This window comes from Klebsiella sp. SWET4, assembly GCF_024296565.1.
GTDB classification, from domain to species: Bacteria; Pseudomonadota; Gammaproteobacteria; order Enterobacterales; family Enterobacteriaceae; genus Klebsiella; species Klebsiella variicola.
In genome coordinates, this window is record NZ_JANCOB010000012.1 from 82627 (window position 1) to 182578 (window position 99952).

88 protein-coding genes, 1 pseudogene and 1 riboswitch are annotated in these 99952 nt (G+C 56.8%); of the genes and pseudogenes, 36 read left to right on the top strand and 53 right to left on the bottom strand.

The genetic code is table 11. The features are described 5' to 3' along the window. The first annotated feature begins 172 nt into the window (after positions 1–172). Positions 173–859 carry a tetratricopeptide repeat protein gene (locus tag NKJ21_RS22615; protein WP_008807260.1) on the top strand — a complete coding sequence of 229 codons (687 nt, stop codon included), beginning with the start codon at positions 173–175 and terminating at the stop codon, positions 857–859. A 34-nt stretch (positions 860–893) separates the two neighbouring features. Here the strand turns inward: NKJ21_RS22615 and gltP are convergent, their stop codons facing one another. Both gltP and NKJ21_RS22625 read right to left on the bottom strand, forming a co-directional pair. Next, positions 894–2207: a glutamate/aspartate:proton symporter GltP gene (gene gltP, locus NKJ21_RS22620; RefSeq protein WP_012543161.1), complete on the bottom strand. Its 1314-nt coding sequence runs from the start codon at positions 2205–2207 to the stop codon at positions 894–896. A gap of 111 nt (positions 2208–2318) precedes the next feature. Next, positions 2319–2519 (bottom strand): annotated as a pseudogene (locus tag NKJ21_RS22625) (hypothetical protein). Between the two features lie 100 nt (positions 2520–2619). On the opposite strand from NKJ21_RS22625, the gene acs reads away from it, so the two are divergent. The 3 genes from acs to actP all read left to right on the top strand — a co-directional run bounded on the left by acs (position 2620) and on the right by actP (position 6725). After that, positions 2620–4578, top strand: coding sequence for an acetate--CoA ligase (gene acs, locus NKJ21_RS22630; protein ID WP_008807262.1), 1959 nt, complete (start codon positions 2620–2622; stop codon positions 4576–4578). Between the two features lie 183 nt (positions 4579–4761). Continuing rightward, complete coding sequence (locus NKJ21_RS22635; RefSeq protein ID WP_004177812.1) at positions 4762–5073, top strand: DUF485 domain-containing protein; 312 nt, start codon at positions 4762–4764, stop codon at positions 5071–5073. Next, a complete protein-coding gene (gene actP / locus NKJ21_RS22640) occupies positions 5073–6725 on the top strand; it encodes a cation/acetate symporter ActP (protein WP_024623073.1) in 1653 nt (550 codons plus the stop codon). The genes NKJ21_RS22635 and actP overlap by 1 nt, the downstream gene beginning before the upstream one ends. Positions 6726–6780: 55 nt before the next feature. Here the strand turns inward: actP and NKJ21_RS22645 are convergent, their stop codons facing one another. The 7 genes from NKJ21_RS22645 to NKJ21_RS22675 all read right to left on the bottom strand — a co-directional run bounded on the left by NKJ21_RS22645 (position 6781) and on the right by NKJ21_RS22675 (position 13930). Beyond that, a complete protein-coding gene (locus NKJ21_RS22645; protein WP_038422004.1) occupies positions 6781–7878 on the bottom strand; it encodes a type 1 fimbrial protein in 1098 nt (365 codons plus the stop codon). Positions 7879–7897: 19 nt separating this feature from the next. Continuing rightward, positions 7898–8449: a fimbrial protein gene (locus tag NKJ21_RS22650; protein ID WP_032701148.1), complete on the bottom strand. Its 552-nt coding sequence runs from the start codon at positions 8447–8449 to the stop codon at positions 7898–7900. A gap of 36 nt (positions 8450–8485) precedes the next feature. Next, positions 8486–11065, bottom strand: a complete 2580-nt coding sequence (locus tag NKJ21_RS22655; protein WP_072125550.1) for a fimbria/pilus outer membrane usher protein — start codon at positions 11063–11065, stop codon at positions 8486–8488. Then, complete coding sequence (locus NKJ21_RS22660; protein ID WP_039102727.1) at positions 11019–11708, bottom strand: fimbrial assembly chaperone; 690 nt, start codon at positions 11706–11708, stop codon at positions 11019–11021. Before NKJ21_RS22660 ends, NKJ21_RS22655 begins: the two co-directional genes overlap by 47 nt. A gap of 60 nt (positions 11709–11768) precedes the next feature. Beyond that, positions 11769–12326: a fimbrial protein gene (locus tag NKJ21_RS22665; protein WP_074442684.1), complete on the bottom strand. Its 558-nt coding sequence runs from the start codon at positions 12324–12326 to the stop codon at positions 11769–11771. Positions 12327–12836: 510 nt separating this feature from the next. After that, positions 12837–13526, bottom strand: a complete 690-nt coding sequence (locus NKJ21_RS22670) for an LrgB family protein (RefSeq protein ID WP_012969151.1) — start codon at positions 13524–13526, stop codon at positions 12837–12839. Continuing rightward, positions 13523–13930, bottom strand: coding sequence for a CidA/LrgA family protein (locus NKJ21_RS22675; protein WP_012969152.1), 408 nt, complete (start codon positions 13928–13930; stop codon positions 13523–13525). The genes NKJ21_RS22670 and NKJ21_RS22675 overlap by 4 nt, the downstream gene beginning before the upstream one ends. A 105-nt stretch (positions 13931–14035) precedes the next feature. On the opposite strand from NKJ21_RS22675, the gene NKJ21_RS22680 reads away from it, so the two are divergent. Beyond that, the gene (locus NKJ21_RS22680) at positions 14036–14917 is read left to right on the top strand and encodes a LysR family transcriptional regulator (protein WP_072125551.1); all 882 of its coding nucleotides are present in this window, start codon (positions 14036–14038) and stop codon (positions 14915–14917) included. 162 nt (positions 14918–15079) lie between these two features. On the opposite strand, the gene NKJ21_RS22685 is transcribed toward NKJ21_RS22680, so the two are convergent. The 4 genes from NKJ21_RS22685 to soxR form a co-directional block, all read right to left on the bottom strand. Then, positions 15080–16726: a Na+/H+ antiporter gene (locus NKJ21_RS22685; RefSeq protein WP_012543172.1), complete on the bottom strand. Its 1647-nt coding sequence runs from the start codon at positions 16724–16726 to the stop codon at positions 15080–15082. A 147-nt stretch (positions 16727–16873) separates the two neighbouring features. Then, positions 16874–18223, bottom strand: coding sequence for an NCS2 family permease (locus NKJ21_RS22690; RefSeq protein ID WP_008807272.1), 1350 nt, complete (start codon positions 18221–18223; stop codon positions 16874–16876). A gap of 390 nt (positions 18224–18613) precedes the next feature. Next, positions 18614–19282: a glutathione S-transferase family protein gene (locus NKJ21_RS22695; RefSeq protein WP_110202586.1), complete on the bottom strand. Its 669-nt coding sequence runs from the start codon at positions 19280–19282 to the stop codon at positions 18614–18616. 259 nt (positions 19283–19541) lie between these two features. Continuing rightward, the gene (gene soxR, locus NKJ21_RS22700; protein ID WP_004206331.1) at positions 19542–20000 is read right to left on the bottom strand and encodes a redox-sensitive transcriptional activator SoxR; all 459 of its coding nucleotides are present in this window, start codon (positions 19998–20000) and stop codon (positions 19542–19544) included. A gap of 84 nt (positions 20001–20084) precedes the next feature. On the opposite strand from soxR, the gene soxS reads away from it, so the two are divergent. Then, positions 20085–20414, top strand: coding sequence for a superoxide response transcriptional regulator SoxS (gene soxS, locus NKJ21_RS22705; protein ID WP_004151738.1), 330 nt, complete (start codon positions 20085–20087; stop codon positions 20412–20414). Here soxS and NKJ21_RS22710 read toward each other — a convergent pair. Further along, complete coding sequence (locus NKJ21_RS22710) at positions 20399–22003, bottom strand: EAL domain-containing protein (protein WP_008807274.1); 1605 nt, start codon at positions 22001–22003, stop codon at positions 20399–20401. The genes soxS and NKJ21_RS22710 overlap by 16 nt on opposite strands. 508 nt (positions 22004–22511) lie before the next feature. Between NKJ21_RS22710 and NKJ21_RS22715 the strand changes: the two genes are divergently transcribed. Continuing rightward, positions 22512–22793, top strand: coding sequence for a YjcB family protein (locus NKJ21_RS22715; protein WP_008807275.1), 282 nt, complete (start codon positions 22512–22514; stop codon positions 22791–22793). 46 nt (positions 22794–22839) lie between these two features. On the opposite strand, the gene NKJ21_RS22720 is transcribed toward NKJ21_RS22715, so the two are convergent. Genes NKJ21_RS22720 through NKJ21_RS22735 form a run of 4 tightly spaced genes read right to left on the bottom strand, consistent with a single transcriptional unit; the run spans position 22840 to position 26788 of the window. Then, the gene (locus NKJ21_RS22720; RefSeq protein ID WP_012543174.1) at positions 22840–23697 is read right to left on the bottom strand and encodes an ABC transporter permease; all 858 of its coding nucleotides are present in this window, start codon (positions 23695–23697) and stop codon (positions 22840–22842) included. Then, positions 23694–24527: an ABC transporter permease gene (locus tag NKJ21_RS22725; protein ID WP_254733228.1), complete on the bottom strand. Its 834-nt coding sequence runs from the start codon at positions 24525–24527 to the stop codon at positions 23694–23696. Before NKJ21_RS22725 ends, NKJ21_RS22720 begins: the two co-directional genes overlap by 4 nt. A 60-nt stretch (positions 24528–24587) precedes the next feature. Continuing rightward, the gene (locus tag NKJ21_RS22730) at positions 24588–25727 is read right to left on the bottom strand and encodes an extracellular solute-binding protein (RefSeq protein ID WP_008807278.1); all 1140 of its coding nucleotides are present in this window, start codon (positions 25725–25727) and stop codon (positions 24588–24590) included. 29 nt (positions 25728–25756) lie between these two features. Beyond that, positions 25757–26788, bottom strand: a complete 1032-nt coding sequence (locus NKJ21_RS22735) for an ABC transporter ATP-binding protein (RefSeq protein WP_046881708.1) — start codon at positions 26786–26788, stop codon at positions 25757–25759. 162 nt (positions 26789–26950) lie between these two features. On the opposite strand from NKJ21_RS22735, the gene NKJ21_RS22740 reads away from it, so the two are divergent. The 3 genes from NKJ21_RS22740 to NKJ21_RS22750 are packed head-to-tail and all read left to right on the top strand — an operon-like array spanning position 26951 to position 29503. After that, positions 26951–27721, top strand: coding sequence for an MBL fold metallo-hydrolase (locus tag NKJ21_RS22740; RefSeq protein WP_012543176.1), 771 nt, complete (start codon positions 26951–26953; stop codon positions 27719–27721). Next, entirely contained in the window at positions 27718–28731 is a 1014-nt protein-coding gene (locus NKJ21_RS22745) for a LacI family DNA-binding transcriptional regulator (RefSeq protein WP_023323471.1), read from the top strand. Before NKJ21_RS22740 ends, NKJ21_RS22745 begins: the two co-directional genes overlap by 4 nt. 10 nt (positions 28732–28741) lie before the next feature. Then, positions 28742–29503, top strand: coding sequence for an inositol monophosphatase (locus NKJ21_RS22750; RefSeq protein ID WP_023339416.1), 762 nt, complete (start codon positions 28742–28744; stop codon positions 29501–29503). A 38-nt stretch (positions 29504–29541) separates the two neighbouring features. Here the strand turns inward: NKJ21_RS22750 and iraM are convergent, their stop codons facing one another. After that, positions 29542–29895 (bottom strand): anti-adapter protein IraM, encoded by a 354-nt coding sequence (iraM, locus tag NKJ21_RS22755; RefSeq protein ID WP_254733230.1) that lies wholly within the window; start codon positions 29893–29895, stop codon positions 29542–29544. A gap of 270 nt (positions 29896–30165) precedes the next feature. After that, positions 30166–31113, bottom strand: a complete 948-nt coding sequence (locus NKJ21_RS22760) for a LysR family transcriptional regulator (protein ID WP_012543179.1) — start codon at positions 31111–31113, stop codon at positions 30166–30168. Between the two features lie 129 nt (positions 31114–31242). On the opposite strand from NKJ21_RS22760, the gene NKJ21_RS22765 reads away from it, so the two are divergent. Continuing rightward, positions 31243–32409 (top strand): L-dopachrome tautomerase-related protein, encoded by a 1167-nt coding sequence (locus NKJ21_RS22765; protein ID WP_040971095.1) that lies wholly within the window; start codon positions 31243–31245, stop codon positions 32407–32409. 39 nt (positions 32410–32448) lie between these two features. On the opposite strand, the gene bamA is transcribed toward NKJ21_RS22765, so the two are convergent. Then, the gene (gene bamA / locus NKJ21_RS22770) at positions 32449–34872 is read right to left on the bottom strand and encodes an outer membrane protein assembly factor BamA (RefSeq protein ID WP_012969159.1); all 2424 of its coding nucleotides are present in this window, start codon (positions 34870–34872) and stop codon (positions 32449–32451) included. A gap of 625 nt (positions 34873–35497) precedes the next feature. Here bamA and NKJ21_RS22775 point away from each other — a divergent pair. Together NKJ21_RS22775 and NKJ21_RS22780 are read left to right on the top strand one after the other, a co-directional pair. After that, positions 35498–37258, top strand: a complete 1761-nt coding sequence (locus NKJ21_RS22775) for a tannase/feruloyl esterase family alpha/beta hydrolase (protein WP_254733232.1) — start codon at positions 35498–35500, stop codon at positions 37256–37258. Between the two features lie 33 nt (positions 37259–37291). Continuing rightward, the gene (locus NKJ21_RS22780; RefSeq protein WP_008807288.1) at positions 37292–37660 is read left to right on the top strand and encodes a helix-turn-helix transcriptional regulator; all 369 of its coding nucleotides are present in this window, start codon (positions 37292–37294) and stop codon (positions 37658–37660) included. Positions 37661–37923: 263 nt separating this feature from the next. Here NKJ21_RS22780 and NKJ21_RS22785 read toward each other — a convergent pair whose 3' ends face one another. After that, positions 37924–40182: a TonB-dependent siderophore receptor gene (locus tag NKJ21_RS22785; protein ID WP_008807289.1), complete on the bottom strand. Its 2259-nt coding sequence runs from the start codon at positions 40180–40182 to the stop codon at positions 37924–37926. Positions 40183–40770: 588 nt separating this feature from the next. Between NKJ21_RS22785 and NKJ21_RS22790 the strand changes: the two genes are divergently transcribed. Beyond that, positions 40771–42351: a lytic transglycosylase F gene (locus tag NKJ21_RS22790; protein WP_016160107.1), complete on the top strand. Its 1581-nt coding sequence runs from the start codon at positions 40771–40773 to the stop codon at positions 42349–42351. A gap of 150 nt (positions 42352–42501) precedes the next feature. Here NKJ21_RS22790 and ssb1 read toward each other — a convergent pair whose 3' ends face one another. After that, positions 42502–43029 carry a single-stranded DNA-binding protein SSB1 gene (gene ssb1, locus NKJ21_RS22795; RefSeq protein ID WP_008807292.1) on the bottom strand — a complete coding sequence of 176 codons (528 nt, stop codon included), beginning with the start codon at positions 43027–43029 and terminating at the stop codon, positions 42502–42504. Positions 43030–43280: 251 nt separating this feature from the next. Here ssb1 and uvrA point away from each other — a divergent pair, with 251 nt between their 5' ends. Further along, entirely contained in the window at positions 43281–46106 is a 2826-nt protein-coding gene (uvrA, locus tag NKJ21_RS22800) for an excinuclease ABC subunit UvrA (RefSeq protein ID WP_023296895.1), read from the top strand. Here uvrA and NKJ21_RS22805 read toward each other — a convergent pair whose 3' ends face one another. From NKJ21_RS22805 to dnaB, 6 genes are all read right to left on the bottom strand, one after another. Next, complete coding sequence (locus NKJ21_RS22805) at positions 46107–46463, bottom strand: MmcQ/YjbR family DNA-binding protein (protein ID WP_008807294.1); 357 nt, start codon at positions 46461–46463, stop codon at positions 46107–46109. Positions 46464–46466: 3 nt separating this feature from the next. Next, complete coding sequence (locus NKJ21_RS22810; protein WP_008807295.1) at positions 46467–46883, bottom strand: secondary thiamine-phosphate synthase enzyme YjbQ; 417 nt, start codon at positions 46881–46883, stop codon at positions 46467–46469. A gap of 130 nt (positions 46884–47013) precedes the next feature. Next, on the bottom strand, positions 47014–47727 hold the full coding sequence (aphA, locus tag NKJ21_RS22815; RefSeq protein WP_008807296.1) for an acid phosphatase AphA: 714 nt from the start codon (positions 47725–47727) through the stop codon (positions 47014–47016). A 193-nt stretch (positions 47728–47920) separates the two neighbouring features. Next, a complete protein-coding gene (tyrB, locus tag NKJ21_RS22820; RefSeq protein ID WP_008807297.1) occupies positions 47921–49114 on the bottom strand; it encodes an aromatic amino acid transaminase in 1194 nt (397 codons plus the stop codon). A 176-nt stretch (positions 49115–49290) separates the two neighbouring features. Then, entirely contained in the window at positions 49291–50370 is a 1080-nt protein-coding gene (alr, locus tag NKJ21_RS22825) for an alanine racemase (RefSeq protein WP_008807298.1), read from the bottom strand. Between the two features lie 31 nt (positions 50371–50401). After that, a complete protein-coding gene (gene dnaB, locus NKJ21_RS22830) occupies positions 50402–51817 on the bottom strand; it encodes a replicative DNA helicase (protein WP_008807299.1) in 1416 nt (471 codons plus the stop codon). Positions 51818–51986: 169 nt separating this feature from the next. On the opposite strand from dnaB, the gene NKJ21_RS22835 reads away from it, so the two are divergent. Further along, positions 51987–52970 (top strand): quinone oxidoreductase, encoded by a 984-nt coding sequence (locus tag NKJ21_RS22835; protein ID WP_063105936.1) that lies wholly within the window; start codon positions 51987–51989, stop codon positions 52968–52970. 181 nt (positions 52971–53151) lie between these two features. Here NKJ21_RS22835 and pspG read toward each other — a convergent pair whose 3' ends face one another. The 3 genes from pspG to NKJ21_RS22850 all read right to left on the bottom strand — a co-directional run bounded on the left by pspG (position 53152) and on the right by NKJ21_RS22850 (position 55121). Next, positions 53152–53394, bottom strand: a complete 243-nt coding sequence (gene pspG, locus NKJ21_RS22840; protein ID WP_012543188.1) for an envelope stress response protein PspG — start codon at positions 53392–53394, stop codon at positions 53152–53154. Positions 53395–53533: 139 nt separating this feature from the next. Then, complete coding sequence (gene dusA / locus NKJ21_RS22845; protein ID WP_239270667.1) at positions 53534–54532, bottom strand: tRNA dihydrouridine(20/20a) synthase DusA; 999 nt, start codon at positions 54530–54532, stop codon at positions 53534–53536. 100 nt (positions 54533–54632) lie between these two features. Then, entirely contained in the window at positions 54633–55121 is a 489-nt protein-coding gene (locus tag NKJ21_RS22850; protein ID WP_002884935.1) for a cupin domain-containing protein, read from the bottom strand. A 249-nt stretch (positions 55122–55370) separates the two neighbouring features. On the opposite strand from NKJ21_RS22850, the gene zur reads away from it, so the two are divergent. Then, positions 55371–55886 (top strand): zinc uptake transcriptional repressor Zur, encoded by a 516-nt coding sequence (zur, locus tag NKJ21_RS22855; protein ID WP_012543190.1) that lies wholly within the window; start codon positions 55371–55373, stop codon positions 55884–55886. A 95-nt stretch (positions 55887–55981) separates the two neighbouring features. Here zur and NKJ21_RS22860 read toward each other — a convergent pair whose 3' ends face one another. The 4 genes from NKJ21_RS22860 to NKJ21_RS22875 form a co-directional block, all read right to left on the bottom strand. Next, entirely contained in the window at positions 55982–56191 is a 210-nt protein-coding gene (locus NKJ21_RS22860; protein ID WP_004206293.1) for a CsbD family protein, read from the bottom strand. A gap of 235 nt (positions 56192–56426) precedes the next feature. Continuing rightward, the gene (gene dinF, locus NKJ21_RS22865; RefSeq protein WP_008807305.1) at positions 56427–57743 is read right to left on the bottom strand and encodes an MATE family efflux transporter DinF; all 1317 of its coding nucleotides are present in this window, start codon (positions 57741–57743) and stop codon (positions 56427–56429) included. Between the two features lie 69 nt (positions 57744–57812). Further along, entirely contained in the window at positions 57813–58421 is a 609-nt protein-coding gene (gene lexA / locus NKJ21_RS22870) for a transcriptional repressor LexA (protein WP_004206291.1), read from the bottom strand. 122 nt (positions 58422–58543) lie between these two features. Next, positions 58544–58912 (bottom strand): diacylglycerol kinase, encoded by a 369-nt coding sequence (locus NKJ21_RS22875; protein WP_101855294.1) that lies wholly within the window; start codon positions 58910–58912, stop codon positions 58544–58546. A gap of 128 nt (positions 58913–59040) precedes the next feature. Here NKJ21_RS22875 and plsB point away from each other — a divergent pair, with 128 nt between their 5' ends. Next, positions 59041–61464 (top strand): glycerol-3-phosphate 1-O-acyltransferase PlsB, encoded by a 2424-nt coding sequence (gene plsB / locus NKJ21_RS22880; RefSeq protein ID WP_080929055.1) that lies wholly within the window; start codon positions 59041–59043, stop codon positions 61462–61464. Positions 61465–61521: 57 nt separating this feature from the next. Here plsB and ubiA read toward each other — a convergent pair whose 3' ends face one another. The 5 genes from ubiA to malK all read right to left on the bottom strand — a co-directional run bounded on the left by ubiA (position 61522) and on the right by malK (position 66614). Then, positions 61522–62388 (bottom strand): 4-hydroxybenzoate octaprenyltransferase, encoded by an 867-nt coding sequence (ubiA, locus tag NKJ21_RS22885; protein WP_008807308.1) that lies wholly within the window; start codon positions 62386–62388, stop codon positions 61522–61524. Between the two features lie 12 nt (positions 62389–62400). Then, complete coding sequence (gene ubiC, locus NKJ21_RS22890) at positions 62401–62898, bottom strand: chorismate lyase (protein WP_008807309.1); 498 nt, start codon at positions 62896–62898, stop codon at positions 62401–62403. 187 nt (positions 62899–63085) lie between these two features. Next, positions 63086–64015, bottom strand: a complete 930-nt coding sequence (gene malM, locus NKJ21_RS22895; RefSeq protein ID WP_008807310.1) for a maltose operon protein MalM — start codon at positions 64013–64015, stop codon at positions 63086–63088. Positions 64016–64129: 114 nt separating this feature from the next. Continuing rightward, positions 64130–65419 carry a maltoporin gene (locus NKJ21_RS22900; RefSeq protein ID WP_008807311.1) on the bottom strand — a complete coding sequence of 430 codons (1290 nt, stop codon included), beginning with the start codon at positions 65417–65419 and terminating at the stop codon, positions 64130–64132. Between the two features lie 85 nt (positions 65420–65504). Continuing rightward, positions 65505–66614 (bottom strand): maltose/maltodextrin ABC transporter ATP-binding protein MalK, encoded by a 1110-nt coding sequence (gene malK / locus NKJ21_RS22905; RefSeq protein ID WP_008807312.1) that lies wholly within the window; start codon positions 66612–66614, stop codon positions 65505–65507. Between the two features lie 370 nt (positions 66615–66984). On the opposite strand from malK, the gene malE reads away from it, so the two are divergent. The 3 genes from malE to malG all read left to right on the top strand — a co-directional run bounded on the left by malE (position 66985) and on the right by malG (position 70884). Then, on the top strand, positions 66985–68175 hold the full coding sequence (gene malE / locus NKJ21_RS22910) for a maltose/maltodextrin ABC transporter substrate-binding protein MalE (RefSeq protein WP_008807313.1): 1191 nt from the start codon (positions 66985–66987) through the stop codon (positions 68173–68175). Between the two features lie 117 nt (positions 68176–68292). Beyond that, complete coding sequence (gene malF, locus NKJ21_RS22915; RefSeq protein WP_008807314.1) at positions 68293–69837, top strand: maltose ABC transporter permease MalF; 1545 nt, start codon at positions 68293–68295, stop codon at positions 69835–69837. A 156-nt stretch (positions 69838–69993) separates the two neighbouring features. Then, positions 69994–70884: a maltose ABC transporter permease MalG gene (gene malG, locus NKJ21_RS22920; RefSeq protein ID WP_002884725.1), complete on the top strand. Its 891-nt coding sequence runs from the start codon at positions 69994–69996 to the stop codon at positions 70882–70884. A gap of 193 nt (positions 70885–71077) precedes the next feature. Here malG and psiE read toward each other — a convergent pair whose 3' ends face one another. After that, a complete protein-coding gene (psiE, locus tag NKJ21_RS22925; protein ID WP_004206282.1) occupies positions 71078–71488 on the bottom strand; it encodes a phosphate-starvation-inducible protein PsiE in 411 nt (136 codons plus the stop codon). A gap of 144 nt (positions 71489–71632) precedes the next feature. Between psiE and NKJ21_RS22930 the strand changes: the two genes are divergently transcribed. Then, positions 71633–72142 (top strand): GNAT family N-acetyltransferase, encoded by a 510-nt coding sequence (locus NKJ21_RS22930; RefSeq protein ID WP_044651559.1) that lies wholly within the window; start codon positions 71633–71635, stop codon positions 72140–72142. An 8-nt stretch (positions 72143–72150) separates the two neighbouring features. Beyond that, positions 72151–72606: an acyltransferase gene (locus tag NKJ21_RS22935; protein ID WP_032701144.1), complete on the top strand. Its 456-nt coding sequence runs from the start codon at positions 72151–72153 to the stop codon at positions 72604–72606. 49 nt (positions 72607–72655) lie between these two features. Here NKJ21_RS22935 and pgi read toward each other — a convergent pair whose 3' ends face one another. Next, positions 72656–74305 carry a glucose-6-phosphate isomerase gene (gene pgi / locus NKJ21_RS22940; protein WP_008807317.1) on the bottom strand — a complete coding sequence of 550 codons (1650 nt, stop codon included), beginning with the start codon at positions 74303–74305 and terminating at the stop codon, positions 72656–72658. 349 nt (positions 74306–74654) lie between these two features. Next, positions 74655–74890: riboswitch (Lysine riboswitch) on the top strand. Between the two features lie 179 nt (positions 74891–75069). Between pgi and lysC the strand changes: the two genes are divergently transcribed. Both lysC and panS read left to right on the top strand, forming a co-directional pair. Further along, positions 75070–76419, top strand: a complete 1350-nt coding sequence (lysC, locus tag NKJ21_RS22945; protein ID WP_254733234.1) for a lysine-sensitive aspartokinase 3 — start codon at positions 75070–75072, stop codon at positions 76417–76419. 139 nt (positions 76420–76558) lie between these two features. Then, the gene (panS, locus tag NKJ21_RS22950) at positions 76559–77488 is read left to right on the top strand and encodes a ketopantoate/pantoate/pantothenate transporter PanS (protein ID WP_002884627.1); all 930 of its coding nucleotides are present in this window, start codon (positions 76559–76561) and stop codon (positions 77486–77488) included. A 36-nt stretch (positions 77489–77524) separates the two neighbouring features. Here the strand turns inward: panS and NKJ21_RS22955 are convergent, their stop codons facing one another. After that, positions 77525–77863 (bottom strand): helix-turn-helix domain-containing protein, encoded by a 339-nt coding sequence (locus tag NKJ21_RS22955; protein WP_008807319.1) that lies wholly within the window; start codon positions 77861–77863, stop codon positions 77525–77527. Further along, positions 77860–78216 (bottom strand): type II toxin-antitoxin system RelE/ParE family toxin, encoded by a 357-nt coding sequence (locus tag NKJ21_RS22960; RefSeq protein WP_086892843.1) that lies wholly within the window; start codon positions 78214–78216, stop codon positions 77860–77862. The genes NKJ21_RS22955 and NKJ21_RS22960 overlap by 4 nt, the downstream gene beginning before the upstream one ends. Positions 78217–78415: 199 nt before the next feature. On the opposite strand from NKJ21_RS22960, the gene NKJ21_RS22965 reads away from it, so the two are divergent. Then, complete coding sequence (locus NKJ21_RS22965) at positions 78416–78688, top strand: DUF3811 domain-containing protein (RefSeq protein ID WP_004177859.1); 273 nt, start codon at positions 78416–78418, stop codon at positions 78686–78688. On the opposite strand, the gene rluF is transcribed toward NKJ21_RS22965, so the two are convergent. Then, positions 78685–79560, bottom strand: a complete 876-nt coding sequence (gene rluF, locus NKJ21_RS22970) for a 23S rRNA pseudouridine(2604) synthase RluF (protein WP_008807321.1) — start codon at positions 79558–79560, stop codon at positions 78685–78687. The two genes, NKJ21_RS22965 and rluF, sit on opposite strands and share 4 nt — an antisense overlap. 349 nt (positions 79561–79909) lie before the next feature. On the opposite strand from rluF, the gene NKJ21_RS22975 reads away from it, so the two are divergent. The 8 genes from NKJ21_RS22975 to NKJ21_RS23010 all read left to right on the top strand — a co-directional run bounded on the left by NKJ21_RS22975 (position 79910) and on the right by NKJ21_RS23010 (position 86451). Beyond that, positions 79910–80857, top strand: coding sequence for a sugar-binding transcriptional regulator (locus NKJ21_RS22975; RefSeq protein ID WP_002884616.1), 948 nt, complete (start codon positions 79910–79912; stop codon positions 80855–80857). A gap of 70 nt (positions 80858–80927) precedes the next feature. Then, positions 80928–81731 carry an SDR family oxidoreductase gene (locus NKJ21_RS22980; RefSeq protein WP_002884614.1) on the top strand — a complete coding sequence of 268 codons (804 nt, stop codon included), beginning with the start codon at positions 80928–80930 and terminating at the stop codon, positions 81729–81731. A gap of 9 nt (positions 81732–81740) precedes the next feature. Then, entirely contained in the window at positions 81741–82148 is a 408-nt protein-coding gene (locus NKJ21_RS22985; RefSeq protein ID WP_002884611.1) for a PTS sugar transporter subunit IIA, read from the top strand. Then, the gene (locus NKJ21_RS22990) at positions 82148–82642 is read left to right on the top strand and encodes a mannose/fructose/sorbose PTS transporter subunit IIB (protein ID WP_004151751.1); all 495 of its coding nucleotides are present in this window, start codon (positions 82148–82150) and stop codon (positions 82640–82642) included. Before NKJ21_RS22985 ends, NKJ21_RS22990 begins: the two co-directional genes overlap by 1 nt. A 65-nt stretch (positions 82643–82707) precedes the next feature. Beyond that, positions 82708–83508 carry a PTS mannose/fructose/sorbose transporter subunit IIC gene (locus NKJ21_RS22995; protein WP_002884608.1) on the top strand — a complete coding sequence of 267 codons (801 nt, stop codon included), beginning with the start codon at positions 82708–82710 and terminating at the stop codon, positions 83506–83508. An 11-nt stretch (positions 83509–83519) separates the two neighbouring features. Continuing rightward, complete coding sequence (locus NKJ21_RS23000) at positions 83520–84344, top strand: PTS system mannose/fructose/sorbose family transporter subunit IID (protein ID WP_002884590.1); 825 nt, start codon at positions 83520–83522, stop codon at positions 84342–84344. Positions 84345–84416: 72 nt separating this feature from the next. Further along, entirely contained in the window at positions 84417–85649 is a 1233-nt protein-coding gene (gene sorE, locus NKJ21_RS23005; protein WP_008807323.1) for an L-sorbose 1-phosphate reductase, read from the top strand. Next, complete coding sequence (locus NKJ21_RS23010; RefSeq protein ID WP_008807324.1) at positions 85642–86451, top strand: shikimate 5-dehydrogenase; 810 nt, start codon at positions 85642–85644, stop codon at positions 86449–86451. Before sorE ends, NKJ21_RS23010 begins: the two co-directional genes overlap by 8 nt. Before the next feature lie 87 nt (positions 86452–86538). On the opposite strand, the gene NKJ21_RS23015 is transcribed toward NKJ21_RS23010, so the two are convergent. Both NKJ21_RS23015 and metH read right to left on the bottom strand, forming a co-directional pair. After that, positions 86539–88170, bottom strand: a complete 1632-nt coding sequence (locus NKJ21_RS23015; protein ID WP_008807325.1) for a Na/Pi cotransporter family protein — start codon at positions 88168–88170, stop codon at positions 86539–86541. A 130-nt stretch (positions 88171–88300) separates the two neighbouring features. After that, complete coding sequence (gene metH / locus NKJ21_RS23020) at positions 88301–91984, bottom strand: methionine synthase (RefSeq protein WP_023339410.1); 3684 nt, start codon at positions 91982–91984, stop codon at positions 88301–88303. A gap of 194 nt (positions 91985–92178) precedes the next feature. Between metH and iclR the strand changes: the two genes are divergently transcribed. Further along, positions 92179–93009, top strand: a complete 831-nt coding sequence (iclR, locus tag NKJ21_RS23025; RefSeq protein WP_004206826.1) for a glyoxylate bypass operon transcriptional repressor IclR — start codon at positions 92179–92181, stop codon at positions 93007–93009. A gap of 50 nt (positions 93010–93059) precedes the next feature. Here the strand turns inward: iclR and aceK are convergent, their stop codons facing one another. The 4 genes from aceK to metA all read right to left on the bottom strand — a co-directional run bounded on the left by aceK (position 93060) and on the right by metA (position 99074). Then, positions 93060–94844 (bottom strand): bifunctional isocitrate dehydrogenase kinase/phosphatase, encoded by a 1785-nt coding sequence (aceK, locus tag NKJ21_RS23030; protein ID WP_032731673.1) that lies wholly within the window; start codon positions 94842–94844, stop codon positions 93060–93062. A 102-nt stretch (positions 94845–94946) separates the two neighbouring features. Continuing rightward, the gene (gene aceA / locus NKJ21_RS23035; protein ID WP_087498758.1) at positions 94947–96251 is read right to left on the bottom strand and encodes an isocitrate lyase; all 1305 of its coding nucleotides are present in this window, start codon (positions 96249–96251) and stop codon (positions 94947–94949) included. 31 nt (positions 96252–96282) lie between these two features. After that, entirely contained in the window at positions 96283–97884 is a 1602-nt protein-coding gene (aceB, locus tag NKJ21_RS23040; protein ID WP_008807330.1) for a malate synthase A, read from the bottom strand. A gap of 260 nt (positions 97885–98144) precedes the next feature. Continuing rightward, positions 98145–99074 carry a homoserine O-succinyltransferase gene (gene metA, locus NKJ21_RS23045; RefSeq protein WP_008807331.1) on the bottom strand — a complete coding sequence of 310 codons (930 nt, stop codon included), beginning with the start codon at positions 99072–99074 and terminating at the stop codon, positions 98145–98147. 156 nt (positions 99075–99230) lie between these two features. Between metA and NKJ21_RS23050 the strand changes: the two genes are divergently transcribed. After that, positions 99231–99686, top strand: coding sequence for an acetyltransferase (locus tag NKJ21_RS23050; protein ID WP_087498746.1), 456 nt, complete (start codon positions 99231–99233; stop codon positions 99684–99686). Between the two features lie 70 nt (positions 99687–99756). Here the strand turns inward: NKJ21_RS23050 and NKJ21_RS23055 are convergent. Beyond that, positions 99757–99952, bottom strand: a 196-nt coding sequence (locus NKJ21_RS23055; protein WP_254733236.1) for a hypothetical protein, incomplete at its 5' end; no start/stop codon positions are given.

The window sequence follows — 99952 nt, forward strand, 5'->3', positions numbered from 1 at the left end:
ACCAAATCGCACAACGCTGTAGCCCCGGTAAGCGTTAGCGCCACCGGGGATTTTCTCCGGAGGCGGCGCGTTGCGCCTTCTCCGGGTATTTACCCCGCTAATTCCCGCCATTTTCTTCTTTTTCGCCTCCCTTTATACTGCGCGCTATGTTCCTTGCTGATAATAAATACAAATGAAATACCTCTTTTTGTTTCTACTGGTTTTCACCAGCGGCGCAGCGGTCGCCACCGAACCGGGCAGCCAGTATCAACAGCAGGCGGAAGCCGGCGATCGACGCGCGCAATATTACCTTGCCGATACCTGGGTCAGCTCCGGCGATTATGAGAAAGCCGAATACTGGGCGCAGAAGGCCGCCGCCCAGGGCGATGGCGATGCACTGGCGCTGCTGGCGCAGCTCAAAATTCGCAACCCTCAGCAGGCGGACTATCCGCAGGCCCGCCAGCTGGCGGAAAAAGCCGTCAAGGTCGGCAGTAAATCCGGGGAGATCGTTCTGGCGCGGGTGCTGGTGAACCGTCAGGCTGGCCCCACCGATGTGGCGCACGCCATCACGCTGCTGCAGGATGCCGCCCGGGATAGCGAAAGCGATGCAGCGGTGGACGCCCAGATGCTACTGGGGCTGATCTACGCCAGCGGCGTGCACGGCCCGGAAGATGATGTGAAAGCGAGCGAATACTTCAAAGGCAGCTCGGCGCTCTCACGGACCGGCTATGCCGAATACTGGGCCGGGATGATGTTCCAGCAGGGAGAGAAAGGCTTTATCGAACCGAATAAGCAGAAGGCGCTGCACTGGCTTAACGTCAGCTGCCTGGAGGGGTTTGATACCGGCTGCGAAGAGTTTGACCGGATCAGTAAAGGATAAGAAAAAGCCCGGCGTTCGCGCCGGGCTTTGTGTTTTATTGGGCGGTTTTATCAAACTTGCCCAGCACTTCGCGTTCATACGCCAGCGCTTTTTTGCGGTCGAACTTATGCTCCCATTTGGCGATAACCAGCACCGCCAGCGCATTGCCCACCACGTTCAGCGCGGTACGCGCCATGTCGAGAATACGGTCGACACCGGCGATAAAGGCGAGGCCTTCCAGCGGGATCCCCACGCTACCCAGGGTTGCCAGCAGCACCACGAAGGAGACGCCCGGCACGCCAGCGATCCCTTTCGAGGTCACCATTAAGGTCAGCACCAGGGTGATCTCCTGCCAGATAGAGAGGTCGATACCGTACAGCTGGGCGATAAAGATCGCCGCGATGCTCTGATACAGCGTTGAGCCATCGAGGTTAAAGGAATAACCGGTCGGCACCACAAAGCTGGTGATCGACGCCGGCGCGCCATAGGCTTCCATCTTCTCGATAATGCGCGGCAGCACGCTCTCCGAGCTGGCGGTGGAGTAGGCCAGAATCAGCTCATCTTTCAGGATACGGATCAGGATCCAGATGCTCAGGCCACACAGACGCGCGACAATCCCCAGCACCACCAGCGCGAAGAACAGGATCGCGAAGTAAACCAGCAGTACCAGCTTGGCCAGCGGCCACAGCGAGGCGAAACCAAAGGTGGCGACGGTCACCGAAATCAGAGCGAACACCCCGATCGGCGCATAGCGCATCACCATGTGGGTGACTTTAAACATGGTTTCGGAGATGGAGCGGAAAACCGTCACCAACGGCTCACGGTGGGTCGCCGGCAGCGAGGAGAGCCCCAAACCAAACAGCACCGAGAAGAAGATAATCGGCAGCATATCGCCTTTCGCCATCGACGCCACGATGTTGGTCGGGACCAGCGACAGGATAGTGCCCATCAGGCCATGCGCATGGCTTTGCACCTCGGCAGTCGTGCTCTGATATTTCGAAATATCAACCGCCGCCAGCTGTGACATATCAATGCCGGTCCCCGGCTGAAAGACGTTGGCCAGGGTGATACCCAGCACGATCGCCACCGTGGTGATCACTTCGAAATAGATAATGGTTTTGGCGCCGATCCGGCCTAACTGCTTGGCATCGCCCACGCCGGCAATCCCGACCACCAGGGTCGAAATGACAATCGGGACCACGATCATTTTAATCAGATGGATAAAGATATCGCCCGCCGGCGTCAGCAAATTGCTAATCAACCAATCGCGACTTTCGGCGTGGTAATGCAGATAACTGCCCAGAAGGATACCCAGCACCAGGGCTAGCAAGATTTGCCAGGCCAGACTGACTTTTTTCGTTTTCTTCACTACTGACTTCCTCAATGAAAGGCACCATTCCTTTTCGTCATGGTACCCACTGCAGGGGGTATGAATTGTGTTGCGTTGCTTTGTGGGGTTATTTAACGCGCAATATCAGTATCATTTGCACGGCATGCTGCGCAAGCCTTTAAGAATAGGGCTTTCTTCTGGTTTTCTGCATAAAGTCACGAATTTTCCCCAGTTACAATGCATAAGTATTTGTAATAAAAAATATTTCACACCTTCCGTTTCTATAAATTCATTTACGTAATTATTTCACTTCAAAGTTTCATTTGATGAAATTTCACTCAGTTGAATCATTGCGTGATCTGCCCCCCAATTAACAAACAAAGCTGTCAAAACCCCTACTCTTAACGTTTGTTTGACATATATTTAACAAGTTCAAAGGAGAAAAAAAGCCATGAGCCAAATACACAAACACCCTATTCCCGCTAATATCGCGGAACGTTGCCTGATTAACCCGGAACAGTACAAGGCGCAGTACCAACAATCCATAACCGACCCTGATACATTTTGGGGCGAGCAGGGCAAGATCCTTGACTGGATACGCCCCTATACCCGCGTGAAGAACACCTCTTTCGCGCCGGGTAATATTTCCATCAAATGGTATGAAGATGGCACCCTGAACCTCGCCGCCAACTGCCTCGACCGCCATCTCGCCGAGCGCGGCGATCAAACCGCCATCATCTGGGAAGGCGACGACGCCAGCCAGAGCAAGCACATCACCTACCGTGAACTGCATGCGGACGTGTGCCGCTTCGCCAATGTGCTGCTCGACCTTGGGATTAAAAAAGGCGATGTGGTCGCCATTTATATGCCGATGGTGCCGGAAGCCGCGGTGGCGATGCTGGCCTGCGCCCGCATCGGCGCTATCCACTCAGTGATTTTCGGCGGCTTCTCGCCGGAGGCGGTGGCCGGACGCATTATCGACTCCAGCTCGCGCCTGGTGATCACCGCTGACGAAGGGCTGCGCGCTGGTCGCGCCATCCCGCTGAAGAAAAACGTTGATGACGCGCTGAAAAACCCGAACGTCAACAGTATTGAGCATGTCGTGGTCCTGAAACGTACCGGCGGCAAAATCGACTGGCAGGAAGGCCGCGACCTGTGGTGGAGCGACCTGATGGCCAATGCCAGCGCCGAGCACCGGCCCGTCGAGATGAACGCCGAAGATCCGCTGTTCATCCTCTATACCTCCGGCTCCACCGGCAAACCGAAAGGGGTGCTGCACACCACCGGCGGCTATCTGGTCTACGCGGCCACCACCTTTAAATACGTTTTCGACTACCATCCGGGCGATATTTACTGGTGCACCGCCGATGTGGGCTGGGTCACCGGCCACAGCTATCTGCTGTATGGTCCGCTGGCCTGCGGCGCCACCACCCTGATGTTCGAAGGGGTACCGAACTGGCCAACCCCGGCGCGTATGTGCCAGGTCGTCGATAAGCATAAGGTCAGCATTCTCTATACCGCCCCGACGGCTATCCGCGCCCTGATGGCGGAAGGCGACAAAGCTATCGAAGGCACAGACCGTTCCTCGCTGCGCATTCTCGGCTCGGTCGGCGAACCGATTAACCCGGAAGCCTGGGAGTGGTACTGGAAGAAGATCGGTAACGAGAAGTGCCCGGTGATGGACACCTGGTGGCAGACCGAAACCGGCGGCTTTATGATCACCCCGCTGCCGGGCGCAATCGAGCTGAAGGCCGGCTCCGCGACGCGTCCGTTCTTCGGCGTCCAGCCGGTGCTGGTGGATAACGAAGGCCTGCCGCTGGATGGCGCCACCGAGGGCAATCTTGCCATCGCCGACTCCTGGCCCGGCCAGGCGCGTACCCTGTTCGGTGACCATGAGCGCTTTGAGCAAACCTACTTCTCCACCTTCAAAAATATGTACTTTAGCGGCGATGGCGCGCGTCGCGATGAAGATGGTTACTACTGGATCACTGGCCGCGTGGATGACGTGCTGAACGTCTCCGGCCACCGTCTGGGTACCGCGGAAATTGAATCCGCGCTGGTGTCGCACCCGAAAATCGCTGAAGCGGCGGTGGTGGGGATCCCGCACAACATCAAAGGCCAGGCCATCTACGCCTACGTGACGCTCAATCACGGCGAAGAACCAACGCCGGAGCTGTATGCCGAAGTGCGTAACTGGGTGCGCAAAGAGATCGGCCCGCTGGCGACGCCGGATGTGCTGCACTGGACCGATTCGCTACCGAAAACCCGCTCGGGCAAAATCATGCGTCGCATTCTGCGTAAGATTGCCGCGGGCGACACCAGCAACCTCGGCGATACCTCGACGCTCGCCGATCCTGGCGTCGTGGAAAAACTGCTCGAAGAGAAGCAGGCCATAACGATGCCATCGTAAGCAAGGACCGATTCCCTACACCCTCTCCCCCGCCGGGGAGAGGATAAAAATAAGTCCCTCCCCCAGGATTCCACTCGCAGGAACGCCGTCAGCAAACCGTATCCCGGCGCCATCGCCGGAGGGGTTGCTGTCGCCAGCGTCCGCTGAGTGGATGACGAAAGGGAGACCTCTGGAGACGCTAAGATGAATGAACAACTTTGTCAGCGGATAGAAAATAGTGCGCATTTCAGGGAGTTAGTTGCATCACGGCAACGGTTTGCCGCCATTCTGTCAGTGATTATGTTAGTGATCTACGTGGGCTTTATTTTGCTTATCGCCTTCGCGCCCGGCTGGCTCGGCACTCCGCTGCACGCCGGTACCAGCGTCACCCGCGGGATCCCGCTCGGCATTGGCGTGATCGTCATTTCGTTTATCCTGACCGGTATTTATGTCTGGCGGGCCAATGGTGAATTCGACCGTTTGACCAAGAGCGTTCTCAACGAGGTAAAAGCATGATCAAGAGAGTCCTGACGGCGCTCGCCGCCACGCTGCTGCCCCTCGGCGCTCACGCGGCAGACGCCATTACCGGCGCGGTACAGCGCCAGCCGACCAACTGGCAGGCGATTGTCATGTTCCTGATTTTCGTCGCCCTGACGCTTTACATCACCTACTGGGCCTCAAAACGGGTACGTTCGCGCAGCGATTATTATACCGCCGGCGGCAATATTACTGGCTTCCAGAACGGGCTGGCGATTGCCGGCGACTTTATGTCGGCAGCGTCGTTCCTCGGTATTTCCGCGCTGGTGTATACCTCAGGCTACGACGGCCTGATCTACTCGCTGGGCTTTCTCGTCGGCTGGCCGATTATCCTGTTTCTGATTGCCGAACGACTGCGCAACCTTGGCCGCTATACCTTTGCTGACGTCGCTTCATACCGCCTGAAGCAGGGGCCGATCCGCACCCTCTCCGCCTGCGGATCGCTGGTGGTGGTGGCGCTGTATCTGATCGCGCAGATGGTGGGCGCCGGCAAGCTGATCCAGCTGCTGTTCGGCCTCAATTACCATGTCGCCGTGGTGCTGGTTGGCGTACTGATGGTGCTCTATGTCCTGTTCGGCGGCATGCTGGCAACCACCTGGGTGCAGATTATTAAAGCGGTTCTGCTGCTGTGCGGCGCCAGCTTTATGGCCTTTATGGTCATGAAGCACGTCGGCTTCAGCTTCAATAACCTGTTTACCGAGGCGATGGCCGTCCATCCGAAAGGGGCGGCGATTATGAGTCCCGGCGGACTGGTGAAAGATCCGATATCAGCGCTCTCTCTGGGTCTGGGTCTGATGTTCGGTACCGCCGGCCTGCCGCATATTCTGATGCGCTTCTTTACCGTGAGCGATGCCAAAGAAGCGCGTAAAAGCGTCTTCTACGCCACCGGTTTTATGGGCTATTTCTATATCCTGACCTTTATTATCGGCTTCGGCGCCATCATGCTGGTCGGCGCGAACCCGGCGTTTAAAGACGCGGCCGGACAGCTTATCGGCGGCAATAACATGGCGGCGGTGCATCTGGCGGATGCGGTGGGGGGCAATTTGTTCCTCGGCTTTATCTCCGCGGTCGCTTTCGCCACTATCCTGGCGGTGGTGGCTGGCCTGACGCTCGCCGGCGCCTCAGCGGTGTCGCACGACCTGTACGCCAACGTCTTCCGCAAGGGCGCGACCGAGCGTCAGGAGCTGAAGGTCTCCAAGATCACCGTGCTGATCCTCGGGGTGGTGGCCATTCTGCTGGGTATTCTGTTTGAAAATCAGAACATCGCTTTCATGGTCGGCCTGGCCTTCTCCATTGCCGCCAGCTGTAACTTCCCGATTATTCTGCTGTCGATGTACTGGTCGAAGCTGACCACCCGCGGCGCGATGGTCGGCGGCTGGCTGGGCCTGCTGACTGCGGTCATTCTGATGATCCTCGGCCCGACCATTTGGGTGCAGATCCTCGGCCATGAGAAAGCGCTGTTCCCGTATGAATATCCGGCGCTGTTCTCCATCGCCATCGCGTTCATCGGTATCTGGGTCTTCTCCGCCACCGATAACTCACCGGAAGGGATGCGCGAGCGCGAGCAGTTCCGCGCCCAGTTTATCCGTTCACAAACCGGGATCGGTATCGAACGCGGCCAGGCGCATTAATCGTTCTCTCCCCTTCCCCGGCGCCGTCCGGAGAAGGGGTTCCCCCCCCGACCTCTTAGTTATAGGTTAAGGTGATCACCCCGGTGGCGTTTGCCGAACCCGCGGTCACCGCGCTCCCCGTCTTGTAATAGTTAGTGGATAAGGCAAGCGTCTGCATGGCCGCGGCCCCGCCTGGGCTGTCGGGGTTGGTGAAATAGCTATAGCTGGCGTCCGCGCCGCTGTTGGTCACCGTCGTGCGGCTCGAAGTATAGAGGCTGATATCGGTATTTAACGGCAGCGCTTCGCCATCCATATTCAACTGAACTCCCACCCCGGTGGCAACATTCTCCTCTGCCGTTAAGGCTATCACCGTGTTGCCAGGGTTATCCCCACTCGCTTGCGCCGCCGCCACACGCATCGAAACGTTGGTTCCCGGCTCGCAGGCAAGGGTCAGGGACTGCCGCGCGTTCCCCACCTTCGTCGCGGTGTTGAACTCGCTGGCATTGATGCTGCCCATGGCAAAACTGAGATTATTGCTACCGACAATACACCCCATCGGGATCATCTGGATGCTGGTGGTGCCGCTGATGTGCAGCCGGGAAATGGAGAGCGTCGCCTTACTATCCTTCGCCGAAACCGTAGCCACCGGATCGCTGAACGATAATTGACTGTTGCTGGCGATAGCGCCGCCGGTGGCCACCAGCTGCAGCTGATATGCCGGGGTGTAATGGGTCGAGGCATAATAATCAAACAGGCCGGTGGGCTTACCGAGATAGTAATTCACATCGCCGATATAATGCACCTGCGAGTCGGGGCTGAAATCATCGGTATCACCGTCATATTCACCGCTGATATTGAGCCACACCTTGACGCGGAGGCCAATCCCCTGCACCGAGGTGGCATAGATATTATCCCCTATCAGCGACCCGGCATTGTTCGAGGACCAGGCAAACACCGCGTAGGTGCTTCCCTCGCAGTTAATCAGCTCCGTTTGCGCGCGGGTAATTTTCCCCGAGTCATACAGCACGGTGCCCGCGGTGTAGCTCCCGGCGTTGACCAGAATCTTTTCCGGCAAGTTAGTCATCGAGACATCGCCATAGTTGGTTCCCGTGCAGGCCGCCCAGCTATAGAGGGGACACAGTACCAGCATGAACAAGAAGATCAGTTTTTTCATACCCATCCCTGTCGAAACGTTATTTGTAAGCCACATCGAACGTGGCGGTAAAGCCGACAATCCCCGGCCTTACCTGGCCATAGGGCGAAAACATGCGTGCTACCATATTGAAGATATGGACGTCGGCACGGCCACCAAATGTATAAAGATACTGGTCGCCAGGCCCGAGGGGCTGCTGATCGGCAAGAGTGAGAAGTTGCATACCGACGCCGCTGGCCCCGTCGCTGCCTGTGCGGAAGTTTTTATAAACCGAGGTGTAAGTGTTATCGAATTTTGCTCCGCTAAATGCGATGGTTACCGCCGACGCATCGGCGGAACAACTGGAAAAGACCAGCTTAACCGGCACGCTGGCGCCGCTCGACCCGGCATTTCCGGAGAACGTCTGCGAGGAGACGGTGCCTAAATCGATACTGTTCGACGGTTCCACGGCCACCTCGCAGGAAGGCGCTTCGATGGTGCCCGTGACGTTAAAATTGACCGTGCTGCTGCCTTCATAAGCCAGCGCCGGAAGGGAGAGCAGCAAAAGGCTGGCCACCAGGATGCCCCTTGTGCTGCCGTCTCGCATATTCATATCAGCCCCTTCTTCCATGTTGAAAACCTGCATCCATTACCGGCATTCGGCCTGATAGAACAGAATATCGTCGCCAAGAGCCATGCTGGAGAAGTCGTAATGAACGGTGCACTGCTCACTGCTTTTCTCCCCCCAGCGCGCTAACAGCTGGCCTTTTTTCTGCAGCCCCGTGAGATACACCTGCCCCTCATCGCCGACAATATTGCTGCGCGCCGCGCTGGCGCGATCATTATCAAGTGTCACCAGCGCGCCGAAAGGCACCACACCGTTGCGAGTACGCAGGGTGAGCATCGCCTTATAGCCAATTCGGGTGTCATACTGCACTTTGACGATTGCATTGCGCGTTGGGACCACCGTTCTGGCGACGTTATCCACCTCGGCGCCAGCCATCTGCTGTTCATCCAGCGCCAGGCTGTTGCGATGGTAAGGGCGAACATACGGTACGACGGCATACCCGGCGGCATCCGTCGTCACGTTGGTCTGGCCCTGCACCCGCACATCGCTGACGCCGGGCGTTTCGACCAGCGCAGCACTCTCACCCAGAAAGCGCGACAGCGTGAGCCCGCCCGCGTGGGCAACCATGCCGCCGCGCAGCGAATAATTGTAGTGATTGCTGTAGTGGTCGTAGCCATAGCCGCCGGCGACATCGCCTTTTGAGCCCTGATAATTGACGCTGAGGTTGCCGGAGGTGCTCTTATCCTGGGTGTTGTAACCCTCCTGGAGGCTCCAGTTGAGAGAACGATCCTCGAACGCCGAGCCATTGAGCCCCACGCTGTGCGTGGTGTCGTTATGCCGACCATGGTTCAAGGTGTAATTCGCCGAGAGCGTCTCGCCAAGCGGGATGCTTAGCGTCAGGGAGACGATGGTATCGCTGGCCGGCCGGTTATTGCCGCTGTCATCGGTGCTTTGCACATTGCGGTTATAGGAATAGTTAATAAAGTAGGAGGCCCTGCCAATCGACCCGCTATAGCCCACGCCTACCGACTCCATGCGCGAGCTGTCCCAATAGGTTTCATTGACCAGCGAAAGCGAGAGCGAACCATAGCCGAACAGCGTCTGCGACAGCGAAGCGTCAAACCGGCCTTTCGTTCTGCCGCTCTGCGTACAGCAGTCGCGCTGCGTGGAGGCGTTATCGACAAAATCCTGAAACGAATAGTATCCCGCGGTGGAGTAGCGATAGCCGGCCACGGAAAAGCTGGTGCCCGTCTGCAGAAAGCTTTTGCTGAAGCGGACGCGATACGATTGCCCCTGTTCTTTGCGGGTTGACGAGGCCGTATCGCTGGTTTTCACGTCGGCCCACGACTGAGAGCCGTCAAACGACAGCGCGCCGATGGTGCCAAGGTTAAAGCCAGCGCCTAACAGCAGGTTGGTGTATTTATCTTCCGCCTGCTGAAAGCCGGTATAGAGAGTAAAGTTACTGGTGGCGCCATAGGCCAGGGAAGACTGAATAAAGTTGTATTCTTTATCGTCGGAGCTGCCTGAGCGCGTCCTGCCGCTGCTCAGCGCATAGTCCAGTTGGCCCTCGCGCTGCAGGACCGCCAGCGAGGCAAAAGGCACCACAAAGTTTTGCTCGCTGCCGTCAGACTCTTTAACGGTGACGTACAGATCGCCGGCGCTGCCGGTGGCATACAGATCGTTAATCTCAAAGGCGCCGGGAGCGACGGTGGTTTTATAAATGCTGTAACCATTCTGATAAACCGAGACCTCCGCGGTGGTGCGCGCGATCCCTCGAATCGTCGGCGCAAAACCATGCAGGCTATCCGGCAGCATCTCTTTGTCCGAACTGAGCTGCAGGCCGGTAAAGCTCACACTGTCGAAGATGCCGGAAGAGGTATAGGTATTACCGACCACCAGCTGACTGCGCAGGGTATGAATATCGCGGGCAAGGTACGAGTAAACCGACTCCCAGCGGCTGCTGTTGTCGCTGTGGCTATAGGTGCTGTAGTTGCGCAGACGCCATGGCCCCAGATTCACCCCAGGCTGCAGGCTAACAAACTGGCTGTCAACGGTCGCGCCATTATGCCGCGGCGCATTGCGCTGCCCGGTGACACTATAGTTGAGAAGACCGGCGTTGATCCCCTGCTGCCACTGGCTCTCCGGTATATAGTCTCTTGGGCGATTCAGCATCGCGGCCTGCGGCACGGTAAAATCGATTCGCTGTTGGGCAAGAGACACCGAAAATGTCATCCCGGGGATCGCCGACAGCCGGGCGCAGGTTTCCCCTGCCGCGAACAGCTGGGGATAGGCGGTGGTATTAATCAACCACGAATTCAGATACTCCGCGGAAAGACAGGGAGAAGCGGTCGCGCCTGCGTCATGGCCAATTTCCTGAAAGGTCAGCGATTCTGAACTGACGTATTTATCATTGATGTAAACATCCAGGTGATAAGTGCCCGGCGGTACACCATCTTGCGAAAAATAGGACAGATCCACCGAAGCCGCAGGCTCCTCGGCGACTTCGAGTAAATTCGGGTTGAAATATTCACCGGCCTCAGCGCGAGAAGACAAGGTACTCAGGCACAAAACAATAGCGACGCAGATACTTTTGGTTGAAAACAGTAGCTCAACGCTACTGAATGATAGCGGTATATTTCTTCCCTGACATACCATAATCATTAATCACGCTCCATGTGATCTCTTTTTTCCCTGTCGCGGACAGGGTACTCTGCACGGGTATTTTTAAAGTAGAAAATGGGGCAGCAAACCATGCGCCAGAAATATTTTTTCCGTTAAGGCTAACCTGGGAAAAATTCATATACAGCGGTGAGTTATTTTTTACCGTCACCGAGTCCCCCGCTTTTCCCCACTGTAATTTTTCGGCATACGATTCCGGTGTATTGCCTTTTAACGCGGCAGGTCGATAAATCAATTTTATTTTCGAGTTGATGGCAAACTGCACCACATTTTTATCCGGGACATATTCCGTTGCCGGGATCCCTTTGATATTGAGCCAAAACATCGACTCGCGATCGTCGGGTAATTTTTTTCCTGAGCGGACAACGCGCACGAATCCTTTCTCTCCGGCTTTGAGACGGAACAGCGGCGGCGTAATAATAAACGCGTCTTTGGCTGGCGACGCGGCATCCACCACCGAGAGCCAGGACTGGACGATATTGCTGCTCTGATCTTTATTCTCAACCGTGATGACGGCGTTGTTTTTCACACCATCAAACACCAGACGCGTGCCGCCCACGACCACGCTGGCTTGCGCAATAGAGGAAGACAGCAAAAAACCGACCACAAAAAAAGGATATCTCATACGTTTAATTAAAGGGGAATAGCAGACGATTCCCCTTTCTCCATTCAACAAAACGCCGAATTAATAATAAGTCACGTTATAAGTCACAGTTGTCTGAACGGTACCTTTCGTCGGATCGGTATCACCCGACTTCACCATTTTAACGGTGAATGGAATGGTTGCGGCACCGGAAGAAATATCGACATCCGAACCCTCTTCATTATTCTTCATTACCTTACCCGCTTCGTCGAAAAGGGCCACAGCAACACCGGTTGCCGGCTCATCAGTCGCCTGGTTTTTAAAATAATCGCTGTTCGCGGTATCGGAAACACCGCCAAAAGTGACGCGAGCGATGCTGTTGCCACCGTCTTCCGCGGTCGGGCAATCGGCTAAGCTAAAGGAGAAGTTCTTGGCAGCGCCGAAGGTATACGCTTTCAGATCCGCCACTGAGGTGGTGCCCATATCAATAGCCGTTACGCCTCCGTCAATAGTCGCCGTACAGGTCGTATCGGAAACAACACCATTAAAAGTAATGGTGTTATCGGCCTGAGCAACGGTAGACAGCACGCTGCAGGCAGAGAAAATCAGGGCACCCGCCAGAATTTTTTTACTCATCTTCATATTTATTCCCATATCCATTATAAACGACAATCAGTCCGTCAATTGTTTTATGCAGATATATTAGAGAATGAATTTGCATCCGCGCGGCGTCACATATACATTTACGTGACATATGATTTATGATAATTAATATTATACATAAATAAACGACCAGCATTTGAATCCATTCAATAATACAAGCCCGCGTAAAAAGAATAACGAACAGAGGGTAAAATCTCAATTATTAATGTAAAAATTGATTTTTAAACAAATCGCCTTAAAAAATGAGAAAAATAAGATGAAGTTCCTTTGAAATCATAGCGATACAAACTTATAAAATTCTTAGAGATAATAAAAAGCCTATACATCATTCGCAATATAATTAGATCACTATTGATTATGAAATATTTAGTTACAAAGAGAGGATGGTAATAAGAATTGCCTTAATCTTTTCTGATGACCAATAACCGGCATAAACAAAAAGGGGCGAAAATAGTTCACAACTATTCCGCCCCTCAATATTTCATAACAACCGATTACACGAGAACGCTAAAACAGCAGCCAGCGCACTAACGGCGCCGCCAGCACCACCACTACGCCAGACAGCATCATCACCAGGCTGGCCACCACGCCCTCCTGCTGGCCCAGCTCATAGGAGCGCGCCGTCCCGGCACCATGGGAAGCCGCGCCGAACCCGGCTCCTTTCGCCATCCCTTCCCGGATAGCCAGGCGTAAAAACAGCATATCCCCCACCGCCATGCCAAAGACGCCGGTGATCACCACAAACAGCGCCACCAGATCGGGCTGACCACCGAGCGGTTTCGCCGCCGCCAGCGCAAAGGGCGTGGTCACCGAGCGCACCGCCAGGCTGCGCTGGATTTCATCAGACAACATCAATCCGCGCGCCAGCCATACGGAGCTGGTCACCGCCACCACCACCGCCGTTACCACCCCGGCGCTGAGCGACATCCAGTGGCGTTTGATCACCGCGACATTTTCATAGACCGGGACGGCAAAGGCGATGGTGGCGGGGCCCAGCAGCCACAGCAGCCAGTGGGTCTCTCCCATATAGCTCTGATAAGAGATATGGCCCAGCACCAGGATCAGCACCAGCAGGATCGGCGTGAACACCAGCGGCATCAGCGGCAGTTTATGAAAACGGCGATACAGTTTTTTATTGGCGTAATAGAGACCCAGCGTCGCCACCAGACACAGGACGCTCAGCATGACATCATTCATTTTTTTAGCCGGCTCACTTCGTAACGGTAAACCCTGTCGACGACCCAGGCCGTCGCGCCCAGCACCATCAGCGTGCTTAAGGCAATCACCAGGAAAATCCGCCAGCCATCAACCATCAGCAGCTGGGTATAATTGACCACCGCGACCACCGCCGGGACGAAAAACAGCAGCATCTCCGCCAGCAGCCAGCGGGCGCCGGCGCGAACCCAGTTCAAGGGGATCACCCGGCAGACGATCAGCAGCAGGAGCATCACCATGCCGACCAGGTTAGCCGGCAGGGGTACCTGCCACCTGTTCACCAGATATTGCGCAAAAATAAATAACCCGACATAAAGAAGCACCTGCAGCGGGATTTGAAGACGCTGCGCCACGGCGGGGGCTACGCGAGCTGGCGCGAAGGCCATGAGCGATATTCCTGAAAAAAAGAAGTCAGGGGTGCAGTATAGAGAGCCGCCGACGCGGACAGAAATGAATTAAAATCATCGCAGGTATAGTCTCAGGGAATAATTATGGATATCCGAACGCTGCGCTATTTCGTTGAAGTGGTTCGTCAGCAGAGTTTTACTCGCGCGGCGGAAAAGCTGTTCGTCACACAGCCCACCATCAGCAAGATGCTCAAAAATCTCGAAGATGAACTGAACTGCACGCTGTTGATCCGCGATGGCCGTAAACTGCTGCTCACCGATACCGGGCGCGTTGTTTTTGAACGCGGCCAGGCGATCCTTGGCGAGTTCAGCCAGCTGGAGTCAGAACTGAGCGATATCAACCACCTGAATAAAGGGGTGCTGCGGCTTGGCATTCCACCGATGGTCGGAATGCTGATGGCGGAGCCGATCAGCCGCTTCCGCGAGCGCTACCCGGGCGTCGAGCTGAAAATCGCCGAGTTTGGCGGCCTGACGGTCCAGCAGGCGGTCAGCAACGGCGAGCTCGATATGGCGATGACCGCCCTGCCCATCGAAGAGGGTAGCCACCTCACCACCCTGCCGTTGTTCAACCACCCGCTGTGCGTCCTGACGCCAAGAACCGCGCCGTGGGAGGGCGTGACCTCGCTCTCGCCGGCCGAGCTGGCGGCGTATCCGCTGGTCATCTACAACGAAGAATTTGCCCTCAGCCAGCAGCTGATGCGCCTGTTTACCGAGCATGACGTAAAGCCGCGTATCGCGGTGCGCAGCGGCCAGTGGGATTTTCTCGCCGCGATGGTGCAGGCCGGCATTGGCGTGGCGATCCTGCCCGAGCCGATTTGCCAGCGTCTCGACCCGCAGAACTTTTGCTGGATCCCATTGCAAAGCGAGCTGCGCTGGGAGCTGGGGATGATTTGGCGGGAGGGCGTGTATATGTCGCGCAGCGCTGAGGCCTGGCTGGCGTGCAGTAAAGCGTTCTGGCTGGAATAATTCCCTGGTGACAACGCGTTTCGCAGAGGAATGGGTAGCCCGGGTCAAGCGCTTGCGCCGCTGCCCGGGTTTCCCCCGGTCGCGCTAACGCTTACCGGGGCGACACATTTACTGCAGTCTCGCCAGTAGACCGAATAAGCGTCGCGCTATCCGGATTACAGGTTATTGATCTTCGATTAACAGCGCTTCCAGCAGGTCGAGATCGTGCAGCAGCTTCTGCAGCGTCTCGTTACTGATCTGCCGGGTGGCGCGCAGATGATACAGCTCTCCGCGTTCAGAGCGCAGCGCCGCCAGGCGGAAGCGACGCTCCAGACTCTCCTCCAGCATAGAGGTTTCCACGTCGTTACGACCATCGACGCGGCGGCGCAGGTTACCGATCACCCGCGAACTGACTTCGGTCAGCAGCTGGTTATCGATATTCTCTTTGGTATCCGCCGCCAGCCGCTCTTCCATCTTCTGGATCGCCACAATCGCCACGTCTGCCGTCGCTGCGCGCGCCAGCCGTTCCTCTTTCCGCTGCTGCACGTTGTCACTGGATTCAATGTGGCGCAGCAGGATCGGCAGCGCTATCACCCCGACGAACAGCGAGAACAGGATCACCCCGGCGGCGAGGAAAATCAGCTCATAGCGCGCCGGGAAAACATTCCCGTCCGGCAGCAACAGCGGAATCGAGAGCACACCGGCGAGGGTAATCGCCCCGCGCACCCCGGCCACAGAGGAGATCAGCAGCTCGCGGGTGGTCCAGGAGCCAAACTCCATCGGTTTCTTCTTCAGGAAGCGCTGACTAAGCTTACGCATCGACCACAGCCAGCCAAAACGCACCAGCATCAGCGCGGCATAGATCAGGATGATGTCGGTAAACAGCATCCAGGTCTCGACGTTGGGGTCAGCTTCCGCCGCCACCAGCGAGCTGGAGAGGATATCCGGCAGCTGCAGGCCCAACAGCAGGAAGACCATGCCGTTGAAGACAAATTCCAGCATCGCCCAGGTGCTGTTAGCGCGCAGACGCATGGCCAGCGGCGCGGTACGCATCACGCCGGAACGGGTGATGGTCATCCCCGCCGCCACCGCCGCCAGGATACCGGAGACACCGATATGTTCGGCAATCAGATAGGAGGCAAACGGCAGCAGGAACAGCAGGACAATCTGCGTGGCGGGTTCATCCCCGCCCCAGCGGCTGAGGAAACGCATCGAACGGCCATACGACCAGCTCACCACAAACCCGGCCAGCACGCCGCCGATCGCCACCTTCAGAAATTCTACGGTCGCGCCGCCAACGGTAAAGACCATAGTGCCCATCGCCACCGCGACGGCAAACTTGAGCGAAACCAGACCAGAGGCGTCGTTCATTAACGCCTCCCCCTGCAGAATGCCCATGATTTTTTTCGGTATCCGCCCTTCCCCGACGATGCCGGAGAGCGCCACGGCATCGGTCGGCGAGAGTACGGCCGCCAGCGCGAACGCCGGGATCAGCGGAATGCCAGGCACAATCCAGTAGATCAGAAAGCCGATGCCGACCACCGTCACGACCACCAGCGCCAGCGCCAGACCAAGGATCTCCCGCCCGTGTTCAATAAACTCACGGGTCGGCGTTTTCCAGCCGTCGGCGAACAGCAGCGGCGGGATAAACAGGACCAGAAACAGCTCTGGATCAAATTCAACGTGCAAACCGAAGGTCGGCCACGCCAGAAGCGCGCCAATGGCGATTTGCATCAGTGGGAGTGGAACCTGAAAGGGCAGTACACGCGTCACTACCCCGGACAGTGAGACCACAAGGGTCATGATGAGGATGGTAAAGAATATTTCCATGTGTTCCCTGTTTGCTGCGTTTTCTTTTATACCTGTGAGGCGTCGTGCCTGTGAATCATACGCTACCCAGATTAACGCAAATGGAAACAGGATGTGGCTTAAAAATAAAACGGGCGGCCTGAGCCGCCCGTGAGGAGCACGAAGGGTTTAAATCGCCCAACCGCCCGCGTAAAACGCCACCAGTGCCACGGCGATAATTACCGTACCGAGGTTCAGCTTGCGCCACTCGCCGGAGACCAGACGGCCAATCACCAGGGTAGCGAAACCGATCATGATGCCGGTCACGATGTTACAGGTCAGCACGATAAACACCGCGGTGATCAGGCCAGCCATCGCGTCAACGAAGTCGTTGAAATCGATTTTTGCCACGTTGCTCAGCATCAGCAGGCCGACGTACATCAGCGCCGGCGCGGTCGCGTAGGCCGGTACCAGATAAGAGAGCGGGGAGAGGAACAGGATCAGCAGGAACAGGACACCGACCGTCACCGCGGTCAGACCGGTTTTACCGCCAGCCGCGGTACCCGCCGCCGATTCGATATACACTGCCGCTGGCGCCGCGCCAACTAAACCGGAGAAGACGCTGCTCAGGGAGTCGGTGGTCAACGCTTTACCGCCGTTGATGATCTGTCCGTCTTTGTCCAGCAGGTTTGCCTGGCCGGCCACCGCGCGGATAGTACCGGTGGCGTCAAAGACCGCCGTCATCACCAGCGCCAGCACGCTGGGCAGCACGACCGGGTTCAGCGCGCCGATGATGTCGAGGCTGCCGATCAGCGAGTTGCCTTTATCATCGCTCAGGGATGGCATGGCGAAAATACCGGAGAAATGGACGTTCGGATCGAAAATCAGGCCCACAATCGACACGCCAATAATGGTCAGCAGAATACCGCCCGGCACCTTCATTTTTTCCAGACCAATGATCACCGCGAGGCCAATCAGCGACATCACCACCGGGAAGCTGGCAAATTTGCCCAGCGCCACCGGCAGACCGTCCAGCGGATTTTTGATCACCAGACCAACGCCGTTGGCGGCGATCAGCAGCAGGAACAGGCCAATCCCGATCCCGGTACCATGCGCCACGCCCTGCGGCAGGTTGCGCAAGATCCAGCTGCGGATGCCGGTCGCGGAAATCACCGTGAACAGGACACCCATCAGGAATACTGCGCCGAGGGCCACCGGAATACTGATCTGCTGCCCCAGCACCAGGCTAAAGGCGGTGAAGGCGGTCAACGAAATGGCGCAGCCGATAGCCATCGGCAGATTTGCCCATAACCCCATCACCAGCGAGCCAACGCCCGCCACCAGACAGGTCGAGACAAACACCGCGGCCGGCGGGAAGCCCGCTTTACCGAGCATGCCCGGCACCACGATGACGGAGTAAACCATCGCCAGAAAGGTAGTAAGACCTGCAACAATCTCCTGACGCACGGTGCTACCGCGCGCCGAAATTTTAAACCAGGCGTCTAATGAACCGCCGGTACGCGCTGAAGGCGTAGACATAGAAAACTTCCCCTGAAAATTTTTATTGTTCGTTGATATGCGTGGTGGACCCTCCACTGCCAGTTAAACGCGATCTCCTTGTACCGAATCGCAGCGCCAGGGGGGCTGCAAAAAAGCAAACGTTTAACTCCGCGCATACACTACGGTGTGTCAACCTTATCTCCTCCCCCAGGATAGCAGAAAAAAGAGGGAGCAAAACAGAAAGGCAAACGATTATCCGGCCTTTAGATAACCCTTTTCAACCGATGTTTATCGTATTTCGCTAAATTTCGCTTATGACGAGCAGAAAATAACCAGACGATGCGCAAACGTTATCGTCTATGCGCAATCCGCTAACAAATTTTTAGTGAGTTGCTTTCATTTGTCGGCGTCATCGGATCCGCTGATACCTCAGGCGCCGGGTAAGGAAAAGGGGCCGCCGCGCTCGATGGCCCGCTGCCAGGCCGGACGCTGCTCCACCCGCTGTCGCCAGGCCTCGATATGGACAAGGTCATGCACGCCACCGCGCGCCAACAGCGCCATCACCGGGAAGCTCATCTGGATATCGGCCATACTCAGTCGCTCGCCGGCAAACCATGGCCGCGTGGCAAGATGGTCGTCAATAAACCGCGCATGGGTGGCCAGCTGGGGATCCAGCCACGCTTTCTGAATGCCCTTGCCCAGCAGGGCGCCCAGCGAGCGGACGCCAAAGGGCACAGGGGGTTTACCCAGGCTGGCGAACACCAGCTTCATTAACAGCAGCGGCATCAGCGAGCCTTCGGCATAGTGCAGCCAGAAGCGGTACTGCAGTTTGTCCTCTATCGCCTGCGGCTTCAGCAGCCCGCCGCTGTCCCAGGTCTCCTGCAAATACTCGAGAATGGCCCCGGACTCCGCCAGCACATAGCCGTTGTCTTCCAGCACCGGCGATTTCCCCAACGGATGGATTTTCTTCAGCGCCGCCGGCGCCAGCATCGACTTTTCCCGCTGATAGCGGACTATCTGATAAGGCAGCTGCAGCTCTTCCAGTGCCCACAGTACGCGTTGCGATCGTGATTGATTAAGATGGTGTACCGTCAGCATGGGCCTCTCCCGTGGTTTGTTCAAATTAACTATAGGAACAGGCGCTCATTGCCGGGAAAATTTCGGCAAAATAGTAAGGAAAAAATGGCAGCAGCTGCCATAGTTAAAGTGTCGACGCAAACCGGAACCTCCATCAACAGATTGCGCAATACTGAGGGACGTCGATGTCGGGGGAAACCCTCTCGTGAACCAGCGAGATAATGCGAAAGACAAAGACCGGAAAACAACTAAAGCGCCCAGTTGTGGCGCTTTAGTTTTATTACTCCTCTTCCAGCAGCCGGGCGCCGGTCCCCTCTTCCCCCAGCTTATCGCCCGGGTTGCGCAGCGGGCAGTCGCGCCGTGATAAACAGCCGCAGCCGATACAGCCGTCGAGCTGGTCGCGCAACGCCGTCAGGGTATGAATACGCCGGTCCAGCTCCTCACGCCACTGCGATGACAGCATCTTCCACTCTTTTGCGCTGAGGTTGTGCCCTTCCGGCAGTACGCCAAACGCGTCGCCGATGGTCGCCAGCGGGATGCCGATGCGTTGCGCAATTTTGATAATCGCCACCGCGCGCAGGACATCGCGCCGGTAGCGCCGCTGGTTGCCGGCATTCCGCTGGCTATGGATCAGGCCTTTACTCTCATAAAAATGGAGAGCCGAGACCGCCACGCCGGTTCGTTTTGCCACTTCCCCGGGCGTCAGCAGCATTTTGATGCGGGGTGATTTCTTTTCCATAAAGCGCTTTACCTCAAGTTAACTTGAGGAATTATACTCGCCCGCAGACAAAACGACGAATCGAGAATTGAGAGAGGCCGCTTTATGTCCCATCAGGATATTATTCAAACACTGATTGAATGGATTGATGAACATATCGATCAACCACTTAACATTGATATAGTCGCCAGAAAGTCAGGATACTCGAAATGGTATCTGCAGCGGATGTTCCGTACCGTAATGCATCAGACGCTGGGTGATTATATTCGTCAGCGCCGCCTGCTGCTGGCGGCGGAAGCGTTGCGAACCACTCAGCGACCTATCTTTGATATCGCGATGGATCTGGGCTACGTCTCGCAGCAAACCTTCTCCCGGGTGTTCCGCCGCGAGTTCGACCGCACTCCCAGCGACTACCGCCATCAGATCTCCGCGTGACGCGGCGGCTGAGGCCTGCTTATGGGCGTGGGAGCATTCGCTAACCACTGCATAAACTCCCGCGCCGGCATGGCTTTCGCAAACAGCCAGCCCTGACAAAATTGCACGCCGCGCTTGTAGAGCCAGCTTACCTGCTCCGGGGTCTCCACCCCTTCCGCGATAGTTTTTAAACGCAGCCCGCGCGCCATCTCGATGATGTGCTCAGCGATCAGATGGCTGGTGTTGTTGGTGGTCAGCGTATCAACGAAGGTTTTATCGATTTTGAGGATATCGACATTCAGCGCGTGCAGATTATGCAGATTCGAGTAGCCGGTACCAAAATCATCGATCGCAATCTCATAGCCTGCTTCGCGGAACGCCTGGATCACCGGCGTCGTTTTCGCCACGTCGATAAACCCGCGCTCGGTCACTTCGATTTTGATCTGTCCGATGCAGACCGCATAGCTGTGCGCTTTCTCACTGATCTGGGAAATCAGCCGCGCCGAGTGGAAATCGGACGCAGAGAGATTGATCGCCACATACAGCTGCGGATGGCTGGCAAGAAACTCACCCATTTCATAAAACAACTCGTCCACCACGTAGTCCGTGATCTGGGCAATCATGCCTTCATTTTCCGCCAGCGGGATAAACTCCGCCGGGTTCATCACCGGGCCATCAAACCCCGGCCATCGCAGTAGCGCCTCCGCCCCGACGCAGCGGTTATTTTTAATATCGATAATCGGCTGGTAGTGCAGCCGCAGCTGGCGGCAGCTCAGAGCCCGCTGTAGCATATTGCGCGGCGAGTGATACTGGCGGCGGGTTCGTGTCCACACCAGCACCAGTAAAATACTGCAAATGATCCCCAGCGGCAGCGTCAGGCTCGCCTGGTCACAGAAGTTGTGGTAGTAGCTGGCCCGGGAGGTGGACATGATGACCGCGATCGGCCGGATAGCGGAGCGAGCTATCGTATACACCCGACCATTCTGATTAAAAAAAGCATCGCCTTCGCGAATTAACGCCTGGAGTTCGGCGGGCTCAACATTATTACTCAGCGAGAAAAAGAGGTTGGTTTTAGTATCGAAAACGCCATAGGCTAAATCGCGGTCGCTGGCAATCACCGAGCTGAACGAGTAGGGGTTGACCACCACCACATAGGGCCCCTTCTGCATATAATTCATGGCAAAGCCCGGGTAAAACGGCGTATCCCGATAGTAGTAAATCGCCACATCCGGCTTTTTGGTGTAATTCGCCGCGGGCATCCGCCAGCCGGTCTCGGGATGAGCGGACGTTGAACAGATAAAGCGCTGACCGTTGGCGTAGATCAGATCTTCTACATACAGCAGACCGCGAACAATATGCAGTAAATAACGCTGGTGCTCCGCTGAGCATAGCTCACCACGATACTGGCTGGCTTTAAACCGCGCCTGATCCGCTTCCCGGATGACCATTTCTGTTTTTTGCAGCGCCAGCTGCGAAAATGAGTGCAATTGATCAATGGTTTCGGCTTTGGCCCGCAGCTGGGCAAACCACAATGCCAACATCACCGGCAATAAAATAACCAGCCCCATTCCGACAAGTCTGAGCGCCTTATGCGGCGCACTGTCAGCCATTTACGCTTTCATCCATGCGATATGCCTTAATTAAGGTAGCCCGAACACGTTAGCAATCGCGACTGCGATAGACATCAGCAGATATCTGCCAGCCCTTCAGGGCGTCAGCTTTTCAGCTGGTGGTGTTGAATAATACTTATTTATCAGGTATTCGAAAGATATTCTCGTCAGATTAAGAATAGACGCGCATCTGACTCGGTTTCTCCGTGTAATAAACAGGAACTGGTAATAAAACCCGCAGAATAATAATCATTAGCAAGAGAATGAAAATAAGATAATCGGGTTTTGCTTACCTATATCCACACAAAATCAAAGCTTATTCAGCGCAGCGAAAGCTCATTTTTTGGCTGGCGAATAAAGCACCAAGTGTGATATAGTTCACACAAGTTGATGAAACAGAAATGACGTTTCATCACTCTCTAGTTTGCCAGTCGAGACCAGAGCGCTATGCCATCGTCAGTCGCGCCAGGTCATCCATGGCTCCCCGACTTTCTTTGAGGATAGGTTAATGGCTTCCATTACTACCAGTGTCGTTTTGTTGCGCTGGCCCCTGGTGAGCGCGGTACTGATGTTTCTCGCCAGCTCGTTGAATATCCAGTTACGGAAAAGCGATTATGCCGGTCTGGCAGTGATCTGCAGCTGCCTCGGCCTTGCCGCCGCCTGCTGGTTCGCCACCGGTTTGCTGGGCATCACCCTGATCGATATCGCAAAAATCTGGGGTAATATCAAAGATGTGATGATTGAGGTCATGAGTCAGACGCCGCCAGAATGGCCAATGATGATGACCTGAGGTTAAAAAGCTTCCCACCGGGAAGCTTTTTCGTTTTCTACGGTCCTTACTTCCCCAGTTTCGCCATCATCTCCGGGCGCATAAATTTATGGATCACCACCATAAAGAGCAGCGATGGCACCAGCAAAATCAGCGCCGTAATCGACGAGACCTGATAGTTACCCGACATGCTGGCGTTATAGAGCAGTAGCGGCAGCGTGGTGATATCCGGCGCGCCGACAAAGAAGGTGCCGGTAAACTCATCCAGCGACTCCAGAAAAACGAAGATGCTGGCGGCAACGATCCCCGGCGCCGCCTGCGGCAGCACAATGTGCCAGAAGGTATATACCGGTCCGGCGCCAAGGTTACGCGACGCCCGCGCCAGCAGCGGGTCGATGGATGAGAAGGCTGCCATACAGATCCACACCGAATACATCAGGCCGTGAACGCTATGCACCAGTACCACCCCTGCGATACTGCCGTTCAATCCCCACTGATAAAACAATCGGGCAACATTCATGTATACCGTCAGGTTGGGAAAGGCCTGCGGGATGAGAAACAGCAGCATAAACAGCACCCGCAGCGGCATTTTCCGCCGGGAAAGCGCATAGCCGGCGGGGACGGAAATCAGCAAACAGACCCCCACCGATAACAGGGCGATCAACACGCTGGTTAACAGCGAACCGGACACATCGCTGTATGGATTGAAAACCTGATACCAGTACTTCAAACCCCACTGACTGGGCAGCGAATGGGGAAAATACCAGCTTTCCGCTACGGTCCAGATCAACAGGTTCAGCAACGGGCCAAACATCGCCAGCAGCATAAACAGCAGCAGCAGGGTCTGCAGCGCCAGGCTGGCGCGCACTTTACGGCGCCCTTTTATCCACCATGACGGGGATGAGGCGAGAGTCAGCGCTTTCATGATTCCCCTCCTTTTTGCTGCAGGCTGTGGCGCAGGTAAAACCACGACAGCGCGCCGCAGATCGCCAGCGACACCACACCCAGCGCATTCGCCACCGCGTAATCGCCATAGGAATTCACGCGAAACGCCATATCCACCGTCAGCATCGTCGGCGTTCCGACGCCGATCATCAACGGTACCGACAGCACCGACATCATGGTCACCGTCGACAGCACCAGCGCCACGCCGATGGTCGGTAGAACCTGCGGCAGCATGATATCGAACAGGATCCGCGGCCGGGAGGCGCCAAGGTTACGCGCAGCAAGGATCTGCGACGACTCCAGCGCTGCCATCGCCCCGCAGATCAGCAGCGTGGCAAAGGCCAGTTGCTTCCAGACAAAGGTGATCACTATCCCTTTCCATCCCAGCCAGGAGAGCGTCTCCAGCGGTGTGACCAGGTCGGCCGCCACCAGCGCATTGTTCATCAGGCCATTTTTGGCGAGAAAAGTGCGCATCATCTGGGCGATGACAATAAACGGAATAAACAGCGGTAAGCGATACAAAAAACCCAGCAGACGCACAACGGGTCGGCACGGTGACAGCGCAATCACTGCCGACAGGGTAATGGCGATCAGCGCTAACAGCGCCACTGAGACCAGTACGATAATCAGCGAAAAGAGCACATCACTGGCGTAAAGCGCATAGACCTTGCGGAAGTGATCGAGCGTGAACGGCTGTCCCGGCGCGGTAAACGCCGAGACCAGCGAAAACCCCAGCGGATACAAAAACAGGATCGCGATCATCAGCGCCGCCGGAGCAACCAGCAGCAGATATTTTAATGAACTGGACATAATGCACCTGGCGTCAACACAAGAAAGCGCCCGGGCCGACAACCCGGGCGAGAGAAGGCGTTAGTTGGCCACCTGGCTTTCGTAACCCTCTTTGATGTCGTCAAAATAGGGAGCGATCGGGAAGCTTTTGCCATACTTTGCCAGCGCTTCCGGCGAGATTTCGGCAAACAGCTTTTGCCAGGTCGCCGTATCCAGCTTCGGCTTCACCTGCCCGGCGTCGATGCCCGGATACCAGTTAAACTGCTTAACGATCCCCTGCGCCTGCACTTCCGGGCTGGTGGCCAGCGCGATAAAGTCGCGCGCCAGCTGCGGATTCGCCGCCTTCGCCGGGATGACGTAATACATCGGCTGACCCGGCATACCCGGCGCCAGTAAAGCAAGCTTGATCGAGGGCGGCAGCTTGCCCTGATCTTTCCAGCTATAGAACATATCGACCCACACCGGGCCCATGGCGATTTCCCCCCGGCTCAGCATATCGAGCGTCCCGGCGTTGCCCGGGGTGAAAGTTACGTTTTTATTGAACGCCTTCAGCTTCTCATAGGCCTGCTGCCAGCCTTTTTCGACGCTTTTATCATAGGGCCCGGCGGAGAGACGCTGGGCGTCGGTCCCGTAGGCGTAGATCCAGCCCACCACAAAGCTGACGCCGGACATGCCGTTCTTGATGCCGTTATAGCCAAAAGCCTGCGGATGTTTCTGCGTCCAGGCCACCAGCTCGTCATACGACGCCGGTGGGGTACTGAGCAGATCGCTGTTCCAGGCGATAGCGGTCTGGCTTAAGAACATCGGCATGACGTATCCGTCGACGTTAACGCCCAGCGCCTGAGTGGCGCTCGGCGAACTCACCATGCCGCCGGTCTGAATATCCTGACGGTATTTTTGCAATAATCCCTTTTCCACCTGCTCACCGCCCGCCTTCTGGTGCACTACCGCGACGTCGATATCCCACTGCTGCGCGCCGCTCTCCTGCTGGGCCGTTAGCTTCTCGCTAATTTTATTCGACCCGGCGTCGCCGGGGCCGGTACCGATCACCCGCACCTTGACGCCGGGATGAGCGGCTTCAAATTTTGGCCCCAGCCAGGTTTTTACATAATCCACCATATTCTGATCGCCCGCGGTGGCGACATTCAGAATGGTGTCGGCCTGTGCGCCAAGGCTCAGGAAGAGGGTCGTTACGATCGCTGCTTTCGTCTTAGTCAACATGGATTGTCCCCAGAATGAACACGCTGATATCACTGTGATAGTGGTAAAGGAAAAATATGCAGGGCCGGCGTTGGCACATGGAGCCGAACGCGGCTTTTTGTCGGCCAGCACTGCGCGGCATCGGCCAGTAGCAGGCGGTCATGACAGCGCACGCTGTGGCGATACAGATTGCCCAGAAACGCGCTTTGCTCCACCACGCCCTCCAGAGCAAGTCCCTCCTGCGGCGCAGGCTGCGTTAATTCAGCGAGCGCGGCATCAGCGCTGCGAAAATAAATAACTTTTTCCCCCTGCTGAGCGGCGGATAAACCGGATATTGCGGCAGCGGATAATTCACCGGAGGTTATTTTATTATCGGCGCCCATAAAATCAGCGACGAAGGGCGTCGCAGGATGTTGATATATTTGTTCCGGGGTGCCAGTTTGTTCAATACGCCCCTGATTTAATACCGCAATGCGGTCCGCCATCACTAAAGCTTCCTGCTGATCGTGGGTGACAATTAATGACGTGAAACCCAGTCTCTTTTGCAGAGATTTAATTTCATGGCGCACATTCAGGCGCACTTTGGCATCCAGATTAGATAACGGCTCATCCAGCACCAGCACCTGGGGCTCTATGGCCAGGGCTCTCGCCAGCGCCACCCGCTGCCGCTGACCGCCCGACAGTTCGGTCACTTTCACCTCGCCAAGTCCCTCAAGATTCACTATTCGCAGCAGCTCCGCCACCCGACGCGCGATATCCGCCCCGCGCCATTTGCGCAGCTTCAGGCCATAGCCGATATTGCGCGCTACCGTCAGGTGCGGCCACAGGGCGTAGCTTTGAAACACCATGGTGATATTGCGCTGCTCCGGCGCAAGATGGGTGATCGCTCGACTGGCAATCGCCATCTCGCCGCTTTGCACCGGAATAAAGCCGCAGAGCGCGTTCAGCAGCGTGGTTTTTCCGCATCCCGACGGACCCAGCAGGGCAATCATTTCCCCTTGCTCGACCGCCAGATCGATATTATGTAAAACCACGTTATCGCCATAACTAATTTTAAGGCCGGTGATCTGTAAATAACTCATATTCGCTACCTGAAAGCGCTGCTGCGGCATTTTTTTAGCAAGGTGAACACGTGTTCATTTGGCTGTAAAAAAAATGCAACGTTAACTCGACATGATGTGAGCCTACTTTGTCGGGTATTTATGACAATTTAATTAAGCGGCAAAAAATTTTGGCGAGGGTCAATGAAAATAGATGTGCTTGGCTGCGGGAGCGCCTTTTCCTGCACGCAAAATACCTCCGCGCTGCGGGTGATCGACGCGGACAACAAACAGTGGTTAATCGACTGCGGCCCCACCGTTCCCCGCGCACTCTGGCAGCGCGGCGGTGGGGTCAATGATATTGACGCAATCTACTTCACCCACGTCCATCCGGATCACTGTACCGGTCTGACGGCGCTGCTGAATTACTGGAAAAGTGGCTCCCGTCAGAAGCCGCTGATTATCTACTGCCAGCCAGCGCAGCAGCCGGTGCTCATGCAGCTGGCCGCGCTGGCGAACTGGCCTCAGGCGGACCCTGGTTTCACCATCGACTGGCAGGAATGCCGCGAAGCCTGGACGTGGCAGGACTGGCAGATCCGCACCGCCGCCACCCAGCATGAGCTGAGTAATCGCGCCATCCGCATCACCATTGCCGGGCAGACGCTGTTTTACAGCGGCGATGGCCGGCCAACCGCCGACTCGATAGCCCTGATGGCCGGCGCTGGGCTGGCGTTTCAGGAGTGTGCTTCAGTGGCGGCCCTTGACGACGATGCTTCTCATGGCGATTTCCCCTCCTGCCTGATGCTGTTCAGAACGCTGCAGCTCCCGGCGCTGGGGCTCTATCACTGCGAGGACGCCGCCCTGTCGGCGCTGAAGCAAGCCTGTCAGCCGTGGCAGGGATTATTCGTGTCGCAGGATGGGGACCACTTTACGCTGCCGCGTCCCGCATTCGCCGATGAGGCGCATGCCCTATGAGCCCACGTAAACCCAGCGTCACCGCCCAGGATGTGGCCAGACTGGCCGGCGTCTCGCGGGCGGTGGTGTCACGCGCGCTGAGCAGCAACGGCAGCATCTCTCCCGACGCCCGGGCGCGGGTGCTGCGCGCCGCCGAAGAGCTGGGGTACCAGGTTAACTTTCTTGCCCAGGGGCTCAATCGCCAGCGCAGCCACTTAATCGGCGTGATCGTCTCGCGCATCAGCGATCCTTTTCGCAGCGCCCTGCTTGATGCCCTGCTCAACGAGATCCAGCGCCAGGGCTTTCAGGCGCTGGTGAGCGAGATCCACAGCGAGCAGGACCTGGCGCACACCCTGCGCCGTTTCACGCAGTTTCGCGTCTCAGGCGTTATCGTCACCTCCGGCCAGCCGCCGGAGGCGTTGGTGAATGAGTGCGTCCAGCAGCATATCCCGGTAGTGGGCATAAACCGCCAGCCGACGATACCCGGGGTGGATTATGTCTGCTCTGACAACGTCGCCGGCGCCGAACTGGCGGCCGACCAGCTGCTGCGCAGCGGCTGCCGGCGGTTTGGCTGGCTCAACCACTCACCTTCCACCTGGGCCGGGCGCATGCGTGGGGAAGCATTCAGCCGGGCACTGCAGGCGCGCGGAGTGGACGTCGAACGCAATCTGGCGATCCTCGCCTGCCCGGAAGAGGGCTATACGGGCGGGTTTCAGGCCGCGGCGCTCGCCGACGAGGCGCTGGAGGGGATCTTCTGCGCTAACGCCCAGATTGCCTGCGGCTTTCTCGATGGAATGCGCCAGCGCGGCAAACAGGCGCCTGAGGATTATCAGTTGATTGGTTTTGATAACACGCCGCCGACCGCGCAATATAGCTACCAGCTCACCACGCTACATCAGGATGTGGCGGCGATCTCCCGCCAGACCCTCGCCCGGCTGCAGGAGCGCACCGTCGACCCTTTACAACCTTCACGCACCACCTGGGTGGAGGTGACATTAATTCACCGGCGCACGTCGCCCTTTATTATCTGAGAGCAAGACCATGACGGAAGCACAACGAGAGTCATTATGCGCCTTGATTCGCCAGGCAGGCGCCCACGCCCAGGCGCTGCGCGATGCGGGATTGCAGGTCGATAAAAAATCGCGCCAGGACTTTGTTTCGCAAGCAGATCTCGCGGTAGAACAGGAGATTAAAGGGTGGCTGAAGGCGCACTTTCCGCAGGAGGGTTTCCTCGGTGAAGAGAGCGGTTTCGAAGGCGATGAGCACACCGTCTGGGTGCTTGACCCCGTGGATGGCACCACCAACTTTATCCTTGGCATGGATTACTGGTGCATCTCACTGGCGAGAGTGTGCCAGGGCGAACTCTCGTTCGGCATCATCTACGCCCCCGATCGCAATGAGTTTTTCTTCGCCGGCCGCGGCGAAGGGGCGTTTCTCAACGGTCGTCGCCTGACGCTGCGTGAACCGGATCCCGACGCGGTGGTGATCGGCATGGGGCGCTCCAGCCGCGCCCCGGCCAGCGACTATGCCCGGGCCATCGACACGCTGCTCGACGCCGGCCTGGAGTATCGCCGTTTTGGCGCAGGCGCCCTGATGCTGGCGCATGTCGCTGCCGGTCAGATCCATGGCTATTTTGAAGCGCATATGAACAGCTGGGACGCGCTGGCGGGCATGCTGTTGATTGAGGAGGCGGGCGGAACGTGCAATGCATTTCTCGCCAATGAAGGGCTGCGGCAAGGCAACCTCGTCCTCGCCGGCTGCGCAAGCGTCCAGCCACGAATGGCCGCCCTGCTGGTCAAATAACATCGCGCCGCCGGTAGCCGACCGGCGGCTTTCTCGGGCTAACGCCAGGGTTCACCGCGCGGAATATTATTCGGGCAGCGCTTAATCGCGCAAAAGGACTGGAAAAAACAGGAGTCAGACTGCTTGCCGCCAGCCTGATACGGGCAAGATGGCCGTTCGCGTAATTTCTCCCACTGCGCCTCGTCGTACACCGTAATATTGTAGATTTTTAATGAATGATACTGGTCATTAATTAAAACTCTCGAGGAATAGAGCTTCATCGACTCGCCGAGCAGCAGTATCACATCGGCCTCGTACCACATAATAAATTTTAAGAAACGCAGGCTGGATATTGCTGAAAAGGCGATGCCGGATTGCGGGCAGATGAGAGTATTAAGAATTGTCCATTTCATATTCCTTCCTTATAAAAGATGCTACAAATTATTACCTTATATAGTGATAGCATCCATCATTATAAACTGCAAGCACACCTGACAATTATGTGACTTAAGACAATTCCTAACAACGTAACCCATTATCGGTAACCTTAATTTTTCATCAAGAGATTAATGGTTAACCTCTATAAAAAAAGAAATAAATTAACCACAGAAAAGAAAATATAATAAAAAATAAGATAATATAAACATAATTGACAAAACGTCTTAGTCCTTGTGGATGAGCCCTCAGCCATAGGCATCAGGTAATGTCGCGCACAGCGTCGCCAGCGCCTCGGCTGGCATGGTCAGCAGGGTAATTAATGCCCGGGCAGCGGCTGACTGGCTTCTATGCGGCGGGTAAAGCACCGAGAAAGGCCGTGAACGTCCGGCGAACGCCGGAAGAACAGGAACCAGCTCCCCGCGCGCGATCGCCTCCTGCACAATAAACGCATAGCTCTGACAGATCCCCGCCCCCTGCAGGGCCAGCGAGACCACCCCGAGCACATCATCGGAGACATGCAGAGATGACGTCGGCAGCCAGCTGATATCCCGGCCATCCTCACGAAATACCCATTCGGCGACTTTTCCCGTTGCCGGCATAATAAATGTCAGGCATGAATGATGGCGCAAATCGGCTATTTTACTCAGCGGTCTCGCTGTCGAGCGTAAATAGGCCGGCGAGGCCACCAGACATAGCGCCGCATCTTCCAGCTTTTTTGCCACCAGGCCGCTGTCGGGTAAATGTCCCTGGCGCACCACCAGATCGAAGCCCTCAGCGATAATATCGACATTACGGTTGGTAATATTCAGCTCAATCTGTACGTCGGGGTGCAACTGACGGTACAACGCCAGCCGGGCGGGCAAACGATAGTGTCCCCAGGTGGTGGGGGCGCTCAATTTAACGCGCCCGGATAACGCCCCTTTTTGCCCCTGCGTCTCCCGTTCGGCATTATCCAGCACCTCAAACGCCTGGCGGACCTGACTCAGATAGGCGCTTCCGGCCTCGGTCAGGCTGATCCGCCGGGTGGAGCGGCGCAGCAGCTGGCACCCCAGACGCGTTTCAAGACGGGTGACGGCCCGGCTTAACACCGACGGCGTCGACGACAGCGCCACCGCGCCGGCGGTAAACGACCCGCGCTCGGCCACCGCCAGAAAGACTTCTACATCCGCAAGATAATCAAACCGCCGGGCCATTTGGTTCTCCAGAGAACAAATGATTGTCATTCCAGGCATCTTATCTTCCCGAAGGGATTTAATAAAATCGTTTACCGAGGCTTAACCGGGCCATCTGCCCCTCTTTTTTACTGCTTTCTGGAGACCATGATGCATCGTTTTTCACTCTTCGTTCTCGGCCTGCTGTCCCTGGGGCAGACCGCACTGGCGGCCGGGCCTGACGCCCCTGCCCATCTGGCGCTATGGCGCAGTTATACCGGGGTCACCTGGCAGCAGCGCGTCGATGCGCATTCCGTCAATGCGCCCATCGCAGGATTGCACTTTGACGCCGCCGGTCGGGCATTTGTTAGCACCCCACGTCTGATTTCGACCCAGGCGCCCGCCACGCTCAGCCTGCTCGATACCAAGTCCCTGAGCGGCCCGGCACGACTCACCGCCTTTCCGTCCACCGCGGCCAACAGCATCAGCGCCGATCCCCGCACGCACCTGCGCAATGTGCTGGGCTTTTACGTCGATAACCGCAACGGCTGGCTATGGGCGTTAGATCAGGGCTTTGTCGCAGGGGAAAAGACGGCGCCGCCGGGGGCGCAAAAAATCATGATCTATGCGCTCAGCGACGGTCATCTGGTGCAGCGTATTCCGCTCGACAGCGTCGCCGACCGGGAAGGAAGCTTCCTCAACGATATTGTGGTCGATGAGGCGCGCCGGGTGGCGTATATCGCCGACAGCGGCCTGCGCAGCGCGCCGGACAATCAGACCGGACTGATCGTCGCGGATGCTAACCGTGGGACGGTCCGCCGGGTACTGAACCAGCACCCGGCGTTGATGCCGGTTGCCGGTCTGCAGGTGGTTTCACATGGGGAAACGGTCTGGCCGGGCAACCCCATTATGCTTGGTATCAATGGTATTGCGCTGTCACCGGACCAGGAAACCCTCTACTGGACGGTCACCACCGGTACCACGGCGCGGACCATCGCCACCGCCGCGCTGCGCGATCCCGCGATGAACGAACGCCAGCTCGCCGCGGCCATCCGTACCGCGGGTGAGGTCGGCGGGAATAGCGATGGGATCGTGGTCGATAAGCATGGCGCACTCTATATCACCGATGTGACCCATAACGGTATTGTCCGTTATCGCCCGCAGAGCGGGCGGTTCACCCTGCTGGCCGCTGACGACCGCGTGTACTGGCCCGATACGCCGACTATCGGCCCGGATGGCGCGGTAATGTTCACCGCCAGCCATTTGAACCAACACTTCGCTCAGGCGGTAAAGCCGGGAGAAGAGAAATATACCATCTGGAAAGTGGTGCAACCCTGATCCACACGGCAGGCAGGCCCGTTGGACCTGCCTGCGTTTTTACCAGGTTTTGCCAATATTAAACTGAAACTGTTCTGCTTTATCGCCATCATACTTTTTAAACGGCTCTGCCCAGGAGAAGACCAGTGGACCGAGGGGAGACATCCACTGCACGGCAATCCCCGCGGAGAGACGAATATGACCCGGATCGCCGTAATCAGGGATCCCTGCCGCCAGCGTCTGCGCGGTGTTCTGCCAGGATGTGCTCCAGACCGTCCCGGCATCAACAAACAGCGAGGTTCGCAAGCTATCGGCGTACTTATCATTCACAAAGGGGGTTGGAATGATAAATTCACTGTTCAGCACCGCCATGGCATTCCCGCCGACCGCATCAGATGAGGCGTCCAGCGGGCAGGCGCTATAGCTGCTTTCGCTACCATTGCAGCGGTAATAGGCCGCTTTAGGCCCAATGGTGTTAGAAGAGAAGCCGCGCACTGACGACGAGCCGCCGGCGTAAAAGTTATCGTAGAACGGTACACTTTTGCCGTCTAACCCACCGGCATAGCCTGCACGCAAACGTTCCATCCAGACCCAGCGCTTATTCTCGCTCAGCGGCAGATACTGGGCGGTGTCAAATGAGAGCTTGTAGTAGCTATTATCCGAACCGGGGAGGGTCACTTTACCGCTAAGACTGCTCTTGTTTCCCGCACGCGGGAAGAAGCCGCGATCGAGATCGTTATATCCCCATCCAAGACTCACAAAATAGTCGTTGGCGCTATATTTCGCGCCGCTGTCGCCATCTTTCGTCACCACGCTGGGCTCGATTCCCCGGGAGCTGAGGTAGCGCCAGGTCGTCAGCTCCGGATCCATATTGGTCAGGCGATTATGAACATAATCCAGTCCCAGGTTCAGGGAGTTATTTTCGCTAATGGGAAACCCCAGCGTACTGCCTAAGCCATAGCTCTGCTGGTTATAGCTCCCGGCATCCGCATCGGAAGCATCATAGCTGTTATAAAAAATCTTTCCGCCCAGGCTGATGCCATCGACGGTAAACCACGGGTTCGTCGCCCCCAGTTCAAGATAAGACTGGTAGCTGTTGCGCGTCCCGTTGAAGCTAACGCTATTACCCGTTCCCAGCCAGTTATCCTGAGTCACGCCAAGCTGATAGCTCACGCCGCTGTCCGTACCAAATCCCAGACCCACGTTAAATGAGCCGGTGTTGCGCTCCTTCACCTTGTAGACCACATCGACCTGATCTGCCGTCCCACTGACCGGAACGATCTGCTGTTCAACGTTCTCAAAAAAACCCGTTCGGTCAAGACGTACTTTCCCTTGTTCGACTTTTTCGTTGTTGAGCCACGCCCCTTCCATTTGGCGCATTTCACGACGCAGCACCGCGTCCCGGGAGGTGTCGTTACCGGAAAATCGGATCTGGCGTACCGAGTAGCGGCGGCCCGCGTTGACCTGAATATGCAGCGCCACGCGGTGATGCGCATCATCGATTTCCGGCGTGGTCGTCACCTGCGGCCAGGCATAACCATACTTACCGAAACGCTTTTTGATCTCATTTTCAACTGTGGTGACTTGCGCCCCGCTGTACCATGCCCCCGCCAGCGGCTGGGCAAGGGCCTCGATCTCTGGGCCATGCTGCGCCAGGTCGCCTGTCACCTGAGTTCGGTCGACCCGATAACGTTCGCCTTCATTGAGGGCGATAGTGATATACAGGGATTTTTTATCTGGCGTCATACTGACCTGCGTGGACTCGATAGCAAAGCGCGCATAGCCGCGATCGAGATAAAAACTGCGCAGCGTTTCCAGATCGGCTTCCAGCTTCTGCTTCTGGTATTTTTTATCGGCTACCACGTTCCACCACGGCACATTATCGCGTAGCTGAAGCTGGTCCAGGAGCGTCTCTTCCCGAAACGCCTGATTACCGATAATGTTTATTTGTGCGATTTTCGCCGAGATGCCTTCCTGAAAGACGAACGTTAAGTCAACGCGATTACGCGGTAACGGGGTCACCACCGCGTGAACCTGCGCACTGTATTTCCCCGCACTGTAATAGAAATCCTGTAACCCTTTTTCTATTTCGCTAAGCGAATTTCTGTCCAGTGCGCTACCTGCAGAAATACCGGACGCGGTGAGATTTTCCTTTAGCGCATCATCCTTCACTGACTTATTCCCGGAAAAACTGACGCTGGCAATAGTGGGCCGTTCCTTAACCTGCACCACCAGCGTTTTCCCATCGCGCAGGATCTGCACATTCTCGAAATTGCCGCTCGCATACAGCGCGCGCACAGCCTCGCTGACATCTTCTGGCGTCACCGCATCTCCCGCGTGCAATGGCATACTTAATAGCGCTGCCCCGACGGTCACGCGCTGTAGCCCTTCAAAACGGATATCATCAACTTGATATGATGTTGCGGCATATAACGTTAAAGGGGCGATCAATAATCCGCTGATGATATGAGTCTTTTTTAACATGAATGTGTCGTCTACGAGATAATGAGCAATAGCAGTATTCTGCTGGTGTTGAGCTTATTTGTTCAGGATGCATCTCTAAAATGTGCGACAGAAAATAACCTGAGCGAGGCGCAGAATTACATGCAATTATGGCGATAAAATGGAGAAAAAAAGGATGTTAAATCATCTTTAAAAATATATTTAATGATGGAACTTTAGCTGAACGCCGTGGTTCTAATGGCCAACACCAGAGCTATATTTAGATTTATCTGAACGTTTTTTATTAAAAAAGCCCCCTTTCTTGTTAATGGAAAGGGGGAAAATTCTCGTTAGGAATGATGCTCTCTGGGATCACCAGGAACAGGGAGAAAAATATCCTGAAACCCAGCAGATATAATGAAGATAAATTGAATAAATTATGCAACTGATATCACAACATTCTACGCCGTATACACTGCCAAAGGCCGTTAACGAACATCTCCATATTTTCCTCAAAATAGCAGAATACAGTAGGGTCGCCTTATCAAGGCATCAAGGAAAGTCTATCGTTATCTACAATAGCCAAGCAGTGGCGCCTCGCCAGGGAAGGTGAGGCATAGGCTTCGCCATCCTGCCGCCTCCCATCATTAGCAACAGGGAACTGCGTATGACACGCTTACTCAAGACGATCTTACCCGTCATCCTCTGCACCCTCTTTGGGTTATCGTTCGCTTCACCCACGCAGGCTGCCGCCAGTCTGCCGATGGTTCTCCCCGCGCTAACATGCGATGCGCTGAGCGCGACCGACTTCAGCGCCGCCGTTGGCGCAAAGGTCACTATCAACCACACTGAAATGCAAACCTCCGCGCAGGGAAGCTGGTGCAAGGTGAGCGCCACTATTGCCCCCCAGATTGGCGTGCAGATTGCCCTGCCGACCCAACGCTGGAGTCAACGTTTCTTGCAGGTCGGCTGCGGCGGACTGTGCGGGAGTATTAACCTGAGTCTGTCGAATGCCAGCGGCTGCCTGCCGGCAATGAACGGCGAGTTTGTGGTGGCAGCAACCGATATGGGGCACCATGGCAGTATGATGGATGCTTCATGGGCCGAGGATCCGCAAAAGCGCATCGATTTTGCCTGGCGCGCCAACCACCTGACCGCCGTGCTGACCAAAGCGGTGATTCAGACGCTTTACCGCCAGCAACCAAAGTACGCGTACTTTATGGGCTGCTCAGACGGCGGTCGCGAAGCATTGATGGAAGCACAGCGCTTTCCGCAAGATTTTGACGGTATCAGCGCTGGCGCGCCTGCGGCCTTTTTCCAGTTTCAGAATTCCTTCTTCCACGGCTGGAATGTGGCCGCCAATCAGCGTCCGGACGGTACCGCTATCCTGCTGAAAGATCGCCTTCCTCTGATTCACCAGGCCGTGCTGGCTCACTGCTCGACGCTTTCCGGCGTGCAGGATGGTATCCTGCAAAATCCGTATGCCTGTCAGTTCTCTGAGTCATGGCTCCCCCGCTGTCCTGCCGATGCTCAGGACCGTTCTACCTGCCTGACGCAGGAAGAGATCGAGGTGGTGAAAAAACTCTACCGCGGCGCTTACGACAGCCACGGCGCCCAGTTTGTCGCTGGCGGTCTGCCGCTGGGCTCCGAGCTACGCTGGCCGGTGCCCGAGACCCCGACCGGCCACTCGATGTCGGAAATGATGGTACTGCCGGCTCTGCAATCCGTGCTCCTGCCGGGAGGAAAACAGAAGATCCAATCGATGCGGGATTTCCCACTGAACCAGCAGAATTTTGACGCCGTCGCTCAACTGGCACCGCTCTATAACGCGGCAAATACCAATCTTCATGCCTATCAACAGCGCGGCGGCAAGCTTATCCTGTGGCACGGTCTGGCCGATGACTCCGTCAGCCCAGCCTTTTCTATCGCCTATTACCGCGGCGTAGAAGCAGAGATGGGCCATGCCGCAACGGATACCTTCCTGCGGTTATTCCTGCTGCCTGGGGTAGCCCATTGCGGTAATGGCGAAGGTTACGATCAAATTGCTCTCCTTACCCCGCTGATGCGCTGGACCGAGGAAGGCATCGCGCCGCAAGAGATCATGGCCGGAAAACGGGCGCCAGCCGCCACCAGCCTGCCGCCGATGACAGAAAAACCAGATGCCCAAACGCAGTTTCACGGCGTGCAGAAAGTCAGTCAGCCTTTCGCTGACGCCGCCCCAGCCGTTATCGCGACTCGCCCGGCGTACCCCTTTCCGGCCATTGCCCGTTATAACGGGCACGGCGACGTGAATGACGGCGAAAATTATCATGCAGAGCAATCAACCGCGTTTGGTCATCTGCAGCTGGCAAAACCCGCCAGCGACTATATTGGCCCTGATAATCAAAAAAATTATCAGGTTCGCCACGGCGAACTCACTGTTCAATAAACCCCAAGGCTCCTCGCTGAGGAGCCATTCGTTATGGGATTAGCCGCAATCATGCGTAGCAAAACGCTCCAGCAATCGGTATTAAACGACCTGCTCTTGTGGATCGATAATAATCTGGATAAGAAACTGACCGTCGACGATCTGAGCGATATCTCTGGTTATTCCCCCTGGCATTTATTTCGACTCTTCCGCCATTATTTTGATCGTTCGCCCATGGAATATATCCGCCAGCAGCGCATGTCGCTGTGTTGCCGTTTATTGCTGACGACGCCTGGTTACCGAATCGTCGATATTTGTATGATGGTCGGTTATGACGATCTCAGTGCGTTTAATCGTACCTTCAAAAAATATTATGCGCTCACACCCACTCAGTATCGCTATCAGATCACGCGGCAAAAATAAGGAGGTCCCCCTCCTCCGCATCGCTGCGGTTGGGAATGGAAGGGGGACAGGGGATATTACAGAAGGGAAATAGCAGGATGCTATTATCGAACCCGGTCGGGATCAACGACCTTGCGCGACGGAAATCAGTATAAAAGGATATGTTGAGCTAATAATGTAGAGGGCGTGAAGATTTTGTCACGATTTATAACCGCCTCCTCCGCTCTCATCTGAAATAAAAAAACCGGGTCGCGCTGCACCCGGTTTACTCCTCGTCAGGATCATCAGAAATGAGTATTAACGCTCATAAAGAAGGTCCGCCCCGACTCGTTATAGGTCTCCGCACCCGCGCCATAAAGATAAGCCCCCGTCGTCGCGTTGCCGGTCGTTTGCGCATTCCCTGCCCGGTAGTGGCGAATATCAAACAGGTTATCTATCCCGCTGGTGAAGCTCAGATTTTTGTTCACATCCCAGGTCGCACTGAGGCCGACAATGCTGTATGGGCTGACTTCGTTTAGTTCGCTGCCGCTGACCGCCTCGCCCTTATAATTAAAGCGTTTTGGTTTCTGTCGACCATACCAGGTAAAGGTGCTCTGCAGGGAGAGATCTTCACGAACCTGCCAGCTCAAAGTCGAGTTCAGGGTAAACTGCGGGATCACTGACAGCCGGTCGCCGGTCGTCTTATTCTTGCTCTGCAGCATCCATGTCAGGTTATTGCTCCAGTTAACCGTCTCCCCCACCGGAAGATTCAGCGTTCCTTCCAGGCCTTCCACTAACGCCTTTGGTACGTTTTCCCACTGATAGATATTGGTGGTGCCGTTGCTGGCGGTGCCCACCGCCGCGTACCCTGACTCAATCTTGTTGTGATAGTCGTTACGGAACCAGGTGATTCCCGCCTGATAGCCATCATGCTTGTACTCAAGACCAATCTCTTTATTAACGCTGGTCTCCGCTTTCAGGTCGCTATTCCCCATCAGATAGCAGGCGGAACTACTGGCGTAACAGCCTTGACCGTTGCTGTAGAGAATATAGTTCGGGTTCAACTGGTAGAGGTTAGGTGCCTTGTAAGCGCGGGCAATGCCCAGCTTCAGCGTCCAGTCATCCGTCAACTCCTGGGAGAGGTTCAGTGAGGGGCTCCAGTTATTGCCGACGATGCTGTGGTGATCGAAGCGCAGGGCGGGTGTCAGCATGGTACTGTCCGTTAGCGCCATATTATCTTCGGTAAACAGCGAGAAGATCTCGGCGCTGGAGTACGGGCTACGACCGGTAGCCGACACACCGTCGATAGTCCCGTAAGAGAGCGCCTGGGTTGTCGATACGCCATCTTTCATCCGCTGCTGATTCCATTCGGTGCCCAGCGTCAGATTCTGATCGACCCCCAGCGTAAACGGAATATTCACTTCGCTATGTAGCAGGACATCGGCCAGATCGATATCTGAAAACTCGCTACTGGAGAAGATCCCTTCCGTACCGCCCGCCAGCCCTTCATTCATTCGCGAGTTACGGGTGTGTTCGTACTGGGCATAGCTGTTGCTGGTCACGCCATTATCCCAGCCGCCGGTCCATGTGACGCCGTAAGTTTGCCGGTAGAGACGGTTGGTCTCTTTCCCGTACATACTCTTCACCAACGTACTGGTATTGGTGTTTTGCGTGTCGCCGGCATAGAGGTTGCCCTGGCGGCTGTAGCCGGCCTCAAACTCCAGGGCCTGCATCGGGGCGAACTCCCAGCGTAGCTTACTGTGAATATCTTTGTTCACCACCCCTTCACGTCCGGCGGGATAAGAACCGGCGTAGGAACCGGTACGCTCCGCTTCATGCCCGGCGTTAATGTCCTGAGCATCAGCCTGGGTTTTACTCAGATTACCCCAGAGATTGAAGCTGACACTGTCCGACAGTGGACCATTGAGGCTAAAGTTGGTACGTTTCGTCGCCCCTTCTTTACGGTGCTGCGGAGCATTCATATAGGTATTCCACGACCCGTGCCATTCTGGCGTGGTCGGTTTGGTCACGATGTTGACGACCCCGCCCATCGCGCCATTACCATAGCGCGCCGCCGCCGGGCCGCGGATCACATCGATATGATCGATCATCTCCGCTGGCACCCAACTGGTATCGCCGCGGGAGTCACGATCGCCGCGCCAGCCATACCGCACCGAGTTACGGCTGGTCACCGGTTTACCATCGACCAGCACCAGCGTATTCTCGGGCCCCATGCCACGGATATCAATTTGCCGGTTGTTGCCGCGCTGACCACTGGTGGAGTTGCCGGTCAGGTTTACCCCAGGTTGCGTACGAATTAACTCCGATACATCGCGGGCGGGGGGATGTTTGCGAATCTCCTCTGCGGTAATGGTCGACACGCCCGGTGCCTGCAGGTTCTGCCTGGCAGCGGTCACCACCATCGTTTCCTCCTGGTTTTCGGCCGTTGGGGTGCTCTTATCGCGCGTCGATTGTTCTGTCATATTCTCTGCCGCCTGCAGCGGCACGCTACAGGCGAGCAAAGGAATGACGATCCCCAGCGGGAAGTGAGACGTGTATTTCATAGAATATGCCCTGTTTTCTGTTGCTGTCGGGCATAACGCCTTCCCCAATTGAAAAAACAATGGGATAAAATACTCGCCTCTGCGCCTCGCCAGATTTTGGCGTAGGTCAGCCCCTTCCCGATAGTCATGGGAATAAGAAAACAGCATGAGGCATAATAAAATTAAGTGCCCTGTTTCATCATTAGAGAAAAAGCGCTGCGCGCTATTCTTTGATAGCGTAATCCAGACAGCGAATAATAAGAGTAATGTGCTGTGCTACGGTAATAAAAATGAGATTCATTATCAAGATGATAATAATCAATATCAGGGAAAAATAAAATAAACACAAATAATCAAACAGTTACAACAAAACAAATGGAGAAGAATAAAATAAAAATATCATCATCATTTTCTATTTATCATTAAAAACACACATTTCCGCCATATTATCTCCATAGTTAAAGTAAAGATAAAAGCACATTAATAGCAAGCGATAAAATGGGAGAAGACTATTTGTCGGCATCGTTATGTTTTTTACGCCCTTGTCGTGCCCGGCTAACGGCAGCCGTTCTGCTAAAATAACCACATCCCCCTGCGGAGTGTTCCTCCATGAACGCCAACTTGCTATCACGCCTGTTTATCGCCTGGCTCACCTGCCTCGCGCCGCTGTTATTCGCCCCTATCCTGCTTGCGGCGGAGGCGGAAAAAGCGCCGCCAGTCGCAACCGAAGACAATACGCTGTCGATCCACATCGACGATATGCTGCAGCCATGGAAAGGCGATCTGCCCGGCATGACCGAGCGGCGCACCATTCGGGTATTAACCACCTACAGCAAAACCTTCTTTTTTATTGATAAAGGCACTCAGCGCGGAGCAACCCACGATATCTTTATGGCGCTGGAAAACGATCTGAATAAGCAGTTGGCGAAGGATAAAAAGCTCAAACAGCGCCACCTGAAGCTGCATATCGTTTTTGTGCCGGTCAGCCGGGATAATCTCTTTATCGCGCTTAATGAAGGTAAAGGCGATATTGCGGCTGCCAATCTGACCATCACGCCCTCGCGGGAAGCCCAGGTCGATTTCGCCCAGCCGCTCTACAGCAACGTGAAAGAATTACTGATCTCCGGGCCGGCATCGCCGAAGATCGACAGCCTGGAGCAGCTCTCCGGCCAAACCGTCTTTGTTCGCCGCTCCTCCAGCTATTACGAGAGTCTGCAGGCGCTGAATGCCCGATTTGCCAGTGAGTCGCGGCCGCCGGTTATCCTGGAGGCAGCGCCGGAAGCGCTGGAGGATGAAGATCTGCTGGAAATGCTCAACGCCGGGCTGATTCCGCTGATCGTCGTCGATCAACACAAAGCCGTTTTCTGGAAACAGGTGTTTCCGAAAATTCAGGTCCATGACAACGTGGTGCTGCGCGACGGCGGCAACATTGCCTGGGCGGTACGCAAAGACAGCCCGCAGCTGCTGGCGGTGCTAAACAACTTCGTCAAAAAGAATCGTCAGGGCACCACGCTGGGTAATACCCTCCTGCTGCGTTACCTGAAAAATGCCAAATATGTCAAAAATGCCGCCGCGAGTAAGGAACGGCGCAAGTTCCTCGCCATGGTGGAAGTCTTCCGCAAATATGGCGATCGCTACGATGTCGACTGGCTGCTGATGGCGGCCCAGGGGTACCAGGAATCGCGACTGAACCAGTCGGTGCGAAGCCACGTCGGCGCCGTCGGGGTAATGCAGGTGATGCCCAGCACCGGAAAAGAGCTGAAAGTGGGCGATATTAAACAGCTGGATCCCAACATCCATGCAGGCGTGAAATACATGCGCTGGATGATAGATCGCTACTATGCTGATGAGCCCATGACCCGGCTCGATAAGGCGCTGTTTGCCTTTGCCTCCTATAACGCGGGTCCGGCGCGTATCGCCCGCCTGCGCACCATGACTAAACAGCGAGGATTTGACCCGAACGTCTGGTTCGGTAATGTCGAAAATCTGGCGGCAGAAAAAATTGGCGCCGAGACGGTCACCTACGTCAGTAATATCTATAAGTATTACATCGCCTATCGGCTGATCGTCGATGATATGGCCCGCAAACAGAAAGCGACGGCCGCGCCGCGACAGGAGCCAGCAGCAGAGCCAGTGAAACCGCAGCCCAGCGTGGCGACGCCGGAGACCGCTCAGGCGCCCTCTGCCTGAAACGCTCGTCGCCGCAGGTTAAAAACCGGTTCTGACACGGTGGCGCAGAAAAAATGCTGAAAGGATGATGCTGAAAGGATAAAGAAAAAGCCCCGGCGAAACCGGGGCTTTTTGTATTTTACGGCGCAGGCAACGCGTTTAAGGCAAGCCTTAAAACGGGATGTCGTCGTCGAAGTCCATCGGCGGTTCGTTAGAAGAAGGCGCTGCCGGGGCCTGCTGCTGCGGACGGGACTGTGCGCCGCCGCTGAACTGGTTGCCGCCCTGCGGCTGCTGAGGCTGACCCCAACCGCCCTGCTGCTGGCCGCCGCCTGCCGGCGCGCCGCCACCCTGACGGCCGCCCAGCATCTGCATGGTGCCGCCAACGTTAACCACAACTTCGGTGGTGTATTTCTCCTGACCGGATTGATCGGTCCACTTGCGGGTACGCAGCTGGCCTTCGATATATACCTGAGAGCCTTTGCGCAGATACTCGCCAGCGACTTCCGCCAGTTTGCCGAACAGCACAACGCGGTGCCACTCGGTCTGCTCTTTCATTTCGCCGGTCTGCTTGTCACGCCAGGATTCGGAAGTTGCCAGCGTGAAGTTGGCGACAGCGCCGCCACTTGGCATGTAGCGTACTTCCGGGTCCTGCCCCAGATTACCGACGAGAATCACCTTGTTTACGCCTCTGCTGGCCATGTTCGTGTCTCCTGAATACGTTTCTTAATAGTGTAAACGCGCGAGTGTACCATTTCCACGTAGCATTTTGATAGCTGCGAGGCTGATTCCAGAGATAGCACTCGTACAAGACATTGTTGCACACTCCCCCTGAATTTGCATTCCGATACTGTATATTCATTCAGGTTAAATTGTGTCATAATTAGCCGTTTCTGCCGTTTGTCCTTCAAGCAAACCAGGCAATCCGTGTATCTACCTACCGGGAAAGGTGAATGGATAAGATCGAAGTTCGGGGCGCCCGCACCCATAATCTCAAAAACATCAACCTCGTTATCCCGCGCGACAAACTCATTGTCGTCACCGGGCTTTCCGGGTCTGGCAAATCTTCACTCGCTTTCGACACCCTGTATGCCGAAGGCCAGCGTCGCTACGTCGAATCGCTCTCCGCCTATGCGCGACAGTTCCTGTCGCTGATGGAGAAGCCGGACGTCGACCACATCGAAGGGCTGTCGCCGGCGATTTCCATCGAACAGAAATCAACCTCTCACAACCCCCGTTCGACGGTGGGTACCATTACCGAAATTCACGACTACCTGCGTCTGCTGTACGCCCGCGTCGGTGAACCGCGCTGTCCGGATCACGACGTGCCGCTGGCGGCGCAAACCGTCAGCCAGATGGTCGATAACGTCCTCGCGCAGCCGGAAGGCCTGCGCCTGATGCTGCTGGCGCCCATTATTAAAGAGCGTAAAGGCGAGCACACCAAAACCCTGGAAAACCTCGCCAGCCAGGGCTACATCCGCGCGCGGATCGACGGCGAAGTCTGCGATCTTTCGGATCCGCCGAAGCTGGAGCTGCAGAAGAAGCACACCATCGAGGTGGTCATCGACCGCTTTAAGGTGCGCGACGATCTGGCGCAGCGCCTGGCCGAGTCGTTCGAAACCGCGCTGGAGCTCTCCGGCGGTACCGCCATTGTGGCCAATATGGATGATGAAAAAGCGGAAGAACTGCTGTTTTCCGCTAACTTCGCCTGCCCGATCTGCGGCTATAGCATGCGCGAGCTGGAGCCGCGCCTGTTCTCCTTCAACAACCCGGCGGGCGCCTGCCCAACCTGCGACGGCCTCGGCGTTCAGCAATATTTCGATCCCGACCGCGTGGTGCAGAATCCGGAGCTGTCGCTGGCGGGCGGCGCCATCCGCGGCTGGGATCGCCGCAACTTCTACTACTTCCAGATGCTGAAGTCGCTGGCGGAGCACTATAAATTCGACGTCGAAGCGCCGTGGGGCACCCTCAGTGCTAATGTGCAGAAAGTGGTCCTGTACGGTTCCGGGAAAGAGAATATTGAATTCAAATACATGAACGATCGCGGCGACACCTCGGTACGTCGTCACCCGTTCGAAGGCGTGCTGCACAATATGGAGCGCCGTTACAAAGAGACGGAATCCAGCGCCGTGCGCGAAGAGCTGGCGAAATTCATCAGCAACCGTCCGTGCGCCAGCTGTGACGGCACGCGACTGCGCCGTGAAGCGCGCCACGTGTTTGTAGAGAACACCCCGCTGCCGACCATTTCCGATATGAGCATCGGCCACGCGATGGACTTCTTCAACAACCTGAAGCTCTCCGGCCAGCGGGCGCAAATCGCTGAGAAAGTGCTGAAAGAGATCGGCGATCGCCTGAAGTTCCTTGTCAACGTCGGTCTGAACTATCTGACGCTTTCCCGTTCGGCGGAAACGCTCTCCGGCGGCGAAGCCCAGCGTATCCGTCTGGCGAGCCAGATTGGCGCCGGGCTGGTTGGTGTGATGTACGTGCTGGATGAGCCTTCTATCGGCCTGCACCAGCGCGATAACGAACGCCTGCTGGGTACCCTGATCCATCTGCGTAATTTAGGCAACACGGTGATCGTCGTTGAGCATGACGAAGACGCGATTCGCGCCGCCGACCATGTGATCGATATCGGCCCTGGCGCTGGGGTCCACGGCGGCCAGGTGGTGGCCGAAGGGCCACTGGACGCCATTATGGCGGTACCAGAATCCCTCACCGGGCAGTTCATGAGCGGTAAGCGCAAAATCGAAGTGCCGAAACAGCGCGTACCTGCCAATCCGGAAAAAGTGCTGAAACTGACCGGCGCGCGCGGCAACAACCTGAAGGATGTGACGCTGACCCTGCCGGTCGGTCTGTTTACCTGCATTACCGGCGTTTCCGGCTCGGGTAAATCGACGCTGATTAACGACACCCTGTTCCCGATTGCTCAGCGCCAGCTTAACGGCGCGACCATCGCCGAACCGGCGCCGTATCGCGATATCCAGGGGCTGGAGCACTTCGATAAAGTGATCGATATCGACCAGAGCCCGATCGGCCGTACGCCGCGCTCCAACCCGGCGACCTATACCGGGGTGTTTACGCCGGTGCGCGAACTGTTCGCCGGGGTGCCGGAATCACGTTCACGCGGCTATACGCCAGGGCGCTTTAGTTTTAACGTTCGCGGCGGGCGCTGTGAAGCCTGCCAGGGTGATGGCGTCATTAAGGTTGAGATGCACTTCCTGCCGGATATCTATGTGCCGTGCGACCAGTGCAAAGGCAAACGCTATAACCGCGAAACGCTGGAGATTAAGTACAAGGGTAAGACCATCCACGAAGTGCTGGATATGACCATTGAAGAGGCGCGTGAATTCTTTGATGCCGTACCGGCGCTGGCGCGTAAGCTGCAAACCCTGATGGACGTCGGCCTGACCTATATCCGTCTCGGCCAGTCGGCGACGACGCTGTCCGGCGGCGAGGCGCAGCGCGTGAAGCTGGCGCGCGAACTCTCCAAACGCGGTACCGGCCAGACGCTGTATATCCTCGATGAGCCGACCACGGGTCTGCACTTCGCCGATATTCAGCAGTTGCTGGAAGTGCTGCATCAGCTGCGCGATCAGGGCAATACCATCGTGGTGATTGAGCATAACCTCGATGTGATTAAAACTGCCGACTGGATTGTCGATCTGGGTCCGGAAGGCGGTAGCGGCGGCGGCGAAATACTGGTCTCCGGTACACCTGAGACCGTCGCCGAGTGCGAAGCCTCGCACACCGCGCGCTTCCTGAAGCCGATGCTGAAATAATTAGCGGGATAGCTGCTGCCGGACCGACTCCGGCAGCATTTTCACCGCCTGCTGGTAAGATGCATCGACCAGGTAGTAGATTTGCGAATCCGGCAGCGAGCCATCCAGAAAGACGGTGCTCCAGTGCGCTTTATTGAGATGCTTGCTGGGCCGGACATCGCGATGCTGCTCTCGCAGCAGCTCCGCCAGTTCCGGGCTCGCTTTCAGCGCGACCGCCGGCCGCTGGTCCTCCACTTCCTTCACCATGGCAAACAGCACGTCCGAGACTTTGATCTGCGTGGCTTTCCAGTCGCTATGGACGCTCTGCTCCGCTCCCGGTTTCGCCATGCAGTACTGCAATAACTCCGAAATTGTCATCTTTTATTCCCCCATGAGCGTCGCAACGATGTGCCGCGAACCGCCGTGTATCCGATGCTCCCCCAGCCAGATGCCCTGCCAGGTTCCCAGCCTGACGCGCCCGTCCTCGACCGGCAGCATCAGCGACACGCCAAGCATCGATGATTTGATGTGCGAAGGCATATCGTCAGGACCTTCATAATCATGTTCGTACGGCGCATTGTCCGGCACGGCGTTGAGAAAATACTGCTCCATGTCATAGCGGACGGTGGGATCGCAGTTTTCGTTGAGCGTCAGGGAAGCGGAAGTATGCTGGAGCAGGAGGTGCAGCAGGCCAACCTTCACCCCGGACAGCCCGCGAATCTGACCGAGGACCTCATCGGTGACCAGATGAAAACCGCGGGATTTTGGCCCAAGCGTCAGGGTTTGCTGATACCACATCATCGACTCCTTTTGCGAATGAATCCTTCTAAGTGTGCAGCAATACGTGAAAAGGTAAAACCTTCCACCCCTGATTTTGCATAAAAAAACGGCAGCGCTACCGCTGCCGTTTATCGCGTTCAGGCGATCGTCAGTATTCGGAATTGACGATCACTTCTTCGCCCAGCGCCCCGGCCATCGGCAGCGGCTTATAGGAGGAGTTGGCGGCCCGCAGCACGCGGATCCCACGGGCGCCGGCCTCACGGGCAGCGGTGATGTCGTTATCCGAATCGCCGTAGAAAACCTTTATCTGCTTCGCCTGCAGCCACTGGGTCTTGGTGTTCTGGCCAGGCTTATCACCGGCGAAAATCACCGGATTCATATTGGCGGCCGGAATGAGAAAATCATCCTGCAGGGTTTTAGAAACGGTTTCTGTTTTGGTCTGGCTGCGGCCGGTGACGAACCAAATGCTGTCCCCACGCTTCACATGCATCGCAATCAGCTGGCGCGCCACCTCTTTCGGCATGCTGAATTCATCCCAGCCGTTGTTCATTTTTTCCCAGAACTGCGGGTTTTTCAGGTAATCCTCACTGCCGGGGGAGAAAGTTTTTTGCCCGCGCCAGAAGCCCGGACTGGAGAAGAGGACGGTGTCATCGATATCAAAACCGACGGCCATCGGCGGCCGCCCCAGCAGGCTGTTCTCGATTTGCGCCACCGAAACCCAGTGGATCGGCGCCTGCTCGGCCAGCTGGGCCACATTGGTGCCCACCCACAGCGGCTGTGGCGTGGAGGCGCGCGCCACAACGGCGCTGTTCAGCGTGAACAAAAGAGAAGCCGCCGCAAAGGCGAGAGTAAGTTTGCGCATATTTATCCCTAAATCTATCAATCATTATTATTTTTAATAATGTGCATGCTTAGCAACGCCCCGACCTTACCCGCCGATCGCGTGGATGAAAAGCCTTTTTCGCGTAGATGTCATAGAAAAAGAGGATGATCACAATCAGAGAGGAGGTTGCCGCTGCCCGTTGACCGGCAGCGGCAACCCACTGGAGAGCGGCTTACATCACCGCAGCAAAGGCTTTCGCCACCTGCTGAACATTACGTGAGTTTAACCCTGCCACGCACATACGACCGCTGGCAATCAGGTAGACGCCAAACTCGTCGCGCAGACGATCGACCTGCGCTGCGCTGAAGCCGGTGTAGCTGAACATCCCGCGCTGCTTAAGCAGGTAATCCACCTTGCTGCCCGGAGCAACCTGCTGCAGCGCGTCGACCAGCGCCTGGCGCATGGTCAGAATGTGCGCGCGCATGGCGTCCACTTCCGCCTGCCAGGTGGCTTTCAGAGCTGCATCGTTCAGCACCGTCGCCACCACCTGCGCGCCAAAGCTTGGCGGGCTGGAGTAGTTGCGGCGCACGGTGGCCTTCAGCTGACCCAGCACGCGGCCTGCAGTTTCGCTGTCTTCACAGACCACTGACAGGCCGCCGACACGCTCCCCGTACAGGGAGAAAATCTTGGAGAACGAGTTGCTGACCAGCATCGGCATCCCGGCGCTGGCGATGGCGCGAATGGCGTAAGCATCCTCTTCCAGCCCCCCGCCAAAGCCCTGGTAGGCGATGTCGAGGAAGGGGATCAGCTGACGCGCTTGTAATACCTCAACCACGCGGTCCCACTGGGCTGGCGTCAGGTCGGCGCCGGTCGGGTTGTGGCAGCAAGGGTGCAGCAGCACAATATCGCGCGCCGGCAGCGTTTGCAGCGTCGCCAGCAGGTCCTCAAAGCGCACGCCGTTAGTGGCTTTGTCAAACCAGGGGTAAGTACTTACTTCGAAGCCAGCCCCTTCAAAAATGGCGATGTGGTTTTCCCAGGTCGGATCGCTGACCCAGACATGAGACTCCGGAAAGTAGCGTTTGAGGAAGTCGGCCCCGACCTTCAGCGCGCCCGAACCGCCGACCGTCTGAATGGAGGCAATGCGGTTTTGCTTAAGCGCGGTATGCTCTGCGCCGAACAGCAGCGGCGCAATCGCCTGACGGTAGCCGCTCAACCCTTCCATCGGCAGATACAGCGAGGCGCCATGCGGCCCGGCGTTCAGGCGTGCTTCCGCTTCCGCCACCGCCTGCAGCTGCGGGATAATGCCGTCATCGTTGTAGTACAGCCCGATACTCAGGTTGACTTTGTCGCTTCGCGGATCTTCTTTGAAGCGTTCCATCAGAGAAAGAATAGGGTCGCCGGCGTAGGCGTCAACTTTTTGAAACACGCGATGTATCTCCAGGTTTACATAGGGCAGGTTCTTACACAATAAACCGGATATGACGGCAGGTCGAGAGGATGTTGAGGGGAAAATGACCGCGAGGTGGCATAAACCGCTTATTCGCTCGCGGCTGTGCCGATGGCGTACCGGATAACATCAGGGTTATCCGGTACGGCTGGTGCTTAGTCGAGGTATTTCATGGCGACGCGGGAGGTCAGTCGCGTAATAAGTTCGTAAGCACTCACTTTCGTTATCTCGGCGATGCGCTCTACCGGGAGTCCCTCTCCCCACAGCACTACCGCGTCGCCGGCTTTATCCTGGGCCTGCGGTCCGAGGTCAACGCAGATCATATCCATCGCTACCCGGCCGACAATCGGCACTTCCCGGCCATTGACCAGCACCGGCGTGCCCGACGGCGCGGCGCGCGGATAACCGTCGCCATAGCCCATCGCCACCACGCCGAGACGGGTATCGCGTTCGCTGATCCAGGTGCCGCCGTAGCCGACGGGCTCCCCTGCTTTATGCTCGCGCACCGCAATCAGGCTGGACGTCAGAGTCATCACCGGCTGGCAGCCGAAATCTTTCCCGGTGGAGCGATCGTCCAGCGGCGACACGCCATACAGGATAATCCCGGGGCGCACCCAGTCGTAATGCGATTGCGGCCACAGCAGAATGCCGCCCGAGGCGGCGATAGAGCGCAGCCCCGGTTTGCCTTCGGTAAAGGTGGTGAAGATATCCAGCTGGCGTTCGGTGGCGCCGCAGGTCGGCTCATCGGCGCGGGCGAAATGGCTCACCACGTTCACCGGCTGGCGGACGTTTTTACACTGGCTCAGACGCTGATAAAACGCCTCGGCTTCCTCCGGGCGCACCCCTAAGCGATGCATGCCGGTATCCAGCTTCATCCACACGGTTACCGGCTCGGGGAGATCGGCTTGCTCCAGCGCCGCCAGCTGTTCGGGGCTATGCACCGCCGTATGCAGGCGCTGGGCGGCGATCACCGCCAGGTCTTCCGCAGCAAAAAAGCCTTCCAGCAGGAGGATCGGCTGGGCGATGCCTCCTGCTCGCAGGCGCAGCGCCTCTTCCAGGCGGGCGACGCCAAAGGCGTCGGCGTCAGTCAGCGTTCGCGCGGTCTCAAGGAGGCCGTGTCCGTAGGCGTTCGCTTTCACCACCGCAACCAGTTTGCTGGCAGGCGCCAGGTCACGCAGACGTTGCAGGTTGTGTCGCAGAGCGCGGCGGTTGATAACTACAGTTGCCGCTTGCATTTGAATTCCTTAAAAAAAGACAGACAGAGGTTTACTCATCGTCATACTGAGGGCCGGCATAATTATCGAAACGCGACCACTGGCCGTTAAAGGTCAGTCGCACGGTGCCGATCGGGCCGTTACGTTGTTTACCAATGATAATTTCCGCGATGCCTTTAAGATCGCTGTTCTCGTGATAAACCTCATCACGGTAAATGAACATGATCAAGTCGGCATCCTGTTCAATGGATCCGGACTCACGCAGGTCGGAGTTGACCGGGCGTTTATCGGCGCGCTGTTCCAGCGAGCGGTTCAGCTGCGACAGCGCCACCACCGGCACCTGCAGCTCTTTCGCCAGCGCCTTCAGCGAGCGGGAGATTTCGGCGATCTCAAGGGTACGGTTGTCGGAGAGCGACGGCACGCGCATCAGCTGCAGGTAGTCGATCATGATAAGCCCGATGCCGCCGTGCTCGCGGGCGATACGCCGCGCGCGGGAGCGCACTTCCGTCGGCGTCAGGCCGGAGGAGTCATCGATATAGATATTGCGTTTTTCCAGCAGGATGCCCATGGTGCCGGAGATCCGCGCCCAGTCTTCATCGTCCAGTTGACCGGTACGAATGCGGGTCTGATCGACGCGCGACAGCGAGGCCAGAGAACGCATCATGATCTGTTCCGAGGGCATCTCAAGACTGAAGATGAGTACCGGCTTATCCTGCAGCATTGCCGCGTTTTCCACGAGGTTCATCGCGAAGGTCGTTTTACCCATCGACGGACGGGCGGCGACGATAATCAGATCCGACGGCTGCAGGCCAGCGGTCTTTTTGTTGAGGTCGTCGTAGCCGGTATTCACCCCGGTGACACCGTCATGCGGCTGCTGGAACAGCTGTTCGATACGGGCGACGGTGGCATCGAGCACATCGGCGATGTTTTTCGGCCCTTCGTCTTTATTGGCCCGGCTTTCGGCGATTTTGAAAACCCGGGATTCGGCGAGATCGAGCAGATCTTCGCTGGTTCGCCCCTGCGGGTCGAAGCCGGCTTCGGCGATCTCGTTGGCCACCGAAATCATCTCGCGCACGACCGCGCGTTCGCGCACGATGTCAGCATAGGCGCTGATGTTCGCCGCGCTGGGCGTGTTTTTGGACAGTTCGGCCAGGTAGGCGAAGCCGCCGACGCTGTCCAACTGCCCCTGACGCTCTAGCGACTCCGCAAGGGTGATCAGGTCAATCGGGCTACCTGACTCCTGCAGACGCGCCATCTCGGTAAAGATATGACGATGCGGACGAGTATAGAAATCTTCCGACACCACGCGTTCGGCGACGTCGTCCCAGCGCTCGTTATCCAGCATTAAACCGCCCAACACCGACTGCTCCGCTTCAATCGAGTGCGGCGGGACTTTCAGCCCGGCGAGCTGCGGATCGCGTTCGCGGGTTTCTGTCTGTGGTTTGTTGAAGGGTTTATTTCCTGCCATAGCCTAACATTTCACCGATACGGAAAAGAGCGTGACAGTATAGCGAGAAAGCCATTGCCGCTAAAGAACCCATTAAGCGTGGCAGGCCTGAGGCGGATAAGAAAATCCGTCGCTGCCGCCGCAGGCTGTTAAGCTTACTGGATAATCTCAGAACAACACAGGAGCGAACATGGCAACACGCATCGAATTTTCAAAACACGGCGGGCCGGAGGTGCTTCAGGCGGTTGAGTTCACGCCCCGCGATCCTGCGGAATATGAAATTCAGGTCGAAAACAAAGCCATCGGTATCAACTATATCGACACCTATGTTCGTAGCGGCCTCTATCCGCCACCATCGCTGCCGAGCGGTCTGGGCACCGAGGCAGCCGGCGTCGTCAGTAAAGTTGGCCATGGGGTAACGCACATTAAGGTAGGCGATCGGGTGGTGTACGCGCAGTCGGCGCTCGGCGCCTACAGCACGGTACACAATGTGCTGGCCGACAAAGCCGCGGTCCTGCCGGACGCCATCTCTTTCGAACAGGCCGCGGCATCGTTCCTGAAAGGATTGACGGTGTGGTATCTGCTGCGCAAAACCTATGAAATTAAGCCTAATGAAGTATTCCTGTTTCACGCGGCCGCCGGCGGCGTGGGGCTGATTGCCTGTCAGTGGGCGAAAGCGCTGGGCGCGAAACTTATCGGCACCGTCGGCAGCGCGCAGAAAGCCCAGCGTGCCAAAGAGGCTGGCGCCTGGCAGGTGATTAACTATCGCGAAGAGCAAATCGTGGAGCGGCTCAAGGCACTTACCGACGGTAAGAAAGTGGCCGTGGTCTACGACTCGGTGGGAAAAGATACCTGGGAAGCCTCTCTGGACTGCCTGCAGCGACGCGGCCTGATGGTCAGCTTTGGCAACTCCTCCGGCCCGGTGACCGGCGTCAATCTGGGGATCCTGAATCAGAAAGGTTCTCTGTACGTCACCCGCCCATCGCTGCAGGGCTATATCACCAACCGGGAAGAGCTGGCGGAAGCCTGCAGTGAACTGTTTTCACTGATCGCCAGTGGGGTAATCAAAGTGAACGTACCCGAGAGTCAGACCTATCCGCTGACCGAGGCCCGTCGGGCGCATGAAGTTCTGGAAAGCCGGGTAACTCAGGGGTCTAGTCTGCTGCTGCCGTAAGCGGACAAAGGGACAAAAGTTTAGGGCTTCCACCTGGGAAGCCCTTACTTTTTTTTAGTTCGGCTGTATGTAGGGTACAGCGCGATGAATTCGTTAACGCGCTAATAGTGACAGATTTGCTCAGTAATGCCTACGCGGTTGTCTGCAAAATTGTTCAGGTTGTGACAGACCCCTCAATACCTTAGTAACGCCAACGGTTATTGTCGCGAAAAGCGTTTCCGTTCGGGGATTTCAGCGCCCGAATAATCCACACCACCACCACGGCCAGCAGCAACCACGGCAGTAATTTGATCATCAAGGCGAACAAGCCGCCGACGAACATCAGCGCGGTAGCGACCACGATAGCCGCGATAATCCCCAGCAGCGATACGCCGGTCACCAACAGCATGACAAAAAATCCAATGACAAATAGCAGTTCCAGCATGGTTCTCTCCCCAACGAATGAATACTTCACTCTGCAGGTATTACAAAAAGCATGCCAAACATAAGCATTTGACTTTAAAAGAAAACGCCCCGCGTCAGTGCGCGAGGCGTGGTCAATTTCACCAGGTTTTCGTCAGAAATTAACGTTTATCGGCCACCAGCTTCAGCGCATGCTCCAGCACCGCAATATCGGCGCCGGCTTTATGCGCGTTCTCGCTCAGGTAGCGACGCCACTGGCGAGCGCCGGGGATGCCCTGAAACAGCCCCAGCATATGGCGGGTAATATGGCCCAGATAGGTGCCATTGCTGAGCTCACGCTCAATATACGGGTACATGGCTCGCACCACCGCCACCGGATCGGCATCCGCGCCGGCGATGCCGAAAATTTCGCGGTCGACCGAGGCCAGAATACCCGGGTTCTGATAGGCCTCACGCCCGACCATCACCCCATCCATATGCTCAAGCTGCAGTCTGGCTTCGTCCAGCGATTTGATCCCGCCGTTAATCGCCATCGTCAGGTGGGGGAAGTCGCGCTTCAGCTGCCAGACGCGGGGGTAATCCAGCGGCGGGATCTCGCGGTTCTCTTTTGGGCTCAGGCCGGAGAGCCAGGCTTTGCGGGCGTGAATAATAAACATCTCACACTCGCCCTTGCCGGAGACCGTCTCAATGAATTCGCATAGAAACTCATAGCTATCCTGATCGTCAATCCCGATACGGGTTTTCACCGTGACCGGAATCGACACCACATCGCGCATCGCCTTGATGCAGTCGGCCACCAGTGGCGCATTGCCCATCAGACAGGCGCCAAACATCCCGTTCTGCACGCGGTCGGAGGGGCAGCCGACGTTGAGATTGATCTCATCGTAGCCACGCGCTTCAGCCAGCTTCGCGCACTGCGCCAGGGTCTGCGGATCGCTGCCGCCGAGCTGCAGAGCAACCGGATGCTCTTCTTCGCTATAGGCCAGATAGTCACCTTTGCCGTGAATAATCGCCCCCGTGGTCACCATTTCGGTATACAGCAGCGTATGCCGCGACAGCAGCCGCAGGAAGTAGCGGCAGTGTCGGTCAGTCCAGTCGAGCATCGGCGCGATGGAGAAGCGGTGAGCAGGGAAAACAGGTGACGTTGATTCAGGCATCATGGCGAATAAATAAGCATCCGGGTAAAAAGGGGCGCTACTATAGCACAAAGATAAACCACAGGCGCATAGTGCGCCGCGCTTCGCCCCTTCCCCGGGTCGATTACTTTTTCCGCGGCTTGCCGTCGTGTGGACCGAAGAATTGCGGCGGATGGTCAACCCAGCGATCCTGGCGCGTCGCGGCATAGCCTGGATTGAGCGGATAATAGATGCGGTTGTATTTCTTGTTGGCCTCGCCCACCACCAGCAGACGAACCTCCTGCTCGGTGTTATTGAGAAAAGTGTGGCAGATACCGGTACCCGCGGGAAAACCCACGCTGTCCCCTGGCTCCAGCTTCCAGAGATAGCCGTTTATCCACACTTCCGGATAGCCCTCCAGCACGTAGATGAACTCTTCCTCATCGCTCTCCGCGTGCGGGTACGAGGTGCGCCGCCCGGGCGGCAGTCGCTCGTGGTGGATCCCCAGCCGGTTGAGACGTAAACCGCGCCCCAGCGGCGCGCCAATCGAAAAACGCTCCGGGCTATCGGGATAAGTGGCATCGTCGGGCCCTTCCAGTTCGCGCCAGTGGCGAATGCAATCAGGTCGTTTCATCGTTTTCTCCCGAAAATGAGACACTTCAGATATAGCATACCCAGGGTCATGCGTGTTGCGATTAAATCGGGCAGGACGGTTTTAGCGATCGACTAAGGCGTAGTCTGCACGAAAGTCAGCGGCCAGCACCCGGAACTGGCGCAGGTACCGACAATCTGAAGTATGACCCGTATCACCTGCCGGCTCTCGGTGTTTTCTGAGGAACGTGATAAAGTAACAGATTCAAATTCACGCAACCCGAGGATGCTCATGGATAAGACCCCTTCGCAAGAGATGTTAGCGCATGCTGAAAAGCTATGCGCGCAGCGCGGCGTACGCCTGACCCCACAGCGTCTGGAGGTGTTGCGCCTGATGAGCCTGCAACAAGGGGCGATCAGCGCCTACGATCTGCTGGATCTCCTGCGTGACAAAGAGCCGCAGGCTAAACCGCCGACGGTTTACCGCGCGCTGGAGTTTTTACTCGAGCAGGGCTTTGTTCATAAGGTTGAATCGACCAACAGCTATGTGCTGTGCCATCTCTTTGACCAGCCGACCCATAGCTCAGCCATGTTTATCTGTGACCGCTGTGGCGTGGTGAAGGAAGAGGCGGCGGAAGGGGTGGAAGATATCATGCATACGTTAGCGGCCAGAATGGGCTTTGCCCTGCGCCACAACGTGATTGAAGCTCACGGCCTTTGTGCAGACTGCGTGGAAGTCGAAGCCTGCAGCACGCCGGGACACTGCCAGCACGACCATTCCATTCAGCTGAAAAAGAAAGCCCGCTGAGCGTCAGCCGCAGCGGGAAACAGGGTTAACGGCGCATCCTTACGCCATTCAGACAGGCACTAACACAAATGCTTTATTCTTTGAGCCACGGAACGCTACCAGCGGTAGTCGTTTTTATGCTCCCAGTCTGAGACTTCTTTCTCAGCCTGATCCTTCGCATAGCCGTACCGTTCCTGAATTTTACCGACCAGCTGATCGCGCTTACCTTCGATCACGGTCATATCATCATCGGTAAGTTTGCCCCACTGTTCCTTGGCTTTACCTTTCAACTGTTTCCAGTTACCGCCGATTTCGTCTTTATTCATGATAACATCCTCATCATTCGGTGGGTTTACAGCCCGTTTTGTACCGGACATGGTATTAACTATAGATGAGAATGCTGGTACCGATTCGTTATTCGGAATTTTTAACCATCATACCGATGGGTAAGGCTGAGGCGATTTTCCCGGCTTGCGCTACGCTGAGCCGGGCTACTGAGTTGCCCCGGTAAGCGGCGCGCAACCGCGGGAATTCATAGATGGCCGTGATGAACGGCAATGACTAGCTAAACCAGGTGCCGTGTCGCCAGTGGCGACGCCAGATCAGCGCCAGAGACAGGCCGCGCAGGGCGAGGAACACCGCCAGCGCCAGCCACAGACCGTGGTTACCGAGCAGCGGGACCGAAAGCAGCGTTACAGCAAACCCCGCCGCGGCGACCGCCATGCTGTTCCGCATCTCCGCGCCGCGTGTGGCGCCGATAAACATGCCGTCCAGCAGATAGCACCAGACGCCCACCACCGGCAGGATGGCCTGCCAGATCAGATAGCGATCGGCCAGCTGCTGCAGAGAAGGCAGCGAGGTTAACAACGCGATGATGTACTCCCCCGCCAGGCTATAAATCAGGGCAAACGCCAGCGCCACCATGCCAGACTGCCGGCAGGCCGCCCGCCAGACTTCCAGCAGCTGGCTGCCGTCGCGCGCGCCGTAGGCCTGGCCGGAGTGGGCCTCCACGGCATAGGCAAAACCATCCAGCGCATAGGCGGTAAAGGTCAGCATGGTCATCAGTACCGCATTGACCGCCACAATGTCGCTGCCCAGACGCGCGCCGTACACGGTCAGCGCGCCAAAGCACAGCTGTAGCAGCAGGGAACGCAGCATGATGTCCCGATTCAACGCCAGCAGACGGCGCAGATCCCCGCGCCAGGCGTTTTTCAGCATTGCCAGCGACACGCCGCGCAGCGTCAGCACCCGCTTCGCCATCATCAGGCCAATAATGAGAGTGGCATACTCCGCGGTGACCGTGGCCAGCGCCGCCCCCTGGACGTTCATCCGCAGGCCCATCACCAGCCACAGGTCGAGCACAATATTGAGCAGATTACCGACCACCAGCAGAATCACCGGCGCCCGGGCGTACTGGACTCCCAGCAGCCAGCCGAGCAGCACCAGATTGGCCAGCGAGGCGGGGGCGCTGAGCCAGCGGATTTCGAGAAACCGTCTCGCCTGCTCAAGCACCGCCTCACTGCCGCCGACAATATGCAGAGCGAGGTTAATCAGCGGCAGGCGAAACAGGATGATGAGAACCCCGGCGCCCAGCGCCAGAGCCAGCGGCTGCACCAGCGCCCGCGCCAGTCGCAGCGGATCTTTGGCACCCCAGGCCTGAGCGGTGAGCCCGGTGGTGCTCATGCGCAAAAACAGCAGCAGCATGAAGAGGAAACTGGTAGCCGTCGCCCCAACCGCGACGCCACCGAGGTATACCGGGCTGTCAAGGTGGCCGATCACCGCGGTATCCACCAGCCCCAGCAGCGGGACGGTGATATTGGAGAAAATCATCGGGATCGCAAGGCGCCACAGCGCTTTATCGGCAGCGTTGAGCAGCATGTTCGGAGACCTGATTGAGGACAAACGTCGCAGCGTCATGCATCAGATGACGCTGCGCAGGGGCAGGCGTTACAGCCATTCTCCATTACGGATCACGCCAACGGCCAGACCCTCAATGGTAAAACTCTGCTGACGCAGATCGACAACGATAGGGGTAAATTCGCTGTTTTCCGGCAACAGTTCGACGACGTTACCCTGCTTTTTCAGGCGCTTCACCGTCACTTCGTCGTCAATGCGCGCTACCACTACCTGGCCGTTACGCACGTCCTGGGTTTTGTGGACCGCCAGCAGATCGCCATCAAGGATACCGATGTCTTTCATCGACATGCCGCTGACGCGCAGCAGGAAATCCGCGTTGGGTTTAAACATCGACGGGTCGACCTGATAGTGCCCCTCAATGTGCTGCTGCGCCAGCAGCGGCTCGCCGGCGGCGACGCGGCCGATCAGCGGCAGGCCATGTTCTTCTTCCGTCAGCAGGCGGATACCGCGAGAAGCACCGGAGACGATCTCGATCGCGCCTTTACGCGCCAGCGCTTTCAGGTGTTCTTCCGCCGCGTTTGGGGAACGGAACCCCAAGCGCTGAGCAATTTCCGCACGCGTCGGCGGCATGCCCGTCTGGCTGATATGATCCCGAATGAGATCAAACACCTCTTGCTGCCTGGTCGTTAACGCTTTCATTCCGCCCCCTGGGTGTATATACAGTTATGCTGTGAGTATATACAGCTACCGGTGATTTTGGAACCACATGGCACACAAAAATCGGCAGATTGTTTATATTTTGCGAGGCTTAGCGAAGAACGTTAATGATAATGGCTCCACAGCAGCGTTCCCCAGGTGATCAGTGCGATGATAATCGCCAGCAGGACCGCCGCCGATCCCATGTCTTTGGCGCGCCCTGAAAGCTCATGATATTCCGAGCCTATACGGTCCACGACCGCCTCAATCGCGCTGTTGAGAATTTCGACTATCATCACTAGCAGGACCGACCCAATCAGCAATACGCGGGTAATGGCGTCGACGTCCAGCCAGCAGGCTATCGCGACGGCCACGATGGCGGCGACGCCTTCCTGACGAAACGCGGCCTCGTTGATCCACGCCGCGCGAAATCCTTTCCAGGAGTAACCTGCCGCCTTAATGATTCGGGTTAACCCGGTGGTATTATTGGCCATCACAAAACCTTTTTACGTAAATGACGTCGATGAGTGTACGCGTTTGCCGCGTGGTAACGGAAATTTTGCCCACTTTCTGTTATTCTTGCCGCGCATTTGCATGATTAACCAGAGGCTTCACATCGTTTATGTCCGGCTGGCAACGAATTTACTATAAATTACTGAATTTACCATTACGGGTGCTGGTAAAAAGCAAGTCTATTCCGGCAGAGCCTGCCCAGGAATTAGGACTCGATACCTCGCGTCCGGTCATGTACGTCCTGCCCTATAATTCCAAGGCGGACCTGCTGACGCTGCGCGCCCAATGCCTGGCGCATGATTTACCCGACCCGCTTGAACCGCTGGAGATCGACGGCGCGCTGCTGCCGCGTTACGTATTCATCCACGGTGGGCCGCGCGTGTTTACCTATTACACGCCAAAAGAAGAGTCCATCAAGCTGTTCCACGACTACCTCGATCTGCACCGCAACCATCCGGACCTCGATGTGCAAATGGTGCCGGTTTCGGTGATGTTCGGCCGCTCGCCGGGTCGTGAGAAAGGAGAAGTCAATCCGCCGCTGCGGATGCTGAACGGCATTCAGAAATTTTTCGCCGTCTCCTGGCTCGGCCGCGACAGTTTCGTGCGTTTCTCGCCTTCCGTGTCGCTGCGCCGCATGGCGGATGAGCACGGTACCGATAAGATCATCGCCCAGAAGCTGGCTCGCGTCGCCCGGATGCACTTTGCCCGCCAGCGCCTGGCCGCCGTCGGCCCGCGTCTGCCGGCTCGCCAGGATCTGTTTAATAAACTGCTGGCCTCGAAAGCGATTGCCCGCGCGGTGGAAGACGAAGCGCGCAGCAAGAAAATTTCGCATGAGAAGGCTCAGCAGAACGCTATCGCGCTGATGGAAGAGATTGCCGCGAACTTCTCGTATGAGATGATCCGCCTGACCGACCGCATTCTCGGCTTCACCTGGAACCGCCTGTACCAGGGGATCAACGTGCATAACGCCGAGCGCGTGCGCCAGCTGGCTCACGACGGCCATGAGATTGTCTATGTCCCCTGCCACCGCAGCCACATGGACTATCTGCTGCTCTCCTACGTCCTGTATCATCAGGGCCTGGTGCCACCGCATATCGCGGCGGGCATCAACCTCAACTTCTGGCCTGCCGGGCCGATCTTCCGCCGCCTGGGCGCGTTCTTCATCCGTCGCACCTTTAAGGGCAACAAGCTCTACTCCACCGTGTTCCGTGAATATCTTGGCGAGCTGTTCAGCCGCGGCTATTCCGTCGAGTATTTCGTCGAAGGCGGCCGCTCCCGTACCGGCCGTCTGCTCGATCCGAAGACCGGTACGCTGTCGATGACCATCCAGGCGATGCTGCGCGGCGGCACCCGGCCGATCACTCTGGTGCCTATCTACATCGGCTATGAACACGTGATGGAAGTAGGCACCTACGCTAAAGAGCTGCGCGGCGCCACCAAAGAGAAAGAGAGCCTGCCGCAGATGGTGCGTGGCTTGAGCAAGCTGCGCAACCTTGGCCAGGGCTATGTCAACTTCGGCGAACCACTGCCGCTGATGACCTACCTTAACCACCATGTGCCGGAGTGGCGGGAAGCCATCGACCCGATCGAAGCCATCCGCCCTTCCTGGCTGACGCCAACGGTGAACAACATCGCCGCTGACCTGATGGTGCGCATCAACAACGCCGGCGCGGCCAACGCCATGAACCTGTGCTGCACGGCGCTGCTGGCCTCGCGTCAGCGTTCACTGACCCGGGAGCAGCTCACCCAACAGCTGGAGTGCTACCTCGCGCTGCTGCGCAATGTGCCCTATTCGCCAGATGCGACGACACCTTCCGCTTCGGCCAGCGAGCTTATCGACCACGCGCTGCAAATGAACAAGTTCGAAGTGGAGAAGGACACCATCGGCGATATCATCATCCTGCCGCGCGAGCAGGCGGTGCTGATGACCTACTATCGCAACAACATCGCCCATATGCTGATGATACCGTCGCTGTTAGCCGCCCTGGTGACTCAGCATCGTCAGCTCAGCCGCACCGAAGTGCTGCGCCATGTCGAAACGCTGTATCCGTTCCTCAAGGCCGAGCTGTTCCTGCGCTGGGAGAAAGCAGAGCTGGCCGGGGTGGTGGATGCATTGATTGCCGAGATGCTGCGTCAGGAGCTGATCGTCGTCGATGGCGAGGTGATGAGCCTCAATCCGTCGCACTCTCGCTCCCTGCAACTGCTGGCCGCGGGCGCGCGCGAGACGCTGCAGCGCTATGCCATCACCTTCTGGCTGCTGAGCGCCAACCCGTCAATCAACCGCAGTTCGCTGGAAAAAGAGAGTCGTACCGTGGCCCAGCGCCTGTCGGTGCTGCATGGCATTAACGCGCCGGAGTTCTTCGACAAAGCGGTGTTCAGCACCCTGGTGCTGACCCTGCGCGATGAAGGCTACATTAGCGACACCGGCGATGCCGAGCCGGAAGAGACCCTGAAGGTTTATCGGATGCTGGCGGACTTGATTACGTCGGATGTGCGGCTGACGATTGAAAGCGTCACGCAGGATGACGCGTAACGCGGTGTTTTCTGCCCTCGCTTCCCCCCGATACACCGGGGGGAAGCTGACAGGGGATTACAGGTAGCTCATCGCCAGGCCCAGGAATAGCACCAGCCCGACGTAGTTATTGTTCATAAACGCTTTGAAGCAGTTATCGCGCTCGCGATTGAAGATAAGCTTCTGCTGCCAGCCAAACAGACCTGCCGCGACAAACAACGACCAGTAGTATTCCCAGCCCAGCCCATTCAGCCAGCCCACCGCGCCCATCAGCGCCAGCACGGCCACCTGCAGGATACCGATAATCAGACGATCGTTTTCGCCGAACAGGATCGCCGTGGACTTGATGCCGATCTTCACGTCGTCATCGCGATCCACCATCGCATACTGGGTATCGTAGGCCACCGCCCACAGAATGTTGGCGAGGAACATCAGCCAGCAGCTCAGCGGCAGCGATTCGCTAACGGCCGAGAAGGCCATCGGGATCGACCAGCCAAAGGCGGCCCCCAGCACCACCTGCGGCAGATGAGTGTAGCGCTTCATAAACGGGTAGACCCATGCCAGGGCCAGCGCCGCGACCGACAGCAGAATGGTCATGGTGTTGAGGGTGAGCACCAGCAGGAAGGAGAGCAACACCAGAACGATAAACAGCGTTCGCGCCTCTTTCTCGGTAACGTCGCCGCTCGGTAGCGGACGACGGGCGGTACGCTTTACGTGACCATCAAATTTTCGATCGGCATAGTCATTCACCACGCAGCCGGCGGCGCGCATCAGCCAGACGCCGGCGACGAATACCGCCAGGATCCACAGCGGCGGGACGCCCGGCGAGGCCACCCACAGCGCCCACAGCGTCGGCCACAGCAGCAGCAAAGCGCCGATCGGTTTGTCAGTGCGCATCAGGCGATGAAACGCCAACAGCTTATTCTGCGACAGACTCCACTCCATTTTTTCTTCCTCTTAGTACAACGGCGACGCAGGCAAAAACAGCTCGGTCAGCAGCAGGGGTTTGCCGCTCAGCCGCAGGCGGGAACGACGCCCCCACAGCGCTGCATCGCGACCAATTTCAATAAAATCGCGGGTTAATGTCGACGACGTGAACAGGTATCGGCCCAGCGGGATCTGCCCGAGCTGCTGTAGCGCCAGCTCCGGACCACACAGTGTCGACTCCGGCACCACCGTGCGCCCGGCCAGCCAGGGTTCGCCATCGGCATTGAGTATAATCTCCCGCAGCCAGTAGCGCGGCTCGTCAGGTAGCAGCGCCGCTTCGTCAGTCAGCGCCTCACGCTCAATATACCCTTCGTTAATCAGGGTCACGGTGACCTGCTTTCCTTGTTGCTCAAAGCGCTGGGTCATTGAGTCCTCCAGCAGCAGCCAGTCACTCAGGGGCGGCGCCAGGGATGGCATAACGGCAAAATAGCGCAGCGCACGCAGTCGCGTAAGCGCAGGATGGGACATGCCTGATTCTCCGGTACATAACGTGAAAGCATTGTATCGCAGAATAGGCGGTTGGTGGCGGGCAAACGTCAATATACGATCATTCACGCAACAGCCATGCAACAGGCTGCCGCGCGTGCAAAAAAAGGTACATCCCGAAGGATGCACCTAAAGGCTGTGCCTAAACATCAGCATTGTGGGGAGACGATTACCCCTTGCCTTTTACACTGCTGATAAAGGTGGAACGAGCGGATTTCGAGCCGAGGCGCTCAGCTTCGTTCATCAATTTCAGGGCTTTGTCGATGTCACCTTGTTTCACCGCCTGCTTAATACCGTTGTTGAAGTAGGTTTCGGTATCGCTGAGCATCGGCTCGCTTTTGGCTGCCGGCGCAGCAGCAGCAGCGGCGGCTGGCGCGGCCACCGGCGCGGCGGTATTGCCGACGGTGACCGGACCCGGGCCGGAGGAGCCGAACAGCGGGCCCACCAGCACGCTGGAGGTGCTATTGGTTTTCACTTTCAGCTTCAGCACGCCATCGGTGGTATGTTTAGCGATCGGATCCGGGATATCCGGGGCCGCATTGCCGGCGCCTTTGGCATAGGCTTTCGCCGGATCCAGCAGGGTCGTGGTCTGCTGGAGATCTTTTTCAGTGGTAAACACCAGCACATAGAGTTTTTGCTGGCCCAGCGCCGGGGTCAGGCGCATCACGCCGCCCAGGCGGTCAGCGGTCATGACGCCCGGCTGCTGATAGGTAAAGTAGTTGCTGGGGAAGAACGCCGCTGGCGTCATGTTCTGATCCAGAATCAGCACGTTCGGCGCAAAAATCTGCTTATGTTTGTTCAGTTCGCTGTCGAGCGTCAGGGTCAGCTCACCGATATTGGCCGGTACGCTCCAGGCGGCGACCGGTCCGACGATCCCCGGGACATCCAGGCGTTGACCGCCGGTGGTTAAATCAACGCTCTGCGTCTTTGATTGATCGGCAGGCGTCCAGATCAGCTGCTGCAGCGCGCTGGCTGGAATAGACGGCGCGGCGCTGGTGTTCTGCGGTACAAAGTTAACATCGGCAAGGCTCATCCCCGGCACGCATGCCAACATCCCTGCGGATAAACACAGAGCGACGAGAGTTTTCTTCATTTTCATTCTTCTCACCTTGGATAGCATCGGTTTAGCGGTAGCCAGGCAATAGCGCGCTAACCCTGAATAGTCAGGAGGGGCTGACGCCCCTCCCAGGTTACACCCGTCCTGCGGACGGTATTACCACCACACTTCCATCTGGGCACCGAAGGTAACTTCGCTGTCGTCACCGCGGCTGGAGGTGTACATGCCGCTTCCGCTGCTGTCTTTGGTCTGCAGACCGGAGGCGTTGCTGTAACCCCAGTTTTCATCCCACTTCGCGTAGGTTGCGAAAATACGGATAGCCGGACGAGACCAGACGCTGTTGCCTGCCTGCCACTGTTGAGCCAGAGTAATTTTGTACTGGTTGTTGTTTTCGCTGGTACGCTGGGATTTCACGTTGTCGTAACCGATTTCCAGCTGGGTGCTCATGATCGGCGTCCATTTGTACATCGGACGGACACCCACGGTGTACCAGGTCGAACCGTTTTTGCTGTCCAGGTCCACGTCCTGGTACATCGCCACGTACATCAGGCCCCAGTCATCGTTGAAGTCCATCGCACCGTGATCCAGAACGCGGATCATGCTGCCGTTGTTATCGATGCTGGTCCCTTGAGAGTGGCCGCTGTTCCAGGAGGTCATTGCGTCGGTCGCGTACTGAACGACAAACTTGTTGAAGCCGCCCCAGATGGACTGAGTATGTTCACCGGTCCACATCCAGCCGTCTTTCGACGCGCCGTCTTCCAGGCGGTAGTCATCCTGCGGGTTCGCGCGGCCGTAATCGACGCCTAACTCCAGCACGCCGCCCGGGTTGGTTTCCAGGCCCGCCAGACGGATGTCAAAGACGTCGTTGGCCGTTTTCGCTGCATATTTTTTGGTGTCATCGCTGGAGAAGGTATAAGAACCGCCGCTTTCTGAGTTACGGGTAGCGGCCAGAGAGAGCTTACCGAAGCCAAGGTCAACGTTTTCCAGACCTGCACCCGGGCCGGAGATATCCCAGTAGTAGAAGTCGATCATGTGAACGTCATGACGCTGATAGAAGCGTTTACCCGCCCACAGCGTGGAGCCCGGCAGCCAGTCGATCAGGTTTTTACCCTGGATGTTGGCTTCACGGAACGCCGGAGAGGTGCTTTCCCAGTCATCTTCCTGATTCACGGAATAGGCAACGTTAGTATCGAAATAAAAACTCTTATCCCCTTCTTTCCACAGTTCCTGGCCCAGCTTCAGTTCCGCATAGGTTTCACATTCGTTACCAAGACGGTATTTACTTTGAGCACCGGTCGCTTTGAAGCACTGTTGCTCGCCGCCGCTGCCGGTCCAGCCAATGCCGGAACGCGCGTAGCCATGGAAATCGACAGCCAGCGCCTGAGCAGACATTACGCCTGCTGCGACGGCGACCGCCAGAGGAAGTTTGCGCAGAGTAATCATCATTCTATCTCCTGAGATCATTGCTTTTCTTTGAACGCTTCGCCGGTGTACCGCCTGCCGGGTTCGCGCCTTTTTTTAATGGGAAGCCTTACACGCCCGGCTCTTTATGCAGCCGACGACAAGCGGTGCCATCCTCACGGAATAAGTGGCAACGTTCTGGCGGCAAACCGATGGCGAATGTGGCTCCCTCTTCTACCAACACCACGTCGTTCTGGCGGTAAACCAGGTTCTGACGGATGGCGGGGATCTGGATATGAATTTGCGTTTCATGACCGAGCTGTTCGACGACCTGAACCTCGCCTTCGAGGGTCACATCGGCGATATCGCTGGGCAGTAAATGCTCCGGGCGGATACCTAAGGACATGTTGGCGCCCACCTGAACGTTGGCGCTGTCCACCGGCAGCCAGACTTGCTGACGGTTCGGCAGTTCTACCTGCACCTGATCGATAGCCGTCGCCGTGACTTTGACCGGCAGGAAGTTCATCTTCGGCGAACCGATAAAGCCGGCAACGAAGCGGTCAGCCGGATAGTGATAGAGCTCCAGCGGTTTCCCGACCTGCGCCACACGGCCGGCGTCCAGAACCACGATCTTGTCGGCGAGGGTCATCGCTTCCACCTGATCGTGGGTGACATAAATCATGGTGCGGGCCAGTCGCTTATGCAGACGGGAGATCTCGATACGCATCTGGACGCGCAGGGCGGCATCCAGGTTAGAGAGCGGTTCATCCAGCAGGAAGACGCTTGGCTCTGCCACCAGCGTACGACCGATCGCCACACGCTGGCGCTGACCACCGGAAAGCGCTTTCGGTTTACGCTCCAGGAGATGCGCCAGCTGTAAGACCTCAGCCACCTGAGTCACACGCTGGTTAATAACCTCTTTTTTCGCGCCGGCCAGCTTGAGGCCGAAAGACATATTTTCGGCAACGGAAAGATGGGGATAAAGCGCATATGACTGGAATACCATGCCGATGCCACGTTCGGCTGGCGGCACGTCGTTCATCCGGGTATCGCCAATAAACAGATCGCCACTGGTGACGGTTTCCAGTCCGGCAATCATACGCAGCAGGGTGGATTTGCCGCAGCCCGACGGTCCAACAAACACGACGAACTCCCCATCCTGGATCTCGAGATTGATATCTTTAGATACCACCACGTCGCCCCAGGCTTTCGTTACATTTCGCAGCTGTACGCTCGCCATGCCCTTCTCCCTTCGTTACAACCTGTCACTTAAAGACACATTCAAGATGGGTCGACTATGCGGCATTCCTTAGGCTGGCAAATCCTCCACCCCCCGGCTTTTTTATGGGGGAGGAGATGGGAGGATGAGAGATTGCCTCTCGCCGCGGGGGATGGCGGACGCAGCGTGATTTCGTGATGGGGACGACAAAATTGGGCACTTTTTTCTGTGCTCCAGGACGCAATACGGCCGTTTTTGCAATGGAGATCACACAACCAGCGGGTGGGGCGTAGACCTGGGGAGGATGGAAAGGGGTTGTTAAAAAAGGAAACTCATCATCGTTAAGCCACCGAAGTGTATCCACGAGTACATCACCAAATAGGACGGGTATATGAAAATCAAAACTGGCGCTCGCATCCTCGCGCTGTCAGCACTGACCACGATGATGTTTTCCGCCTCTGCCCTCGCAAAAATTGAAGAAGGTAAGCTGGTTATCTGGATTAACGGCGACAAAGGCTATAACGGCCTCGCTGAAGTGGGTAAAAAGTTTGAAAAAGACACCGGCATTAAAGTTTCCGTAGAGCATCCGGACAAGCTGGAAGAGAAGTTCCCGCAGGTTGCGGCGACCGGCGACGGCCCGGACATCATCTTCTGGGCGCATGACCGTTTCGGCGGCTACGCACAGTCCGGCCTGCTGGCTGAAATCACCCCGGACAAAGCGTTCCAGGACAAACTCTATCCCTTCACCTGGGATGCCGTGCGCTTTAACGGCAAACTGATCGCCTATCCGGTGGCGGTTGAAGCCCTGTCCCTGATTTATAACAAGGACCTGGTGCCGAACCCGCCGAAAACCTGGGAAGAGATCCCGGCGCTGGATAAAGCGCTGAAAGCGAAAGGTAAGAGCGCGCTGATGTTCAACCTGCAAGAACCGTACTTCACCTGGCCGCTGATAGCTGCCGACGGCGGGTACGCCTTCAAGTTTGAAAACGGCAAATATGACGTGAAAAACGTCGGCGTAGACAGCGCAGGCGCGAAAGCGGGTCTCACCTTCCTGGTTGACCTGATCAAGAACAAGCACATGAATGCCGACACGGATTACTCCATCGCGGAAGCCGCCTTCAACAAAGGCGAAACCGCCATGACCATCAACGGTCCGTGGGCGTGGTCTAACATTGATAAGAGCAAGGTTAATTACGGCGTCGCCCTGCTGCCGACCTTTAAAGGCAAACCATCGAAACCGTTCGTTGGCGTGCTGAGCGCCGGTATCAACGCCGCCAGCCCGAACAAAGAGCTGGCGAAAGAGTTCCTCGAAAACTACCTGATGACCGATCAGGGTCTGGAAGCGGTTAACAACGACAAACCGCTGGGTGCTGTCGCGCTGAAATCCTTCCAGGAGAAACTGGAAAAAGATCCGCGCATCGCCGCCACCATGGCGAACGCCCAGAATGGCGAAATCATGCCTAACATCCCGCAGATGTCTGCCTTCTGGTATGCCGTTCGTACCGCGGTTATCAACGCCGCCAGCGGTCGCCAGACGGTCGATGCTGCACTGAAGGATGCACAGAGCCGTATCACCAAGTAAGAAAACGGCGGGTGGCGCTTGCGCTTACCCGCCCTACCACTACGGCTCGGACCGTAGGTCAGGTAAGCGAAGCGCCGCCTGACAAATAAGTTTTCACCGCTGTAGAGGATGATCCCCATGGATGCCGTTAAAAAGAAACACTGGTGGCAAAGTCCGCAACTCACATGGTCTGTGATTGGCTTACTGTGCCTGCTGGTGGGTTACCTTGTTGTTTTGATGTACGCCCAGGGGGAGTACCTGTTCGCCATCATGACGCTGATTTTAAGCTCAGTTGGCCTGTATATTTTCGCTAATCGCAAGGCTTATGCCTGGCGCTATGTCTATCCCGGCCTCGCCGGCATGGGTCTGTTCGTCCTGTTTCCGCTGATCTGTACCATTGCCATCGCCTTCACTAACTACAGCAGCACCAACCAGCTGACCTTTGAACGTGCGCAGCAGGTGCTGATGGATCGCTCTTTCCAGGCTGGCAAAGCCTATAACTTCACGCTGATCCCGGCGGGGGACGAGTGGAAACTGGCCCTGACCGACGGCGAGAGCGGTAAAAACTACCTTTCCGACGCTTTTAAATTCGGCGGTGAGCAGAAGCTGGCGTTAAAAGAAACCGATGCCCTGCCGGAAGGCGAGCGCGTCAGCCTGCGCGTCATTACCCAGAACCGCACCGCGCTGAACCAACTGACCGCGGTGCTGCCGGATGACAGCAAAGTGATCATGAGCTCGCTGCGTCAGTTCTCTGGCACTCAACCGCTGTATACGCTTAGCGAAGATGGGGTGCTGACCAACAATCAGACCCACGTTAAATACCGCCCGAACAATGACGTAGGCTTCTACCAGGCGATTAACGCCGACGGCAGCTGGGGCACTGAAAAGCTGAGCCCGGGCTACACCGTGACGATCGGCTGGGATAACTTCACTCGCGTCTTCCAGGACGAAGGTATCCAGAAACCGTTCTTCGCTATTTTCGTCTGGACCGTGGTGTTCTCGGTGCTGACGGTGATTTTGACCGTAGCCGTGGGAATGGTGCTGGCTTGTCTGGTGCAGTGGGAAGCACTGAAAGGCAAAGCAATTTACCGCGTCCTGTTGATTCTGCCGTATGCCGTACCGTCGTTTATTTCGATTCTGATTTTCAAAGGGCTGTTCAACCAGAGCTTTGGTGAAATCAATATGATGCTCAGCGCGCTGTTCGGCATTAAGCCGGCCTGGTTTAGCGACCCGACCACCGCGCGCACCATGATCATCATCGTCAATACCTGGCTGGGCTATCCGTACATGATGATCCTGTGCATGGGGTTGCTGAAGGCGATTCCGGACGATCTGTACGAAGCGTCGGCGATGGATGGCGCCGGTCCGTTCCAGAACTTCTTTAAAATTACGCTGCCGCTGCTGATCAAACCGCTGACACCGCTGATGATCGCCAGCTTCGCCTTTAACTTTAACAACTTCGTGCTGATTCAGCTGTTGACCAACGGTGGTCCGGACCGTCTCGGCACCACCACCCCGGCCGGTTATACCGACCTGCTGGTGAGCTACACCTATCGCATCGCCTTTGAAGGCGGCGGCGGTCAGGACTTCGGCCTGGCGGCGGCTATCGCAACGCTTATCTTCCTGCTGGTTGGCGCGTTAGCGATTGTGAATCTGAAAGCCACACGCATGAAGTTTGATTAATTGGAATTACCAGGCGTTATTGGCGCGGACAGTTTGGACTCGGCCAGCGCGGAAGAACCGGAGCGTACACGTAGTACGTGAGGATTCTGAGCACTGCCCGAGTTCAAAATGGCAAGCAAAATAGCCTGGAGCGAAGTCAAGGGGAGTAAAATTACAATGGCTATGGTCCAACCCAAATCGCAGAAGCTACGTTTATTTACTACGCATCTCCTGCTACTGATTTTTATCGCGGCGATTATGTTTCCGCTGCTGATGGTTATCGCCATCTCGCTGCGCGAGGGTAACTTCGCCACCGGCAGCCTGATCCCGGATACCATCTCCTGGGAACACTGGCGTCTGGCGTTAGGCTTCAGCGTCGAACACGCCGATGGCCGCGTCACGCCGCCGCCGTTCCCGGTGCTGCTGTGGCTGTGGAACTCGATTAAGGTCGCCGGCATTACCGCGATCGGTATCGTCGCCCTCTCCACCACCTGCGCCTACGCTTTTGCCCGTATGCGCTTCCCGGGGAAAGCGACCCTGCTGAAAGGGATGCTGATTTTCCAGATGTTCCCGGCGGTGCTGTCGCTGGTGGCCCTGTATGCGTTGTTTGACCGCCTGGGCCAGTACATCCCGTTCGTCGGCCTCAACACCCACGGCGGCGTGATCTTCGCTTATATGGGCGGTATCGCGCTGCACGTCTGGACGATTAAAGGCTACTTCGAAACCATCGATGGTTCGCTGGAAGAAGCGGCGGCGCTGGATGGCGCGACCCCATGGCAGGCTTTCCGCCTCGTGCTGCTGCCGCTGTCGGTGCCGATTCTGGCGGTGGTGTTTATTCTGTCGTTCATCGCGGCCATCACCGAAGTGCCCGTCGCCTCGCTGCTGCTGCGCGATGTGAACAGCTATACCCTGGCGGTAGGTATGCAACAGTATCTCAACCCGCAGAACTATCTGTGGGGCGACTTCGCCGCTGCGGCGGTGCTCTCCGCCATCCCGATCACGGTCGTCTTCCTGCTGGCGCAGCGCTGGCTGGTTAACGGCCTGACGGCGGGTGGGGTGAAAGGTTAAGTTTTTTTTGTAACACCGGCCCCAAATTTCAGATGAGGGCCGACGGTCTAGCCGCAATACACGACCCCAACCGGGTATTGTCGCCGTCGCCCTCAGCTGAAAAAGTAAGGCCAATGCCACTGCTATCCTCAACTGGACCCTACATAAATTTTATTTGTGACTGTTGGTCAGCGGCCCTGGAGGCCGCTTTTTTTTATTCGCGTTTCAGGCGATTGGAGTTACACAGCCAGAGCGTAATCACCAGGATCAGGATCGCAGCAGAGTAAATCAGCACCGCCATCGGCGACTCATGGTCGATGATAATCAGGCGCACAATCGCGGTGATGCCGATATAGACGAAATAGCGCAGCGGGAAGTGGAACCCCGACTGAAAATACTTGACGATCAGCGCGATAAACTCGAAGTAGAGGAAGTAGACCACCAGACCTTCCACCAGCCGGTACTTACTGGTCGGCTCCGGGGTAAAGAGGACATCGGCCAGATGCAGCGTCTCTTTCCCGAGGAAGACGATCAAAATAATCCCCAGGCACAGCAGCCCAAGATTCAAAACCGTTTGCATCGCGGTGGCGATAAAATTCACCAGCGGACGATAAACCGACGACATAAATACCCCTCATCATTATGCTTCTTTGAGACCTGTATAACGCAAAAATGTGATCCAGATCGACATTATTCGCTAACTTTTTGCCACCACCGGCGAAGATGTAACAATCACAGCCCAGACGGACGGGTTAAAAAGGAAACAACCATGCTGAAGATTCGTACCGCACGCGCAGAGGATGCGGCTTTACTCAATGAAATGGGCAATGCCAGCTATCGCCATCACTTTGCTCACCTCTGGCATAACGCCGACGAGCTGGCGTGCTACCTGCAACAAGAGTATTCCCTGGCCTCGCTGCAACGCAGCCTGACCGATTCCCAGTGCTGTTGGTTGATTGCTGAAGCCCCCCACCCTGTCGGCTTTGCGAAATACGCCTGTCGTCAGGCGATAAGTCCTGAAGGTCCGTTCGGTACGCTGTTGCATAAGCTCTACCTACTGCCTGACACAACGGGCCGCCGCTACGGCGAGCAGATATTTCGCGCCGTCGAGGCGAGAGCAAAAGCGGCCAGTGAACGCTGGCTGTGGCTGGAAGTGCTCGCCGATAACCCCGCTGCGCGCCGTTTTTACGAACGTCAGGGGATGCAGCACGTGAAAGATGTCGCATTTCATTCCGCCAGCCAACAAAGCACCTTACATATTCTGGCCAAACCGATCTGAGAGGCACTATGCATACCCTTCGGGAAACGGCGATCCGCAACGTCACCAGCGGTGAGAACGTGGTGATCTACCAGCCCGCCAACCTGTACGACTGTGTCCTTGGCGATAACGTCTTCGTCGGGCCGTTCGTTGAGATCCAGGGCAATACCCGCATTGGCGCGAACAGTAAAATTCAGTCCCATACTTTTATCTGCGAGTACGTCACCATTGGCCAGCGCTGCTTTATCGGTCACGGCGTGATGTTTGCCAACGACCTGTTTCGCGACGGCAAACCGAATGCCGACCGCGCCAGCTGGGGGCGAATTGAGATTGGCGATGACGTGTCGATCGGCAGCGGCGCCACGATTCTGGCCGTCAGCATCTGCGATGGGGTGGTGATAGGCGCAGGCAGCGTGGTAACGAAGTCCATTACCGAGAAAGGGGTGTGGGCGGGGAATCCGGCGAGGCTGCTGCGGCGGCTATAAATAAAAATGCCGACCAAAGGGTCGGCATTCCGTCTTAGTTGCGCAAGCGTTATGCGCGCCAGGCTTTATAACGGTTAATCAGGCCGTTAGTCGAGCTGTCGTGGCTGCTAACTTCGCTGCCGTCTTTCAGCTCCGGCAGGATGCGGTTAGCCAGCTGTTTGCCCAGCTCAACGCCCCACTGGTCAAAGGTGAAGATGTTGAGGATCGCCCCCTGGGTGAAGATCTTGTGTTCATACAGGGCAATCAACGCCCCGAGGCTGAACGGGGTGATTTCACGCAGCAGGATGGAGTTCGTCGGGCGGTTGCCTTCGAACACTTTGAACGGCACCACGTGCTCCAGGGTCGCCGGATCTTTACCCTGATCGCGGTATTCCTGCTCGACCACTTCACGGGATTTACCGAAAGCCAGGGCCTCGGTCTGAGCGAAGAAGTTGGACAGCAGCTTCGGATGATGGTCGGACAGCGGGTTGTGGGTGATAGCTGGGGCGATGAAATCGCACGGTACCATTTTGGTGCCCTGGTGGATCAGCTGGTAGAACGCGTGCTGACCGTTGGTGCCCGGCTCACCCCAGATGATCGGGCCAGTCTGGTAGTCTACCGCGTGGCCGTTACGGTCAACATACTTACCGTTGGACTCCATGTTGCCCTGCTGGAAGTAGGCGGCAAAACGGTGCATGTACTGGTCGTACGGCAGAATCGCTTCGGTTTCTGCTCCGAAGAAGTTGTTGTACCAGATACCGATCAGCGCCAGCAGCACCGGCAGGTTTTTCTCCGCCGGGGTGGTGGAGAAGTGTTTATCCATCGCATGCGCGCCGGACAGCAGCTCAACGAAGTTGTCGAAGCCCACGGAGAGAATGATGGACAGGCCAATCGCCGACCACAGGGAGTAGCGGCCGCCAACCCAGTCCCAGAATTCGAACATGTTGGCGGTGTCGATGCCGAACTCGCCAACTGCTTTCGCGTTGGTAGAGAGCGCGGCGAAGTGTTTAGCCACGTGCTTGTCGTCGCCCGCGGTCGCCAGGAACCAGTCGCGCGCGCTGTGGGCGTTGGTCATGGTCTCCTGGGTGGTGAAGGTCTTGGACGCCACCAGGAACAGGGTCGTTTCCGGATCCACGTTCTTCAGCACTTCGGCGATGTGGGTGCCATCGACGTTGGAGACAAAGTGCATGTTGAGGTGGTTTTTGTACGGACGCAGCGCTTCGGTGACCATGAACGGACCGAGGTCGGAACCGCCGATACCAATGTTAACCACGTCGGTGATCGGTTTGCCGGTATAGCCTTTCCAGCTACCGGAGATAATCGCTTCTGAGAAGGTTTTCATCTTCTCCAGCACAGCGTTCACTTCCGGCATCACATCTTTGCCATCAACCACAATCGGCGTATTGCTGCGGTTGCGCAGCGCGACGTGCAGTACCGCACGGTCTTCGGTACGGTTGATCTTTTCGCCGGAGAACATCGATTTAATGGCGCCTGCCAGATCGGTCTCTTTCGCCAGATCCTGCAGTTTAGCCAGCGTCTCTTCGGTGATGCGGTTTTTGGAGAAGTCCACCAGCATCAGATCGTCGAACGTCGCGGAAAACTTAGAAAAACGGTCGCTATCTTTGGCGAACAGCTCGCTGATAGTGACATCTTTCATTTCGTCGAAGTGTTTCTGTAATGCCTGCCAGGCAGAGGTCTGCGTTGGGTTGATGTTTTTCATTAGCAATACTCTTCTGATTTGAGATTGTGACTTCGGTCGATTGTAGCGCCGGTGACGGAAAATTGTGATGATTTTTGTGACTTGTCCCTGACGCCGGTCAGGAATCGGGTCAAAACGGAGTAAAAAGCCCCATTAGTATAGCTATCATAAGGCTTTTTTCTGTTAGCCGCAGGGGCATGAAAAATCCGCATAACCGCAGCGTTGACATAGCTGGTGTTAAGCCTTTATATATCCGCAGTGCTTACGTATTGGTAGGTATCTATTGCTCGCGCATTTCACGCTACAGCGAAAGGGTATTCGCGGGGGATATAATGTCCCTGTTCCCCCGGCCAGGTGAAAGACGTCGGTAATTGCCAGAAGAGGTGCGTTGCCCAGGTAACCGTATTGGAGGAACCAGTCCGGGGAAAATACGTGAGGGGGAGCAACGCCGAGGTGAAAGAGCGTCTGGTCACGCTCCTCACCGGCCACAGGGGCTGAATCCCCTGGGTTGTCACCAGAAACGTTCGCAGTCGGGCGTTTCATACCCGAACACCTCAGCGCCCAGAGCGGTGAGTCGGGTCTACAAGGTGGAGCACTTCTGGGTGACATCGTAGTTGTTTATCACTCTGCGCCACCCTGTTTATCGCTCTTCCCTTGTGCCATGGCTGAATAATTTGGCCTGGCTTATTAAGACATTTTGTTGCGATCCGGCGGCGTCCAGCCCCTGCCACGATCGGTGTTCAGGAATCGTTTTAATAAGTCAGGCCCCCTGACACGAGGTTGTTATGACAGATCTAGTCGTCGCCAAATTTGGCGGCACCAGCGTTGCCGATTTTGACGCTATGAACCGCAGCATCGATGTGGCGCTGCTCGATGCCAATACCCGTATTGTTGTGCTCTCCGCCTCCGCCGGCGTGACCAACATTCTGGTGGCCTTAGCGGGAGGGCTGGAACCCACCGAACGTTTTTCCCAGCTGGATGCTCTGCGCCAGATCCAGTTCAATATTCTGGAGCGTTTGCGCTATCCCAACGTGATCCGCGAAGAGATTGAGCGCCTGCTGGAAAATATCACGACGCTGGCGGAAGCCGCCGCGCTCGCCTCCTCGACCGCCCTGACCGACGAACTGGTCAGCCATGGCGAACTGATGTCCACCCTGCTGTTTGTAGAAATTCTGCGTGAACGCGGTATTCAGGCGCAGTGGTTTGACGCCCGTAAAGTGCTGCGCACTAACGATCGCTTTGGCCGCGCCGAACCGGACATCGCCGCCGTCGCCGAACTGACCCAGCAGCAGCTGGCGCCGCGCCTGGTGGAAGGCCTGGTGGTGACGCAGGGCTTTATCGGCAGCGAAGCGAAAGGCCGAACCACCACCCTCGGCCGCGGCGGTAGCGATTATACCGCCGCTCTGCTCGGCGAAGCGCTGAATGCCACCCGCGTCGATATCTGGACCGATGTGCCCGGGATCTATACGACCGATCCGCGCGTGGCGCCAGCGGCGAAACGCATCGACGTCATCGCCTTTGAAGAGGCAGCGGAAATGGCCACCTTTGGCGCCAAAGTGCTGCACCCGGCGACCCTGCTGCCCGCTGTGCGCAGCGATATCCCGGTGTTTGTCGGCTCCAGTAAAGAGCCTAAAGCGGGCGGTACGCTGGTGTGTAAAACCACCGAGAACCCGCCACTGTTCCGCGCGCTGGCGCTGCGTCGCCGCCAGACGCTGCTGACGCTGCACAGCCTGAATATGCTGCACTCCCGCGGCTTCCTCGCCGAGGTATTCGGCATTCTGGCGCGCCATAATATCTCCGTCGATTTGATCACCACCTCCGAAGTGAGCGTGGCCCTGACCATGGACACCACCGGCTCGACCTCTGCGGGCGATACCCTGCTGACCCAGGCGCTGCTGACCGAGCTCTCCTCGCTGTGCCGCGTGGAAGTGGAGGAAGACCTGGCGCTGGTGGCCCTGATTGGCAATGAGCTGTCGAAAGCCTGCGGCGTCGGCAAAGAGGTCTTTGGCGTCCTCGAGCCGTTTAACATCCGCATGATTTGCTATGGCGCCTCCAGCCATAACCTCTGCTTCCTGGTGCCTGGCGCCGATGCGGAGAAGGTGGTGCAGAAGCTGCATCATAATTTGTTTGAATAAAATTTCTTAGCACGATAAACAATACCTATAGCCGGGCTCGAACCCGGCTTTTTTATAACAACATCAACACAACCAGCGGACCTGCTCGCCGCCCCATCGGGATGACGCGGCCCGGTTCGCGTATCGCAAGGAACACAACATGCTCGCAACTCTGACGCGGCTGTTCCCGTTATGGGCACTGCTGCTCTCCGTTCTGGCCTATTACACTCCCACCACCTTCACCCCAATTGGCCCATGGGTCACCACCCTGCTGATGCTGATCATGTTCGGTATGGGTGTGCATCTGAAGCTGGAGGATTTCAAACGCGTCCTGTCGCGCCCGGCGCCGGTCGCTGCAGGGATCTTTCTCCATTATCTGGTGATGCCGCTCGCCGCCTGGCTGCTGGCGCTGCTGTTTCATATGCCGCCGGAGCTTTCCGCCGGGATGGTGCTGGTCGGCAGCGTCGCCAGCGGGACTGCCTCCAACGTGATGATCTTTCTTGCCAAAGGGGATGTGGCGCTGTCGGTGACCATCTCCTCGGTCTCCACTCTCGTCGGCGTCGTGGCGACACCGCTGCTCACCCGTCTGTACGTCGACGCGCATATTCAGGTCGACGTCATGGGCATGTTGCTCAGCATTCTGCAGATTGTGGTCATCCCCATCGCGCTGGGACTGATTGTCCATCATCTGCTGCCGAAGGTGGTGAAAGCGGTAGAGCCGTTCCTGCCCGCTTTCTCGATGGTATGCATACTGGCGATCATCAGCGCGGTGGTGGCGGGTTCCGCCGCCCATATCGCCTCCGTCGGCCTGGTGGTGATTATCGCGGTGATCCTGCATAACACCATTGGCCTGCTTGGCGGCTACTGGGGCGGACGTCTGTTTGGTTTTGATGAATCCACCTGCCGTACGCTGGCGATCGAGGTGGGGATGCAGAACTCTGGCCTGGCGGCCGCGCTGGGTAAAATTTACTTCGGCCCGCTGGCGGCGCTGCCAGGCGCACTGTTCTCCGTCTGGCATAACCTGTCCGGTTCGCTGCTGGCCGGGTACTGGTCAGGAAAGCCTATCGCCAAAAAAGCCGACAAGCGCTGAGCGTGATACGTCCGGGCGCAGGCCCGGGCGTGTGCGTTATCCAATCTGCAAACGTACTGGTTTACCTAACTTCATTAACATCATGACTAACGCATCCAGGGTAAACTTACTGGTTTTCTGATTGACCACATCTGAAATACGCGGGCGCGAAATGCTCAACTTCGCGGCAGCATCGGCCTGCTTCAATTGATGTTCATCTATCCACTCAGCGATTTCCTGCATTAACTGTCGTTTAAGCGCCATCAACTGCTCAACTTCTTTTTCCGCTTGTCCCCGAAGCTGCTCTGCGTCAGCATCATCAAAGCCCAGTTCACTGAATATATTGCTCTCTTCAGAGGTCACATGACGAATACCATCCACCCTCTTACGATTCATTTATGACTCCTGTGTTCCTGCTGTATAACCTGCAAACGGTTTCTGACAATCTGTTTTTCGTGTTCGGCGGTACGTCGCGTCTTTTTGTTAAAACAGTGCAGGACATATATCGCCTCTGCAAAACGGGCCAGATAAATTACCCGATATGCACCGGAAAAGTGGCGCAGGCGGATTTCTTCAACGCCCCGCCCCAGTTGAGGTATCGCTTTCCAGTCCGCAGCCTCTAAACCCGACTGTAAACGATAAAGCTGGAATCCGGCATCTCTGCGGACGTCCTCAGGAAACTGGCGCAGATCGTCAAAGGAAGAGCCCATCCAGACGATACGCCTTAATCTCTGTTGCTGATTGAGCATACCACATCCTTGTATAAAATTTTATACATCACCCACCCAAAATTTGTCGTCATTGGACGGTAGACGTGCCATTACCCTAAGCCAGACCCGCTCACTGGTCACGAACGAGGGAAATATTCTGCGAGGCGCTTTCCGGATGCGTTCTATTTTGCGCTGATTGCCGTACACTGGGTGCTCTGGTCTGACTGAGGGCACCACCATGGCACTCCCCCGTATTACACAAAAAGAGATGACCGAGCGCGAACAGCGCGAATTGAAAACGCTGCTTGACCGCGCGCGCATTGCGCATGGCCGCCCGCTGAGCAATGCGGAAACGAACAGCGTGAAAAAGGAATATATCGATAAGCTGATGGCGCAGCGTGAAGCGGAAGCGAAGAAAGCCCGCCAGGTGAAAAAACAGCAGGCTTATAAAACGGATAAGGAAGCGACCTTTTCCTGGTCGGCGAATACGCCGACCCGCGGCAGGCGTTAACGCCCTTTCTTTTTACGTCCCGGCTGGGTGAAACGTTTCCCGTTAGCAGCCGGGCGGCCCTTATCGTTGCTATTTTCCATCTTCACCACCGGGCGCTTGATGCCGGGAGTCGCCGCTTTGGCCTTCGGCCTGGCTTTCGGCTTCGCTTCGGAAGAGGAGTTTTCAATCAGCTTGAACAGGTCGATCAGCTCATCATCGGTTAGATCACGCCATTCACCCAAGGGGATCCCCGTCAGGCTCACGTTCATGATCCGCGTACGCTCAAGCTTCGTCACTTCATAGCCAAAGTGCTCGCACATACGACGGATCTGGCGATTCAGCCCCTGCACCAGAGTGATGCGGAAAACGAACGGCGCCTCTTTCTTCACTTTACATTTTTTCGTCACCGTCCCGAGAATCGGCACCCCCGCGCCCATCCCGCGAATGAACTCATCGGTCACTGGCTTATCGACCGTCACCAGATACTCTTTTTCATGGTCGTTGCCGGCACGCAGGATCTTGTTCACCAGATCACCGTGGTTGGTGAGGAAGATCAGCCCCTGAGAATCTTTATCCAGACGGCCAATAGGGAAGATACGCTTGCTGTGGTTGACGAAGTCGACAATATTGTCGCGTTCGCCATCTTCGGTGGTGCTCACAATACCGACCGGCTTATTCAGCGCAATCAGCACCAGATCATCCGCTTCACGCGGCTCAATCAACCGTCCGTTCACTTTGACCAGGTCACCAGGCTTCACCTGATCGCCAATGGTGGCGCGCTTGCCATTGATAAAGACGTTGCCTTGTTCAATAAAGCGGTCCGCTTCGCGACGCGAGCAGATGCCGCTTTCGCTGATGTATTTATTTAATCGGGTTGATGAGTCGGGCAGCATAGATTCTCCTGTAAAAGCGAAATATACCCTACCTTGTGGGCGAGAAAAAAGATGTGCCTTTGCGCCCTCCGGCGCAAGGTGTGATCGACTACGCCTTTTTTCACAAAAGTGTCCCGCTCAACGCCTGGCAACTTTGCATGATGAAATATCACAGAATCAGCGATTTAGCGTGCAATGCACAAAGGTGCCAACAACCCGCTATTGATAACGCAAATGTGCAAGATTATTCGCCAGATTAGGGTGATGAAATAAAAGAAAATCGCTTTAAACGGTGGCTCTAATAGGGTTATATCAGATCAACAGCACAAACCCGCGATTTGCACAAATGTGCAGGAGCCTGCAGATGACCATGGAAAACAGCGATGATATCCGGTTGATTGTCAAAATCGCCCAGCTCTATTACGAGCAGGATATGACTCAGGCGCAAATCGCTCGCGAGCTGGGGATCTATCGCACCACCATCAGTCGCCTGCTGAAGCGCGGCCGCGAGCAGGGCATTGTTACCATCGCCATCAACTATGACTACAATGAAAACCTGTGGCTCGAGCAACAGCTCAAGCAAAAATTTGGCCTGAAAGAGGCGGTGGTTGCCAGCAGCGATGGGCTGCTGGAAGAAGAACAGCTGAGTGCGATGGGCCAGCATGGCGCCCTGCTTGTCGATCGGTTGCTGGAGCCAGGCGATATCATCGGTTTTTCATGGGGCCGCGCCGTGCGTTCGCTGGTGGAGAACCTGCCGCAGGCCAGCCAGTCACGCCAGGTGATCTGCGTCCCCATCATCGGCGGACCTTCCGGTAAACTGGAGAGCCGCTACCATGTGAACACCTTAACCTACGGCGCGGCAGCCAGACTGAAAGCGGAATCCCACCTTGCCGATTTTCCAGCCCTGCTGGATAACCCGCTGATCCGCAACGGCATCATGCAGTCCCAGCACTTTAAAACCATCTCATCCTACTGGGACAGCCTGGATGTGGCGCTGGTGGGTATTGGTTCACCGGCCATTCGCGACGGCGCAAACTGGCACGCCTTCTACGGCAGCGAAGAGAGCGACGATCTCAACGCCCGCCACGTCGCCGGGGATATCTGTTCGCGTTTCTACGATATTAACGGCGGGTTAGTCGATACCAATATGAGCGAAAAAACCCTGTCGATCGAAATGGCGAAGCTGCGCCAGGCTCGCTATTCCATCGGCATCGCCATGGGGGAAGAGAAATACTCTGGCATTCTTGGCGCATTGCACGGACGCTATATTAATTGTCTGGTGACAAACAGAGAAACGGCTGAGTTATTACTGAAATAACACACAGGATATGATTTCACGCAGCACCCGCTGCGGGGGATCCCTTTATCTAAAGAAATGGGAGTGAATAATGAATACCTGGTTAAATTTAAAAGATAACGTCATTATCGTGACCGGCGGCGCCTCGGGAATTGGGCTGGCCATTGTCGATGAATTATTATCACAAGGTGCTCATGTCCAGATGATTGATATTCATGGCGGCGATCGTCATCACAATGGCGATAATTATCACTTCTGGCCGACGGATATTTCCAGCGCGACAGAGGTGCAACAGACTATCGATGCCATTATTCAGCGCTGGTCGCGTATTGATGGTTTGGTCAATAACGCTGGCGTGAATTTCCCGCGTTTATTAGTCGACGAAAAAGCACCGGCCGGCCGCTATGAATTAAACGAAGCCGCTTTTGAAAAAATGGTCAATATCAACCAGAAAGGGGTGTTTTTCATGTCGCAGGCGGTGGCGCGTCAAATGGTCAAACAGCGCGCCGGTGTGATTGTCAATGTCTCTTCGGAGAGCGGCCTGGAAGGCTCTGAAGGTCAAAGCTGCTACGCCGCGACCAAGGCCGCGCTCAACAGCTTTACCCGCTCCTGGTCCAAAGAATTGGGTAAATATGGGATCCGCGTGGTCGGCGTTGCGCCGGGGATCCTCGAAAAAACCGGTCTGCGGACACCGGAATATGAAGAGGCGCTGGCCTGGACGCGCAATATCACCGTCGAGCAACTTCGCGAGGGATATACCAAAAACGCCATTCCCATCGGGCGGGCAGGAAAGCTCTCGGAAGTGGCTGATTTTGTTTGCTATCTCTTGTCAGCGCGCGCCAGCTACATCACCGGAGTCACCACTAACATTGCCGGCGGAAAAACGCGCGGTTAAGGAGGCAGTATGGTTCACGCTATCTTCTGCGCCCACGGCCAGCTGGCCGGGGCCATGCTTGATTCGGTATGCATGGTCTACGGCGAGGTTAACGTCAGCGCCGTCGCGTTTGTCCCCGGCGAAAACGCGGCGGATATCGCCATTAACCTGGAAAAGTTAGTAAGCGCCCACACCGATGAGGAGTGGGTAATCGCGGTAGATTTGCAGTGCGGAAGCCCATGGAATGCCGCAGCTGGGCTGGCAATGCGTCACCCGCAGATCCGGGTGATTAGCGGCCTGTCGCTGCCGCTGGCGCTCGAGCTGGTGGATAACCAGCATACCCTGAGCGCCGATGACTTATGCCAGCATCTGCAGGCCATCGCCAGTCAGTGCTGTGTGGTCTGGCAGCAGCCAGAAACCGTTGAGGAGGAGTTCTGATGCAAATTACCCTCGCCCGTATTGATGACCGACTGATTCATGGCCAGGTCACCACCGTGTGGTCAAAAGTCGCCAACGCCCAGCGGATAATTATCTGCAATGACGATGTATTTAACGATGAGGTTCGCCGGACCCTGTTGCGCCAGGCGGCTCCGCCAGGCATGAAGGTAAACGTTGTCAGTCTGGAAAAAGCGGTTGCGGTCTATCATAACCCGCAATATCAGGACGAGACCGTCTTTTATTTATTTACCAATCCACACGATGTTTTAACGATGGTGCGCCAGGGCGTGCAGATCGCCACGTTAAATATTGGTGGCATGGCCTGGCGACCCGGTAAAAAACAGCTAACCAAAGCCGTTTCTTTGGATCCGCAGGATATTCAGGCATTCCGTGAACTCGATAAACTGGGCGTAAAACTCGATTTACGCGTGGTCGCATCAGATCCGTCAGTCAATATTCTCGACAAAATTAACGAAACAGCTTTCTGCGAATAAAAAATAGCGCCTGTTGTGATATGCCGTAGCAGGCAGGATGACTCACACCTTAAAGGTCAAAAATTATGGAAATTAGTACCCTACAGATAATAGCCATATTTATTTTTTCCTGTATTGCCGGAATGGGCAGCGTGCTGGATGAATTTCAGACCCATCGGCCCCTTATCGCCTGTACCGTGATTGGCCTCATCCTGGGCGATTTAAAAACCGGGGTTATGCTCGGCGGTACGCTGGAGCTGATCGCCCTCGGCTGGATGAACGTGGGGGCAGCGCAGTCGCCAGATTCGGCGCTGGCCAGCATTATCTCCGCCATTCTGGTGATTGTGGGCCACCAGAGCATTGCCACCGGTATCGCCATTGCTCTGCCGGTGGCCGCCGCCGGGCAGGTGCTGACCGTTTTCGCCCGTACCATTACCGTGGTGTTCCAGCACGCCGCGGACAAAGCGGCCGAGGAGGCGCGCTTTCGTACCATCGACCTGCTGCATGTCTCCGCACTGGGGGTGCAGGCACTGCGCGTGGCAATCCCGGCGCTGGTGGTCTCGCTGTTCGTTAGCGCGGACATGGTCAGCAGTATGCTCAGCGCGATCCCGGAATTCGTCACCCGCGGCCTGCAGATTGCCGGTGGTTTCATTGTCGTCGTGGGCTACGCGATGGTGCTGCGAATGATGGGCGTGAAGTACCTGATGCCCTTCTTTTTCCTCGGTTTTCTCGCCGGGGGTTATCTCGACTTCAGCCTGCTGGCCTTCGGCGGCGTGGGCGTCATCATCGCGCTGATCTACATCCAGCTCAATCCACAGTGGCGTAAGGCTGAACCCGCCGCCTCCACTGCCCCCTCTGCCCCCGCCCTTGACCAGCTTGACGACTAATGGAGCCGAAAATGGAACAGAAAAAAATCACGCAAGGCGACCTGGTGAGCATGTTTCTCCGCTCCAACCTCCAGCAGGCCTCCTTTAACTTCGAACGTATTCATGGCCTGGGATTTTGCTACGACATGATCCCGGCGATCAAACGCCTGTATCCGCTCAAAGCCGATCAGGTCGCGGCGCTGAAGCGTCATCTGGTGTTCTTTAATACCACGCCGGCGGTGTGTGGCCCGGTGATCGGCGTCACCGCCGCCATGGAGGAGGCCCGGGCTAACGGCGCGGCCATTGACGATGGCGCTATCAACGGCATCAAAGTGGGTCTGATGGGCCCGCTGGCCGGCGTCGGCGACCCGCTGGTCTGGGGCACGCTGCGGCCGATTACCGCGGCCCTTGGCGCCTCGCTGGCCCTCTCCGGCAACATTCTGGGACCTTTGTTATTTTTCTTTATTTTCAATGCAGTGCGGCTGGCAATGAAGTGGTACGGCCTGCAACTGGGCTTCCGTAAAGGGGTCAATATCGTCAGCGATATGGGCGGTAACCTGCTGCAGAAGCTGACCGAAGGCGCCTCCATTCTCGGCCTGTTTGTCATGGGGGTGCTGGTGACCAAATGGACCACCATCAATGTGCCGCTGGTGGTTTCCCAAACGCCCGGTGCAGACGGCGCCACCGTCACGATGACCGTCCAGAACATCCTCGATCAGCTCTGCCCCGGCCTGCTGGCGCTGGGCCTGACGCTACTGATGGTGCGTCTGCTGAACAAGAAAGTGAATCCGGTCTGGCTGATTTTCGCCCTTTTCGGCTTAGGCATTATCGGCAACGCCCTCGGCTTTCTGTCCTGATTATTCCGCCCCGGCGATGCCGGGGTGACGTCAACAACATAGCCCCGAAAGATGAAGGGGATGAGGTGGTTTATGCAAACAACAACGGCCCTGCGCCTGTATGGCAAACGAGACCTGCGCCTGGAAACCTTTACCCTCCCGGCGATGCAGGACGATGAGATCCTCGCCCGGGTGGTCACGGACAGCCTGTGTCTTTCCTCATGGAAAGAGGCCAATCAGGGTGCCGATCATAAAAAGGTGCCAGATGATGTGGCCACCAGGCCCATTATTATCGGTCATGAATTCTGCGGCGAAATCCTTGCCGTCGGTAAAAAGTGGCAGCATAAGTTTCAGCCAGGGCAGCGCTACGTGATCCAGGCCAACCTGCAGTTGCCCGACCGACCCGACTGCCCCGGCTACTCATTCCCATGGATCGGTGGCGAAGCCACCCATGTGGTGATCCCCAATGAGGTGATGGCGCAGGATTGCCTGCTCACCTGGGAGGGGGATACCTGGTTTGAAGGATCGCTGGTGGAGCCGCTCTCCTGCGTCATTGGCGCTTTCAACGCCAATTATCATCTGCAGGAGGGGAGTTACAACCACGTGATGGGGATCCGTCCTCAGGGACGCACTCTGATCCTGGGCGGGACGGGGCCGATGGGGCTGCTGGCTATCGACTATGCGCTGCACGGCCCCATCAATCCTTCACTACTGGTAGTGACCGATACCAATAAGCCGAAGCTCAGCTACGCCCGCCGTCATTACCCCTCTGAGCCGCAGACGCTGATCCACTACCTCGACGGCCATGAGGCCAGTCGCGATACGCTGCTGGCGCTCAGCGGCGGCCATGGCTTCGACGATATCTTCGTGTTTGTGCCAAACGAACAGCTGATCACCCTGGCATCCTCGTTGCTGGCCCCGGACGGCTGCCTGAATTTCTTTGCTGGCCCCCAGGATAAGCAATTCAGCGCCCCGATCAACTTCTACGACGTGCACTACGCCTTTACCCACTACGTCGGCACCTCCGGCGGTAATACTGACGATATGCGCGCCGCGGTGGCGCTGATGCAGGCGAAAAAGGTCCAGACGGCGAAAGTGGTCACCCATATTCTCGGCCTGAACGCCGCGGGCGAAACCACCCTCGATCTGCCTGCCGTCGGCGGGGGAAAAAAGCTGGTGTATACCGGAAAAGCCTTCCCGCTCACGCCGCTGGGCGAGATCGCCGATCCCGAACTGGCAGCGATTGTGGCGCGTCACCATGGGATCTGGTCCCAGGAGGCTGAAGCGTATCTGCTGGCCCACGCGGAGGATATTACGCATGATTAACCGCGATACGCTGCTGTGCATCTCCCTGGCGGGTCGCCCCGGCAACTTCGGCACCCGCTTTCATAACTATCTGTATGACAAGCTGGGATTGAACTACCTCTACAAAGCCTTTACGACTAAGGATATTGAGGCGGCGGTAAAAGGGGTTCGCGCATTGGGTATCCGCGGCTGTGCGGTCTCCATGCCGTTTAAAGAGAGCTGCATACCGTTTCTTGACGCGATCGATCCGTCAGCAAAAGTCATCGACTCCGTCAACACCATCGTCAATGACGACGGGAAGTTAACCGGGCTAAACACCGATTACATCGCGGTCAAAAGCCTGATCGCCAGCCATCGGCTCGATACCAACGCCAGAGTGATGATTCAGGGTAGCGGCGGCATGGGGAAAGCCGTCATTGCCGCCTTCCGTGATGCCGGTTTCCGCGACGTGATCATTGCGGCCCGCAATCGCCAGCGCGGCCTGGCGCTGGCAAAACAGTATGGCTTTCAGTGGCAGCCCCTGCCCGAAGGGATCGCAGCCGAGATTCTGGTCAATGTCACACCGCTGGGCATGGCAGGGGGAGCGGAAAGTAACACGCTGGCGTTCAGCAAGGCCATGGTGGCCCAGGCCAGCGTCGTGTTTGACGTGGTCGCGTTGCCGGCGGAAACTCCGCTGATCCGCCTGGCGCAACAACGGGGTAAGCAAACCATCAGCGGTGCGGAAGTCATTGCCCTGCAAGCTGTCGAGCAGTTCGCCCTTTATACCGGCGTACGACCGGATAACGCGCTGGTGGCAGAAGCCTCGGCGTTTGCCAGAAGCTAGTATGTCCCTCCCGGGAAGGCGTCAGCCACGTCCCGGGAGGGCTACCTCGCCAGAAAAGAAGCGACATAAACGGAAAAATAATCCGTCTCAGTAGTCATCTCGTTCGTCGTCTTCATCCGGCTGCTCCATCACGCTGTAGGCCACCGAGCAGAACAGGCTGTTCAGACGCTTCATATCCCCCAGCAGCGCTAGGTGCAACGTACTGGTTTCGATACTCTGCACGTTCTGCTGATGCAGACGGTCAACGTGCGCATGCGAGTAACGGCGGTTAAGAATGCGGAACCGGTGTTTGCTGCGCCGCAGACGGCGGGCGCTGGGTACATCGCTGGAGAAGAAGACCGACATCGCCAGCTGCAGATTGCTGAGCAGCAGATCGTACAGCGCATCCAGCTCCTTTAACCCTTCCACCGAGAAGGCGCGCCGCGCCGCCAGCGATTTATCGGCGATCTCGCTGCCCATCCGCTCGACGATATCGGACGCCTGCTCGAGGTTTAGCGACATCTCAATGATTTCCGCCCAGCGCCGGGACTCCTCCTCCGCCAGCTCATCCTTTGGCATTCGCGCCAGATAGAGCTTAATGGCGGTGTAGAGCACGTTGATATCGTCCGCCATACGACGTAGCTCTTTCTCCTGACGCGGTTCGCCATGCATCACTTTATGCAGGCTCCCCAGCATCTGCTCCATCGCATCTCCAATGCGCAGCGTCTCGCGCGCGGCATTGGCCAGCGCCAGCGCTGGCGTATCCAGCGCCGACGGGTCAAGATGCTTGGGTTTCAGCTGGTTATCCAGCTCGGGCTCATCGCGGATCATACGCTGGCACAGCTTCGCCATCGGTCCGGCAAAGGGCACCATCGCGATGCAGCGCAGCAGGTTATAAAAGACGTGGAAGTAGATAACCAGCTCAGACTCCGCCAACGGCAGCTTGTGCATCGCCGCGGCCAGCGGATGGACGAATGGCAGAATAATCAGGCTCCCCACCAGCTTAAACAGCAGGCTACCCAGCGCCACGCGGCGCGCCGCCGCGTTTGCCGCGCTGTTGTTGAGCATCGCCAACAGCCCGGAGCCCAGGTTGGCGCCAATTACCAGGCACAGCGCCACCGGGAAGGAGATTGCTCCCGCCGCGGTCAGCGTCGCCGTCAGCAGCACCGCCGCCAGGCTGGAGTAGCTGATGATCGCGAATACGGCGCCAATTAAGGCATCCAGCATGATATCGCCGGTCAGCGAGGCGAAAATCACCTGCACGCCGTTGGCCTGGGTGATGGGGTTCACGGCCTGCACAATCAGCTCCAGGGCCAGCAGGATCAGCCCCAGACCAATCCCCACTCGCCCCAGCTGCCCGGCGCGGGTTTGCTTGCGGCCAAGGAAGAAGATCACCCCGATAAAAATGAGTAGCGGCGATAGCCACGACAGGTCGAAGGTCAGCACCCTCGCCATCAGCGCCGTCCCGACGTCGGCCCCCAGCACCATTACCAGCGCTGGCGTCAGGCCCACCAGATCCTGGGCGACAAACGAGGTCACCAGCATGGTGGTGGCATTGCTGCTTTGCACCAGCGCAGTGACGCCAAGACCCGCGCAGAAGGCGAGCGGCTTTTTCTCTACGCTGCTACTGAGAACGGTACGCAGGCGAGCGCCATAGACGCGCATCACCCCGGTACGCACAATATGCGTGCCCCACACCAGCAGAGCAACCGCGGACAACAGGTGTAGCAGAGTTAACACGGAATCAGCTTCTCCTTATCGTTATAGGTTTTCCGAAGATCAGGAACCTCTCTCAGTATAAGGGGTTAACCTCAATAAAGAGACAAGGCGCTCACAGAGCGCCTTGTTTGTTGTAAGGAAAGGTGACGATTTAGTCGGCATCATAGCCCAGATTAGGCGCTAACCAGCGCTCGACTTCCGCCGGGGTCATCCCTTTACGCAGCGCGTAGTCTTCGACCTGGTCGCGCTGGATCTGCGCCACGGCGAAGTACTTGCTGTCCGGATGGCTGAAGTACCAGCCGGAAACCGATGCCCCCGGCCACATGGCGAACGATTCGGTCAGCTTCATGCCGGTATGGGCTTCGACGTCCAGCAGCTGCCAGATGGTGCCTTTTTCGGTGTGCTCCGGACAGGCCGGATACCCCGGCGCCGGACGGATCCCCTGGTAATTCTCGCGAATAAGTTCCTCATTGCTGAGGTTCTCATTGGCCGCATACCCCCAGTAGACCTTGCGCACTTTCTCGTGCAGATACTCGGCGAAGGCTTCCGCCAGACGATCGGCGATGGCCTTGATCATGATCTTGTTATAGTCATCATGCTGCGCTTCATAGGCGTCCGCCAGCGCGTCCTCTTCCAGGCCGCCGGTCACGGCAAAGGCGCCGATGTAGTCCGCCTTGCCGCTCAGCTTCGGCGCGACAAAATCGGCGAGGCAGTAGTTCGCGAAGCCGACCTTCTCCGTCTGCTGGCGCAGATGATGGCTCACCATCAGCACGTGGGTGCGGGTTTCATCGCGATAAATTTCAATATCGTCGCCCACGCGGTTGGCCGGGAACAACCCGACCACGCCGCGCGGGTTCAGGGTTTTCTCTGCGCTGAGTTTATCTAACAAATCGTTGGCGTCTTTGAACAGGCGCTGTGCCTCTTCGCCCACCACTTCATCTTCCAGAATCCGCGGGTATTTACCCGCCAGCGACCAGGTCATGAAGAACGGCGTCCAGTCGATGTAGTTGCGCAGCGTCTCGATGCTCGCTTCCACCTCCTGTACCCCCAGGCGATGGGCCACCGGCGGCGTGTAGCTCTCCCAGTCGAAGGCCAGATCGTTTTCCCGCGCGGCGGCCAGGGTCACCGGCGGCGTGCGCGGTTTTTTACGCCCATGCTGGATACGCACGGTCTCATACTCTTTACGCGTGCGGGCGACAAAATCATCGCGCTGCGTATCCGAGAGCAGCGCAGCCACCACCCCGACGGTGCGCGAGGCGTTCTGTACGTAAACGGTCGGGCCACTGTAGTTCTGCTCGATTTTCACCGCCGTATGCGCTTTCGAGGTAGTCGCGCCACCGATCAGCAGCGGGATGGTAAAGCCCTGGCGCTCCATCTCTTTCGCCACGTTAACCATCTCGTCCAGTGACGGAGTAATCAGCCCGGAAAGGCCGATCAGATCCGCATTGACCTCTTTGGCGGTTTTGAGAATTTTATCCGCCGGGACCATCACGCCAAGATCGATAATTTCGTAGTTATTGCACTGCAGCACCACGCCGACGATGTTTTTACCGATGTCGTGAACGTCGCCTTTTACGGTGGCAATCACCATTTTGCCGTTACTGGAGCCCTGTTCTTTGCTGGCTTCGATATAAGGTTCGAGGTAGGCCACCGCCTGTTTCATCACGCGAGCGGATTTCACCACCTGCGGCAGGAACATTTTACCTTCGCCGAACAGGTCGCCGACCACGTTCATGCCGTCCATCAGCGGCCCTTCAATCACCTCAATCGGGCGGGCAGCCTGCTGACGCGCCTCTTCGGTGTCCTGTTCGATAAATTCGGTAATGCCCTTCACCAGCGAATATTCGAGACGCTTTTTCACGTCCCAGCTGCGCCATTCCGCCTGCTGAGCATTCGCGCCGTCGTCCGCTTTGCTGCCGCGATATTTTTCCGCCAGCTCAAGTAACCGTTCGGTACTGTCATCGCGGCGGTTAAGGATCACATCTTCGACCGCGTCGCGCAGCTCGCCCGGCAGATCGTCGTAAATCGCCAGCTGGCCGGCGTTGACGATCCCCATATCCATGCCGTTACGGATCGCATAGTAGAGGAACACGGCGTGGATCGCCTCACGTACCGGGTCATTACCGCGGAACGAGAAAGACACGTTGGAGACGCCGCCGGAGATCAGCGCATGCGGCAGCTCGCGCTTAATGTCTTCACAGGCGCCGATAAAGTCCTGCGCATAGTTGTTGTGCTCTTCGATACCGGTCGCTACCGCAAAGATATTGGGGTCAAAGATGATATCTTCTGGCGGGAAGCCGACCTCTTCGGTAAGAATTTTGTAAGCGCGACGGCAAATCTCAATTTTGCGTTCGCGGGTGTCGGCCTGGCCGACTTCGTCAAAGGCCATCACCACTACCGCGGCGCCATAGCGGCGAACCAGCTTCGCATGGTGGATAAAGGGTTCGACGCCCTCTTTCATCGAAATCGAGTTAACAATGCCTTTGCCCTGAATGCATTTCAGACCCTTTTCAATGACTTCCCACTTGGAGGAGTCGATCATGATCGGCACGCGGGCAATGTCCGGCTCGCCGGCAATCAGGTTGAGGAAGCGCACCATCGCCGCTTCCGCGTCGAGCATCCCCTCATCCATGTTGATATCGATAATCTGCGCGCCGCTTTCGACCTGCTGACGGGCAACGTCCAGCGCTTCGCTGTACTTCTCTTCTTTGATCAAGCGCTTAAATTTCGCCGAGCCGGTGACGTTGGTACGTTCGCCGACGTTAACGAACAGGCTGTCGTCGCCGATGTTCAGCGGCTCCAGGCCGGCGAGGCGGCAGGCCACCGGCAGTTCCGGCAACTGGCGCGGCGGTAAACCGGCCACCGCCCGGCTCATAGCGGCAATATGCTCCGGGGTCGTACCGCAGCAGCCGCCGACGATATTGAGGAAACCGGCTTCCGCCCATTCGCGAATTTGCGTCGCCATGGTGTCGGCATCCAGATCGTATTCACCGAAGGCGTTGGGCAGACCGGCGTTCGGGTGCGCCGTGACGTAGCATTCGGCGATGCGCGACAGCTCCTGGACATACTGCCGCAGTTCGTCCGGCCCGAGGGCGCAGTTCAGACCAAACGATAAGGCTTCGGCGTGACGCAGCGAGTTATAAAAGGCTTCGGTGGTCTGTCCGGAAAGCGTGCGGCCGGACGCATCGGTGATGGTGCCGGAGATCATCAGCGGCAGGTCAACGCCCAGCGCCTCCAGCTCCTCTTTCACCGCATAGATGGCCGCTTTGGCGTTCAGAGTATCAAATACCGTTTCAATCAGGATCAGATCCACGCCACCTTCCACCAGCGCCCGGGTGGATTCGCGATAGGCGGCCACCAGCTGGTCAAAGGTAATATTACGGAACGCCGGATCGTTCACATCAGGCGAAATAGAGGCGGTACGGTTGGTCGGGCCAAGCACGCCCGCGACGTAGCGCGGTTTTTCCGGCGTGCGGGCCGTCCAGGCGTCGGCGCTGGCGCGGGCCAGCTTCGCCGCGGCAAAGTTGATCTCGGCCGACAGGGATTCCATCTGGTAATCCGCCATCGCGATGGTCGTCGAGTTAAAGGTGTTGGTCTCAATGATATCCGCACCGGCCTCGAAGTAGGCGTCGTGGATCTCGCGGATCACCTCGGGCTTGCTGAGCACCAGCAGGTCGTTGTTGCCTTTCAGGTCGCACGGCCAGTCAGCAAAGCGCTCACCGCGAAAGTCCTGCTCACTCAGACGATAGCCCTGGATCATGGTGCCCATGCCCCCATCCAGAACCAGAATACGTTCTTTTAACTGCTGATGCAGTTGCTCAACTTTGCTGCTCACACTTGCTCCCGACAACGCTCAACTCAGGCCAAATAGCCAACAAACCATACTGGCATAAACCACCGGAGCGGAAAAGACAACAACAGGCAATATGAGACATGTTCAGCTTCACTCCTCCGATGAGTCCGGTTGTGATTGCATTATCGCCAAATAAAACGAAAATCATTTCCACGATACAGAAAAAGGAGTCCGCGATGGCCACTACCCCCGTTCCCGCGAAACGCGGCAGAAAACCCGCGGCTGCCACCGCCCAGCAGGCTGGCGGTCAGGTTCAGTCGCTGACCCGCGGCCTGAAATTGCTCGAATGGATTGCCGAGTCTCACAGCAGCGTCGCGCTGACCGAGCTGGCGCAGCAGGCGGGTCTGCCCAACTCCACCACTCACCGCCTGCTGACCACCATGCAGCAGCTGGGTTTCGTCCGCCAGGTCGGCGAGCTGGGCCACTGGGCCGTCGGGGCGCATGCCTTCGTGGTGGGCAGCAGCTTTCTGCAAAGCCGCAATCTGCTGGCGATTGTCCACCCGATCCTGCGCCAGCTGATGGAAGATTCCGGTGAAACGGTGAATCTGGCGGTGCTTGACCAGAGCGACCACCAGGCGATCATTATCGACCAGGTGCAGTGCACCCAGCTGATGCGTATGTCGGCGCCGATCGGCGGTAAACTGCCGATGCACGCCTCCGGCGCCGGGAAGGCGTTTCTCTCGCAATTAAGCGAAGAGCAGGTCACCAGCCTGCTGCACCGTAAAGGGCTGCACGCCTATACGCATGCCACGCTGGTCTCGCCGCTGCATCTGAAGGAAGATTTAGCGCAGACCCGCAAGCGGGGCTACTCTTTCGATGACGAGGAGCACGCGCTCGGCCTGCGCTGCGTCGCCGCCTGCATTTATGATGAACATCGCGAACCGTTCGCGGCAATCTCCATCTCCGGGCCGATTTCACGCATGACCGATGACCGGGTGACCGAGCTGGGCGCGCTGGTGATCAAAGCGGCGAAGGAAGTGACGCTGGCGTATGGCGGGGTTAAATAAAAAAATGCCCCACAGGGGCATTTTAAGTAGGCCTGATAAGCGCAGCGCCATCAGGCAGATCGGCGCACCCTGCCGGATGGCGGCGTAAACGCCTTATCCGGCCTACTGTCGGCGCCATAGCGCACGCTAAAACGCTGCTTGCGCCGGTAGGCGTAAACATCTTCCACATGGCCGTTTTTAATCCGCGTCTGCAGCTCGCGCCAGTAGTCCGCGCGCAGCAGGTCGGCATGCATCTCCTCAAACAGCGGCCCAACGCGCGGGTCGGCGCACAGCCAGTGGCGGAACTCCTCCGGAAACACATCCCCCGGCGAGACGCTATACCACGGCTCGCTGGCCAGCTCATCTTCCGGATAGCGCGGCGGCGGGATCTGGCGGAAATTCACCTCTGTCATATAGCAAATTTCGTCATAGTCGTAGAACACCACCCGGCCGTGGCGGGTGACGCCGAAGTTTTTAAACAGCATATCGCCGGGAAAGATGTTGGCGGCGGCCAGCTGGCGGATAGCATTGCCATACTCTTCTACCGCATCACGCAATGCCTGGCCGTTAACCTGCTCCAGCCACAGGTTGAGCGGCACCATTCGCCGTTCAATATACAGATGACTGATGACGATGCGGTCGCCGAGATCGGTAAGTTTGTTCCCCGCTTCCGCCTGCAACAGCGCCAGCAGCCCCGGCGCGATTTGCCGTTTATCCAGCACGAAATTTTCAAACTCCTGGGTATCCGCCATCCGCCCGACGCGGTCGTGTTCCTTTACCAGCTGATAGCAGGCGCGCACGTGGGCGGCGGTCACCTCTTTCTGCGGCGCGAAGCGGTCTTTGATCACCTTAAACACCCGGTCAAACCCCGGCAGGGTAAACACCAGCATCACCATCCCGCGAATGCCCGGCGCTTCAATAAACTGCTCATCGCAGCGAGTAATGTAGTGTAAATATTCGCGATAGCTTTCGGTTTTGGCGTGCTTCTGACAGCCAATCGCCATGTACAGCTCGGCCGTCGTTTTGCCCGGCAGGATCTCACGCAGCCATTCCACCAGAGCGCCGGGCAACGGCGCATAAACCATAAAATAGGAACGCGCGAAGCCAAAAACGATGCTTGCTTCGGCATGGGTGGTCAGGCAGGTGTCAACAAACAGCTCACCCTCATCGCTGCGGTGGATCGGCAGCAAAAAAGGCAACGTCGCCATCGGCATGACCAGTTTGCCCACCAGCCAGGCGGCTTTATTCCGGTAGAACAGCTCATTGGCGACCTGCAGATGACAGGTGGCGAGCAGTTCCTCCCCCAGCGCCTCCTGCAGACTGGCAATGATATAGCCGATATCCCGCGCTTTGTTCTGCCACGGCAGCCGCAACGGCAAATCGGACAGTACTTTGCCCAGCAGGTGGGACCAGCCGCGTTCCGGAAAGAAATCTTTCGCCAGCGGTCGCGGTAGGGTGCGAAAGGGACGCTCGGGCTGCGAACTGAAAATAAAGAGCCGCTCGGGGGTCAGCGAGCGGTGGTCAAACAGTCGGCAGTAGACCGAATTGAAAAAGCTCTCGGCAATTTCAAAGCGAGGGTAATCCGGCAACAGTTGGGTGTACTGCTGTTTCACCCGCAAAAGAAAATCGACGTCGGTACTTTTCCCTTCGGTAATGCAGCGCAGCTGCTCTACCACCAGGCCAACGTGGTGATCGTAGAGATGGATACGCTGCTTCATCGCCTGCTGTACGGCGTGCCAGTCAGCCTGTTCAAAGCGCTGCTGCGCGCCGGAGGTCACCTCCAGGAAACGCCCGTACTGGGCGTCGAATCCCTGTAAAATGGTTTGGGCAATCAGTAGTTCCAGGCCACGCGTCATCGCTTTCCCCCATCCGGCACCACGTCATGCCGGATGGCGCGCTCGCTTATCCGGCCTGCATCCCTTCCCAGGCCCGGTCAGCGTCGCGCCGCCGGGCATGGCTCAAAACTGATCTTCTTCGGTCGAGCCGGTCAGCGCCGTCACCGATGAGGCGCCGCCCTGGATAATGGTAGTGACTTTGTCGAAGTAGCCAGTGCCCACCTCCTGCTGGTGCGAGACGAAGCTATAGCCTTCCGGCGCGGCAGCGAATTCCGGCTGCTGCACTTTCTCAACATAGTGGCGCATCCCCTCACCCTGAGCGTAGGCATGGGCGAGGTCGAACATGTTGAACCACATGCTGTGGATCCCGGCGAGGGTAATAAACTGGTATTTGTATCCCATGTCCGACAGCTGCTGCTGGAAGCTGGCGATGGTTTTATCATCGAGATTTTTCTTCCAGTTAAACGACGGCGAGCAGTTATAGGCCAGCAGTTTGCCAGGGAAACGCGCATGGATAGCCTCAGCAAAGCGGCGCGCCTGCTCAAGATCCGGTTTCGACGTTTCGCACCACACCAGATCCGCATACGGCGCATAAGCCAGCCCGCGACTGATCGCCTGCTCGATCCCGGCGTGGGTGCGGAAGAACCCTTCGCTGGTGCGATCCCCGGTAATAAACTCACGATCGTACGGATCGCAGTCAGAGGTAATTAAATCGGCCGCATCGGCATCGGTACGGGCGATCACCAGCGTCGCGACCCCCATCACGTCGGCTGCCAGACGCGCCGCCACCAGCTTCTGAATCGCCTCCTGGGTCGGGACCAGCACTTTACCGCCCATATGACCGCACTTCTTCACTGACGCCAGCTGATCTTCGAAGTGAACCGCCGCTGCACCGGCTTCAATCATCGATTTCATCAGCTCAAAGGCGTTAAGGACGCCGCCAAAACCGGCCTCCGCATCCGCCACGATCGGCAGGAAGTAGTCGATATAACGCGGATCGTTCGGTTCAATCCCGACCGACCACTGGATCTGATCGGCACGACGGAAAGTGTTGTTGATCCGATCCACCACCGCCGGTACCGAGTTGGCCGGATACAGCGATTGATCCGGATACATGCTGGACGCCAGGTTAGCATCCGCCGCCACCTGCCAGCCGGAGAGATAAATGGCTTCGATACCCGCCTTCGCCTGCTGCAAGGCCTGGCCGCCGGTCAGCGCGCCGAGACTGTTGACGTACCCTTTTTTCGCCTCACCGTGCAGCAGACGCCACATTTTCGCCGCGCCAAGCTGCGCCAGCGTGCATTCCGGATTCACCGAGCCGCGTAACTTCACCACCTCTTCCGCGCTGTACGGGCGGGTAATGCCTTCCCAGCGCGGGTTCGTCCACTCTTTATTTAATTCTTCGATTTGTTGGGTACGGGTTTTCATGTGCAGATGCTCCATATTGTGATGGGGTGAATTACGCCAGCAGGCGGTAACCTGGCAACGTCAAGAAGTCGATCAGTTCGTCGGAAGTGGTGATTTGCTCCATCAGCCGCGCCGCATCGTCAAAGCGACCGTGGCTGAAGCGGTGTTCCCCCAACTCTTCCTGAATCACCATCAGCTCTTCAGCCAGCCACTGGCGGAACAGCGCCTTGGTAACCGGTGTGCCGTCGTTCAGGGTTTTCTGATGATGGATCCACTGCCAGATAGAGGTGCGCGAGATCTCGGCCGTCGCGGCGTCTTCCATCAGGCCATAAATCGGGACGCAACCGTTGCCGGAGATCCAGGCTTCGATGTACTGCACCGCCACGCGAATGTTGGCGCGCATCCCGGCTTCCGTGCGCTCGCCCTCGCAGGGGGCCAGCAGCTGTTCGGCGGTAATTGGCGCATCCGCGCTCCGGGTGACCGAGAGCTGATTCGGCTTATCGCCCAGTACGCGGTTAAACACCGCCATAGCGGTATCCGCCAGCCCCGGGTGGGCAATCCAGGTGCCATCGTGACCATTGTTCGCCTCCAGCTCTTTATCGGCGGTGACTTTGCTCAGCACCTGACGGTTACGTTCGGCATCTTTGCTCGGGATAAACGCCGCCATGCCGCCCATCGCAAACGCACCGCGTTTGTGGCAGGTCTTAATCAACAACCGTGAGTAGGCGCTGAGGAACGGTTTATCCATCGTCACCACCTGACGGTCAGGCAACACGCGGTCCGGATGGTTTTTCAGCGTTTTGATATAGCTGAAGATGTAGTCCCAACGGCCGCAGTTCAGGCCAACAATATGGTCGCGCAGCGCATGCAGGATCTCATCCATCTGGAACACCGCTGGCAGCGTCTCAATCAGCAGCGTGGCCTTGATGGTGCCGCGCGGCAGGTCAAAGCGATCTTCCGTAAAGCTAAAGACATCGTTCCACCATGCCGCCTCCTGCCAGGCCTGGGTTTTTGGCAGATAGAAGTAGGGACCGCTCCCCTTCGCCAGCAGCGCCTGGTAGTTATGAAAAAAATAGAGCGCAAAATCGAACAGACTGCCGGGGATGGCCTCATTACGCCAGGTGACGTGCTTTTCCGGCAGGTGCAGGCCGCGCACACGGCATACCAGCACAGCGGGATTGGGCTGCAGCTGGTAGATTTTGCCGGCCTCGTTGGTGTAGCTAATAGTCCCGTTCACGGCATCACGCAGGTTAATTTGGCCATCAATGACTTTACGCCAGTCAGGCGCCAGCGAATCCTCAAAGTCCGCCATAAAGACTTTGACGTTGGCATTCATCGCGTTAATGACCATTTTGCGTTCAACGGGACCGGTGATTTCAACACGGCGATCCTGCAAATCCGCCGGGATACCGCGGATGGTCCAGTTTCCATTTCTAATGGAAGCGGTTTCCGAAATAAAGTCAGGAAGTACACCTTGATCAATGGCCTGCTGCTGCTGCTGACGCGCGGCCAGTAGCTTATTACGCGCCGGCGCAAAGCGGCTCACCAGTTCCGTCAGAAATTCTACCGCCTCAGGCGTTAAGATCTGCTTCTCCTGCTCGCCATAGGGCTGACTAAAGGCCAGTTCATCGGTGATTGTCGCCTGCTGCGTCATTGTGCTGTTCCTCTTGGTTGATCCGCTGGAAGCGAGCGAGAGATCGTTGTGTAGTTTTCGCTCAGCACAATTAAGACTACTCAATTAATTTTCAAAATCAAAAACAATTTCCATTTTAATTTTAAAATAGAGTTAACATATTGATAACAATGGAATTAAAGTTATCATTGAGCATGAAGTGAATTTCGGAAATAAAAAAGGCACCCGAAGGTGCCAGAGGCAAAGTGCTGAAACGCTTTAGGATCGTTTCGTGTAGAGTATTACTCCAGTGTAGGATTCATATGGCGCAGATCGTATGGTGTAATCTGGTAGACATAATAGTTAAGCCAGTTAGCAAACAGCAGATTGCCGTGGCTCCGCCAGGTGGCGCGCGGTTTGTTCTGCGGGTCGTTTTGCGGAAAATAGTTGTAAGGAACCTCTGGATTCAAACCGGCTTCCACATCGCGGAAATATTCGCTTGCCAGGGTATTGGCATCGTACTCCGGGTGGCCGGTAACAAAGGCGATGCGCTTATCTTTGCTGGCAAACAAATACGCATCGCCCTCTTCCGTCTCCGCGAGGATCTCGAGATCGGTGTAGTCGCGGATAAGTCCCGCCGGAAAATCAGCATAGCGTGAGTGCGGGGCCAGGAAAGAGTCGTCGAAACCGCGGGTCAGTAAGGCGTGTGGATGCAGAATATGGTGTTCATAAACGCCAGAAATCTTTTCGGCGCGGGTCTGCTTCGGAATGCCGTACAGAATATTCAGCGCGGCCTGAACCGCCCAACAGACGAACAACGTGGAGGTGACGTGATCCTTCGCCCACTCCAGCACCTGTTTGATCTGTGGCCAGTAAGCAACATCGTTAAACTCAACCAGGCCTAAGGGGGCACCGGTGACAATCAGGCCATCAAAATTCTGATCGCAGATCTCATCGAAATTGCAGTAAAAGTTATTCAGATGCTCCGCCGGCGTATTACGCGACTCACGCGCATCAATACGCAACAACTGGATGTCCACCTGCAGCGGAGAGTTCGACAGCAGACGCAGGAACTGATTTTCCGTCTCGATTTTCTTCGGCATCAGGTTGAGGATTAACACCTTCAGGGGGCGAATTTCCTGAGTCGTTGCACGTGTTGTCGTCATCACAAAGACGTTTTCATTGCGCAAGAAACTGACGGCTGGTAGCTCGTCCTGCACCCGAATTGGCATAACTGTATTACCTCATAGCATACGTATAAACGTTTAGACATCCAGATAGCTGAAGATAACCAGGAATCGGGTGAATGTCGAGTCTGCATGTTCACGGTGAGAAAATTTCACGGCGCGCATTGAGTTAGAATATAAGAATGAAAAAAAGGAGAAACTATGGTTATTAGCATCCGCCGTTCCCGGCCTGATGAAGGGGATAAACTGATTGCAATATGGTGTCGGTCGGTCGACGCCACGCACGATTTTCTGTCAAAAGCGTATCGAAAGGAGCTGGAGGAGATGGTACGCGCATTTTTACCGGAGGCTCCGCTGTGGGTAGCGGCTAACACCCAGGACCAGCCGATCGCCTTTATGCTGCTTACCGGAGAGCATATGGATGCGCTGTTCGTCGATCCGGATGTCCGCGGCTGCGGCGTGGGGAAATTGCTGATTGAGCATGCCCTGTCGTTAGCGCCAAAGCTGACGACGAATGTGAATGAGCAGAATGAACAAGCGGTCGGGTTTTATCAGAGGATGGGTTTTAACGTGACAGGGCGTTCTGAGACGGACGATCTGGGGCAACCGTATCCGTTATTGAATTTGATACATGAGCAGCAGGCTGAAGCAGACTAAGATTGACGTCGCAACTGCTGACCCTTAGACAGGGACCTCCCCGGAGGCGGTGCTGCGCACCTTGTCCGGGCTACAGATCCTGTAGCCCCGGTAAGCGCAGCGCCACCGGGGAGATATACCCCACACAGCGAAAAAACCCCGCACCTTTCGGGACGGGGTTCTTTTTAAAACGCAAAAACAAAAAGCTCAGTCTTTCGACTGAGCTTTCTGCTTTATTTGATGCCTGGCAGTTCCCTACTCTCACATGGGGAGACCCCACACTACCA

Coding starts and splice junctions, on each gene's coding strand:
- NKJ21_RS22615 (WP_008807260.1), top strand. CDS start 173: ATGAAATACCTCTTTTTGTTTCTACTGGTTTTCACCAGCGGCGCAGCG.
- acs (WP_008807262.1), top strand. CDS start 2,620: ATGAGCCAAATACACAAACACCCTATTCCCGCTAATATCGCGGAACGT.
- NKJ21_RS22635 (WP_004177812.1), top strand. CDS start 4,762: ATGAATGAACAACTTTGTCAGCGGATAGAAAATAGTGCGCATTTCAGG.
- NKJ21_RS22645 (WP_038422004.1), bottom strand. CDS start 7,878: ATGAAAAAACTGATCTTCTTGTTCATGCTGGTACTGTGTCCCCTCTAT.
- NKJ21_RS22650 (WP_032701148.1), bottom strand. CDS start 8,449: ATGAATATGCGAGACGGCAGCACAAGGGGCATCCTGGTGGCCAGCCTT.
- NKJ21_RS22655 (WP_072125550.1), bottom strand. CDS start 11,065: ATGATTATGGTATGTCAGGGAAGAAATATACCGCTATCATTCAGTAGC.
- NKJ21_RS22660 (WP_039102727.1), bottom strand. CDS start 11,708: ATGAGATATCCTTTTTTTGTGGTCGGTTTTTTGCTGTCTTCCTCTATT.
- NKJ21_RS22665 (WP_074442684.1), bottom strand. CDS start 12,326: ATGGATATGGGAATAAATATGAAGATGAGTAAAAAAATTCTGGCGGGT.
- NKJ21_RS22670 (WP_012969151.1), bottom strand. CDS start 13,526: ATGAATGATGTCATGCTGAGCGTCCTGTGTCTGGTGGCGACGCTGGGT.
- NKJ21_RS22675 (WP_012969152.1), bottom strand. CDS start 13,930: ATGGCCTTCGCGCCAGCTCGCGTAGCCCCCGCCGTGGCGCAGCGTCTT.
- NKJ21_RS22680 (WP_072125551.1), top strand. CDS start 14,036: ATGGATATCCGAACGCTGCGCTATTTCGTTGAAGTGGTTCGTCAGCAG.
- NKJ21_RS22685 (WP_012543172.1), bottom strand. CDS start 16,726: ATGGAAATATTCTTTACCATCCTCATCATGACCCTTGTGGTCTCACTG.
- NKJ21_RS22690 (WP_008807272.1), bottom strand. CDS start 18,223: ATGTCTACGCCTTCAGCGCGTACCGGCGGTTCATTAGACGCCTGGTTT.
- NKJ21_RS22695 (WP_110202586.1), bottom strand. CDS start 19,282: ATGCTGACGGTACACCATCTTAATCAATCACGATCGCAACGCGTACTG.
- soxR (WP_004206331.1), bottom strand. CDS start 20,000: ATGGAAAAGAAATCACCCCGCATCAAAATGCTGCTGACGCCCGGGGAA.
- soxS (WP_004151738.1), top strand. CDS start 20,085: ATGTCCCATCAGGATATTATTCAAACACTGATTGAATGGATTGATGAA.
- NKJ21_RS22710 (WP_008807274.1), bottom strand. CDS start 22,003: ATGGCTGACAGTGCGCCGCATAAGGCGCTCAGACTTGTCGGAATGGGG.
- NKJ21_RS22715 (WP_008807275.1), top strand. CDS start 22,512: ATGGCTTCCATTACTACCAGTGTCGTTTTGTTGCGCTGGCCCCTGGTG.
- NKJ21_RS22720 (WP_012543174.1), bottom strand. CDS start 23,697: ATGAAAGCGCTGACTCTCGCCTCATCCCCGTCATGGTGGATAAAAGGG.
- NKJ21_RS22725 (WP_254733228.1), bottom strand. CDS start 24,527: ATGTCCAGTTCATTAAAATATCTGCTGCTGGTTGCTCCGGCGGCGCTG.
- NKJ21_RS22730 (WP_008807278.1), bottom strand. CDS start 25,727: ATGTTGACTAAGACGAAAGCAGCGATCGTAACGACCCTCTTCCTGAGC.
- NKJ21_RS22735 (WP_046881708.1), bottom strand. CDS start 26,788: ATGAGTTATTTACAGATCACCGGCCTTAAAATTAGTTATGGCGATAAC.
- NKJ21_RS22740 (WP_012543176.1), top strand. CDS start 26,951: ATGAAAATAGATGTGCTTGGCTGCGGGAGCGCCTTTTCCTGCACGCAA.
- NKJ21_RS22745 (WP_023323471.1), top strand. CDS start 27,718: ATGAGCCCACGTAAACCCAGCGTCACCGCCCAGGATGTGGCCAGACTG.
- NKJ21_RS22750 (WP_023339416.1), top strand. CDS start 28,742: ATGACGGAAGCACAACGAGAGTCATTATGCGCCTTGATTCGCCAGGCA.
- iraM (WP_254733230.1), bottom strand. CDS start 29,895: ATGAAATGGACAATTCTTAATACTCTCATCTGCCCGCAATCCGGCATC.
- NKJ21_RS22760 (WP_012543179.1), bottom strand. CDS start 31,113: ATGGCCCGGCGGTTTGATTATCTTGCGGATGTAGAAGTCTTTCTGGCG.
- NKJ21_RS22765 (WP_040971095.1), top strand. CDS start 31,243: ATGCATCGTTTTTCACTCTTCGTTCTCGGCCTGCTGTCCCTGGGGCAG.
- bamA (WP_012969159.1), bottom strand. CDS start 34,872: ATGTTAAAAAAGACTCATATCATCAGCGGATTATTGATCGCCCCTTTA.
- NKJ21_RS22775 (WP_254733232.1), top strand. CDS start 35,498: ATGACACGCTTACTCAAGACGATCTTACCCGTCATCCTCTGCACCCTC.
- NKJ21_RS22780 (WP_008807288.1), top strand. CDS start 37,292: ATGGGATTAGCCGCAATCATGCGTAGCAAAACGCTCCAGCAATCGGTA.
- NKJ21_RS22785 (WP_008807289.1), bottom strand. CDS start 40,182: ATGAAATACACGTCTCACTTCCCGCTGGGGATCGTCATTCCTTTGCTC.
- NKJ21_RS22790 (WP_016160107.1), top strand. CDS start 40,771: ATGAACGCCAACTTGCTATCACGCCTGTTTATCGCCTGGCTCACCTGC.
- ssb1 (WP_008807292.1), bottom strand. CDS start 43,029: ATGGCCAGCAGAGGCGTAAACAAGGTGATTCTCGTCGGTAATCTGGGG.
- uvrA (WP_023296895.1), top strand. CDS start 43,281: ATGGATAAGATCGAAGTTCGGGGCGCCCGCACCCATAATCTCAAAAAC.
- NKJ21_RS22805 (WP_008807294.1), bottom strand. CDS start 46,463: ATGACAATTTCGGAGTTATTGCAGTACTGCATGGCGAAACCGGGAGCG.
- NKJ21_RS22810 (WP_008807295.1), bottom strand. CDS start 46,883: ATGTGGTATCAGCAAACCCTGACGCTTGGGCCAAAATCCCGCGGTTTT.
- aphA (WP_008807296.1), bottom strand. CDS start 47,727: ATGCGCAAACTTACTCTCGCCTTTGCGGCGGCTTCTCTTTTGTTCACG.
- alr (WP_008807298.1), bottom strand. CDS start 50,370: ATGCAAGCGGCAACTGTAGTTATCAACCGCCGCGCTCTGCGACACAAC.
- dnaB (WP_008807299.1), bottom strand. CDS start 51,817: ATGGCAGGAAATAAACCCTTCAACAAACCACAGACAGAAACCCGCGAA.
- NKJ21_RS22835 (WP_063105936.1), top strand. CDS start 51,987: ATGGCAACACGCATCGAATTTTCAAAACACGGCGGGCCGGAGGTGCTT.
- pspG (WP_012543188.1), bottom strand. CDS start 53,394: ATGCTGGAACTGCTATTTGTCATTGGATTTTTTGTCATGCTGTTGGTG.
- dusA (WP_239270667.1), bottom strand. CDS start 54,532: ATGATGCCTGAATCAACGTCACCTGTTTTCCCTGCTCACCGCTTCTCC.
- NKJ21_RS22850 (WP_002884935.1), bottom strand. CDS start 55,121: ATGAAACGACCTGATTGCATTCGCCACTGGCGCGAACTGGAAGGGCCC.
- zur (WP_012543190.1), top strand. CDS start 55,371: ATGGATAAGACCCCTTCGCAAGAGATGTTAGCGCATGCTGAAAAGCTA.
- NKJ21_RS22860 (WP_004206293.1), bottom strand. CDS start 56,191: ATGAATAAAGACGAAATCGGCGGTAACTGGAAACAGTTGAAAGGTAAA.
- dinF (WP_008807305.1), bottom strand. CDS start 57,743: ATGCTGCTCAACGCTGCCGATAAAGCGCTGTGGCGCCTTGCGATCCCG.
- lexA (WP_004206291.1), bottom strand. CDS start 58,421: ATGAAAGCGTTAACGACCAGGCAGCAAGAGGTGTTTGATCTCATTCGG.
- NKJ21_RS22875 (WP_101855294.1), bottom strand. CDS start 58,912: ATGGCCAATAATACCACCGGGTTAACCCGAATCATTAAGGCGGCAGGT.
- plsB (WP_080929055.1), top strand. CDS start 59,041: ATGTCCGGCTGGCAACGAATTTACTATAAATTACTGAATTTACCATTA.
- ubiA (WP_008807308.1), bottom strand. CDS start 62,388: ATGGAGTGGAGTCTGTCGCAGAATAAGCTGTTGGCGTTTCATCGCCTG.
- ubiC (WP_008807309.1), bottom strand. CDS start 62,898: ATGTCCCATCCTGCGCTTACGCGACTGCGTGCGCTGCGCTATTTTGCC.
- malM (WP_008807310.1), bottom strand. CDS start 64,015: ATGAAAATGAAGAAAACTCTCGTCGCTCTGTGTTTATCCGCAGGGATG.
- NKJ21_RS22900 (WP_008807311.1), bottom strand. CDS start 65,419: ATGATGATTACTCTGCGCAAACTTCCTCTGGCGGTCGCCGTCGCAGCA.
- malK (WP_008807312.1), bottom strand. CDS start 66,614: ATGGCGAGCGTACAGCTGCGAAATGTAACGAAAGCCTGGGGCGACGTG.
- malE (WP_008807313.1), top strand. CDS start 66,985: ATGAAAATCAAAACTGGCGCTCGCATCCTCGCGCTGTCAGCACTGACC.
- malF (WP_008807314.1), top strand. CDS start 68,293: ATGGATGCCGTTAAAAAGAAACACTGGTGGCAAAGTCCGCAACTCACA.
- malG (WP_002884725.1), top strand. CDS start 69,994: ATGGCTATGGTCCAACCCAAATCGCAGAAGCTACGTTTATTTACTACG.
- psiE (WP_004206282.1), bottom strand. CDS start 71,488: ATGTCGTCGGTTTATCGTCCGCTGGTGAATTTTATCGCCACCGCGATG.
- NKJ21_RS22930 (WP_044651559.1), top strand. CDS start 71,633: ATGCTGAAGATTCGTACCGCACGCGCAGAGGATGCGGCTTTACTCAAT.
- NKJ21_RS22935 (WP_032701144.1), top strand. CDS start 72,151: ATGCATACCCTTCGGGAAACGGCGATCCGCAACGTCACCAGCGGTGAG.
- pgi (WP_008807317.1), bottom strand. CDS start 74,305: ATGAAAAACATCAACCCAACGCAGACCTCTGCCTGGCAGGCATTACAG.
- lysC (WP_254733234.1), top strand. CDS start 75,070: ATGACAGATCTAGTCGTCGCCAAATTTGGCGGCACCAGCGTTGCCGAT.
- panS (WP_002884627.1), top strand. CDS start 76,559: ATGCTCGCAACTCTGACGCGGCTGTTCCCGTTATGGGCACTGCTGCTC.
- NKJ21_RS22955 (WP_008807319.1), bottom strand. CDS start 77,863: ATGAATCGTAAGAGGGTGGATGGTATTCGTCATGTGACCTCTGAAGAG.
- NKJ21_RS22960 (WP_086892843.1), bottom strand. CDS start 78,216: ATGCTCAATCAGCAACAGAGATTAAGGCGTATCGTCTGGATGGGCTCT.
- NKJ21_RS22965 (WP_004177859.1), top strand. CDS start 78,416: ATGGCACTCCCCCGTATTACACAAAAAGAGATGACCGAGCGCGAACAG.
- rluF (WP_008807321.1), bottom strand. CDS start 79,560: ATGCTGCCCGACTCATCAACCCGATTAAATAAATACATCAGCGAAAGC.
- NKJ21_RS22975 (WP_002884616.1), top strand. CDS start 79,910: ATGGAAAACAGCGATGATATCCGGTTGATTGTCAAAATCGCCCAGCTC.
- NKJ21_RS22980 (WP_002884614.1), top strand. CDS start 80,928: ATGAATACCTGGTTAAATTTAAAAGATAACGTCATTATCGTGACCGGC.
- NKJ21_RS22985 (WP_002884611.1), top strand. CDS start 81,741: ATGGTTCACGCTATCTTCTGCGCCCACGGCCAGCTGGCCGGGGCCATG.
- NKJ21_RS22990 (WP_004151751.1), top strand. CDS start 82,148: ATGCAAATTACCCTCGCCCGTATTGATGACCGACTGATTCATGGCCAG.
- NKJ21_RS22995 (WP_002884608.1), top strand. CDS start 82,708: ATGGAAATTAGTACCCTACAGATAATAGCCATATTTATTTTTTCCTGT.
- NKJ21_RS23000 (WP_002884590.1), top strand. CDS start 83,520: ATGGAACAGAAAAAAATCACGCAAGGCGACCTGGTGAGCATGTTTCTC.
- sorE (WP_008807323.1), top strand. CDS start 84,417: ATGCAAACAACAACGGCCCTGCGCCTGTATGGCAAACGAGACCTGCGC.
- NKJ21_RS23010 (WP_008807324.1), top strand. CDS start 85,642: ATGATTAACCGCGATACGCTGCTGTGCATCTCCCTGGCGGGTCGCCCC.
- iclR (WP_004206826.1), top strand. CDS start 92,179: ATGGCCACTACCCCCGTTCCCGCGAAACGCGGCAGAAAACCCGCGGCT.
- aceK (WP_032731673.1), bottom strand. CDS start 94,844: ATGACGCGTGGCCTGGAACTACTGATTGCCCAAACCATTTTACAGGGA.
- aceA (WP_087498758.1), bottom strand. CDS start 96,251: ATGAAAACCCGTACCCAACAAATCGAAGAATTAAATAAAGAGTGGACG.
- aceB (WP_008807330.1), bottom strand. CDS start 97,884: ATGACGCAGCAGGCGACAATCACCGATGAACTGGCCTTTAGTCAGCCC.
- metA (WP_008807331.1), bottom strand. CDS start 99,074: ATGCCAATTCGGGTGCAGGACGAGCTACCAGCCGTCAGTTTCTTGCGC.
- NKJ21_RS23050 (WP_087498746.1), top strand. CDS start 99,231: ATGGTTATTAGCATCCGCCGTTCCCGGCCTGATGAAGGGGATAAACTG.